The 115,343-nt window shown below is 44.0% G+C and carries 99 protein-coding genes and 1 pseudogene (1 of these 100 running past the window's edge); 57 read left to right on the top strand and 43 right to left on the bottom strand.

What is annotated here, in order from left to right; genetic code table 11:
- A protein-coding gene (locus PIL01S_RS25115; protein WP_127540143.1) for a Gfo/Idh/MocA family protein crosses the window boundary here: on the top strand, nucleotides 1-792 show its 3' portion. It extends 315 nt beyond the left edge of the window; 792 of the gene's 1,107 nt are visible here — the last part of the coding sequence; its start codon lies beyond the left edge, outside the window; the stop codon is at nucleotides 790-792.
- 108 nt (nucleotides 793-900) lie between these two features.
- Here the strand turns inward: PIL01S_RS25115 and PIL01S_RS25110 are convergent, their stop codons facing one another.
- Nucleotides 901-1,722 (bottom strand): SPL family radical SAM protein, encoded by an 822-nt coding sequence (locus tag PIL01S_RS25110; protein WP_127540141.1) that lies wholly within the window; start codon nucleotides 1,720-1,722, stop codon nucleotides 901-903.
- The gene (locus tag PIL01S_RS25105; RefSeq protein ID WP_127540139.1) at nucleotides 1,719-2,303 is read right to left on the bottom strand and encodes a bifunctional transcriptional activator/DNA repair enzyme AdaA; all 585 of its coding nucleotides are present in this window, start codon (nucleotides 2,301-2,303) and stop codon (nucleotides 1,719-1,721) included. The genes PIL01S_RS25110 and PIL01S_RS25105 overlap by 4 nt, the downstream gene beginning before the upstream one ends.
- Before the next feature lie 180 nt (nucleotides 2,304-2,483).
- Here PIL01S_RS25105 and PIL01S_RS25100 point away from each other — a divergent pair, with 180 nt between their 5' ends.
- From PIL01S_RS25100 to PIL01S_RS25090, 3 genes are all read left to right on the top strand, one after another.
- Nucleotides 2,484-3,464 carry a Gfo/Idh/MocA family protein gene (locus tag PIL01S_RS25100; protein WP_127540137.1) on the top strand — a complete coding sequence of 327 codons (981 nt, stop codon included), beginning with the start codon at nucleotides 2,484-2,486 and terminating at the stop codon, nucleotides 3,462-3,464.
- A 30-nt stretch (nucleotides 3,465-3,494) separates the two neighbouring features.
- On the top strand, nucleotides 3,495-4,217 hold the full coding sequence (locus PIL01S_RS25095; protein ID WP_127540135.1) for a class I SAM-dependent methyltransferase: 723 nt from the start codon (nucleotides 3,495-3,497) through the stop codon (nucleotides 4,215-4,217).
- Nucleotides 4,218-4,347: 130 nt separating this feature from the next.
- A complete protein-coding gene (locus tag PIL01S_RS25090; RefSeq protein ID WP_127540132.1) occupies nucleotides 4,348-5,241 on the top strand; it encodes an NAD-dependent epimerase/dehydratase family protein in 894 nt (297 codons plus the stop codon).
- Nucleotides 5,242-5,347: 106 nt separating this feature from the next.
- Here PIL01S_RS25090 and PIL01S_RS25085 read toward each other — a convergent pair whose 3' ends face one another.
- Nucleotides 5,348-6,376, bottom strand: a complete 1,029-nt coding sequence (locus tag PIL01S_RS25085) for a LacI family DNA-binding transcriptional regulator (RefSeq protein ID WP_127540130.1) — start codon at nucleotides 6,374-6,376, stop codon at nucleotides 5,348-5,350.
- Between the two features lie 403 nt (nucleotides 6,377-6,779).
- On the opposite strand from PIL01S_RS25085, the gene PIL01S_RS25080 reads away from it, so the two are divergent.
- The 4 genes from PIL01S_RS25080 to PIL01S_RS25065 all read left to right on the top strand — a co-directional run bounded on the left by PIL01S_RS25080 (nucleotide 6,780) and on the right by PIL01S_RS25065 (nucleotide 11,334).
- Nucleotides 6,780-8,570, top strand: coding sequence for an L-fucose isomerase (locus PIL01S_RS25080; RefSeq protein ID WP_127540128.1), 1,791 nt, complete (start codon nucleotides 6,780-6,782; stop codon nucleotides 8,568-8,570).
- Nucleotides 8,571-8,640: 70 nt separating this feature from the next.
- Nucleotides 8,641-10,140 carry a rhamnulokinase gene (locus PIL01S_RS25075; RefSeq protein WP_127540126.1) on the top strand — a complete coding sequence of 500 codons (1,500 nt, stop codon included), beginning with the start codon at nucleotides 8,641-8,643 and terminating at the stop codon, nucleotides 10,138-10,140.
- Between the two features lie 27 nt (nucleotides 10,141-10,167).
- Nucleotides 10,168-10,830, top strand: a complete 663-nt coding sequence (locus PIL01S_RS25070) for a class II aldolase/adducin family protein (protein WP_127540124.1) — start codon at nucleotides 10,168-10,170, stop codon at nucleotides 10,828-10,830.
- Nucleotides 10,831-10,983: 153 nt separating this feature from the next.
- Complete coding sequence (locus tag PIL01S_RS25065) at nucleotides 10,984-11,334, top strand: hypothetical protein (protein ID WP_127540122.1); 351 nt, start codon at nucleotides 10,984-10,986, stop codon at nucleotides 11,332-11,334.
- A gap of 91 nt (nucleotides 11,335-11,425) precedes the next feature.
- On the opposite strand, the gene PIL01S_RS25060 is transcribed toward PIL01S_RS25065, so the two are convergent.
- On the bottom strand, nucleotides 11,426-12,052 hold the full coding sequence (locus tag PIL01S_RS25060) for an FMN-dependent NADH-azoreductase (RefSeq protein ID WP_127540120.1): 627 nt from the start codon (nucleotides 12,050-12,052) through the stop codon (nucleotides 11,426-11,428).
- 261 nt (nucleotides 12,053-12,313) lie between these two features.
- Between PIL01S_RS25060 and PIL01S_RS25055 the strand changes: the two genes are divergently transcribed.
- The 6 genes from PIL01S_RS25055 (at nucleotide 12,314) to PIL01S_RS25030 (ending at nucleotide 19,154) form a co-directional block, all read left to right on the top strand.
- Nucleotides 12,314-13,252 carry a sugar-binding transcriptional regulator gene (locus PIL01S_RS25055; RefSeq protein ID WP_127540230.1) on the top strand — a complete coding sequence of 313 codons (939 nt, stop codon included), beginning with the start codon at nucleotides 12,314-12,316 and terminating at the stop codon, nucleotides 13,250-13,252.
- Nucleotides 13,253-13,465: 213 nt separating this feature from the next.
- On the top strand, nucleotides 13,466-14,116 hold the full coding sequence (gene deoC / locus PIL01S_RS25050) for a deoxyribose-phosphate aldolase (RefSeq protein ID WP_127540228.1): 651 nt from the start codon (nucleotides 13,466-13,468) through the stop codon (nucleotides 14,114-14,116).
- Nucleotides 14,117-14,301: 185 nt separating this feature from the next.
- Nucleotides 14,302-15,492, top strand: a complete 1,191-nt coding sequence (locus PIL01S_RS25045; RefSeq protein WP_127540118.1) for a NupC/NupG family nucleoside CNT transporter — start codon at nucleotides 14,302-14,304, stop codon at nucleotides 15,490-15,492.
- A gap of 29 nt (nucleotides 15,493-15,521) precedes the next feature.
- Complete coding sequence (gene deoB / locus PIL01S_RS25040) at nucleotides 15,522-16,700, top strand: phosphopentomutase (RefSeq protein WP_127540116.1); 1,179 nt, start codon at nucleotides 15,522-15,524, stop codon at nucleotides 16,698-16,700.
- Between the two features lie 131 nt (nucleotides 16,701-16,831).
- Nucleotides 16,832-17,539, top strand: coding sequence for a purine-nucleoside phosphorylase (gene deoD, locus PIL01S_RS25035; RefSeq protein WP_127540114.1), 708 nt, complete (start codon nucleotides 16,832-16,834; stop codon nucleotides 17,537-17,539).
- A gap of 313 nt (nucleotides 17,540-17,852) precedes the next feature.
- Nucleotides 17,853-19,154: a pyrimidine-nucleoside phosphorylase gene (locus tag PIL01S_RS25030; protein WP_127540112.1), complete on the top strand. Its 1,302-nt coding sequence runs from the start codon at nucleotides 17,853-17,855 to the stop codon at nucleotides 19,152-19,154.
- A gap of 104 nt (nucleotides 19,155-19,258) precedes the next feature.
- Here the strand turns inward: PIL01S_RS25030 and PIL01S_RS25025 are convergent, their stop codons facing one another.
- Together PIL01S_RS25025 and PIL01S_RS25020 are read right to left on the bottom strand one after the other, a co-directional pair.
- On the bottom strand, nucleotides 19,259-20,242 hold the full coding sequence (locus PIL01S_RS25025; RefSeq protein WP_127540109.1) for a TIGR03943 family putative permease subunit: 984 nt from the start codon (nucleotides 20,240-20,242) through the stop codon (nucleotides 19,259-19,261).
- A gap of 42 nt (nucleotides 20,243-20,284) precedes the next feature.
- Nucleotides 20,285-21,316 carry a permease gene (locus tag PIL01S_RS25020; protein ID WP_127540106.1) on the bottom strand — a complete coding sequence of 344 codons (1,032 nt, stop codon included), beginning with the start codon at nucleotides 21,314-21,316 and terminating at the stop codon, nucleotides 20,285-20,287.
- 246 nt (nucleotides 21,317-21,562) lie between these two features.
- Here PIL01S_RS25020 and PIL01S_RS25015 point away from each other — a divergent pair, with 246 nt between their 5' ends.
- The 7 genes from PIL01S_RS25015 (at nucleotide 21,563) to PIL01S_RS24985 (ending at nucleotide 27,103) form a co-directional block, all read left to right on the top strand.
- On the top strand, nucleotides 21,563-22,762 hold the full coding sequence (locus tag PIL01S_RS25015; protein ID WP_127540104.1) for a GTP-binding protein: 1,200 nt from the start codon (nucleotides 21,563-21,565) through the stop codon (nucleotides 22,760-22,762).
- Between the two features lie 70 nt (nucleotides 22,763-22,832).
- Nucleotides 22,833-22,982 (top strand): 50S ribosomal protein L33, encoded by a 150-nt coding sequence (rpmG, locus tag PIL01S_RS25010; protein WP_036613813.1) that lies wholly within the window; start codon nucleotides 22,833-22,835, stop codon nucleotides 22,980-22,982.
- Nucleotides 22,983-23,031: 49 nt separating this feature from the next.
- Nucleotides 23,032-23,739 (top strand): metal ABC transporter ATP-binding protein, encoded by a 708-nt coding sequence (locus tag PIL01S_RS25005; protein ID WP_127540102.1) that lies wholly within the window; start codon nucleotides 23,032-23,034, stop codon nucleotides 23,737-23,739.
- Nucleotides 23,685-24,578 (top strand): metal ABC transporter permease, encoded by an 894-nt coding sequence (locus tag PIL01S_RS25000; RefSeq protein WP_127540100.1) that lies wholly within the window; start codon nucleotides 23,685-23,687, stop codon nucleotides 24,576-24,578. The genes PIL01S_RS25005 and PIL01S_RS25000 overlap by 55 nt, the downstream gene beginning before the upstream one ends.
- Complete coding sequence (locus tag PIL01S_RS24995; protein WP_127540098.1) at nucleotides 24,565-25,707, top strand: metal ABC transporter solute-binding protein, Zn/Mn family; 1,143 nt, start codon at nucleotides 24,565-24,567, stop codon at nucleotides 25,705-25,707. The genes PIL01S_RS25000 and PIL01S_RS24995 overlap by 14 nt, the downstream gene beginning before the upstream one ends.
- A gap of 165 nt (nucleotides 25,708-25,872) precedes the next feature.
- Nucleotides 25,873-26,349 (top strand): hypothetical protein, encoded by a 477-nt coding sequence (locus tag PIL01S_RS24990; protein ID WP_127540096.1) that lies wholly within the window; start codon nucleotides 25,873-25,875, stop codon nucleotides 26,347-26,349.
- A 46-nt stretch (nucleotides 26,350-26,395) separates the two neighbouring features.
- Complete coding sequence (locus PIL01S_RS24985; protein ID WP_127540094.1) at nucleotides 26,396-27,103, top strand: M50 family metallopeptidase; 708 nt, start codon at nucleotides 26,396-26,398, stop codon at nucleotides 27,101-27,103.
- Nucleotides 27,104-27,176: 73 nt separating this feature from the next.
- Here the strand turns inward: PIL01S_RS24985 and PIL01S_RS24980 are convergent, their stop codons facing one another.
- The 5 genes from PIL01S_RS24980 to PIL01S_RS24960 form a co-directional block, all read right to left on the bottom strand.
- Nucleotides 27,177-27,548 carry a DUF4363 family protein gene (locus PIL01S_RS24980; protein WP_127540092.1) on the bottom strand — a complete coding sequence of 124 codons (372 nt, stop codon included), beginning with the start codon at nucleotides 27,546-27,548 and terminating at the stop codon, nucleotides 27,177-27,179.
- Nucleotides 27,549-27,580: 32 nt separating this feature from the next.
- Nucleotides 27,581-28,309: a DUF421 domain-containing protein gene (locus PIL01S_RS24975; RefSeq protein WP_127540090.1), complete on the bottom strand. Its 729-nt coding sequence runs from the start codon at nucleotides 28,307-28,309 to the stop codon at nucleotides 27,581-27,583.
- Nucleotides 28,310-28,535: 226 nt separating this feature from the next.
- Nucleotides 28,536-29,399, bottom strand: a complete 864-nt coding sequence (locus PIL01S_RS24970) for an SDR family oxidoreductase (RefSeq protein WP_127540088.1) — start codon at nucleotides 29,397-29,399, stop codon at nucleotides 28,536-28,538.
- Complete coding sequence (gene uxuA, locus PIL01S_RS24965; protein ID WP_127540086.1) at nucleotides 29,396-30,463, bottom strand: mannonate dehydratase; 1,068 nt, start codon at nucleotides 30,461-30,463, stop codon at nucleotides 29,396-29,398. The genes PIL01S_RS24970 and uxuA overlap by 4 nt, the downstream gene beginning before the upstream one ends.
- A 42-nt stretch (nucleotides 30,464-30,505) precedes the next feature.
- Nucleotides 30,506-31,192, bottom strand: coding sequence for a GntR family transcriptional regulator (locus tag PIL01S_RS24960; RefSeq protein WP_246058559.1), 687 nt, complete (start codon nucleotides 31,190-31,192; stop codon nucleotides 30,506-30,508).
- Nucleotides 31,193-31,435: 243 nt separating this feature from the next.
- Here PIL01S_RS24960 and PIL01S_RS24955 point away from each other — a divergent pair, with 243 nt between their 5' ends.
- Both PIL01S_RS24955 and PIL01S_RS24950 read left to right on the top strand, forming a co-directional pair.
- Nucleotides 31,436-31,738 carry an ArsR/SmtB family transcription factor gene (locus PIL01S_RS24955; protein WP_127540082.1) on the top strand — a complete coding sequence of 101 codons (303 nt, stop codon included), beginning with the start codon at nucleotides 31,436-31,438 and terminating at the stop codon, nucleotides 31,736-31,738.
- 97 nt (nucleotides 31,739-31,835) lie between these two features.
- Entirely contained in the window at nucleotides 31,836-33,236 is a 1,401-nt protein-coding gene (locus PIL01S_RS24950) for an aldehyde dehydrogenase (protein ID WP_127540080.1), read from the top strand.
- A 74-nt stretch (nucleotides 33,237-33,310) separates the two neighbouring features.
- Here the strand turns inward: PIL01S_RS24950 and PIL01S_RS24945 are convergent, their stop codons facing one another.
- Nucleotides 33,311-34,225: an AraC family transcriptional regulator gene (locus PIL01S_RS24945; RefSeq protein WP_127540078.1), complete on the bottom strand. Its 915-nt coding sequence runs from the start codon at nucleotides 34,223-34,225 to the stop codon at nucleotides 33,311-33,313.
- 217 nt (nucleotides 34,226-34,442) lie between these two features.
- Here PIL01S_RS24945 and PIL01S_RS24940 point away from each other — a divergent pair, with 217 nt between their 5' ends.
- The 9 genes from PIL01S_RS24940 (at nucleotide 34,443) to PIL01S_RS24900 (ending at nucleotide 45,172) form a co-directional block, all read left to right on the top strand.
- Nucleotides 34,443-36,668, top strand: coding sequence for a glycoside hydrolase family 52 protein (locus PIL01S_RS24940; protein ID WP_127540076.1), 2,226 nt, complete (start codon nucleotides 34,443-34,445; stop codon nucleotides 36,666-36,668).
- The gene (locus tag PIL01S_RS24935) at nucleotides 36,665-38,806 is read left to right on the top strand and encodes an alpha-glucuronidase family glycosyl hydrolase (RefSeq protein ID WP_127540074.1); all 2,142 of its coding nucleotides are present in this window, start codon (nucleotides 36,665-36,667) and stop codon (nucleotides 38,804-38,806) included. The genes PIL01S_RS24940 and PIL01S_RS24935 overlap by 4 nt, the downstream gene beginning before the upstream one ends.
- 77 nt (nucleotides 38,807-38,883) lie before the next feature.
- Complete coding sequence (locus tag PIL01S_RS24930) at nucleotides 38,884-39,951, top strand: NAD(P)-dependent alcohol dehydrogenase (protein WP_127540072.1); 1,068 nt, start codon at nucleotides 38,884-38,886, stop codon at nucleotides 39,949-39,951.
- Between the two features lie 166 nt (nucleotides 39,952-40,117).
- On the top strand, nucleotides 40,118-40,384 hold the full coding sequence (locus tag PIL01S_RS24925) for an HPr family phosphocarrier protein (RefSeq protein WP_236146554.1): 267 nt from the start codon (nucleotides 40,118-40,120) through the stop codon (nucleotides 40,382-40,384).
- Between the two features lie 142 nt (nucleotides 40,385-40,526).
- Nucleotides 40,527-40,778, top strand: a complete 252-nt coding sequence (locus PIL01S_RS24920; RefSeq protein WP_095357971.1) for a type B 50S ribosomal protein L31 — start codon at nucleotides 40,527-40,529, stop codon at nucleotides 40,776-40,778.
- Between the two features lie 185 nt (nucleotides 40,779-40,963).
- Complete coding sequence (locus PIL01S_RS24915) at nucleotides 40,964-41,269, top strand: Dabb family protein (RefSeq protein ID WP_174818728.1); 306 nt, start codon at nucleotides 40,964-40,966, stop codon at nucleotides 41,267-41,269.
- Between the two features lie 116 nt (nucleotides 41,270-41,385).
- The gene (locus PIL01S_RS24910) at nucleotides 41,386-42,153 is read left to right on the top strand and encodes an SDR family NAD(P)-dependent oxidoreductase (protein WP_127540070.1); all 768 of its coding nucleotides are present in this window, start codon (nucleotides 41,386-41,388) and stop codon (nucleotides 42,151-42,153) included.
- A 241-nt stretch (nucleotides 42,154-42,394) separates the two neighbouring features.
- Nucleotides 42,395-44,122 (top strand): ubiquinone-dependent pyruvate dehydrogenase, encoded by a 1,728-nt coding sequence (gene poxB, locus PIL01S_RS24905; protein ID WP_127540068.1) that lies wholly within the window; start codon nucleotides 42,395-42,397, stop codon nucleotides 44,120-44,122.
- 294 nt (nucleotides 44,123-44,416) lie between these two features.
- Nucleotides 44,417-45,172 (top strand): SDR family NAD(P)-dependent oxidoreductase, encoded by a 756-nt coding sequence (locus PIL01S_RS24900; protein WP_127540066.1) that lies wholly within the window; start codon nucleotides 44,417-44,419, stop codon nucleotides 45,170-45,172.
- A 134-nt stretch (nucleotides 45,173-45,306) separates the two neighbouring features.
- Here PIL01S_RS24900 and PIL01S_RS24895 read toward each other — a convergent pair whose 3' ends face one another.
- The gene (locus PIL01S_RS24895) at nucleotides 45,307-45,666 is read right to left on the bottom strand and encodes a ribosomal protein L7/L12 (protein WP_127540064.1); all 360 of its coding nucleotides are present in this window, start codon (nucleotides 45,664-45,666) and stop codon (nucleotides 45,307-45,309) included.
- Nucleotides 45,667-45,707: 41 nt separating this feature from the next.
- Entirely contained in the window at nucleotides 45,708-46,898 is a 1,191-nt protein-coding gene (locus PIL01S_RS24890) for a cytochrome P450 family protein (protein WP_127540062.1), read from the bottom strand.
- Nucleotides 46,899-47,187: 289 nt separating this feature from the next.
- Here PIL01S_RS24890 and PIL01S_RS24885 point away from each other — a divergent pair, with 289 nt between their 5' ends.
- From PIL01S_RS24885 to PIL01S_RS24810, 16 genes are all read left to right on the top strand, one after another.
- Entirely contained in the window at nucleotides 47,188-48,165 is a 978-nt protein-coding gene (locus tag PIL01S_RS24885; RefSeq protein ID WP_127540060.1) for an aldo/keto reductase, read from the top strand.
- 300 nt (nucleotides 48,166-48,465) lie between these two features.
- Nucleotides 48,466-49,566, top strand: coding sequence for an ATP-binding protein (locus tag PIL01S_RS24880; RefSeq protein WP_127540058.1), 1,101 nt, complete (start codon nucleotides 48,466-48,468; stop codon nucleotides 49,564-49,566).
- Nucleotides 49,554-51,968 carry a DUF5682 family protein gene (locus PIL01S_RS24875; protein ID WP_127540056.1) on the top strand — a complete coding sequence of 805 codons (2,415 nt, stop codon included), beginning with the start codon at nucleotides 49,554-49,556 and terminating at the stop codon, nucleotides 51,966-51,968. Before PIL01S_RS24880 ends, PIL01S_RS24875 begins: the two co-directional genes overlap by 13 nt.
- Nucleotides 51,953-53,143, top strand: a complete 1,191-nt coding sequence (locus PIL01S_RS24870) for a VWA domain-containing protein (protein ID WP_127540054.1) — start codon at nucleotides 51,953-51,955, stop codon at nucleotides 53,141-53,143. Before PIL01S_RS24875 ends, PIL01S_RS24870 begins: the two co-directional genes overlap by 16 nt.
- Before the next feature lie 48 nt (nucleotides 53,144-53,191).
- Entirely contained in the window at nucleotides 53,192-56,752 is a 3,561-nt protein-coding gene (locus PIL01S_RS24865) for a DUF4132 domain-containing protein (protein WP_127540052.1), read from the top strand.
- Nucleotides 56,753-56,852: 100 nt separating this feature from the next.
- A complete protein-coding gene (locus PIL01S_RS24860) occupies nucleotides 56,853-58,538 on the top strand; it encodes a hypothetical protein (protein ID WP_127540050.1) in 1,686 nt (561 codons plus the stop codon).
- A complete protein-coding gene (locus tag PIL01S_RS24855; RefSeq protein ID WP_127540048.1) occupies nucleotides 58,525-58,803 on the top strand; it encodes a hypothetical protein in 279 nt (92 codons plus the stop codon). Before PIL01S_RS24860 ends, PIL01S_RS24855 begins: the two co-directional genes overlap by 14 nt.
- Nucleotides 58,804-59,012: 209 nt before the next feature.
- Nucleotides 59,013-61,517 carry a WG repeat-containing protein gene (locus PIL01S_RS24850; RefSeq protein WP_127540046.1) on the top strand — a complete coding sequence of 835 codons (2,505 nt, stop codon included), beginning with the start codon at nucleotides 59,013-59,015 and terminating at the stop codon, nucleotides 61,515-61,517.
- 316 nt (nucleotides 61,518-61,833) lie between these two features.
- The gene (locus tag PIL01S_RS24845; protein WP_127540044.1) at nucleotides 61,834-62,232 is read left to right on the top strand and encodes an RDD family protein; all 399 of its coding nucleotides are present in this window, start codon (nucleotides 61,834-61,836) and stop codon (nucleotides 62,230-62,232) included.
- Nucleotides 62,233-62,553: 321 nt separating this feature from the next.
- Complete coding sequence (locus PIL01S_RS24840; RefSeq protein WP_127540042.1) at nucleotides 62,554-64,179, top strand: extracellular solute-binding protein; 1,626 nt, start codon at nucleotides 62,554-62,556, stop codon at nucleotides 64,177-64,179.
- A 56-nt stretch (nucleotides 64,180-64,235) separates the two neighbouring features.
- Nucleotides 64,236-65,159, top strand: a complete 924-nt coding sequence (locus PIL01S_RS24835; protein WP_072732961.1) for an ABC transporter permease — start codon at nucleotides 64,236-64,238, stop codon at nucleotides 65,157-65,159.
- 10 nt (nucleotides 65,160-65,169) lie between these two features.
- Nucleotides 65,170-66,051, top strand: coding sequence for a carbohydrate ABC transporter permease (locus tag PIL01S_RS24830; RefSeq protein WP_127540040.1), 882 nt, complete (start codon nucleotides 65,170-65,172; stop codon nucleotides 66,049-66,051).
- A 39-nt stretch (nucleotides 66,052-66,090) separates the two neighbouring features.
- Complete coding sequence (locus PIL01S_RS24825; RefSeq protein WP_127540038.1) at nucleotides 66,091-67,212, top strand: glycoside hydrolase family 88 protein; 1,122 nt, start codon at nucleotides 66,091-66,093, stop codon at nucleotides 67,210-67,212.
- A gap of 275 nt (nucleotides 67,213-67,487) precedes the next feature.
- Complete coding sequence (locus PIL01S_RS24820) at nucleotides 67,488-69,788, top strand: helix-turn-helix domain-containing protein (RefSeq protein WP_246058552.1); 2,301 nt, start codon at nucleotides 67,488-67,490, stop codon at nucleotides 69,786-69,788.
- Nucleotides 69,789-69,811: 23 nt separating this feature from the next.
- Complete coding sequence (locus PIL01S_RS24815; protein WP_164764342.1) at nucleotides 69,812-71,461, top strand: extracellular solute-binding protein; 1,650 nt, start codon at nucleotides 69,812-69,814, stop codon at nucleotides 71,459-71,461.
- Nucleotides 71,462-71,656: 195 nt separating this feature from the next.
- The gene (locus PIL01S_RS24810) at nucleotides 71,657-74,323 is read left to right on the top strand and encodes a discoidin domain-containing protein (RefSeq protein ID WP_127540036.1); all 2,667 of its coding nucleotides are present in this window, start codon (nucleotides 71,657-71,659) and stop codon (nucleotides 74,321-74,323) included.
- Nucleotides 74,324-74,797: 474 nt separating this feature from the next.
- Here the strand turns inward: PIL01S_RS24810 and PIL01S_RS24805 are convergent, their stop codons facing one another.
- From PIL01S_RS24805 to PIL01S_RS24795, 3 genes are all read right to left on the bottom strand, one after another.
- Nucleotides 74,798-76,129, bottom strand: a complete 1,332-nt coding sequence (locus PIL01S_RS24805) for an NtaA/DmoA family FMN-dependent monooxygenase (protein WP_127540034.1) — start codon at nucleotides 76,127-76,129, stop codon at nucleotides 74,798-74,800.
- A 386-nt stretch (nucleotides 76,130-76,515) separates the two neighbouring features.
- Complete coding sequence (locus PIL01S_RS24800) at nucleotides 76,516-76,941, bottom strand: MarR family winged helix-turn-helix transcriptional regulator (RefSeq protein ID WP_127540022.1); 426 nt, start codon at nucleotides 76,939-76,941, stop codon at nucleotides 76,516-76,518.
- A gap of 555 nt (nucleotides 76,942-77,496) precedes the next feature.
- Nucleotides 77,497-77,925 carry a MarR family winged helix-turn-helix transcriptional regulator gene (locus tag PIL01S_RS24795; RefSeq protein WP_127540020.1) on the bottom strand — a complete coding sequence of 143 codons (429 nt, stop codon included), beginning with the start codon at nucleotides 77,923-77,925 and terminating at the stop codon, nucleotides 77,497-77,499.
- Nucleotides 77,926-78,060: 135 nt separating this feature from the next.
- Here PIL01S_RS24795 and PIL01S_RS24790 point away from each other — a divergent pair, with 135 nt between their 5' ends.
- Nucleotides 78,061-79,302, top strand: coding sequence for an MFS transporter (locus PIL01S_RS24790; RefSeq protein ID WP_127540017.1), 1,242 nt, complete (start codon nucleotides 78,061-78,063; stop codon nucleotides 79,300-79,302).
- A 304-nt stretch (nucleotides 79,303-79,606) separates the two neighbouring features.
- Here PIL01S_RS24790 and PIL01S_RS24785 read toward each other — a convergent pair whose 3' ends face one another.
- Together PIL01S_RS24785 and PIL01S_RS24780 are read right to left on the bottom strand one after the other, a co-directional pair.
- Complete coding sequence (locus tag PIL01S_RS24785; protein ID WP_127540015.1) at nucleotides 79,607-80,020, bottom strand: hypothetical protein; 414 nt, start codon at nucleotides 80,018-80,020, stop codon at nucleotides 79,607-79,609.
- A gap of 707 nt (nucleotides 80,021-80,727) precedes the next feature.
- Nucleotides 80,728-83,040, bottom strand: a complete 2,313-nt coding sequence (locus PIL01S_RS24780) for an S-layer homology domain-containing protein (protein WP_164764341.1) — start codon at nucleotides 83,038-83,040, stop codon at nucleotides 80,728-80,730.
- Nucleotides 83,041-84,182: 1,142 nt separating this feature from the next.
- Between PIL01S_RS24780 and PIL01S_RS24775 the strand changes: the two genes are divergently transcribed.
- Both PIL01S_RS24775 and PIL01S_RS24770 read left to right on the top strand, forming a co-directional pair.
- On the top strand, nucleotides 84,183-85,088 hold the full coding sequence (locus PIL01S_RS24775; protein WP_127540011.1) for an ArsR/SmtB family transcription factor: 906 nt from the start codon (nucleotides 84,183-84,185) through the stop codon (nucleotides 85,086-85,088).
- Between the two features lie 44 nt (nucleotides 85,089-85,132).
- Complete coding sequence (locus PIL01S_RS24770) at nucleotides 85,133-86,395, top strand: MFS transporter (RefSeq protein WP_127540009.1); 1,263 nt, start codon at nucleotides 85,133-85,135, stop codon at nucleotides 86,393-86,395.
- Nucleotides 86,396-86,509: 114 nt separating this feature from the next.
- Here the strand turns inward: PIL01S_RS24770 and PIL01S_RS24765 are convergent, their stop codons facing one another.
- The 13 genes from PIL01S_RS24765 to PIL01S_RS24705 all read right to left on the bottom strand — a co-directional run bounded on the left by PIL01S_RS24765 (nucleotide 86,510) and on the right by PIL01S_RS24705 (nucleotide 98,730).
- Nucleotides 86,510-86,701, bottom strand: a complete 192-nt coding sequence (locus tag PIL01S_RS24765) for a helix-turn-helix domain-containing protein (RefSeq protein ID WP_127540007.1) — start codon at nucleotides 86,699-86,701, stop codon at nucleotides 86,510-86,512.
- Between the two features lie 480 nt (nucleotides 86,702-87,181).
- Nucleotides 87,182-87,607 (bottom strand): SMI1/KNR4 family protein, encoded by a 426-nt coding sequence (locus tag PIL01S_RS24760; protein WP_127540005.1) that lies wholly within the window; start codon nucleotides 87,605-87,607, stop codon nucleotides 87,182-87,184.
- A gap of 498 nt (nucleotides 87,608-88,105) precedes the next feature.
- Nucleotides 88,106-89,377, bottom strand: a complete 1,272-nt coding sequence (locus PIL01S_RS24755; protein WP_127540003.1) for a hypothetical protein — start codon at nucleotides 89,375-89,377, stop codon at nucleotides 88,106-88,108.
- A 411-nt stretch (nucleotides 89,378-89,788) separates the two neighbouring features.
- Nucleotides 89,789-90,043, bottom strand: a complete 255-nt coding sequence (locus PIL01S_RS24750) for a hypothetical protein (protein WP_127540001.1) — start codon at nucleotides 90,041-90,043, stop codon at nucleotides 89,789-89,791.
- Between the two features lie 678 nt (nucleotides 90,044-90,721).
- Entirely contained in the window at nucleotides 90,722-90,919 is a 198-nt protein-coding gene (locus PIL01S_RS24745) for a hypothetical protein (RefSeq protein ID WP_127539999.1), read from the bottom strand.
- Between the two features lie 511 nt (nucleotides 90,920-91,430).
- Nucleotides 91,431-91,856 carry a MarR family winged helix-turn-helix transcriptional regulator gene (locus PIL01S_RS24740; RefSeq protein ID WP_127539997.1) on the bottom strand — a complete coding sequence of 142 codons (426 nt, stop codon included), beginning with the start codon at nucleotides 91,854-91,856 and terminating at the stop codon, nucleotides 91,431-91,433.
- A gap of 244 nt (nucleotides 91,857-92,100) precedes the next feature.
- A complete protein-coding gene (locus PIL01S_RS24735) occupies nucleotides 92,101-92,832 on the bottom strand; it encodes an NADPH-dependent F420 reductase (protein ID WP_127539995.1) in 732 nt (243 codons plus the stop codon).
- Between the two features lie 257 nt (nucleotides 92,833-93,089).
- Nucleotides 93,090-94,049, bottom strand: a complete 960-nt coding sequence (locus tag PIL01S_RS24730; protein WP_127539993.1) for an NAD(P)H-dependent flavin oxidoreductase — start codon at nucleotides 94,047-94,049, stop codon at nucleotides 93,090-93,092.
- 102 nt (nucleotides 94,050-94,151) lie between these two features.
- Nucleotides 94,152-94,577 carry a MarR family winged helix-turn-helix transcriptional regulator gene (locus PIL01S_RS24725; RefSeq protein ID WP_127539991.1) on the bottom strand — a complete coding sequence of 142 codons (426 nt, stop codon included), beginning with the start codon at nucleotides 94,575-94,577 and terminating at the stop codon, nucleotides 94,152-94,154.
- 171 nt (nucleotides 94,578-94,748) lie between these two features.
- Nucleotides 94,749-95,504 (bottom strand): SDR family NAD(P)-dependent oxidoreductase, encoded by a 756-nt coding sequence (locus PIL01S_RS24720; protein WP_127539989.1) that lies wholly within the window; start codon nucleotides 95,502-95,504, stop codon nucleotides 94,749-94,751.
- A gap of 35 nt (nucleotides 95,505-95,539) precedes the next feature.
- Complete coding sequence (locus PIL01S_RS24715) at nucleotides 95,540-96,505, bottom strand: NAD(P)H-dependent flavin oxidoreductase (protein WP_127539987.1); 966 nt, start codon at nucleotides 96,503-96,505, stop codon at nucleotides 95,540-95,542.
- A 36-nt stretch (nucleotides 96,506-96,541) separates the two neighbouring features.
- Nucleotides 96,542-97,669: an NtaA/DmoA family FMN-dependent monooxygenase gene (locus PIL01S_RS24710; protein WP_127539985.1), complete on the bottom strand. Its 1,128-nt coding sequence runs from the start codon at nucleotides 97,667-97,669 to the stop codon at nucleotides 96,542-96,544.
- Between the two features lie 26 nt (nucleotides 97,670-97,695).
- Nucleotides 97,696-98,730 carry an LLM class flavin-dependent oxidoreductase gene (locus PIL01S_RS24705; RefSeq protein ID WP_127539983.1) on the bottom strand — a complete coding sequence of 345 codons (1,035 nt, stop codon included), beginning with the start codon at nucleotides 98,728-98,730 and terminating at the stop codon, nucleotides 97,696-97,698.
- Between the two features lie 249 nt (nucleotides 98,731-98,979).
- On the opposite strand from PIL01S_RS24705, the gene PIL01S_RS24700 reads away from it, so the two are divergent.
- On the top strand, nucleotides 98,980-99,348 hold the full coding sequence (locus PIL01S_RS24700; RefSeq protein WP_127539981.1) for a winged helix-turn-helix transcriptional regulator: 369 nt from the start codon (nucleotides 98,980-98,982) through the stop codon (nucleotides 99,346-99,348).
- A gap of 663 nt (nucleotides 99,349-100,011) precedes the next feature.
- Here the strand turns inward: PIL01S_RS24700 and PIL01S_RS24695 are convergent.
- Nucleotides 100,012-100,350, bottom strand: a complete 339-nt coding sequence (locus tag PIL01S_RS24695) for a winged helix-turn-helix transcriptional regulator (RefSeq protein ID WP_127539979.1) — start codon at nucleotides 100,348-100,350, stop codon at nucleotides 100,012-100,014.
- Between the two features lie 105 nt (nucleotides 100,351-100,455).
- On the opposite strand from PIL01S_RS24695, the gene PIL01S_RS24690 reads away from it, so the two are divergent.
- Nucleotides 100,456-100,839 carry a RidA family protein gene (locus PIL01S_RS24690; protein ID WP_127539977.1) on the top strand — a complete coding sequence of 128 codons (384 nt, stop codon included), beginning with the start codon at nucleotides 100,456-100,458 and terminating at the stop codon, nucleotides 100,837-100,839.
- A gap of 592 nt (nucleotides 100,840-101,431) precedes the next feature.
- Here the strand turns inward: PIL01S_RS24690 and PIL01S_RS24685 are convergent.
- From PIL01S_RS24685 to PIL01S_RS24665, 4 genes are all read right to left on the bottom strand, one after another.
- Complete coding sequence (locus tag PIL01S_RS24685) at nucleotides 101,432-102,325, bottom strand: class I SAM-dependent methyltransferase (RefSeq protein WP_127539975.1); 894 nt, start codon at nucleotides 102,323-102,325, stop codon at nucleotides 101,432-101,434.
- Nucleotides 102,326-102,541: 216 nt separating this feature from the next.
- Nucleotides 102,542-102,880, bottom strand: a complete 339-nt coding sequence (locus tag PIL01S_RS24675; protein WP_127539973.1) for an MATE family efflux transporter — start codon at nucleotides 102,878-102,880, stop codon at nucleotides 102,542-102,544.
- A gap of 24 nt (nucleotides 102,881-102,904) precedes the next feature.
- Nucleotides 102,905-103,822: an MATE family efflux transporter gene (locus PIL01S_RS24670; RefSeq protein ID WP_307721008.1), complete on the bottom strand. Its 918-nt coding sequence runs from the start codon at nucleotides 103,820-103,822 to the stop codon at nucleotides 102,905-102,907.
- A 411-nt stretch (nucleotides 103,823-104,233) separates the two neighbouring features.
- The gene (locus PIL01S_RS24665) at nucleotides 104,234-104,590 is read right to left on the bottom strand and encodes a winged helix-turn-helix transcriptional regulator (protein WP_127539969.1); all 357 of its coding nucleotides are present in this window, start codon (nucleotides 104,588-104,590) and stop codon (nucleotides 104,234-104,236) included.
- A gap of 168 nt (nucleotides 104,591-104,758) precedes the next feature.
- On the opposite strand from PIL01S_RS24665, the gene PIL01S_RS24660 reads away from it, so the two are divergent.
- Nucleotides 104,759-105,505, top strand: coding sequence for an SDR family NAD(P)-dependent oxidoreductase (locus PIL01S_RS24660; protein WP_127539967.1), 747 nt, complete (start codon nucleotides 104,759-104,761; stop codon nucleotides 105,503-105,505).
- A gap of 49 nt (nucleotides 105,506-105,554) precedes the next feature.
- On the opposite strand, the gene PIL01S_RS24655 is transcribed toward PIL01S_RS24660, so the two are convergent.
- Complete coding sequence (locus PIL01S_RS24655) at nucleotides 105,555-106,013, bottom strand: hypothetical protein (protein ID WP_127539964.1); 459 nt, start codon at nucleotides 106,011-106,013, stop codon at nucleotides 105,555-105,557.
- Between the two features lie 847 nt (nucleotides 106,014-106,860).
- Nucleotides 106,861-107,442 (bottom strand): LysE family translocator, encoded by a 582-nt coding sequence (locus PIL01S_RS24650; RefSeq protein ID WP_127539962.1) that lies wholly within the window; start codon nucleotides 107,440-107,442, stop codon nucleotides 106,861-106,863.
- A gap of 137 nt (nucleotides 107,443-107,579) precedes the next feature.
- Between PIL01S_RS24650 and PIL01S_RS24645 the strand changes: the two genes are divergently transcribed.
- Nucleotides 107,580-108,461: a LysR family transcriptional regulator gene (locus PIL01S_RS24645; RefSeq protein WP_127539960.1), complete on the top strand. Its 882-nt coding sequence runs from the start codon at nucleotides 107,580-107,582 to the stop codon at nucleotides 108,459-108,461.
- Nucleotides 108,462-109,032: 571 nt separating this feature from the next.
- On the opposite strand, the gene PIL01S_RS24640 is transcribed toward PIL01S_RS24645, so the two are convergent.
- The 3 genes from PIL01S_RS24640 to PIL01S_RS24620 form a co-directional block, all read right to left on the bottom strand.
- The gene (locus PIL01S_RS24640; protein WP_127539958.1) at nucleotides 109,033-109,332 is read right to left on the bottom strand and encodes a hypothetical protein; all 300 of its coding nucleotides are present in this window, start codon (nucleotides 109,330-109,332) and stop codon (nucleotides 109,033-109,035) included.
- 1,230 nt (nucleotides 109,333-110,562) lie between these two features.
- Nucleotides 110,563-110,859 (bottom strand): hypothetical protein, encoded by a 297-nt coding sequence (locus PIL01S_RS24635; RefSeq protein WP_246058558.1) that lies wholly within the window; start codon nucleotides 110,857-110,859, stop codon nucleotides 110,563-110,565.
- Between the two features lie 981 nt (nucleotides 110,860-111,840).
- On the bottom strand, nucleotides 111,841-113,034 hold the full coding sequence (locus PIL01S_RS24620) for an MFS transporter (RefSeq protein WP_127539956.1): 1,194 nt from the start codon (nucleotides 113,032-113,034) through the stop codon (nucleotides 111,841-111,843).
- A 132-nt stretch (nucleotides 113,035-113,166) separates the two neighbouring features.
- On the opposite strand from PIL01S_RS24620, the gene PIL01S_RS24615 reads away from it, so the two are divergent.
- On the top strand, nucleotides 113,167-114,075 hold the full coding sequence (locus PIL01S_RS24615) for a LysR family transcriptional regulator (RefSeq protein ID WP_127539954.1): 909 nt from the start codon (nucleotides 113,167-113,169) through the stop codon (nucleotides 114,073-114,075).
- Nucleotides 114,076-114,624: 549 nt separating this feature from the next.
- Here PIL01S_RS24615 and PIL01S_RS29950 read toward each other — a convergent pair.
- Nucleotides 114,625-114,708: pseudogene (locus tag PIL01S_RS29950) on the bottom strand (hypothetical protein); the annotation flags it as partial.
- Between PIL01S_RS29950 and PIL01S_RS24605 the strand changes: the two are divergent.
- A complete protein-coding gene (locus tag PIL01S_RS24605; RefSeq protein ID WP_246058557.1) occupies nucleotides 114,707-114,973 on the top strand; it encodes a winged helix-turn-helix transcriptional regulator in 267 nt (88 codons plus the stop codon). The pseudogene PIL01S_RS29950 and the gene PIL01S_RS24605 sit on opposite strands and share 2 nt — an antisense overlap.
- Nucleotides 114,974-115,343: the final 370 nt, after the last annotated feature.

The raw sequence follows: 115,343 nt of genomic DNA, 5'->3' as shown, positions 1-115,343 counted from the left end.
GCTGTTCTGGAAACAGCCAAGCGCAAAGGATTGCTGGTAGGCTGCGCACCTGAAACTTTCTTCGGATCAGGCATTCAGACCTCACTCAAACTGGTTGAAGATGGCGTTATTGGCAAACCTGTAGCTGCTACGGCTTTCATGATGAGCCGAGGGCATGAACACTGGCATCCTGATCCGGAATTCTACTACGCTTCAGGCGGCGGACCGATGTTCGATATGGGGCCTTACTATCTGACAGCATTAGTGCAGCTGCTGGGTCCGATCAGCTCCATTGCTGGCATGACAGGCAAAGCGATGGAAGAGCGTACAATCACAAGTGAGAAAAAGAGAGGGCAGACCATCCCCGTTGATATTCCAACGCATGTGGCAGGACTATTGCAGTTCGAGCAAGGTGCCATTGGCACGCTGATTACGAGCTTTGATGTTTTTGGGGGAAGCACACTGCCACCGATTGAGATCTATGGCACGCACGGCACGCTGCAGGTACCCGATCCTAACACATTTGGCGGCCCTGTACGTTACCGTTTGCTGGGTGAACAGGAGTGGACGGAGGTACCTCTTCTTCCGGGCTATCAGGAAAATACACGCGGGATTGGTGTAGCTGATATGGCGTATGCTGCTAACAGCGGCCGCGCTCACCGAGCGAGCGGAGAGCTTGCCTACCATGTTCTTGAAGCGATGTGGGCATTCCATGACTCTTCCGATGAGCAGACTTTCTATAAAATGAGAAGCACCTGTCAGCGTCCTTCTGCTCTGCCAGAAGGTTTGGCACTATATAGCCTTGATCAATAATTTTTATATGCAGCATGCTAATACAAATACAAGCAGCCCTGTCTTCCGCTTAAGGAAGCAGGGCTCTTCGTTTGTTTTGATCTTACAAATTGATCGTATAAACCACATTTAAGGCTCAAATCCTGCCTGACTGATCCAGATCTCATGTTCCGCAAAATGCTCTCTCATCCGTTCCTCGACGATCTGATAGGCCTCAGGTTGATACCAGTCTTCTACGCCTAACTCCTGATAGAGCGACTCCATGCCCAATCTGCGCGTGCGTTTCCCTTGACTGCCATCGCCCATGAAGTAATCATCGATACATACACGCTGAACCAGAGGCCGAAGGAGGGAAGGAAAGTTATCGCTGCTCGGAAGTACAGGGGCAATCGCAACCTGAGTAGCTATACCTGCATCCCTTAGTTTTTCCATTGCATGTAATCTACCGGGAATGGGTGGTGCAGCCGGACTAAAGTGTTTGCGAATATCATCCCGATACGTCTCAATCGTCATGCTGACACGCACACGGTCACCTAATTGCTGCAGCAGGTCCATATCCCGTGTAACGAGAGGACTGCGGGTTTGAACCAGAATGAAATCCGGAGGATGCTGTATCATCACTTCGAGCAGTGAACGGGTAATTTGCTCCTTATATTCGACAGGCTGATATGGATCGGTACTGGATGACATAAAGATGGTGACTTTACCTTTGGAGCGTGCACGTTTCAACTCTTTGGCAAGTACGCTGGCAGCTTCCTGCTTCACATCAACCCAGCTTCCCCAATCCTGCTTGCGGAATAAAGAAACGGGCATTTGCCTGACGTAACAGTAAGAGCATCCAAAGGCACATCCTGTATAGGGATTTAGCGTGTGAGTATATCCGTTAAGGAAACCGGTCCCTTTGTTCAACAGAGTCTTTGGTGATTTATATAAATATTGGGTCTTCTTCATTGGTGTTGCTCCTGTTCCCGGTAATGAGCAGGTGTCTGCCCTGTAAGCTTGCGAAACACGGCACTGAAATAGGCAGGATTAGTTATGCCTACTTGGCGACCGATATCTGAAATCGAGAGTGAAGTACTCACAAGCAATTTTTTCGCTTCGGTCATCCGTGTGTTCTGAATATATTGCACCGGAGTTATGCCCGTAATCCGCTTGAAGACACGATGCAGATGATACGGGCTACCATGGCTGATCTGGGCAAGAATATCCAGAGTAAGAGATTCTGAATAATGATGGTTAATGTAATTCGTTACAACGGAAATCCATTCCTGATCAGGAACACGCTGTCCTGTAGGTTTGCAGCGTTTGCATGGTCTGAATCCTTGTGCCAGTGCATCTTCAGGATGATGGAAACCCAGTACATTTTCGTATTTCGGATCTTTGGATTTGCATGAAGGTCGGCAAAAAATACCTGTCGTCCTGACACCATAATAAAATTTCCCGTCATAGGAGGCATCATTGCTGATAATGGCAGTCCATTGCGTTTCATCTAATGAAAAAGAAGGAAACTCTTGTTTATCCCGAAGCTTCATAGGGATCACCTCACGACACATTATACCCTTGTACGAAAGATGTTCAACCAACTCTCGCATGAAATAGCAAGATCTCAATGGCAAGCAGACGACTATCCTTTCCGTACAAGGGAATGAAATATGCTACAATGAGCAGGATGATGTACATGCGAAATTCATTCACGAAAGAGGTAGGTAATAATGGTTCGTTTCGGAGTTGTAGGTACTAACTGGATTACAGAACGGCTTCTTGAAGCTGCAGCACATGTGAAGGGATTCGAATTAACAGCTGTCTACTCACGGACAGAGGACAAGGCGAATGCATTTGCAGATCAATATAACGCCAAGCATCGATTCACTGACCTGGAGGAGATGGCAGCGAGTGACACGATTGATGCGGTCTATATTGCTACACCCAATACATACCATGCTGATCAGACGGCGCTGTTTCTGAGAAACGGCAAGCATGTATTATGCGAAAAGCCACTTGCAGCCAATGCTGCAGAGGTTTCTCATGTGATTAACACAGCTCGCGATAACAACGTTTTGCTAATGGAAGCGATGAAGTCAACGCTGGCTCCCACCTTCAAAATGGTACAGGCCCACCTGCACAAAATTGGACCTGTGCGCAAATATATCGCGGGGTACTGTCAGTATTCATCCCGTTACGACAAGTACAAAGAGGGAGTTGTGCTCAATGCATTCAAGCCAGAATTTGCAAACGGCGCATTAATGGATCTTGGGGTGTACTGTCTGTACCCGCTAATCACCTTGTTTGGTGCACCAAATCAGGTTCAAGCTCAGGCCATCATGCTGGATTCAGGTGTCGACGGACAGGGCAGTGTACTTCTTGGCTACGATGGGATGGAAGCCGTGGTGACTTACTCCAAGATCTCCAACTCTCATGTGCCAAGTGAAATTATGGGAGAGCGCGGCAGCATTATCATTGATAAAATCGGATCCCCCGAACATGCGGAAATACGATACAATGACGGTACGGTTGAACTGTTGACAGCCGAGCAGACCTATCCAGCCATGTATTACGAGGTGGAGGAATTCGTTAACCTCGTTCAGCAGGGGAAACAGGAATCCGAGCAGAACAGCTATGAACGTTCCTATGAAACGATGCAGGTCATGGATCAAATCCGCAAGCAGATTGGTCTGGTTTTCCCGAACGATTAATGGAATAACAGGAAAGTGAGCTGAGACGAGATGAGTAGAGAAGAGCAGCAACAGAACAAGAGTCTAGGTCTTGAACTGGAGAAGATTATTTTTATTGGACGAACGTATGAGGAATATATGTCAATGTTCAACCTTTCAGCAGAAGATCTCCGTGGCAGATCCATTCTGGATTGTCCGGGTGGGGCTTGTTCATTCAGCAGCCTTGCCCGCAGGCATGGCGTAAATTCCATGGCAGCAGATATTGCATACGAACACGAAATCGACAAATTGGAACTGAAAGGGCAGCAAGACGTCGAACATACCATCGAGCAATTGGAACAGGTGCGTGACAGATACAAATGGGACTATTTCGGTTCAATGGATGGCTTGAAGCAAGCAAGAATGAGTGCACTTCGGGATTGTACGGCAGATATGAGGAGCTTTCCCTTGCAGTATGTCTATGCAGAGCTTCCCGTGCTGCCTTTCACTGACGAACAATTCGATATGACGTTATCTGCGCATTTTCTGTTTACGTATGCAGATCGATTAGACTTCAGCTTCCATGAGCGAACCATTCTTGAATTGCTGCGCGTAACAAGACAGGAGCTGCGGATTTTCCCTATAGTCGATCTGTCTGGTAAACGTTATGAACATATGGACGAGATCCAGTCCTTTCTGAAGAACCTTGGATTCAGTGTTACAGAAGTCAGCACGACGTATGAATTTCAGCAAGGAGCCCATACGATACTCAAAATTACAAAACCTGAATCCTGAGTGATGTGATAACAGCCCTTTCCATCCTTGAAACACAGGTTAACTGTTGCGTTACGGGGTATATTTGTTGTAATACTGCAAACCTCGCTATAATATACGAAACACCAGAAGAGGGTAGGAGGTCTATCGGATGAAAAAGGTACTCATTCTTGGCGGGACGCGCTTTTTCGGCAAACGTCTGGTCGATCATTTGCTGTGGGAAGGAAAATCGCAAATTACCGTTGCGACGCGCGGCAAAACGAACGTGGACTTCGGGCCGGAAGTGAACCGGATCAAGATGGATCGGGAGGATCCGCAATCTCTAGCTGAAGTGGCACAGATTGACCAGTGGGATGTGGTGTATGATAACATCTGTTACTCACCGAATGCGGCGAAGTCGGCGTGTGAGGCTTTTGCGGGACGTACCCAAAGATATGTACTTACATCAACGCTATCCGTTTACGGCGATCCCAAACCGGGATTCACGGAAGAGGATTTTGATCCGTACACGTATCCCGTGCAATACGGTAGCCACGAGGACTTCTCCTATGGAGAGGGCAAGCGGCTAGCGGAGGCTGTGTTTTTTCAGGAAGCGAGTTTCCCGGTCGTGGCGATGAGAATTCCAATTGTACTTGGAATAGACGACTACACGAGAAGACTGCATTTTCATATTGAACATGTGCAAAAAGGAAAGCCGATCGGCATGCCGAATCCGGACGCCGAGATTGGATTTATCAATTCCACGGAAGCAGCCAGATTTCTCGCCTGGTTAGGGCATTCGTCGATTACCGGACCTGTGAACGCCGCTTCGAAAGGCTCGATTACGCTGTCTGCCATGATGAATCTGATTGAGACAGTCACAGGCATGCAGTCCCAAGTGTTACGCGAAACCGTTCAGGAGGATATGTCGCCCTTCGGTATCTCGGAATCATGGACGATGGATACAACCAAGGCAGAGCAGGCCGGATATACCTTTGAAGCACTGATGGACTGGTTTCCGGGTCTCGTACGTGAAGTGGCACTGGCGCTGCAATCCGAAGGTTAAATTTGGTAAATAAGCATAAAGGTAAAACAGGACGCTGGGAGTGAGTAACTCCTTGGCGTCCTGTATTTTTTATACTACTTTAAATCCAGACATACGAATCCTATCATTATCCCAATGGTTTCGATTGCCCTAATGGTACGGAAGCTGAAGCACGGATACGCAGTTCGGATGGGAGAATGACCGTTTGCGGATCAGTCGGTGCGGTTCCTTCAATTCTGTCGATTAGCATATGCATGCCTTTGGCTCCAAAATCATAGGCAGGCTGCGCTGCTACAGTGAGGAAAGGATCAAAAGCGGAAGCCAGATCCAGATCGTCAAAACAAACGACGGAGATATCTTCCGGTACACGCAGCCCTCTTTTACGCAGCAGACGAATGACCCCAATTGCGAGCATATTATTCGCTGCAAAAATAGCCGTTGGCTTATCCGGCTGCATAAGTAACTGTTCCATTCCAGCCTCATCACTGAAATCACGATAGCCCGTCCGAAGGACAAGCTTCGGATCAACCTTAACTCCTGCTTCACGTAACCCCTCAGCAAAGCCCTCTTCACGTAATCTTGCCGTAGAAACCTCGGAAGAGCCGTTAACGAGTGCAATGCGGCGGTGACCCAGTTCCGTCAGATATCGGATCAATAGAAGTGCACCTTGCCGACTGTCCCCCGCAATGACATCCGATGTGATCCCTGGTACTGTCCTATCCAAGATCACAAACGGGATGTTCCTCTCATGTAACTGCTGCAGATGATCGAGGGAACGGTCGCCCGCAGGGGCAAACAGGACTCCGTCTACACGCGTTGACAGAATCGTCTCCACATAGTTCTTCTCCTTGTTGTAATCTTCATCACTATTCCCGAACAACAGACGATATCCACGAGCGTTAGCTGCATCCTCGGCTCCGCGTGCGAGTGTCGTATAAAATGGATTGGTGATATCGGTAATCAGCAGAGATAACATCTGTGTTCGCTGAAGTACAAGGCTGCGTGCATTCGAATTGGGGATATACCCGAGTTCATCAATAACCTGCTGTACGCGTTCCCTGGTGGCCGTGCTGATGCGACCTGTTTGATTAATCACTTTGGAGACCGTCATGGCAGAAACATTGGCTTTCTTGGCAATATCATAAATCGTGATCAATAGAATCTAACCTCTCATAACATAGTCTTACCATTCTATAGGATAATGCCGATTGACAGCAATATGGGCGCGTGCTATGTTAGGGTTACCGATAACCCAAAGTGAAAAACGAACCATTTTTCAGCAAATCCTTTCACAGTATTCATTCTTTTTTTGCTTTATACATCCGTTCCTGCAGAGAGACAGGACTGCATCATGGTGATCCATACATAAAGTGGACTCTTGTTCAATTTTAATTTGTAAACGCATTCATTCAATAAGTTTCTCTCTTGTCCAGGACAGGCGCACCAATGGGTATCGGGATTATATCGTCATGGTCTGACCGCTTTAACTGCATCCTGAAAGACAAACGTGAAATCAATTCGTACCTATCCAGAAACCACTTGAAGGAGGACGTTTTAGTATGACACATCAGGATTACCGTTATAAACAGGCTTTTCCCAAGATTGGTATTCGTCCCACCATTGATGGCAGACGCAAGGGAGTACGTGAATCCCTGGAGGAACAAACGATGCGAATGGCAACATCAGTAGCTGAGCTGCTTACGGCAGAACTTCGTTATCCGGACGGCTCCCCGGTCGAATGCGTCGTTGCCGAATCCTGCATTGGCGGTGTAGCCGAAGCAGCTGCGGCGGCAGAGCTGTTCAATCGTTCGAATGTTGGTGTCACCATTACGGTTACTCCATGCTGGTGTTATGGTACGGAAACGATGGATATGTCTCCATCCATACCTACGGCCATCTGGGGTTTTAACGGTACGGAACGGCCTGGCGCAGTCTATCTGGCAGCCGTACTCTCTGCCCATGCTCAGAAGGGGATTCCGGCGTTCGGAATCTATGGGGAGGATGTTCAGGATGGCGGGGATACGACCATTCCAGATGACGTCCGTGAGAAATTGCTTCGCTTCAGCCGGGCGGGTCTTGCAGCCGCTACGATGAAGGGGCGGGCTTATCTGTCCATTGGCTCGGTATCCATGGGGATTGCCGGATCCATTGTGAACGATTCCTTTTTTCAGGAATATCTCGGCATGAGAAACGAATATGTGGACATGAGCGAGCTGACCCGGCGGATTGAGGAAGAAATCTATGATCCGGAAGAGTATAAGTTGGCACTGGCTTGGGTGAAAGAAAATTGCATAGAAGGGCCGGATAACAACCCACCTCATCTGCAAACAGATCGCAAGCGGAAAGAGTATGAATGGGAAACTGTTGTGAAAATGACTCAGATTGTACGTGATCTGATGGCAGGCAATCCGAGATTGGCAGAACTCGGTTTTACAGAAGAATCGATGGGTCATCACGCGATTGTATCCGGCTTCCAGGGTCAGCGGCAGTGGACGGATCATTCGCCTAATGGCGATTTCCTGGAGTCGATCCTGAATTCATCCTTTGACTGGAATGGCAAACGCTCCCCTTATCTGGTGGCCACAGAAAATGACAGCCTGAATGGTGTGTCCATGCTGTTCGGCTCACTGCTCACTCATACAGCCCAGATTTTTGCAGATGTACGTACGTATTGGAGTCCGGACTCGGTAGCACGTGTAACAGGACATCAATTGGAGGGAAAAGCGAAAGACGGAATTCTCCACTTGATCAATTCAGGTTCCGCGGCACTTGACGGTACTGGACAGCAATCCAGAGACGGTAATCCTGCTCTGAAGCCTTTCTGGGAAATTACAGATGAAGAAGTTCAGACCTGCCTGCAGTCGACATCATGGAGACCTGCCTCAGTCGAATATTTCAGGGGGGGCGGTTACTCCGCTGACTTCCTGACCAAAGGCGGGATGCCCGTCACGATGACACGTCTCAATCTGGTTAAGGGTCTTGGTCCTGTACTGCAGCTCGCGCAAGGTTACACCGTGGATCTGCCTGATGAAGTGCATAATACGCTGGACCAGCGGACGGATCCGACTTGGCCATCAACATGGTTCGCTCCGATTTTAACAGGAACAGGCGCATTTACCTCCGTTTATGAAGTCATGAACCAATGGGGCGCCAACCACGGCTCGATCTCATACGGGCACATCGGAGCAGATCTCCTAACCCTGGCTTCAATCTTGCGGATTCCGGTGAGTATGCACAATGTTCCGGATTCCGAGATATTCCGTCCACGGGCATGGGGGTTATTCGGGACAAGTGAACCGGAGAGTGCAGATTATCGTGCTTGCAGTGTGTTTGGACCTTTATACCGTTAGACGATCCTGTCAGACGCCATATTCTGCCTAATCAGAATATGGCGTTCTTCCAAAGGAGGAGGCAAGAGAGATGGGAAATAAGGCAAACCATGTGCTTGCTTCTGACTATGGTGCCGGAAGCGGCCGGGTGGTCAGGGGAAGTTTTGACGGTGAGATGCTTGCGTTACAGGAAGTACATCGATTCAGTAACGATCCCGTTCAGCTTGCGGACGGATTGTACTGGGATTTCTTAAGACTGTTCCATGAACTGAAACAGGGCATTGTAAAGGGCACTCAAGGATTAAATCACCCGGTGCGTTCCATTGCCGTGGACACATGGGGTGTTGATTATGGCTTGGTGGATGGAGCAGGAAGATTGTGCGGGAACCCACGTCATTACCGGGAATCACGTAATGCCAATTGGATGAAAGAGACGCTGCGTATGGTTAATGAAGAAGATCTGTATACCATGTCCGGCGTCCTGCCTCAGCAGATTAATACGGTGTTCCAATTGGTTGGAAGCTTACGGGAAAATGCTGAATTACCTCCGGATATACGGATGTTATTCATGCCGGATCTGTTTCACTTTTATCTCTCGGGACAGCAGGCCTGTGAATATACCATTGCTAGCACAAGCGGACTTTTGCATGCCGGAGAGGACCGCTGGAATGAATCCTTGTTTGGCCGCCTCGGTTTACCTGAAACACTTTTCCCACCCATTGTTCGGCCAGGCACTGTGCTGGGACGATTAACAGATGATCTGTGCGCAGAGTTAAGAATCGAACCCATGCAAGTCATATCGGTGGGCTCTCATGATACAGCCTCAGCACTTGCAGCCATTCCTGCGTCAGATCCGAATTTTGCTTTTATTAGCTGTGGAACATGGTCATTAATGGGCATGGAACGCGACTCACCAGTATTGGATGAACGCAGCCGAGGACTGGGATTCACCAATGAAGGGACGGTCAGTGGCAAGACAAGAATTTTGAAGAATCGGTCAGGTCTATGGCTTCTGCAGGAGTGCAAAAGGCAGTGGGAACGGGAAAATCATATTTTCAGTCATCAGGAACTGGTTCACCTCGCATCATCGGCTCCAGCGCTACAAAGCTTTATCCTGCCGGGGGATGCGATTTATCTAACACCGGGTGATATGCCTGAACGAATACGCAAGCAGTGCAATGCCACCATGCAAGTTACTCCGGAAACAATTGGAGCGATTGTACGCTGCATTTTGGAAAGCCTGGCTCTGGAATTCAGGCAGACTCTGGATGAACTTGAACTTGTCACGGGGAGCCGACCCAACGTTATTCACATGGTAGGCGGAGGTGTTCAGAATCGTTTACTGTGTCAGTTTACAGCGAATTCCACCGGTATTCCTGTTGTAGCAGGGCCAGTGGAGGCAACTGCCGCCGGGAATTGCATGGTGCAATTCCTGGCCCATGGCGAAGTAGGCAGTTTGTCTGAAATCCGGAAGATTGCCGCCGCTTCCTTCACTCTGGAAACCTATGAGCCAGAGGATAACCTGCTATGGCAGGAAGCCTATGAAATCTATCAAAAACTGAATGGGCGGTTAACGAAGGGATTGAAATAAAAAGAAGTTAAGGGAGTGGAGAAACACATGACTGAACAGCTGGTAAGAGAAGAACTGACCAAATATGCCCGCAGATCGGTAGCGCAGGGTCTCGTGGTTGGGCCTGGAGGCAACCTGAGTGCCCGTTCGGAAGGGACGATGCTGCTCTCTCCGAGTGGTTATGCACTTGAGGATATTGAACCGGAGGAGTGGATTGCGGTTGATATCGGGACAGGTGAGACCCGGGCGGGATCAACACGTCCTTCCTCAGAAGTGTTAATGCATCTGTACAGCTATCGCGTGAATCCCGATATTCAAGCGATTGTTCATACGCATCCTGCATATACGATCGCTCTGAGCCTCGTGTACGATGAACTGCCTCACCTTTTTCCGGACCAGTCTGCACTTGTAGGGGACGTCGGTTTCATTCCTTACGTTCTACCCACGACCAAACTGCTGGCCGATGCAGTCGCTGCTAAGGTTGACTCCCATTCGGCCCTCATTCTTGTCAATCATGGACTGGTCACGACAGGAAAAAATTTGCGCGAAGCCTATTATCGAACTCAAGTGGTGGAGGAAAGTGCGAAAGTGTACATGATTGCCAAGGCAGCTGGAGAACCAAGGGTTCTTACGGCTGAACAATATAAAGAGATCCAATCTCTGGAGAGTGAAGCGTATCGTATCCAGTTGTTGCAACAGCTCAAGTCGTAATACCAAGAGTAACCATATAGAGTGTATTCGAACTATTTCGTCATAATTCGACATAAACAGCAAAAAGCTGAACCTTATTCCGACACCTATTGCAAATCCTGAAAAACCGAGTATAATACTTGGTAAATAGACGAAAAGGGGATGCAATAAACGATGAAAACACATGCTGAATTGAACTCACTTCTTGTTGACGATTATCTGGATCTCCTGAACATAGCGACACAGTTAGGTGACGATGAGTGGAAGAACTCCATTCTGCAAGCACTTAAAGAAGAAGTGGACGCTAATCGTCACTTGGATTCTCAAGAAGTACGCCAGGATCTCTGGACCCAGTTTGAAGGGATTAATGAACAGATGCATGATCTCTTAATGCAGCTCAAACATGCGGATTCCGCTGAAGAGAAAGAGCAAATCATTGAAATGATCTGGGGGTTGAAAGTGGACCGTAATGCCATTACCCGCAAACTTGAAACCATAAGCCGTGCCAGTGCCGGTCAACAATAATCAGATATCATTCTCTATTATATAAAAGCCCGCTATGTCACCCTTATACTTATAGGGGAGCATAGCGGGCTTTACTTTTTTTATTTCATGATTAAAACTGCTTCGCTGCAGTTCGAGCCTGTTCAATCGCATCCTGTTTTATCTGATCCGCCCGTTCTCTGAATTGGTTGTGACCTTCAATGAAGATCCCATCCAGCTTGGGTACACCCAGGAATGACATGATGATGCTCAGATATCGATGCCCGGATTCCGTTTGAGCTGCAGGACCTTCGGAATAAATGCCGCCACGGGCCTGAATATGCAGTGCCTTTTTATTCGTCAAAAGTCCGATCGGACCTTGCTCTGTATAGCGGAACGTTTTGCCAGCCACACATATGGAGTCAATGTACGCCTTCATGATTGGAGGAAATGAGAAGTTCCACATCGGAGTAACAAAAACATACTTGTCAGCTGATGCAAACTGATCCGATAGCTCATTCAGACGGCTTACCTTGGATTGCTCTTCCGCAGTGAGTTCACTGCCGGATTGGAGTTTACCCCAACCACTGAACACATCGGCATCAATATGCGGGATGTTGGAGCGATACAGATCGAGATGGACAACCTCATCCGATGGATTGCTTTCCCGGTATGCATCTATAAAAGCTTGACCAGTGGCCATACTGAAGGAGATCTCATGATCATGTGGATGGGCAGTAATATACAGTAGGGTTGGCATAGAATACTTCCTCTCAGTCATGTATTTTGGTGAATTCATAATTCCTCAAACGATAAAGTGACCGCTGTAGTATTCACCCAAGAGTTCTTTTTATGCTTGGATTTCACAAATCTTCTCATATGTCATTAGCTACAGAAGGAATAGTGACCTGGTACTTCATGATGTATAATAAACTGGACTAGCAGTGAATTAAAATATGAATCAGTATGGAACAAGAATTGCAAACGATACCATGGATGAGTGAGATGATTGCAAATGGGAATGGATCTGGAGAAACAACGATTAAGCATTGAAGCAGCCAAATTGTATTATCAGTCGGATTACAGCCAGCAGGATATCGCCGTTAGGCTGGGGGTGTCTCGTCCAACCGTATCTAGGTTGCTCCAGTATGCCAAGGACCGAGGTTATGTCCGTATTGAAATTATGGACCCGCTGGAGGACATTGATATCATTGCCGGAGAACTTAAAGCCAAATATAATCTGGATACCGCACTCGTCTGTTTTGCACCATTGAAGAGTGATGTAGAGATACAGAGGCATATCAGCAAAAGAGCTGCGGACTATCTGCAGGACACCGTACAGGATGCAGATATTATTGGCGTGACATGGGGAACAACGATGTACGCGGTGGCCAAACAGCTTCGGGCCAAACAGGTTAAAGGTGTTGAAGTCGTTCAGTTAAAGGGAGGCGTAAGTCATTCCCACGTCAACACGTATGCAGCGGAGATCGTGCATTTGTTCGCGGAAGCGTTCCATACCGTTCCGCGGTACTTGCCCCTGCCTGTTATTTTTGACAATATTGAAGTCAAGAAAATGGTGGAAGCTGACCGGCACATCGGACGCATCGTAGAGCTCGGCAGGCAGGCCAACATCGCCATCTTCACTGTGGGTACGGTGAAGGAGGATGCCCTCCTGTTCAAGCTGGGTTATTTCAACGAAGAGGAACAGCAATTGCTGATGAATTCGGGTGCGGGTGATATCTGTTCACGTTTCTTTGATGCTGAGGGTCAATTGATTAGTGAAGAGATCAACAGCAGAACTGTAGGGATTGACCTGGCCGAATTACGGAACAAAGAGAAATCGATCCTTGTTGCCGGTGGTCAACGCAAAATTGAAGCCATCCACGCTGCGCTCAAAGGGCACTATGCTAACATTCTGGTAACAGACCAGTACACGGCGCAGGCTCTGCTTCGATTCTAAATCTGAGGATGACAACATCTGCCACGGAAGAATGGTGGATGTTTTGCTTTTTTAGGGCAGAAGCTATAAGCATTGTTTCGCTCATAATAGTGGGTGAACAAGAGTGAACAAAGGTTCATATTGATTTTTACATATGTTCATGTTAGTGTAAGGCTATAAATAAACAGTTCAGATAAGGGAGAGATTCAATTGACTACAGCTCAATTAGCCAAAATGATCGATCATACCTTGCTTCGTGCGGACGCAACGCAAAGCGAAATCAACCAATTGACGGAAGAAGCGAAACAGTACCAATTTGCTTCCGTATGCGTGAATCCGGGATGGGTTTCTTATGCTGCAGAGCAGCTTCAAGGCAGTGGCGTGGATATCTGTACAGTAATCGGATTCCCTCTAGGAGCTTCCACTTCCGAGACCAAAGCGTTCGAAACGACAGATGCAATCGCTAAAGGTGCTACAGAAGTAGACATGGTTATCAACATCAGTGCTTTAAAAGATGGAAAAGATGACTATGTGGAGCAGGATATTCGTGCAGTTGTTGAAGCAGCAGCGGGTAAAGCATTGGTAAAAGTCATCATCGAAACGTGTCTGCTTACAGACGAAGAAAAAGTACGTGCATGCCAAGCAGCTGTTAGAGCAGGCGCTGATTTTGTCAAAACATCCACAGGTTTCTCTACAGGTGGGGCAACGCCAGAAGACATCGCCCTGATGCGTCGCACAGTTGGACCAGATATGGGTGTAAAAGCATCTGGCGGGGTACGCAGCCTGGAAGACATGCAAAAAATGATTGAAGCAGGAGCAACTCGTATTGGTGCAAGCTCCGGCGTGAAAATCATGCAAGGCGGACAATCTACATCCTCTTACTAATAACCAGGTCGTTGATCTGTTCTCCAGAAACCGGTATGTACACCGATGATGGGGAACAGGTTCTCAACCTCTATCAAATGAACAGTTTGTAAGCGCTTCATAATTTTTCTGAAAGCTTGATTTTACTGTATGCCCTTTGAGCTGAATTCAACATCTGGCTTAACTACCTTCAAAGGAGAGATTATATGAAATTTCTGATTGCCATTCTTGGTTTACTTGTTGTTTTTGGACTGGCTTACATTGCAAGTAACGGCAAGAAGCAAATTCGCTACCGGCCGCTGGCCGTCATGATTGTTTTACAGATCATCCTCGCTTATGCTTTGCTGAACACCAATGTGGGAACATGGCTGATTGGCGGATTTTCCACGATATTTAAAAACCTTTTGGACTATGCAAACGAAGGAATTACCTTTGTCTTCGGCGGTTTAGTAAACGTTGGAGCAGAAGGCGGGAGTGGCCCGTTTTTCCTGACGGTGTTGATGCCGATTGTCGTCATCTCTGCCCTGATTGGTATATTGCAGTATATCCGAATCTTACCTTTTGTTATAAAATATATTGGTCTGGTATTAAGCAAAATCAACGGAATGGGCAAACTGGAATCATATAACGCGGTTGCTTCCGCCATTCTGGGGCAATCTGAAGTGTTCATCTCCGTAAAAAAACAAATCGGTTTGCTGCCGAAGCATCGGCTGTACACACTATGTGCATCAGCCATGTCCACGGTATCGATGTCCATTGTCGGTGCCTATATGTCCATGATTGATCCGAAATATGTGGTTACAGCGCTTGTGCTGAACCTGTTTGGCGGTTTTATCATCGCTTCCATCGTGAATCCTTATAAGGTAACCGAGGAAGAAGATATATTGGAAGTGCAGGAAGAGGAAAAACAATCGTTCTTCGAGATGCTGGGTGAGTACATTCTGGACGGTTTCAAAGTGGCGATCGTTGTTGCAGCAATGCTCATCGGTTTCGTTGCCCTGATTGCGCTCATTAACGGCATATTTAGTGCTGTTCTCGGCATTTCGTTCCAGGAACTGCTTGGTTATGTGTTTGCACCCTTTGCGTTTATTATGGGCGTTCCCTGGAAAGAAGCGATTCAGGCGGGAAGTATTATGGCAACCAAAATGGTGTCGAACGAATTCGTCGCCATGCTGGATCTGACCAAACAAACCGCACTGTCTGCCCGTACGACAGGCATCGTGTCGGTCTTCCTTGTATCGTTCGCCAACTTCTCCTCCATCGGTATCATTGCCGGTGCGGTCAAGGGACTTCATGAGAAACAGGGCAATGTGGTGGCCCGCTTCGGTCTGAAGCTGCTTTACGGTGCATCGCTTGTCAGCGTGCTGTCTGCGATCATCGCCGGACTGTTCTTGTAAGCCGGATAATTGGAAGGAGTGCGTAAGTTATGTCAACATTCAAAAGAGTACATCTGATCGTTATGGATTCTGTAGGTATCGGTGAAGCACCGGATGCGGCAGAATTCGATGACTACGATGTGGATACGTTTGGTCACATTGCACGTGAACGCGGAGGTTTGAACATGCCGAATATGGCAAGTCTCGGACTGTCCAACATTAAAGAAATTGAGGGCATTCCTGTCTCGGATGCACCCAAAGCGTATTATACCAAAATGCAGGAAGCGTCCCGAGGCAAAGACACAATGACAGGCCATTGGGAGATCATGGGACTCTATATTGACACGCCGTTCCGTGTATTCGAGAATGGCTTCCCGGATGAGCTGATTCAGCGCATCGAAGAGAAGACAGGCCGTAAAGTCATCGGGAACAAACCCGCAAGCGGTACGGAAATCATTGATGAGCTTGGTGAAGAGCATGTGAAAACAGGAGCGCTCATCATCTATACATCTGCTGATTCGGTTCTGCAGATTGCAGCACATGAAGATGTGGTGCCATTGAAAGAGCTGTACGAAATTTGTGAATTCTGCCGGGAGATCACGCTTGATGACCCATACATGCTGGGCCGTATCATTGCTCGTCCGTTCGTTGGTGAAGTAGGTAACTTCAAACGTACAGCGAACCGTCACGATTATGCGCTCAAACCATTCGGCCGTACGGTGATGAATGAGCTTAAGGACGGGGGATTTGATGTCATTGCCCTTGGTAAAATCGCAGACATCTATGATGGTGAAGGGGTGACCAAATCTGTCCGTACAGTGTCCAACATGGATGGCATGGACAAATTGTCCGAGACGATGGATGAAGAATTCACCGGGCTTAGCTTCCTGAACCTGGTAGACTTCGACGCATTGTTCGGTCATCGCCGTGATCCACAAGGGTATGCTCAAGCACTTGAGGATTACGATGCGCGTCTGCCAGAGATTTTTGGGAAAATGACCAACGATGACCTGCTGATCATTACAGCTGATCATGGTAACGACCCAACGTATCGTGGTACGGACCACACACGTGAGTATGTGCCACTGCTTGTGTATTCCCCACGCTTCACTGAAGGTAAGCAGCTTGAACTGCGCAGTACATTTGCCGATCTTGGTGCTACGGTAGCCGATAACTTCGGTGTTCAATTGCCGGAGTATGGTACAAGCTTCCTGAAAGATTTGAAATAGGTTACCGTTGTTTACCGAAATCAGGTACAGTATTTGATTTTAAAATAAATTGGACAGGTTCACCGGAGCAGCTTAGGCTGCCCGGGACCTGGCATCACTATATTAATGGATAAACTGGAGGAGATTTAACCATGAGTACACATATTGGAGCCAAACCCGGAGATATCGCAGAAACGATCCTTTTGCCAGGAGATCCATTGCGCGCTAAATATATTGCGGATACGTATTTCGAAGATGTCGTTTGTTATAACGAAGTTCGCGGAATGCTGGGCTTTACGGGTACATATCAAGGAAAACGCATTTCGGTGCAGGGTTCAGGCATGGGAATTCCATCGTTCGCCATCTATGCCAATGAGTTGATTAGCGAATATGGCGTCAAAAACCTCATTCGCGTGGGAACATGTGGAGGTATGCAGGAGCACGTGCGTGTTCGTGACGTCGTTTTAGCTCAAGCGTCCTGTACAGACTCCAGCATGAACAAGCTTGTGTTTGGCGGGTATGATTTCTCCCCAATCGCAACGTTCTCCTTGCTGAAAGAAGCGTATGACCGCGCGACAGCAAAAGGCATGAAAATCCATGTGGGTAACGTATTCAGTTCCGATTCGTTCTACCGTGATGACCGTTCTGTTACTGAAAAATTGATGCAGCACGGCGTATTGGGCGTGGAAATGGAAACGACAGCACTGTACACGATCGCAGCGAAGTTTGGCGTTAATGCATTGACTATTCTGACAGTAAGCGACCACTTGCTAACAGGTGAAGAAACCTCTGCGGAGGAGCGTCAAAAAACATTCAATGACATGATGGTCGTTGCACTAGAAACAGCAATCACGCTGTAGGTTTTATTATTAACCAAGCAATTGATTTGAATTGAAACTTTGTTATTAGCACGTAGTGAAGGACACGGATCAATTCTGAAGAAGCGAAGCGTTCGCCTTTGTCTCCGAGTTTTTTACCACCACAATAACATACAAATTTACACGATAACGGAGAGGGCAGAATAAACCTGAAGAAGCGAAGCGTCCGCCTTTATCACCGGATTTCCCCCATTAAAGGAGGGAATCAAGAAATCTGGGGATAACAGCGGTCGGAAGGTTGTTCTGCCATCGGAGTGACCGTGTAAACACTCACCACAACAAAGGAGAGATCATCATGAGAATGGTAGACATTATTGCCAAAAAACGTGACGGAAAAGAACTGACAACAGCTGAAATTGATTTTGTTGTTCAAGGTTATACCCAAGGAGAAATTCCGGATTATCAAGTCAGCGCTTGGGCGATGGCCGTTTTCTTCAAGGATATGACGGACAAGGAACGTGCGGATCTAACGATGTCGATGGTTAATTCAGGGGAAACAATCGATCTATCCGCCATTGAAGGCATCAAAGTAGACAAGCACTCCACCGGAGGCGTCGGTGATACAACGACATTGGTACTAGCACCGCTCGTTGCCGCACTGGATGTTCCTGTAGCGAAAATGTCCGGACGCGGCCTGGGTCATACCGGCGGAACGACAGACAAACTGGAGTCCGTTGCCGGTTTCCACGTTGAGCTGGAAAAGGAAGAATTTATTAGACTCGTAAATGAACATAAGGTAGCAGTTATCGGTCAGAGTGGTAACCTTACCCCAGCTGACAAGAAGCTCTATGCACTCCGTGACGTAACAGCAACAGTTAACTCCATTCCGCTCATCGCCAGCTCCATCATGAGCAAGAAAATTGCTGCAGGTGCTGATGCCATCGTACTGGATGTAAAAACGGGTGCGGGTGCATTTATGAAAACGACGGAAGATGCAAAAGAACTGGCACATGCCATGGTCAGCATCGGTAACAATGTAGGGCGCAAAACGATGGCTGTCATCTCCGACATGTCTCAACCACTGGGCTTTGCGATCGGTAACGCGCTTGAAGTGAAAGAAGCGATTCTGACGCTGCAGGGCAAAGGACCAAAAGATCTGGAAGAACTGTGTCTTGCACTCGGACGTCAAATGGTGTTCCTTGCTGGCAAAGCAGACTCCTTGGAACAAGCGGAAGAGAAATTGAAAGAAGTGATCCAGAACGGGAAGGCACTGGAGAAATTCAAGCATTTCCTGGCCAACCAAGGTGGCGATGCGTCTGTCGTCGACCATCCGGATCGTTTGCCACAGGCGAAATATCTGATCGAAGTTGAAGCTGATCAGGACGGTTATGTCGCTGGAATCGTTGCGGATGAGATCGGAACCGCTGCGATGCTGCTTGGTGCAGGTCGTGCTACCAAAGAATCCGAGATTGATCTTGCTGTAGGCTTGATGCTGAACAAAAAAGTTGGCGACAAGGTCAAAGCTGGTGAATCGCTGGTAACGATCCATGCCAATCGTGAGGATGTGGCAGACGTGATCGCGAAGATCAAAGAGAACATTACCATCGCAGATCACGCCGATGCCCCTGTGCTCGTTCATGATATTGTAACAGAATAATCAATCAGAGCCCCCGAGTACAATATATCTTGGACTTGAATTGCAAAACCCGAAGCCGTGGATTCATGGCTTCGGGTTTTTCTCGTTCAATGAATCTGAGAATTTCATTTCCCTTGGAGTTTATCATAAGCCATTACGGAATCTGCATTGGTATAAATATAAGGCGTGGATGGCTCGGAAACAGCAGTAATTTTTGCTGCCCGTATCTCAATGGTATCTTTGCCATTCACCTGCGCAGAACCGATGCTGCCATCAATCTGTACCCAGCTGTCGGTAGGGAAGCTGTCGGCTTCAGGGATGTGGATCATTACGCCAAATGGCGCTGCATCTGCTGGACAGCACATGACGAGGAACCGCCCAAGTGCAAAATGTGATTCATGATCCATACTTTCATCCCGATAGACAAAGCCCGTAAGGGAGATCGGCTTCCCAGCAAATTGTCGTTGAAACATGTCAATGGTTCCGAGCGTTTCCGAAAAAATCTCAGGATAAACCTTGATGACCGGTTCTGCAATCAATTTTTCCGCTAGCTCAGCAAATTCACGGCTGTATTCATCAGGAGGTATGAATTGGACTTTACTCGCTGACCCAGATGCAGCAGATGATTGGTTCTGGGCAAAATCTTGAATATTCAGGCTGGCAGCTTCCTCAGGTGCAGGTTCTTTACGCCGGATTTCGGGAGGAGCGTAAGACAGCGACATGCCTTTCTGACTGGCCATGGAACTGCCGAGTGCCTGATCCGGCAGCAAAAAGCCGAGTAGCAGTGGAAACAGGATTAAGCCGTACGTCACCAAGCTTCGAAGCCCTCCAGACGGAGGTGGATGTTCACAATCGCAATGGACATGGCCATGACCGAACAGTCCATGCCAAGCCATAATGACCGCGATGAACAGGAGTGGTATGGGACAGCATAACAGCAAACGCTGCATCGTAGGTGCTAGATAATAATGTAAAGAATCAATCTCCTTCAAATGGATGATGTATGCGGCAAGACCACCAATCCATACCGAACGGATTAATGAATGCCACTGGATGGAGTGCCTCCTTGGAGTATGACGATAGGCGTGAACGGATGCAGGCTGAATCATCTAATCACCTCTTTACAATCTTCAATGAAATGAGCATATACGCTACACCAGAAGGTTAATCAGCCAAGATCCAGTGAAGACGAGAACAATAATGGCTATGCTTAACCCAATGACAAACCTTGTGCGGAAAGTGGACAGCAGCATCAGTGTGCTTTTGAAATCGAGCATAGGACCAAGAACAAGAAATGATATGAGTGGACCAAGAGCGAAGGTATGCGAGAATGCAGAGGCTACAAATGCATCGGAAGTCGAACAAAGAGACAATACATAAGCAAATCCCATCATAAACACATAGGAGGCAACCGGTCCGTTCCCCAGCGCAATCAAGTCATTTCGACTAATAAACGTCTGTATGCAGGCTGTAATCAATGCACCAATGACCAAATACTTGCTCATATCAACAAATTCATCTCCGGCATGGATAAAGAAGCTGCGCCAGTTTTTCTCATGGTTATGGTCGTGGTCGTCGTGCTTAGGTGGATGTGCCATTTTGAATGCGGAGTGAGTCTTGACCTCTGTCACGGCAACCTTGGCTTTGCGCAGAGGATTCTGCCGTACAAACAAATATACCAACAAGCCAATCGAAGCCGCGACGGCAAAGGCCAGTCCCATGCGGGCAATCGTGATTTCGGGATGAGATGGAAAAGCGAGCAATGTTGCGGTAAACACGATCGGATTGACTACTGGGCCGCTAAGAATAAATGTAACTGCAATGTATGCAGGCATGCCTTTATGCATCAAACGGCGAACAACCGGTATCATGCCACATTCACAGATGGGAAATATGATGCCGAGTAAACCAGCCACTAATACTCCACCAACAGGGTTCTTTGGTGTAAGCTTGCGTACCATTTCTTCCGACACGAACCACTGCATGAGTGAAGAGAGCAGTACACCGATAAGTAGAAAAGGGGCAGCTTCAAGGAAGATACCGATGAATACGGTTTTTATATTCTGCAAAGCTTCGCTGTTCCACGCCTGTTTCAGATCAGAGGACATCGTGATGAGCACGGGAACAAGAAAGGCGCAGGGAACCAGGATGGACAGGAGCTTCATATTGGCTGCAAGCTTCATACAACAGACCTCCACAACCGGACTTTTAGTAATCTATATGCTTGTACCTTAAGCAACATACGCAGTTTGGTCTTTTAATCATAAATTTTACGATTTATTCATTGGTATTGAATCGAGAAGTTGACAAGCGAAAGTTAAGTCAAGTATAGTGTTGATTGTTAATCGTAATATTTACGATTAACAATCAACCAAAAAACATATTGGTTCTTCCTTTTTATCAAAGAACCTTGGAGTGGAGGAATAGACATGTCTGAAAAACAAGAGAATCATCGGGTACCCGTAACCGTATTAAGCGGATATCTGGGCGCAGGCAAAACAACCCTATTGAATCACGTGCTACATAATCGGGAAGGTATGAGAGTCGCCGTCATCGTAAACGACCTGAGTGAAGTAAACATCGATGCCGGGTTAATTCGAGATGGAGGAGGGTTATCACGTATTGACGAGAAGCTCGTGGAGATGTCCAACGGCTGTATCTGCTGCACGCTTCGGGAAGATCTCCTGAAAGAAGTGGAACGTCTCGCTCTGGATGGTTCTTTTGACTATATCCTGATTGAATCGACGGGTATTGGAGAGCCTGTTCCCGTTGCACAGACGTTTACCTATATCGATGAAGAACTTGGAATTGATTTAACGAAATTCACTAGGCTCGACACCATGGTAACCGTTGTGGATGCGGCGCAGTTCTGGCGGGACTTTTATTCAAAAGAAACATTAATGGATCGGGGTCAGGAAGCAGGAGAGGGCGATGTCCGGGGAATCGTGCATCTATTGACCGATCAGGTTGAATTCTGTGATGTGCTGATTCTTAACAAGTGTGATCTCGTCTCTGAGGAGGAATTGCTCAAGCTGGAAAAGGCTCTGCATGCGATGCAACCCGAAGCCAAGCTGATTCGAACGACACACGGACAGATTGATCCGAAGGAGATATTGAACACGGGACGGTTTGATTTTGAGAAAGCCAGTCAGTCTGCAGGCTGGATCCGCGAATTAATGAAGGAAGAACACACCCCGGAAACGGAAGAGTATGGCATTCACTCGTTTGTATACCATCGGAAACGTCCGTTTCATCCGGAACGATTGCTGCGCTGGATTGCCAAGTGGCCGGAGAGTATTGTCAGATCCAAGGGGTTGATGTGGCTGGCTACACGGAACCATATGGCTATTTCCTTCAGTCACGCAGGCACCTCCAAGCAACTTGGACCAGCTGGCTTATGGGTGGGTGCGATGAGCGAAGAGGAACGGCAGATGCATTTTGGAGATACGTTGCCAGCCATTCCGGATTGGGATGATACATGGGGAGACCGGGTAACGAAATTGGTATTTATCGGAATTGATATGGACAGGGCAGAGATTGAGCGAACATTGGACAATACTTTGCTTACCGAAGAAGAGATGCAGCTTAACTGGCGTGAACTGAAAGATCCCTTTCCATCATGGGGTTGACAATAGAAAAAGGATAGGATAGTATCATTAAACAGTAATATTTACGATTAAACAAAAGGAGGTCACAACCATGAGAGTCATTGTAACTTTAGCTTGTACAGAGTGCGGGGATCGCAACTATACCACGACGAAGAACAAACGTAACCACCCGGAGCGTCTTGAAATGAAAAAATATTCACCACGATTGAAGAAAATGACGATTCACCGGGAAACGAGATAATTTTTTTTGTCGTTTTTAAATCGTAATATTTACGAAAAGAGGAACTACCATGATTCTATCTTCCATGCGCGACGTGGTTTTTGGATATGGCAAAGAGCCCGTCATTGATCAATTATCGCTGGATATTCATGTGGGCGAGTTTGTAGGCATTACCGGACCTAATGGTTCGGCGAAGACAACCATGCTGAAATTGCTGCTGGGGCTGTTACAGCCCTGGAGCGGCACGGTACATATGAATATTCAGAACAACAATGGCAACAAACTGGAGATCGGATATGTGCCCCAGCAGGTGGCATCATTCAACAGTGGGTTTCCCAGTACAGTCATTGAACTGGTACGATCGGGATGTTATCGCAAGCTTGGTCTATTCCGAAAATTCTCACCCGAACAGGAAGCCATAGTCGAACGCAGTCTTCGAGAAGTCGGCATGTGGGAATATCGCAATACACGGGTAGGCGAACTGTCGGGTGGACAGAAGCAGCGCATCTGCATCGCCAGAGCTCTGGCAGGACAGCCCCAAGTTCTAGTTCTGGATGAGCCGACAACGGGCATGGACCGCCGCAGCCGGGAAGGTTTCTATGATCTGATGCGACACTATGCAGATGTCCATGGATTGACCATTATTATGGTGACTCATGGCCTCGAAGAGATGGCCAACCGATTGGACCGGACGATCACCCTGGAGCGTCAAGAAAGTGAGGAATGGCAGTGTTTGAGTACGAATTCATGCAGCGAGCCTTTTGGGCAGGCGGACTGATTGGCATTATTGCTCCGATTCTTGGGGTCTACCTGATGCTTCGGAGGCAGGTGCTGATGGCCGATACGCTGTCCCATGTTTCTCTGGCGGGAGTGGCCCTTGGTTCAGTCATGAATCTCAACCCGGTAATCTGCGGGTTTGCAATTGCTGTCATTGGTGCGTTACTGGTCGAACAACTGCGGAGAAGCTATCGTACATATAGTGAAGTGCCAGTGGCGATTATCATGACCTCAGGCCTGGCACTGGCTGTGGTGCTTATGAGTCTGAAAACAAATTTGTCCAAGACCTTCAGTTCCTATCTGTTCGGTTCCATCGTTGCAGTCAGCAATGTTCAGTTATGGATGATGGCAGCTGTATGCGTCATTGGGTTGGTTTTTTTCATTGTACTACGGAGACCGTTATATAATTTGACATTTGACGAAGAGACAGCCTCTATTGGGGGCGTTCAGGTCAGAGGTTTATCGTTTGCCTTCGCCGTAATGATAGGTCTGACGGTTGCTTCGGCCATGCCGATCGTTGGAGTACTGCTTGTATCCGCATTGATTGTGCTGCCAGCTGCGCTGGCACTTCGAATCTCTCGCAGCTTCGCTGCTGCATTGGTCATTGCCGTCATTACCGGGTTAATCGGCATTTTTGGCGGATTAACCACATCTTACCATTTGAATACACCGCCAGGCGGGACGATCGCACTCATTTTGCTGGCCTTTCTATTGACTGGAATATCAGCGCAAAAGCTGATTCAACTATACAATCGTAAACAGCACCGCAAGGAAGTAAAACAGCAGCGCGCAAGGATATTAATACAATCAAGGGAGAATACACCACATGAAATTCAGTAAAAAATCAGCAATGGGGCTGCTTTTCAGTCTCACACTTATTGTAGCAGGTTGCGGACAAACCAAACCCGCATCCGATTCGGATGCAGCTTCAACAAGTACTCCTGCGGCAACTGAGAAAAAATTGAACGTACAGGTTAGCTTTTATCCGATGTATGAGTTCACCAAAAATGTAGCAGGAGATCTGGCTGATGTACATACACTCGTTCCTGCTGGTATGGAGCCTCATGACTGGGAGCCAACACCTCAGGATATAGCAAGCATCGAGACAGCAGATGTACTTGTCTATAATGGTGCTGGCATGGAATCATGGATTGATCAAGTTAAGGATAGTTTGAGTAATGACAAGCTGGTACAAGTTGAAGCAAGCCAAGGCATTGATCTGCTTGAAGGCGTAGAAGACGGTCATCATCATGGGGACTCTAGTGCAGATGAACACGACCATGATCATGCAGATGAAGCAACGACAGAAGAGCATGATCACAAGCATGGGGAAGAAGCTGCTGCAGAAGAGCATGACCATGACCATGCAGATGAAGCGACGACGGAAGAGCATGACCATGAACATGATGCCGGCAAAGAAGAAGGGCATTCACATGATCATGGCGGACTTGATCCGCACGTTTGGTTATCACCTGTGCTGGCTGTTCAGGAAGTGCGGAACATCGAAGCCGGACTGGCACAAGCTGCACCGAAACATGCCGAACAATTCAAGAAAAATGCGGATGCGTACATCGCTAAGCTGGAGACACTTGATCAAGAATTTAAAGCGGCTGTAACCGACAGCAAACGGAAAGATTTCATTACACAGCATGCAGCGTTCGGCTATCTTGCACAGCAGTATGGACTGCAGCAAGTACCTATCGCCGGGTTGTCTCCCGAGCAAGAGCCATCTGCAGCACAGATGGCATCTGTAATCGATTTTGCCAAGGAACATCAGGTCAAAACGATTTTCTTCGAAACACTGGTATCTTCCAAAGTATCCGAGACCATCGCCAGTGAAGTGGGTGCCAAAACAGCAGTATTGAATCCGATTGAAGGATTAACTGAAGAGGAGATTGCTGCGGGTCTGGACTACATTGGTGTAATGGAGCAGAACCTGGAGGCCCTCAAACTGGCTCTGAATGAATAATGAAAACCCATTTGATACCAGTCATCGAAAAAGGTACAATGGTACAACATGCTGAGGAATGGCCGTGCCATTCCTTTGCCTTTTGCCACGCAGAGAGCACAGCGATGTGCTCTTTTCGTTGTGTAAGATGCTATCGGAGGACCAATGGGGTAGGAGGAGAAGCTTATGGGTCCAAGTGAAGAACAGGAAGTATTGCTAAGTCAGCAGCCGCCTCATCTATGGAGAAGACGCAAGCAGGAGCTGCTGCACTGGACGGAACGCGATAAATATACCGTGTCTGCGAAGAAAACGGTATTGTGGAACGGTGTAGAAATAGATGCGGAGCTGCACGAAGCCTTATCCTTGCTTCAGCAAGCTGGCGTTGCGACCGAGTTTTCATGTGCCGGAGTGAGTCCGCTAGATGAACCGGTAGACCATTCGTTATATGCTTATGTTACACTAGTGCAAAGTGAAGCCGCTGATCAATTCGTCCAATATGCACTGAAGCATATGCGAAATCGGCTGCTCGTTACGCTCGAGGTTGAGAAGGGACGTTATGATTTGTCTTCTTTCTTCATTGGGCATAATCGCAGCTTCTGCTGGTGGATGGAATATTGTGCAGCCCACTTTTCCATGAGAAACGAGAAGAGGGTTGATACGTAGTATAACGATGGGCATGTTTAGTCGGTGATGGGGAGGGAACACGGAATTGAATAAATGGCTCAAAACCATATTGTTTTTGGTGGCTTCAGTTTTTCTAACACGTTTTATTCCGTTTTCTTCGTTGTTCCGGAATCTGGACACAATGATTCATGAATTCGGCCATGCTTTAATGACCCTGCTGTTATCCGGAAAAGTATTACGAATCGAATTATACGCTGATCACAGCGGTGTCACATACTCATCTATGTTAACACCAGGCAGATCAATTCTGGTGTCATTGGCAGGATATATCACGGCCTCCCTTTTTGCATGGTTGTTATTTTATCTATACCGCAAAGGGCTGCATATGTGGGGGCTGGGTATCATGACCGCTGTAGCACTGGTTTCTCTTTTGTTATATGTACGAGGAGAATTCGGCATGTTATGGCTTACAGGCTTCATTGCTCTGAATGTCGTGATTATGATCTTTGGCGCCAAAATCGTGAAGTACTACTATCTGTTACTTGCTTTCTTGACCCTGGAAGAGTCTGTGGTTAGTGCCATGTATGTCGGTTTCATGTCCTGGACACAGCCTTCACGGGCAGGGGATGCAGCAAATCTGGCTCAACAGACGTTCCTGCCAGCCCTGTTCTGGGGTACACTCTTTGCCTTGTTTGCGCTGTGGTGTGCAAAGGGGGCGCTGAGTCTGTTTTTCCGCAAAGAAGGTACATCTCGCAGTCAACGTTCACGTGGTGTACGTTCGCGAAACGCCTAAATGCGTTCAAAAAGGCACTTCCTTTTGCGATAAAGGAGGTGCCTTTCTGCATCATTTGTTATTTTGTATACCACTAATCTCCGAGATTCTCCCATAGGACGTAGAAATAATAAATCTCCTCCATAATCGCCTGATCATCTTCAGCGGCAACGCCTCCCCTAATTCGTGCAAGGGTACCCAGAATGTCGTAAATGGTCTCACGTTCCACACTAAACTGAATACGATTGACGATACGGTCCCAGGCTTGCAATGCATATTCAATTTGAGACTTGGCCTCAGTCCACTGTTTTTTCTCCACTTGCTTTTCCAAGGTTTGTACGGATTCAAGCAAGCGATCCTGTGTACCAAATGGTTTTTTGAGAAATGACCCTGTGGCCATGATGGCTACAAACAGAACAAGCAATAATATGGGTAGTACATACAGCAACCAGAAACGTGTTTTCATTCAACCGCCTCCATGCAGATAGTAAAAGAAAATTAGAAGGGTCCCTTATAATCACCCATATCCGTTTTTTCTGAGAATTGGTCTTCAAAAAGATCGACATACAATTTATCGTTAGGCAAGATTGCCGCAAAAGCAATGTCCTGGATCGTAATGTTTTTCTTTTTTAACTGTTCAGTTAGCCAATTCATGTCCTTGTTTCTCTCTTTCAGGTTTTGCTTGATCAAGACACCATCAATAATGAGCTCGGTCATCAGTTTGCTTTTTGGAGGATGCATATGCATGTCCTTGGCTGTAACTGGCTGATTCTCGGGTTTCAAAACGACGGAGAGACTGCCGTCCGGTTCAAGAATTGCATAATCCAGTGTCGTGATGTCAAATACGTCTTTTTGACGCAGCATCATGGTCAATTCATCGAATTTCACTCGCATTTTATGCAGGTTCTGTTCAAGGATTTTACCGTTCTGTATGACAACGGTAGGATCAGAATCCATCAGCTTGGAGATCGTTCGATTTTTAAGTGTTATGTACTGAAAGATAATCGTAATGATTGTAAAAATGGTTAGCGCGACGAAATGAATCCAAGCCTTGGAAGACAAATCAGTAGCGAAGGTTCCCGCAATGGAACCAATGGTAATACCGTTAATATAATCGAAATACGTAAGGTTACCCATTTGTTGTTTGCCGAGCACTCTTGTATAGATGATCAGGGTCAAAAAAGCAATTATGGAGCGTACAGCCACAACCCATGTTTCTTCCATCATGTATGTATCACCTTCCTACACTTGGCGTACTTCAACATCATTTCAAGCTGCCAATGGTTATTGTTGACTAGTACAAGCTTTTCCTCGGCTGGATGATCTTATTCGGAAAATGAAAAAACCCGAAACCAGGATACACACTCCTGATTACGGGTCGTTATTACATGTTAATAATTAATTTTAGCGCTTTATTATTAAGGTAGCCTATATAGAAGGATCAATCAGGCCATTAGACGCCAGCATAAGCCATAAATCCTCCGTCAACGGGGATAACTGTGCCGGTGACGAATGCAGACTGCTTCTCATCCGCAAGCCACATGAGCGTGCCCAGCAGGTCTTCAGGCTTCCCAAACCGGCGCATTGGCGTATGTGCAATGATTTTGCTGGAACGTTCAGTAGGAGAGCCATCTGGATGAAGCAGCAAATTCCGGTTTTGTTCCGTAAGGAAAAATCCTGGTGCAATGGCATTAACCCGGATTCCCGATTCGGCAAGATGGACTGCCAGCCATTGCGTGAAATTGTTAATTGCAGCCTTGGCTGCACTGTACGCAGGCACTTTGGTCATCGGCGAAGGTGCACTCATCGACGAGATATTAATGACTGTTGCAGGCACATCACGATCAATCATTTGTCTTGCAAAGATCTGGGTAGGAATAAGGGAGCCCACAAAATTCAGATCCATGACCTGACGAAACCCATCCACACTGACGTCAAAGAACGTGGTGACATCAGGCTGCTCGAGATCTTCTAATCTGAAAATTTCATTCGTGGTATTGGCACTGGCGTGATTACCGCCTGCGCCATTGATCAGGATATCGCATGGACCCAGCTTTTCCTGTACCGTTGCCGCCGCGGCCTTCACACTGTCCACTTGGGTTACGTCACAAGCAACGGCAATGGCGGTTCCGCCAGCTGCTTCAATTGCTGCAACAACTTCTTCTCCTTTGGAAACCGTACGATTGAGAATGGCCACACGGGCCCCGTGACGAGCAAGTTCTTCGGCCATGGATCGGCAGAGGACGCCAGCACCACCTGTAATTACCGCTGTTTTGCCTTCCAGACGTGAAGATGTTTCAAATACATAGTCACTCATGCTTTTGTCCTCCTTTGTAGCGAATCCCAGACACCCCAGAGATACATGATACCCAAAGCACGATCGTATAGTCCATAACCAGGTCTGCATTGTTCGCCCCAAAGGTGACGCCCGTGATCGGGTCTTGCATAACCTTCAAATCCAATGTCGTGGTAAGCTTCAACTACACCTGCAATATCCACGTTCCCATCCTGGCTGCGATGTGAAGTCTCAATGAAGTCACCGTTATCATACACTTTAACATTACGAATATGGGCAAACGGAATCCGGTCACGGAATTCATGAATCATACCAATAATATCGTTATCCGGGTTAGCTCCAAGAGATCCGCTGCACAGGGTTACAGAGTTGTAAGGGCTATCATAAAGATTCAGATATCTACGCAGGTTATCCTGGCTGATAATGATCTTTGGTAAACCGAAAATAGGCCATGGCGGATCATCCGGGTGGATCGCCATTCGAATGCCAAGCCGCTCAGCCGTAGGAATGATCTCCTGTAGAAAATATCGGGCATGCTCCCACATATCTTCCTCGGTCACATCCTTATAAGCTTCGAACAGACCAGTCAGGTACTGCAATCGTTCCGGTTCCCAGCCTGGCATCGTTAAAGCGGAATTTTCCGTTATGCGCCGCACAAGTTCCAGTGGTTCAATATCTGAGAGCTTGCTGCTTTCATAGAAGAGGGCAGTAGATCCGTCTTCCATTTCCTTATGAAGATCCGTACGCAGCCAGTCGAAGATGGGCATAAAGTTGTAACAGATTACTTTTACGCCGACCTGAGCGAGTTTTTCCATCGTTTTTTTGTAATTGTCGATGTATTTGTCCCGAGTAGGCAGGCCCAGCTTGATATCTTCATGAATATTGACACTTTCTACTACATCCAAATGCAATCCTGCACGATCGGCTGCCGCTTTGACAGCCAGAATTTTGTCCATGGGCCATTCTTCGCCTGCCGGAACATCATGCAGTGCCCACACAATGCCCTCCACTCCCGGAATCTGCCGAATATGATCCAGCGTTACCGTATCATTGCCTTCGCCAAACCAGCGAAAAACCATTTTCATCACGTTCACCTCATCAAGTGTAATTAGAAAAAGCCAGTCATGTCATTGTTGAAAATAGGAAGGATATGTATCCTGAAGGATGGCCAGATCTGTGACGGTCAGGTGAAGATGTTCCTGCATAATTCGTTCTGCCGTCTGGGCATCATGCTGCTGAATGGCCTCCACCATGGACCGGTGCTGCTCGATCAGATGATTCCACTGATGATCCGAAGACAAACGAAGCATCCGGCTTCGATTGAGGTGTACATTCATCTGCTGAATCACGGTCCATGTTTTGCTTTTGTTGCATCCTGCAAAAAGGGTGCTATGGAATTCCTCATCCAGTTGAAACATTCGTTCATCGTCCGGTTGCAGCAAACACGCTTGCTGCTGAGCAAGGTTTTGCTCCAATAAAATCATCTCCTGATCCGGAAAATGCTCGCATGCAAGCCGGATCACGGCCCGTTCCAGCTGCTCACGCATGAAGCGTGCTTCTTCAACGAGGTCTACCTGTATAAGAGAAACATATGTACCGCGCTGCGGATACACTTCAAGCAAACCTTCCTGTGCAAGTCTTACAAAACTCTCTCGAACAGGAGTACGGCTTACCTGAAACTCCAGCGATATTTCCTTCTCGGAGATAGCCGTACCGGGAGGCAATTTTAAACTTAGAATCAATTGCTTCAATGTAGCATAGACGATATCCCGGGTTGAGGAGGCTTGCTTATTCTTGGACGAAAGACCGTTTATGGAAGACGACAAACCGGCTTTGGACGAAAACTTTGGGATATATTCCACAACTTCAACTCCTTCAATGACATACTACCATACTTGTATGGTAGTATGGAAGCGCTTTTATTACATTTCAAATGGAATAATGAATGAATAATTGAGTTTTATCTGAAGTAGATGTAAAATAGAGGTCGATAGGTTTAAACTCTTAAACCAATGCATATGAATGTATACAATGATTGAGCAGATTGAGGTGAACATATGGGTCAACAAGCGATAAGTATTTTCCAGTCCTGCATTCCATTATTCCAGGTGCTAAGCGATAACCACCGTCAAAATATTTTGTTAATCCTAACCGAGCGAGGTCAGATGACCGTAAACGAGATTACAGAGAAATCCAGTCTGTCGAGACCAGCCATCTCTCACCATCTCAAGTTACTGCTTGAGAAAGGGCTTATATCCGTGGAACAGAAGGGTACCCAGCGGTATTATTCCGCTTCCCTGAAGCCATCCGTTGAACTGTTGAAAGAACTGGTTGCTGCGTTGGAGAAAGAGTGTCTGTAGACAACTAATGAATCACAACGATGAAGCCCAAAGTCTTCCGTTCAATACGTTGGTTTGTTTAAACGTTTCATCAATATAAGTAGAGGAGATATACGATATGAGCACCTTGCAGGAATTAGATCGTCATGCGGTTAAGCTGATTTTAGAGCAGCAGCACCAGTTTTTCCGTTCCGGGGCCACACGTTCAGCGGAGACTAGAATTGAGCGTTTAACCCAGCTGAAGCAGGCTATTCAGAACTATGAGTCCAAACTCACCGAAGCGCTGCATCAGGACTTGGGTAAAAGTGAGTTTGAATCCTACACGACCGAAATCGGTTTTATGATGGACAGCATCAAACACACGATACGAAAAATAAAAAATTGGGTCAAACCCGTTAAAGTAAAAACGCAGATGGCTCTGATCGGCTCCAAAAGTTACATTATCCCTGAGCCATATGGATCCGTGCTCATTATCGGACCTTTCAACTATCCGTTTCAGCTCCTGATGGAACCTCTGGTTGGTGCGATTGCCGCTGGGAACACCGCGGTGCTCAAAGCCTCGGAAAACACACCTGCCGTTTCGGCCGTTATTCGTGAAATAATCGCCTCGGTATTCGAGCCGGGTTATGTGCAAGTCGTAGAAGGAGCCAAGGACACAACGACAGCACTGATTAATGCTCCGTTTGACTACATTTTTTTTACGGGCAGTGTGCCGGTTGGTAAAATCGTCATGGAGGCCGCTGCCAAAAACCTCGTTCCTGTTACCCTGGAGCTTGGTGGGAAAAGTCCTGTCATTGTCGACGAGAAAGCAGATATTAAAGTTGCTGCTGAACGCATTATATGGGGTAAACTGCTCAATACGGGACAGACCTGTATCGCTCCGGATTATTTGCTTGTGCATGAACGAGTGAAGGAGCAGCTGATCTCGGAGATGAAAGCAGCTGTGGAGTCCTTCTTCGGTACAGACATTCAGCATAATCCCGATTATGGGCGCATCGTCAATCAGGCTCATTACAGAAGATTAACGAAGCTTATTGAACGGGACCAGGACAAAGTGATCTATGGCGGTCACTCTGATGAAGCGGATCGCTACATTGCACCGACACTGATTGACGCTGAATCCTGGGACGCAGCCACCATGGAAGATGAGATCTTCGGACCGATATTGCCTATAATCAGTTACCGCAGCATTGATGAAGCCATTGAGGCGATCTTGAAGCGTCCGAAGCCGCTGGCACTTTATTTGTTCACATCAGACATACAGCTTCAGGATAAAGTGCTCAGCGAGGTTTCTTTTGGAGGAGGCTGTATTAATGATACGATCACTCACGTAGCGAATCCACGGCTACCATTTGGCGGTGTAGGACATTCCGGTATGGGCTCTTATCATGGGCGGTACAGCCTCGAAACCTTCTCACATATGAAAAGCGTGCTCAAAAAGAGCACCAAACTGAATTTGTCCATTTTGTACCCGCCGTACGATGGCAAGCTGAAGACAATCAAGCGTTTGTTGAAATAGCTTGTTGCAATAAGTACTGCTGCATCAGCAGAGGGAGTTCATGTTCATCTATTTTGCTCTACATTCTGACAGACTCACTGTAGAGCAGGCTGTTCCTGTCGGAATCGAGACGGTGACATGCCTGACCAACGCTTGAATTGACGGCTAAAGTGAGCGATATCCTTGTAACCGAGCATTGCAGCGATACTTTGAACGGACAGTTTCGGATTACCAAGCAGAACCTTCGCTTCATGTAAAACCATCTCGGAGAGCGCCACGCGCGGAGACTGACCAAATACCTGCTTGAACACACGGTTACAATGAGAGGAGCTAATCCCCAGTTCAGCAGCAATGTCATCAATTCCATAGTGGCTGTCGGTTTCATTGCCTTGCTTAAATTGCTGGTTTACCAGCCCTTGCAGTCGATTCCGGATCTGATGAGCAAGCTCAATCCGTTCATATCCTTCGGAGAACAGATGCGCTGCCTCCTGAGAGACGGCTTCCCACAAGTGCCCGAATAATTCGAATACTGCGGATTGCAGCTGCATGCGCTGAACCATTGTATTCGGTGTCGATTCTTCATTTGCAGAATTCATTAATTTGCTCAGAACCGGCTCAATTTTTAATGTAACCGGATTGTCTGCATGGAAGAGGGTCTGCTTGATTCGGGCAAGCAGGGATAGGAACAACTGATCATCGATATCAAAGTGCATGCAGAAATAGGTAAATCCCTGACCGTCCTGGCTCTGGCTGGAATGAACGCTTCCTGGAGGAATGAGGAGCAGTTCGCCAGCCTTTTGTGTGTACATTTGTCCGTTCACCGACATGAGCTGTACACCTTCTGTTACATAGTTCAGCTCATACTGCGGGTGTTCATGTGCCGGATAATGCCAGTCCGCACCAACACTCCGCAGATGAATGGCAAAGAGATTGACGGTGGTCTGTACATCCGGGTAGAAGACCTCATGTACACTTTCACCCAGAGCGGGAGGCAAATAAGTAGAAGACATCGGAGACCTCCTTTATAATAGAAACTATTAATATGGGCAGTCAGCCTTATATGGCTGGCTTGTTCAAATTTAATTGTAATCGCTTTAATCCATTATAAACGCTCAGCTTGATTTGGGTAAATATCCGATTGATTTGTCCATGGTCTAGGGCGGAATGAGCATGTTAGGATGAGGCTATGAAAACGTATGCAAACCATATTGAGAGGGGTCATCGTTCATGAGCACATCCAAATCAATCTTTTATAACGCCCACCACTCACCGATCGGAGCTTTTGCAAGTTTTACACTTGGATACAAAGGTGCCAAGGGTGGACTCGGCCTGGAGCTGGGAAAACCTGCAGACCAAAATATATATATAGGATTACAATCTCGCGATGGCGAACATTATGAGGCACTGCCCTTTTTTGCAGCGACCGAGGATGAGAGTGTTCGCTACGATGTAGAGAAACTGGACAATGCAGAAAGCGGAATAGAAGAGGGAGCCGAACCAGAGGCGCAGTCCCAGTCACATACTTCAACCCGATCGAAGCGTCCGTTCATTGCAGCATTTCGTGATGAAGAAATTACACGTGAATTCAAGTCCGGTACAGACACCTGGACAGCGGGAGATCTGACTTTCCGGATCTATTCGCCAGTTCGCCCTGTACCTGAACCGAAGCATGGTGATATTGAACAATTAAAAGATGCCTTGGTTCCAGCGGTTCTCGTGGAGATGACGATTGATAACACGCAAGGACAGCAGTCACGAAGAGCATATTTCGGATACCAGGGTAATGATCCGTATTCGGCAATGCGCATGATCGGCGGACCCGAGGGCGGAAAGCTCACAGGTGTCGGACAGGGAAGGCTTACAGCGATTATGTCTGCAGATGATGGACTGTACCCTGCACTTGGGTTCACGCTGGATAAGATCCTGCAGGAAAAACATGTGGAGAATCTGGCTTTTGGATTAGGTCGCACAGCCGCATTGCTAATGGAAGTCCCTGCTGGAGAGAAACGTACATATCACTTCGCAGTTTGTTTTTACCGCGGTGGCATCGTCACTTCCGGTTTGGATACGACGTACTGGTATACCCGATATTTCGCGGATATCCAGGAAGCTGGCCAGTATGCCCTCGACCGTTTCGACGCATTGACATCATCTTGCGTGGAAGCAGAACAGCGTCTGGGTACCAGCTCACTGACGGATGATCAGGCATTTATGCTCGCTCATTCCATTCATAGTTATTATGCAAGCACGCAGCTGCTGGACGCAGATGGAGAACCGTTCTGGATCGTCAATGAAGGCGAGTATCGGATGATGAACACCCTTGATCTGACAGCAGATCAGTTATATTTTGAACTTGCCCTGAACCCTTGGACCGTACGCAACGAGCTCGAGTGGTTTGTGAAACGTTACAGCTATACCGATCAGGTTCACTTCCCCGGGGAAGATCAATTGTACCCAGGTGGCTTGACCTTCACCCATGATATTGGTGTGGCGAATGTGTTCTCCCGTCCAGGACATTCTGCCTATGAGTTAGTGGGAATAGATGATTGCTTTTCCCAGATGAGTCATGAAGAGCTTGTGAACTGGCTGTGCTGTGCAACCGTCTACATTGAACAAACCAAGGATCATGAATTTGTGAAGCAGATGCTACCTGTAATTCAGGATTGCTTCGAAAGCATGCTGAACCGGGATCACCCGGATGAAGATCAGCGTAACGGTCTCATGGGACTGGATAGCAGCCGCACGAAGGGCGGAGCAGAAATTACGACTTATGACAGCCTTGATGTGTCACTCGGTCAATCCCGCAACAATATTTATCTGGCAGGGAAATGCTGGGCTGTATATGTGGCCCTTGAAAAGCTGTTTGCCGCAGAGAAACTCTCGGATTTATCCCTTCAGGCCGGACGTCAGGCTGATCGCTGTGCCGCGAGTGTTGCAGCCCAGTTGACGGAAGGAGGCTACATCCCGGCTGTTATTGCAGAGAATAACGATTCCCGTATCATCCCGGCTATAGAGGGGTTGGTATTCCCTTACTTTACAGGCTGTGAAGGTGCACTGGATGAACACGGCCGGTTTGGTTCTTACCTGCAGGCACTCCGAACCCATTTGAAGACCGTTCTAGTACCAGGTACTTGTCTATTCGAAGATGGGGGATGGAAGCTGTCCTCGACAAGTAATAACTCGTGGTTAAGCAAAATCTATCTGTCCCAGTTTATCACTAGAGAAATACTGGGCATGGAATGGGATGAATCAGGGCAGGCATCCGATGCCGCGCATGTGAACTGGCTGCTGCATCCCGAAGAGTCTTACTGGTGCTGGAGTGACCAGATCCTGTCGGGCGTTGCCGTAGGCAGCAAATATTACCCGCGCGGAGTAACATCCATCCTTTGGCTGCTGGAAGGCAAAGGTACTCGTTTGGAACAGATCTATGCTAGCAAGGAGGCGTTACGATGAATCGTTCAATCGTTCAACAAAACTTAGCTGGCCCGCAGTATGATGCGTGGCTTGGATATCTCTCTGGTGAATACAGTCGTAAGGGTACTACAAGTCAGACTGTTCCTGCTTGGGTGAAACGTATAAATACAATAGAGAAGCATGAGGTCATTGCTACAGCTCTGGAGGAGCTTACACTAGGATTGGAGAGATTGTTCGGTGATAAACCAATAACAGTCTTATCCGGTACCGACCTTACGGATAAACAGGCTTCCCATGATCCTGGTATCTGGATTGGTACGTGGGCAGGCAATTCACTTCTTGCAGAGGCGTTCAGCGAGAGTGAACGTGCCGCTGTTCAAGGTGAAGGCTTCGTCATCCGTGAAGACGAGGAACTAGCCAGACTCTTCATTGGTGCTGAGACACCTCAAGGTGTACTGTATGGTACATTCCATTTGCTCAGAGAGCTGGTACTGGCACAGGGGAGTTCAAGTGAGGCGGATACATCCCCGAATAAATGGAGTCATGTGATTGAGCAGCCGCGGAATGCGCTGCGGATGATTAATCAATGGGATAACGTGGATGGAAGCATTGAACGCGGATATGCCGGTAAATCCATCTTTTATGAAAATGGAGAATTCACGCAAGATATCGTACGCATTCGGGATTATGCACGATTGCTCGCTTCGACTGGCATCAATGCCATCTCCATCAACAATGTCAACGTGCATCAGCGCGAAACATTGTTTCTGACAGAACGCTTTCTGAGTGATGTAGCTCGTGTGGCCTCTGCATTCAGAGTGTACGGCATCCGACTTTACTTAAGCGCCAACTACGCAAGCCCAATGGAGATCGGCGGATTGCTTACCGCAGATCCCCTGGATGAGCAAGTACGAGAATGGTGGAAGATTCAGACTGCCAAAGTGTATGCGGCCATCCCTGACTTTGGTGGTTACCTGATCAAAGCGGATTCCGAAAATCGACCAGGTCCATTTACGTACAATCGGGATCACGCAGACGGGGCGAACATGCTAGCTGAAGCACTTCGTCCATTTGGTGGATTGGTTATTTGGCGCTGTTTCGTCTACAACTGCAAGCAGGACTGGCGTGATCGCTCCACAGACCGTGCGCGTGCTGCTTATGACCACTTTAAGCCTTTGGATGGCCGGTTTGCAGATAACGTCATTTTGCAGATCAAAAATGGTCCGATGGATTTTCAGGTCAGGGAAGCTGTATCTCCGCTGTTCGGAGCGATGGATAAGACCAATCAGGTACTCGAATTTCAGATCACACAGGAATATACAGGTCAGCAGCGGCATTTGTGTTATCTGATTCCACAGTGGAAAGAAGTATTGGATTTCGACACCTATGCGAAGGGACAAGGATCGGAAGTTAAACGTATTGCGGATGGTTCCCTGTACAACAGACCTCATAGCGGTTTTGCCGCTGTTTCGAATATTGGTGCAGATGCATCCTGGACAGGACATCCACTTGCTCAGGCCAATTTGTACGGTTATGGTAGACTCGCCTGGAATCCCGAACTGTCTTCGGAAGAGATTGCTGACGAATGGGTTAGACTCACGTTTGGGCACGACGAAGAGGTTGTTCGTCTGATCTCTGGCATGCTTCTGGACTCTCTGGACATCTATGAAAATTATACGGCACCGCTCGGAGTAGGCTGGATGGTTAATCCGGATCATCATTATGGCCCCAATGTGGACGGTTATGAATATTCCAAGTGGGGAACGTATCACTTCGCAGATTGTAAGGGCATTGGAGTAGATCGGACCGTACAGAGCGGTACAGGTTATACATCGCAGTATCATACTGAAAATGCGGAACGATATGAAAATGTCACGACCTGTCCGGATGAGCTGCTGTTATTCTTCCACCATGTTCCTTATACGCATGTGCTGCATTCTGGCAAGGCCGTCATTCAGCACATTTATGATACACACTTCAAGGGTGCGGAACAGGCGCAGGCTTTAGCGGAAACCTGGAGAAAGCTCGAAGGTAAAGTGGACCCGGAAATTTTCGAAACCGTAGCTTTGCGTCAGGACAATCAGGCCGAGCATGCCAAGGAATGGCGGGACATGATTAATACGTACTTCTATCGCAAGAGTGGTATTGAGGATGAGCAGGGACGAACTATTTATTAATAGAGAACTCTGCTACACACACCTTGTTTTATTGAATGAAAGAGCAGCATTGACAACCAAGAGGAGGCGAAAACCCAATGGGACAGCATCAATTACCCCAGACTATGAAAGCAGCTGTAATGACTGAACCAGGACGTATCATCATCGAAGAACAGGCTGTACCGAAGCCTGCCGAGGACGAAGTTCTGATTCAGGTCATGGCAGTGGGCGTGTGCGGGTCGGATGTGCATTATTTTGAACACGGAAGAATCGGCAGATTTGTAGTGGAAAAGCCCATTATTCTGGGGCATGAATGTGCAGGTATTGTAGCTGCTGTGGGCTCGAACGTATCGCGCTTGAAAGCGGGTGACCGGGTTGCCATCGAACCAGGCGTTACTTGTGGACGCTGCGTGGCATGTAAGGAAGGACGCTATAATCTGTGTCCAGATGTACAATTCCTTGCTACGCCGCCTGTGGATGGTGCATTTGTACAATACATGACCATTCGTGAGGATATGGTTTTTCCAATCCCGGATCATCTGTCCTTTGAGGAAGCTGCCATGAACGAGCCTTTTTCGGTAGGTATTCACGCTGCGCGTCGAAGTAAACTTGCTCCAGGAACCACGCTGGCGATCATGGGCATGGGACCTGTAGGACTGATGGCTGTCGCTGCTGCAAAATCTTTTGGAGTCGACAAAATTATCGTTACGGACCTGGAGGAAGTTCGACTTGAAGCTGCTCGGCGTATGGGAGCCACGCATACGATCAATGTGAGAAACGAGGATGCACAGACGGTCATTCGAGAGTTAACGAATGGAATCGGTGTGGATACGGCTTGGGAAACTGCAGGGAATCCCAAAGCGCTCCAATCTGCATTGTATTCACTGCGGCGGGGAGGCAAACTTGCCATTGTGGGCCTGCCGGCACAGGATGAGATTGCACTGAATGTTCCTTTTATCGCCGATAATGAGGTTGATATATATGGAATATTCCGCTATGCCAACACCTATCCAGCGGGAATTGAGTTCCTGAGCTCCGGTCAGCACGATGTATTGTCCTTGATCACTGATCGTTATTCATTGGAAGAAACTCAACAAGCGATGGAACGGGCGCTTCACAATAAGAGCGGCAGTCTGAAAGTGATGGTCTATCCCAACGGCATGTAATTCTCTACTCAGGAAGTCCCGATTCAGGGACTTCTTTTTTTCATTTTTACTAAATAAATGATTATACAAGCTCCCATAACATGGTATAATTCATGAAGATTTTAATATATAAATGGATACAAACCACTCTGGTTGGTAAGCTACTTAGCGAAAGGAACTGAAGGTTGTGAGAACACATGAATTTACGATTCACTCTGATTTTCACCGGGATGATCTGATGTCTATATCTTCTCAAGCGTCACGTTTTGCCTCGGATATTTCATTGTCGTTTGTTGAGTCTGAGCATGAGCATCGTGTAGATGTCAAAAGCCTGCTTGGTATGGCGCTTCTTCCGATTCGTCATGGGAGTATAGTCAGATTGCAGACGCGAGGAAGAGATGAATTGGAGGCTCTGGAGTACATGCTGGATGTACTGGAGAAGGGAATAACTTAGAACGAGATCAGGTGCAGATTGTGGCGAATAGGTAAATATTTATCGTTTCTTCAAATCCTGCTGGTACTTTGTCCAAAAAAAGAGTATAATAAAATTTAGTTCTATTCAAGGAAGTACCCATTTAAAGGAGTGTAAATAGATTATGCCAAAAGCTGATATCCATCCAAAGACACAAACGGTTATTTTTTACGATGCAAGTGCTGATTACAAATTCCTGAGCTCTTCGACTAAATTCTCGAACGAGACAATGGAATGGGAAGATGGTAACACTTACCCTGTAATCCGTGTGGACACTAGCTCCGCATCCCACCCTTTCTTCACTGGTAAACAAAGAAACGTGGACATCGGTGGTCGTGTTGACAAGTTCAACCGTAAATACAACCTCAAAAACTAGTTTGTCCATAGATGACAAGATCAACCTCGGGAATTCGTTTCCGGGGTTTTTCTATGTCTTAAACATCATATTTGCAGCTCTACCAAGGCTCCAAACGCTGACAAATTTGATTAAGGATTGCGCTTACATATCATTCAGAGGTAAACTAGGACATGAGTGAAATCATATTGGAGGAGGAAATAGAGATGAGTAGTATTACACATATGGTTACGTTTACACTTTACGCTGGCAAGGATACAGCAGAGGCAGAAGCTTTTCTGAAGGAAAGTGCGGATGCACTTGCAGTCATTCCGGGCGTGGAGAACTTTCAGGTACTGCGTCAGGTAAGCGCCAAAAATGAGTTTGACTACAGTTTCTCAATGGTTTTCGCCGATCAAGCAGCTTATGATGCTTACAATGAGCACCCGGTTCACCGCAAATACGTGGAGGAACGTTGGGAGAAGGAAGTTAGTCGTTTTCAGGAAATTGATCTGATTAATCACGGAATATGATATAAGCCTTTAATTACTAGGTCAGGGAATGACACGTTTCGAAACCGTTTTAGTTCATCATGCTGCATTTGCAGTGTTTTCATTCATTGATATAGAACCAGAGAGGTGCTGTCGCCATGCAATTGGATCTTACAGGCAAGACCGCGCTGGTCACTGGCTCCACTGGACAACTCGGGAGAGTCATCGCCCGTACGCTGGCTCGTTGTGGTGCCAATCTTGCGCTGCATTACATAAACAATGAAACGAAAGCTCTCGAACTTAAGCAAGAGATTGAGGCTGGTGGTAGACAGGCAGTTATCGTGCAGGGAGATATCACGAAACAGGAAACGGCTACGCAAATGCGGGATCAGATTCAGGCTGGTCTTGGCGTCGCTGGAGTTGACATTGTGGTGGCTAATGCAGTTATTCAATATGAATGGACCACGGTGCTCGAACAATCTCCCGAAGACTACATCAGCCAGTTCGAATCTTGTGTGCTGCAAAGTGTGTATCTCGCCAAGGCATTCATTCCGTACATGAAGGAAGCTAGAGGTGGTCGTTTTATCGGCATTAACACGGAATGTGCCATGCAGAACTTTGAGACACAATCGGCATATACCGCTGGGAAACGTGGGATGGATGGACTGTATCGGGTTCTTGCCAAGGAAGTGGGAGAGTATCAAATTACCGTCAACCAAGTCGCTCCAGGCTGGACGATAAGCGATCGTGATCGTAACAGCGAGCCTGGACATGATGAGGGTTACACGCGTACAGTTCCTTTGAAACGCAGGGGTGAAGATCAGGAGATTGCCAATGCGGTAGCCTTTTTGGCATCGGATCTGTCCTCTTTTATTACAGGTGCCTATATCCCGGTCAATGGCGGCAACGTGATGCCAGCTATTTAATTTGAAGATGTGTTAAAGATGTGTTAATTGAAACACTTATATATTTATATCTTGTTTGAAAAGAATGATTGAAACACCCCTATCTAGCTCCGTGTAGACGGAATGGCATAGGGGTGTTTTGTTTTATATATCCAAAAATACATATGATTTTGATTCGGTTTTCGAAAGATTGGGGTATTAGAATAGGTATATTAACCGGGTGGAAACATAACTCAAAATAAGCGATTAAAGGAGACCAGCTATGAAAAAAACAATCGCAGATGTACTGGTAGAAGCATTATTAAATGCAGGAATTAAACGAATATATGGCATCGTGGGTGATTCTCTGAATGCCGTACTGGATTCCATCCGGCGGTCGGGTAAAATCGAATGGATTCATGTTCGTCATGAAGAGGTAGCTGCATTTGCCGCTGGAGCTGATTCGCAGGTCAGTGGAAGTATCGCAGTCTGTGCTGGCAGCAGCGGGCCAGGAAACATGCATCTGATTAACGGCTTGTACGATTGTCACCGAAACCGTGTGCCTGTACTTGCTCTTGCTGCTCATATTCCTAGTGATGAGATCGGAAGCGATTATTTTCAATCGACTCACCCGGAATATCTCTTCCAGGAATGCAGTCATTATTGCGAGGTCATTACGACTGCCAAGCAAATGCCTCGATCGGTTACGATGGCGCTACAAACTGCGGTCTCGCGTTCAGGCGTATCCGTCATTGTTCTTCCAGGCGACGTGGCAGGTCTTGAGGCAGCGAATCTGCCTGTCCCCGAGCATGTTTACCATGTGACACAGCCTGTTGTTCACCCTTCTGAGCAGGAATTGCGGAAATTGGCCGATTACCTGAATCAGGACAAAAAAATCACATTGCTCTGTGGTGCCGGATGTGCTGGTGCGCGGGAATCTCTCATGCAGCTGTGTGATCGTCTGAAATCCCCAATGGTTATCGCTTTGCGTGGTAAGGAGTATCTGGAGTACGACAATCCCTATTCAGTCGGCTTGACCGGCTTGATCGGATACTCATCCGGTTATCATGCCATGATGGACTGTGATGTTTTGTTAATGCTTGGAACAGATTTCCCCTATCGTCAATTCTATCCGGAGGATGCAATCGTGCTTCAGGTCGATATACAGTCATCCCATCTTGGTCGGCGTACGAAGCTGGACTATGGGTTGTGCGGAGATGTCAAATCGACCATTGAGGCTTTGATGCCTTTACTGACGCACGAGCATCATGACAAACATCTGCGTAAAAGTGTGGACCACTATCTGAAGGTACGTAAGGAGCTGGATGAACTTGCTGTCGGTAAACCTGGAAAGAAACCGATTCATCCGCAGTATCTAACCAAAGTAATCAGCGATGCTGCTGGGGAGAATGCCATTTTCACCTGTGATGTAGGTACACCTACGGTATGGGCTGCACGCTACCTGGAGATGAGCAGTAACCGAAGATTACTGGGTTCATTCAATCACGGTACCATGGCAAATGCACTTCCACAGGCGATAGGTGCACAGGTAGCGAATCCGGGAAGACAAGTGATCTCACTGTCCGGAGATGGCGGGCTTGCGATGTTAATGGGGGACCTGCTGACGCTCAAACAGCATAATCTTCCGGTCAAAGTGGTCGTGTTCAACAACGGTGCGCTGAGCTTTGTGGAGCTGGAGATGAAAGCGGCAGGATTCCTAGAATCTGGTACCGAACTCGTGAATCCCAATTTCGCCATGGTTGCACAAGCGATGGGCATGGAAGGTATTCGTGTGGAAGACCCCGCAGAACTGGAGGGAGCGGTGGAACGTGCACTTCAACATGATGGGCCTGTCCTGATCGATGCTGTTGTGAATCGTCAGGAGCTGTCTTTACCTCCTAAGATTAATATAAAACAGGCAGAAGGGTTCACGTTGTGGATGATGAAGGCGGTGCTCAACGGGCGTGGCGATGAATTGATCGAGCTTGCCAAAACCAACTTGCTCAGATAATGTGCGTGTAATGCGTAATCTACTTGCTCTATAGTACATCTCACATGAATGGAGAGCGAAAATTCACCGAATGGTGAATCCTCTCCTTCCCGAGATGGCAAGGTTGTGATCCAAATCATGGTATGTACTCATATGATATGGTTTGTTTTTATGTCGTAAGTCCATTAAAATAGATAAAGTCAGGCAGGATTTATGTCAGATTTAACCTACATATGTCGCAAATTGTTGAATTACATTTTATCGCAATGAGCCGATCCGATGACAAGATGACTAACACAACTGGAGGAGATCAGAATGAGTCACACAGGTAAAGTAGCCATTATTACCGGAGCAGGAAGTGGATTGGGTCAAGCAGCTGCACTGAAGCTGGCAGAAAAGGGCGCATCCATTGTGGTTGTTGATCTCGTCGAGGAGACTGGTCTAGCAACAGTGAAGCAGATTGAGAAGCTTGGTGCCAAAGCCATTTTCGTACAGGCCGATGTTAGCAAGGCGAGTGACGTTGAGAATTATGTCAAAAAAACCGTTGAAGAGTTCGGACGAATCGATATGTTCTTCAACAACGCAGGGATCGCAGGGCCTGGTATTAAGCTCATCGAACACACAATTGAGCAGTTCGACCAGATTATCGATATTAACCTTAGAAGCGTATTTTATGGACTGAAATATGTCATCACTGAAATGCTGAAAACGGGTGGCGGTGCCATTCTGAACACGGCTTCAACGGCAGGTATTGTCGGTGTTCCGGCAGTTGCTCCTTACGCGGCTACCAAGCACGGCGTAGTTGGTCTGACTCGTACAGCTGCCATTGAGTACGGCAAAGACAATATTCGTGTCAATGCGATTGCACCAGGAACAATCGAGACGCCAATGGTCATTCAATTCGGCAAGGACAACCCGGAAGTATTCAAAGCAACCGTGGACAGCATTCCATCCGGACGTCTTGGTAAGCCGGAAGAGATCGCGAATCTCGTTGCCTTCCTGCTTGGTGATGAAGCTCCATATATCAATGGTGCTGTGTATCCGATTGACGGCGCAGTAACTGCACAATAATATCGCATAAAGAGAAAGAGGCCAGTCGTACACAGGGCCTCTTTTTTTGTCTTTGCTCTCCAATTTTATATTTGTCACCACGTTGCGGATGCTATGTTAGCAGCATCGGCTTCAAGAGTTAACAAGCAAGCAGATCAGGATGAAGTACGATCTAATGCGTCTACATAATCTTTGGCTTCTTTAAGAGAAAGGTTTCTGGCTTCACGAAGCTTTTTGATGGCCTTGATCTTATTGCCTTGTTGAATCATTAGGGTCAATTCCTGATCCAGCTCTGACAACTCCGTTGGATGTTCGGACGAAGATGACTGGGTGGATGATGAAACAGGATAATCCACTGAGGAACGTGACGTTCGTTGCGTTATGCCAGCACCATTCTCAATGCGTTCCACATCCCGTTTAAGTTCATTCAGTTGGCTTTGCAGACTAATTACTCTGGTGAGTAGTATTACAATTAGAAGTAATACAACAATTAAAAAAATGGTGTTGATTTCCATGATGTAGAGTGCCTCTCTTTCATTACGTGTGAATCATTTTATTATTTAAGTTGAACCGGGAGTTCCTTCAGTCCCCGAACAATCATGCCGGGTCTCCACTCCAGTTCAGTAACATCCGTCTGAAGCTGTATCTTAGGATAACGGGCTAGCAATGTACTGATGGCGATTTCGCCTTCCAGACGTGCCAGAGGCGCTCCAAGACAGAGATGAATGCCTTTACCAAAAGCGAGATGCTGGCTTTTCTCCCTTGTTATGTCGAAGATATCGGCATCCTTGAATTTTTCAGTATCCCGATTGGCAGAATCAAGCGCCACAATCACAAGCTCACCTTTGGCAATGTTCTGTCCACGGAATTCAACATCCTCCAGCGCCCATCGTGACGTACTGAATTCAACAGGGCCATTGTACCGCAGCATCTCTTCAACTGCATTATGGATAAGCTCCGGCTTCTGAATCAGCAGATCACGCTGCTCAGGGTGTTCAAGAAGGGCCAATACACCATTGCCAATCAAATTAACCGTGGTTTCATGGCCAGCAATAATAAGCAGGGAGATAACACCAAGTAATTCATTTTCAGTGAGTTGTTGTCCGGATTCCTCTGCGATCACAAGCTGGCTTATCAGGTCTTTACCTGGATTCTCGCGCACTTTGGCAAACCAGTCGGTCAGGTACTCGGTAAACTCTTTCGCATGCTGTTCAAACATCTCCGCGTGATCCGAACTCGACGCATCAATGATAGAATTGGACCATACGCGGAACTTGTCCTGATCCTCAACAGGTACACCCAGAATCTCACTAATGACAATAATCGGAAGTGGAAAGGCATACTCATCAATCAAATTCATTTTATCTCTGGAGCCTACTTTGTTCAGCAGATCATCGGCGATGTCCTGAATGTGGCTTCTCATATCCGCAACCAATTTGGGCGTGAACGCTTTCTGTACAAGTCCTCTCAGGCGGCGGTGATCCGGCGGGTCGGAAAATAGCATGTTATTCACAAAAACCGTTTGATTTTCGGGTCCATATCGTTTGGCTACATCCTTACTGAAGCGTTGATCCTTGAGTACTTCGACCGCATCCTCATACCGGGTTATAATCCATCCGAACTCGCCATGAGGAAACATGACCTTGAAAACAGGGTCTGTCTCTCTCAACTTTTCGTACACGGGGTAGGGGTTTTGAGTGAATTCCTTGGTAAAGAATGCCGTTTGTGACGTTTCATTCGTATTCAATTCAATTCTCTCCTCTCATCCAAGAGCTCAAATATGAAGTCCTTTGCTAAAAGGATCATATGTATGCTTCTGCGGCTTGATACCTAAAGCCTGCACCCTCTATATATTCAATATGAAGAGCGTAGAAACCTTGTTTTCATTGAAATCGGTTTTCCTGAAGAGGAGCCGAGAAGAAGACATATCCATGGAGAGGAAGATTTTATTGGAAGGAGAAGGAAAATTCAGACTGAAGAGAGAAGCAGTAGTGAATCAATACTAGTGAAAATTTCTAAGTAAGGAGCAATCTATCATGAATGAAACACGGCTTCCTCTGAACCGTCACCGGATTCCAGCAAGTCCGCTTGTATTAGGTTGTATGCGATTTGGAGGCGAGTGGGACGGACTTCCCATCACCGATGATCTAGTACACGAAGGTCACCAGGCCGTTGAGGCAGCTCTTGAGATCGGCATTAATCATTATGATCTGGCTGATATCTATACACGTGGCAAAGCAGAGAATGTATTTGGACGAATTCTGTCAGAGAAAAAGGGATTGCGAGATCAAATCATCATTCAATCCAAATGCGGCATACGTCTTGCTCTGGAAGACGAGGGTCCGCAGCGCTACGATACATCCGGTGCACATATTCAAGCGAGTGTTGACGGTATTTTATCTCGGCTTGGCGTGGAGTACCTTGACATTCTGTTACTTCATCGTCCTGACCCTCTCGCACACCCTCAGGAGATTGGTGAAGCACTGGCGAAACTCCATCAATCCGGAAAAGTCAGACATTTTGGTGTATCCAACATGGGTTCGGAACAGATTCGTCTGCTGCAGCTCAATAGTTCGGTGCCTCTTATCGTGAACCAGCTCGAGATGAGTTTGGACAAAATCGGATTTGTGGAAGCGGGGGTTACCGTGAACCGTCCACAAGCCAAGGAGCAAGTCTTCCCTTATGGTACGATGGAGTATTGTCAGGCCGAGAATATCCAGCTGCAGGCTTGGGGGCCACTTGCGCAAGGTAGATTTACGGGCAGGGTAGTCGAAGGTCAGAGACCCGAGATAGAACATACCGTCCAGGTCGTGAATAAGATTGCCAGGGAACGGGGCGTAACGGCTGAATCCATTGTACTCGCTTGGTTAATGAAACATCCCGCGGGCATTCAACCTGTGATTGGTTCAATTCGGCCGGAACGTATCCGAGCCTGCCGTGATGCTACCCGGATTGAACTAACACGACATGAATGGTATGAGCTATATTCAGCGTCCTGTGGAAGAAGAATGTAGGCAGGAGACATATGGATTGCCTATTAGCGGAACATTTTTTCTTAAACGAGAACGTAACACAGGCCGGCGGTCTGTGTTTTTTTATTTGTCTATTTATTGATAGATTCAATACGGGTATTAGTCGTCTAATGAATACATAAATGCGCTATATTCCATGTCCATAGACTTAGTTCAGAGTTCTGATAAGAGGGACGTTTCAACCATTTTTCCCGGTTTCTAAGGTGGTTCAAGAACCACTGTGATAAAATAAGAGGAATAAGAACATACGATCTGTTTTGTGGAAGGAGATTAAGGATAACGATGGAAATACTTAAGCCGCCGGCTGAAACATTATATGAAACTGAATTACGCGCACTTCGGGAGGAAGACAAGGGAAAACGGCCCCCCAACTGGCTATTATCTCCAGCATATGTCCGAGATTTTATTATTGGCAGGGACAAACCCGCCATGTTGGATGGAGAAGAAATTCCGATTACTCGTAAATTTTATGGGAATGACGTCTTAATTGAACGTGCGGTGGTAACGCTGGCGGGCAATCGCGGCTTAATGCTGGTGGGAGAACCGGGAACAGCGAAGACGATGCTCAGTGAGCTGCTGACAGCTGCGATCTCGGGAACCAGTCTGAACACCATTCAAGGTACGGCAGGCACAACGGAGGACATGATCAAGTATTCTTGGAACTATGCGATGCTGCTTGATAAAGGTCCATCGGAAGAGGCTCTTGTTCCAGCCCCGTTATACAGCGGCATGAAGAAAGGCATCATCACCCGTTTCGAAGAGATTACACGTTGTCCCGCTGAAGCACAGGATAGTCTGATCAGTATTCTAAGCGACAAAGTCATGAGTATTCCTGAGCTCGATGGTGGCGTGCTGTTTGCCAAGCCGGGGTTTAACGTTATTGCTACAGCGAATATTCGTGATAAGGGTGTTAACGAGATGAGTGGTGCGCTGAAACGCCGTTTCAACTTCGAAACGATCAAGCCGATCAGCAGTGTGAAGATGGAAGCGAAAATTATTGAATCCCAGGCACGAAGCCTTTTATTACATAGCGATATTGATATTGAAATTAATCCGGATGTGGTCGAGCTTCTTGCCACGACATTCATGGAGCTGCGTACAGGCATGAGCCGCGAGGGATACAAGCTGGACACGCCCCAAGCTTCGATGAGTACTGCAGAAGCCGTTTCCGTATACGTACAGAGTGCAATGACTTCATATTATTACGAGGATAAGGGAATTGCATTGGATCGCCTGGTTCAGAACATGCTTGGAACCATTGCCAAGGAAAATGACAAGGATCTGTCCGTTCTCAAAGCCTACTTCTCCAAGGTTGTTAAGGAGCGCTCCAAAGAAGAGGGAATTTGGAAGGACTATTACGAGGAGAAAAAATGGATCGGGTAGCGCCACAAGTGGAGCCGGATGTTACCCAGTTACAACCCCTCTTTGAGTCTCAGGTGTATAACCTGAATAATGGTACGGTTTATTTTCCTATAAGGCACCATAGCCCGGTTTGCTCTTATCATTTGTTGCAATTGATTGAGGAATACAAGCCGGACAGTATTCTGATCGAAGGACCCGAGAGCGGGAATCCATTTCTCTCCGTGTTGGCTGATGAAGCAACGATCCCTCCAGTCAGTTTGTATTATACCTATGAGAGCGAGGATGACCGCGCGGCGTGTTATTATCCGATGCTGCGTTATTCCCCAGAATATGTAGCGTTACGGGAGGCATCGAGGCTTGGCATTCCTGCACAGTTCATTGATCTCGATTACTATCATTTCGCCAACAAGGAGAAAGCGGAACAGCATGAAATATCTGTTCAGGATGAAACGCTGCTGGCCAGTTCGGATTTTATCAACCGTTTGTGTCAAAAAATGAACTGCCGCAGCTTCGACGAGCTATGGGAGAAAGTGTTTGAGATCGGTGGCTTGGAGAAATCCACACAGGAATTTGTAAAGGATGTGTTCACTTATTGTACGTTATCTCGTATGTGTTACACAGCTGATCGGTTACACCGTTCCGGTGACCTTGCGAGAGAAGAACACATGCGAAGCTGCATACGTGAGGCTTCCTTGAAATATGATCGCGTGCTCGTCATTACAGGTGGATTCCATACGTACGGGCTACTGGGCTTGGAAACAGACTTGGCTTCGCAGAAGTCTTCAGAGAAGCCTGGGAAGAAGAATATAAGCTCTGAAACCAGGAATTCGGTGCATCAGCAGATGTATCCCATGGTGTACACCTTTGCAGAAGCGGACCGTCTGAATGGTTACGCGAGTGGAATGCCATATGTGAATTACTACGACATGATATGGAGCGAGCTGCTCCGCAAGAAAAGTACCGCATACAACGTAACGGCAGTAAATCTGCTGTCCAAGCTTACACGTGCACTCCGTAAGGGCCATGAGCACGTATCGACCAGTGACGCGATTGAGGCATACAGCATGGTTCAGGGGCTTGCAGCGCTTCGGGATAAAAAAGAAGGCGGAGTCTATGAACTGATGGACGCGGCAACATCTTCCTTTGTCAAAGGTGAGCTTACACTGGCTACAGAAAAACCGCTGCAAGAGCTCCAGCTTCTTCTGACCGGAGATGCCATAGGAAGTGTGGCCCCCAATTCATTCAACATTCCGATTGTTGAGGATTTCAAAGCCCGCTGTGCGGTATCGAAGCTGCAGATTCGTACGACTGGTCAGCACAAGAAGGTCCTTGATCTATATGCCAAACCAGGGCATCGGCAGCTTAGTCAATTGTTCCAATGCATTACCTATCTGGTTCCCGAATTCGCGAAACGTCAATCCGGACCAGACTGGATTGCCCAGCGAGATATGAATTTGGTCAGGGAAACCTGGGTCTATACCTATTCATCAAGGATTGAAGCAAGATTAATCGAAAATTCACTCTATGGTGGTACCATTCAGGAAGCGGCAACCCGAAAAATGGCAGAACACATGCAGGATATTCCGGATCATCATAGCGGTGAGCTTGCTAGATCCATGCTCCAGGCTCTGCTTATGGGTTTACAGGATACAGCAGCGCAATTGTATGATCAGGTCCGCTTAGCACTGAGGAAAGATGGAAATTTCCTATCCCTATGCGGGAGTCTGCACATTCTGGACCGAATTCACCAGCACCGAAGATTACTTGGATTGTCGGATGACAGCCATCTTCCCGAGCTGGTTGCCGAAGCCTACAATAACGCAGTGGACAAATTGCTTCAGCTCGCGAGAACGAATCCTGATGAGCATCAGCCTGTTATACAGGGGCTGAAGCTGCTCGCGATGCTGGCGGAATCTTCCGAAGAACGTTACCGCGATGAAACCTTCAGAGCTCATCTGAATGAGCTGCTGGCAGATCACAACCTTCCGGCTCAACTCGAAGGTGTATGCCTGGCCATTTCCTCGGGACTTGGTGATCGGTCAAGGGAAGAGATCGTTGATCGTGCTCGGGGATACATTCGCGGAACGCCGGATCAAATGCGGCAGACAGCGCTGTATTTACAGGGCGTGTTTTCCGTGGCACGAGACGCATTTTTATATGAAGATCAGCTGTTATCCGAGCTGAATTACATGATAGAGCAGCTGGATCATGATGAATTTATGTTGATGATCCCGGAACTAAGGCTTGCATTCACCTACTTTACACCTATGGAGACAACACTGATTGCGGATCGGGTTGCGAAGCTGCATCAGGTTCAACCTGAAGAGATGGCGATACCGGGGATCGACGAACACACACTGATTCAGGTGAAATCCTGGGATGAAGCCATCCGGAAGGAGTTTGAGACATGGAAGCTGATCTGAACAGAGGGGAGAGAACTCCTGATCCCCTGAAGTCCCTTCCTGATTCCAATCAGGCTGAAACGCTGAACCGATGGCGATTGATCTTGGGAGAATCTGCTGAAGAAGGGTTATCGAATACGGATGCATACGACGCGGAGCATTTCAAGTATACCGAAATCGATGAAATTCTGGGTTACCTCTACAATCGGGAATATGGCGAAGAACAGGGATACCGAAAAGAAGGAGGACGAGGCACCTCTAATCTTACGGTTCCAAACTGGTTGCATAAGGTCAGGGAATTATTCCCCAAGCCAACCGTGGAGCTGCTGGAGAAACAGGCACTGGATCGTTATGGTCTAACGGAGCTGTTAACTGACAAAAAACTGCTTGAGTCTCTCGAACCCAACATGAACCTGCTGAAAAACATCATGCAATTCAAAGGACGAATGAAAGGGGACGTCCTGCGGAGTGCGAAGGAGATCGTACGGACTGTAGTTGAGGACCTTCAGCGTAAACTGGAGTCCCAGACCAGAGCCAGCATCATGGGAAAACGCAGCCGTTACACACCAAGTTCCGTAAAGTCCCTGCGTAATCTTAATTTCAAACGAACCATTACCAAGAATCTGAAAAATGTTGATCGAACTAACCGCAGGTTGGTGATTGATCGTCTTTATTTCGACGGTAATATCCAGCCGCATAATAAATGGAACGTCATCATTGCTGTTGACGAGAGCGGCAGCATGATGGACTCGGTCATTTACAGCTCAGTAATGGCTAGTATCTTCTATCGGTTGAATGCGCTGCGCACCCACTTGTTTATATTTGATACCCAGGTTGTTGATCTAAGTGACAGGTTGGATGATCCGGTTGACGTGCTCATGAGTGTACAGCTCGGCGGAGGCACTCATATTACCAAGGCTCTGCGTTATGGTGAGACCTTGATTGATAATCCTGGCAAAACGATCTACATCCTTGTAAGTGATCTGGAAGAGGGATATCCGATCCAACAAATGTATAAAGCGTGTAAGGATATTATAGATGCCGGTTGTAAACTGCTTGTGCTCACTGCACTCGATTTTAATGGGGATACCGTCTATAACAAACATGCCGCACAAACCTTAACCAATATGGGAGCGCATGTCGCCGCAATTACCCCTAACGAGCTCGCAGACTGGATCGGCGAGATTATCACGTAATGAGTTAATAACAAGGTTTTTCACTCAAAATTTAAGGAGGAATGTGTAATGCTTACTACAGATCGCGCTGTTGAGGCGTTAGTTGAGAAGTTTGCTGAGATGTGCTCGAAGGATTACTCCCTAAAAACAGATCGGAGTCAGGAAATCATTGATTATGTGCTGGGAAACACGGACAAGTTTCCCGAAATGATAGGGAATTCCAGCCATTATGTCTACTATACAATTGATGCGCTCATGAAGCTTGCCAAGAAAGATGATGGAGATATATTTTTCCGGGCAGGGGCTATTGTCATTCACCTGGAATCCCACTACTCCAGACGCAATTCGTGGGCTACTGATGGCTTCACCATATGTCTCGGCAATGACTCTGAAGCCTACGGCTTGAGTGGAAAGAGCAAAAGCCCAGATCGGATCGGTGGTCTGCTGTCCCGATTGGAGAAAATACGTCAGTTTGCCGGAGAAAAAGAAATTGTAGATGAGCTCAAAAGCAGGCTAAGCCGTGTACAGGTATTTGTTGAGTCCAAAAAAGGCAACGGATATGGTAACCATGAGCGGGAAATTATCGACGCCTTGCTTCTCCTGAAACTGTATTCCAAGCTGAACGGAGTTCCTTCACAGGCAGCACAGTTGCAATTACTAAGCAATCACCTGCCTGAGTTACTTCAACTGGTCGTTGCTGATGATGCAGGGCAGCTCCGCCCGGCGTTACATAAGCTTATTGAGCCACTGGTTGTGTGCTCCATGCAGAGCCGATCTAATCGGTCAGTGCATGATCTGAAACCGGAATTTCTTCAGCAAAAACGAAATCTCCTGATGGAAGAGCTCTATCCGGACACTTCATTGAATAAAAAAGAACAATTGTCTCAGAATGTGTTCCATCAGACCATGATCTTGATAAGCAGCTCGTTGTTGTATCTGATCAATGTCCATGGCGGGAAGGACCGGTTCCTCGAGAACAAAGGCGAAACAGGTCAAGCTCTATTGGAGGCAATTACTCAGCTGCATGAAATCTATCCGTTTGAGACGCGCATGTATCTGATGAGCATGGATTCCAGAGCCAAAAATGCCGACGGGCTGCTCGCTGGGCTGCTTCCTCTGGATGAACCATACCAACTGATCGAGCTTATGAATAACGAATTGAATATGTATACGATATCATGGCAGTCAATTCAGTCGGCCATTATGAGTGATCCGGAACAATCCATACGAGCTTATCATATACTCAAAACCCCTTACCTCAAGTTGGTTATCCAAAAGATTTTGGAAGATCACGGTAGAGAAATCCCTGATGCGGACGGTACGCTTGAACAAGCCGTCTATGCAGTACTCCGGGAGCCATTAGATGGTGGTCGCAGTGGTCTTGCCATCGCACGGTATCTCGAAGGTCAGACATCATTTGAAGATTACTGGAAAGACTCCAACAGCCGCAGTCTGTTTAACAATCTGAATCGTGACAAAAAACGTATTCAGACTCTGATTGCCATCAGCTTCCTGCCAGTGGATTCAGAGGCAATGCGCCGGTTTGTAATTCTGGCTACCTATCCGGACTGGACGCTGGATATCGTCTCAGATATGTATCGCTCCTACGCTTTCAGCGGAGAGAAGCTTCTGCAGCATTATGGGCAAGATCCGGAGGTACAGCAGGATAAGCTGTTGACCAGTCTGATCTCGCTAAACGGTATGACGGATTACAGGTACAAACCAATGCCTCAGGATGAGTACCGCCGGATTATTCAGCAAAATCTCGACTATGCTCTGGGACAGTATAAAAAGCTCCCAACGGACACACGTATTTTAATTTTGGAGATTACCTTCGAGCAACGAAGTGAACTCAAGACGGAGAAACTGGCCGAGGCGATTCGCGCGGGACTGCAGGATTCATCCAAAAAAGCCAACAGTCTCGCATTATCCGAATTCAATCGTGTACCTGATCCGGAACTGTTTACATCGATCTATCGTTCAGAGAAAAAAGCAAGCGTGAAAGAAATGGCGCTTAGCGCCATTCGCAGCCTGGATCATAATAAAGAGCTATATCGTGAGCTTCTGGAGGGTGAGAAGTCGGCGGAATGGAAGAACTTGATTCAAATTCTGCTGGATACCGCAGATGAAAGCCCGGAATATGCGCATGCTGCACTTGCTGATCAGGCAGATGCCAAAAAGCTGGCTAGATTTAGTTGGTTATCCCTGAAGGACTTGCCTTCTCTTATACGATTGGAAGACAATCAACCTTTGGATGATCGAATCAAGCAATATATTCTGGTCCAATCGGTAGATCATACATCTGCACCGAACGAAAGGCTGAATGAACTGCGGGAGTATGTGGACGAAGAATCGTTATCTCGATTCGCGACTGAGCTGCTCCAGTTATGGATTCAGGACGGTGCACCTGCGAAGGAGAAATGGGTGATGTATATCTCTGCGCTCTTTGGCAGTGTGCAAATCGTTCACATTCTGACGCCTCAGATTAAGGAATGGACCGAAAACAGCCGTGGAGCTATTGCGGCAGATGCTGTGAAAGTACTCGCTTACCTGAAAGAGCCATCTGCTCTCATGGCCATTGATAAAATTAAACGCAGCGTCAAGAACCGTCAGGTGAAAGGCGCGGCAGAAGAAGCGCTGCAGCTTGCGGCCGACAACTTGGGACTTACACCGGAACAGTTAGAAGACCGGCTTGTAACTACGCTTGGTTTTGACGAGTCAGGAACGATGAGGCTGAGTTACGGTGAGCGTTCATTCCTCATTAAAGTGAATGGGGATTTGCAGGTCGTCGTTCTGAACGAAGAAACGGGTAAAACAGTGAAAAGCTTGCCCGCACCAGCACAGAAGGATGATGCAGAGCTCGCTGCGCAATCCAAAGCACGTTTTACGCAGCTGAAGAAAGATCTCAAAACAATGGTGGGCATTCAGGCACAGCGCCTGGAGGAATCATTGTCCAAGCAGCGTCTGTGGTCCGCTGAAGAGTGGAAAGCACTCTTTGTTGAAAATGTGATCATGCAAAAATTCGCTGTAGGTTTGATCTGGGGCACATATGAAGATGGTCAGCTGAATAGCACATTCCGCTACATGGAAGATGGCACCTTTAATACTGTGGATGAGGATGAATATGAGCTGCCTCTGAATATACAGGTAGGACTCATACACCCTCTTGAACTTGAAGCATCCACCCTGGACGGCTGGAAAACACAGCTCGAAGACTACGAAGTGAAGCAGCCTTTCGAGCAGCTTAACCGAGAAATTCACCTGCCTGAGGAAGAAGACACCAAGCTTGAGGAGTACTCCCGACTTCCGGAATCGGAATTTTCACCGACCGCTTTCCCAAAAGCACTGGAGAAATTCGGTTGGATCAAAGGGCCGGCAATGGACGGCGGCTGGTATCATGAATTTTACAAGGAGTACGATGAATACGTAGCTGAACTGCGTTTCAGCGGTACCAGTATTACCTATTATGAGGGGATGGACGATATTACGCTTGAATCTCTCCATTTCTTCAGACCGGAGAACAAGAGAAATTATTACTACAGCAATAACAAAAGCATTGCTCTGGGTCAGATTCCGGGACGCGTCTTCAGTGAAACGCTCTACGATATCCTAAGAGCGTCGGGGCGTTGATTGCGTGAGTGAATTCGAACATAAATTCAGGACATTTTCCAAATTGTGCACGGAAGACTACCTCATAAGGCATGCGAATAAGGGATTGTACAAGAGGTCTTTGAAAGACATAGATAACGGTGTGAGTGTGAAATACTCGTGGAATGAATCTTCAGTCAGCTGTCAGTTGAGTGATGGAACTCTCTGTACGCTGGAAAGTACGCTCGATCACTGGGATTGCTCCTGTCCGTCAGATCACATCTGCAAACATGTTCTGATCTCGATTCTGTATTATCAGCGTGAATATCAGACGGATGAAAATGCTGCGGGGCAAGATATTCAGGCCGAGACAGTTCCATTAACTGAAGCGACTGACAATAACTCGAATTCCAGTTCGATTGCTATGGATGCAAAGGAGTTAACAACGGGTGATGAATCCCGTTTCCGCTGGATGACAGAGTCTGACCTGTCTACGTTAATCCAATCGTATAGCTCCTCGATGATCGAAGAGGTTTGGTTCCGGTTGAAGTATCCCGAGCAGATCGAAGTTCTGGAGGATTCTCTTCTTACCGTGCGACTTGTAAGACAAAACATCGAGGTTTCATTCACTCAGGAACCCAGTCTCGCAAAGGCGCTGTGTAAGGTTAAACAAACGGCTGGAAATATGGCGAAGCTGGAAGCCTTGCTTCGATATCGCAGACAACAACATGTGGACGATGAGAATGTCTTGAGTGGACGAGTATATGATACCAAGTTCTCCATTCAAACCGTCCGTGAATGCCGGAGCATGCTTGCCGATCTGTTAAAAACGGGGCTTGCCAGGCTGCCACAGTCCTATATGGCCCAGCTGGAGACACTCGCTGTAGCTGCGCATAGTGGTAACCTCCCTGATGTTGAACGAAGTTTACGGGGAATTCAGGGTGAATTACAGCTATTTTTCAATCGACATATTCGTTTCTCCATGCATACCATGCTTGATCGGGTGTCCAAGTTGTATCTCGCATTGCAGGTCTTGGAGCTAGAGCGTACTTCAGCTTATATGCAGAGCCAGCTTATTGGCAGTTTTCGCAGTAAGTATTACACAGTTCCGCAGCTACATCTGTATGGTTTAGGAGCAGATGCATGGGAAACCAGGTCCGGTTACCGGGGCATTACGTATTATTTCTACTGTTTTGAAGACGAAGAAATATACACGTACAGTGATGTGCGAGCTGTTTACTATGACGACAATTCATTTTCCTACGCAGAGCATTATGGGGCGTTTACGCCTTGGCACACCAACGTGACCTTCCGTCAATTTGCCGGGGAGGAGCTGCAGTTCCAAACGGTAAAAGTGAACAACGAACGCAGGCTCTCTTCAGGGGAGGGTGCGAAGCTGGAACTTATGACGCGAACGAAAGTGGAAGATGTGAATCTGGGTAAATACTTGCAGAATGTTCCTTCTCTACTTCTTGAGGATTCAAGGACATTTGAGCTATTTACCAATCCGAAGGAGCGTTTTGCCATTCTTCGGGTTGCCCGGATCGTAGATCACAGCTTTGACAAACGAACTCAACAACTTATCCTTACCATTGAAACGGAAGAAGGGGAACTGCTTCCTCTGACGCTTCCTTACTCCATGGACTGGCACATGATGATCCAGCGTCTCGAGTCAGGATACGGAGCCGCCTCGCTCGAACACTTTTATGCTTTTGTTCGAGTTGAACAGAGCAAATTTTACCCGATCAGCTTTTTGAAGGGTCAACGGGTAATCAGCCTGAAATTGGATATAGGCTATGGAAGGACGGGTAGACTTGGAAGACTATAGTCAGTTCATGCAGCAGATCGGCGGCTGGGCAGAAGAATTGCTACTGCGCGGAATATCCCAATTTACCATGAAGGATGTAGGCGTGTTAGAACAGTTTCTAGTGGAGATCAAACGGTTTCAACTGACATTCCTTGAGGAAATTGTAGGGCTATTGATTGCGGAAGGACGCAGCCTGGCTCTTGGTAATGGCAACGAGGAGCTTCTGCTGAACCATTATTGCCGCCTAACCCAGTATGTACAACTAAGCATTCAGGAATCATCCTGAAGCATTGCGAAAGATTTGCAGAAGCGAGTGCCTCTGCAAATCTTTTTTTATGGAGAGAGCATTACTTGGTTTACTTCACTGGATTTATATAACTCCGTATACCATACACCTTGTTGCTCACGATTCAGTAGTAATATTCGCTTAGATGTCATATCCCGGTTTATGACGCATACCATTAGGCGAATGCGGTCATAAGGGAGGAAACAGACATGTCGATGAGCGAGCCACTGTTAACTCAAATCGTAAAACAACAACTTCCGGCCGGCGCTAATGTCGTCACTATACTTAAACCTGTCGAACATCCAGCCATCTACGCGGCAGATCTGACCGGAGACGGAATGCCGGAGATCGCTGCGGTATATAAACTGGATGGAGAATTAACCTTGTTGATTTTGAAATTTGTGCAAGGACAATGGACGAAGATGTCGGTCACCAAAGGATTGGGGTATAATGCAACCTTGCTGACAGCTGCACCTGTAACATCCACGGCAAGAAACAATCTTATTGTCGGCTGGCAGCTCGGTTCCATCTGGTCCAAACTTGCTGTATATGAATGGACAGAAGCAGGGTTAACGGACGTAGCACCAGCTGATCTATATTTCAGTCATGCCGAGATTATTGATATGCCCGGTCAGCATGGAAGAGATGGGAAAGTGGAGATAGCCCTTTGGACGCATGATACCGGGGAGGCTTATCAGGTTGATATTATCCGGTGGCAAAATGGGAAATGGGTACCTGCCACAGACGTATACATGTATTACTTTCCCAAGGTTGTGCAGTACTACGAACAATTAACTCAGTATTATCCAGACTACACCTTTTACTGGTATTATCTTGCCGACGCGCAGTATCGCGCCGGGTTATTACCGGCTGCTCTGATTTCAGTTCAAAAAGCGCTAAGTTTCAACGAGCCTTACCCATCGCGGGAAGCGCTGCTTGAATTGGAGAAGCAAATTAAACAAAGTATGGGAGGTAGTCATGTACGTGAAATCACCTGGTTATTCCCCATTTCGGTAAGAACGATCCAGGGAACCCGGTGGGGCTATATGGATGCACAAGGTCGGATCCGGCTGGAACCCGTACTTGATGACGCTCGTGATTTTCAGCCGAATGGCCTGGCTGTAGTTGTGAAGGATGGCAAGGCTGGTGTGATTAATTTGAATGGCCAGTATGTTGTTCAGCCTGTATATGATTCCATTAATTCATTCGAAGAAGATCGGGCAATTGTGATTGACGCTCAAGGCTTTAAAATGATCGATGAACAAGGTCATGTGCTCACGAAACGGGCTTATCCCTTTATCGCGAATATGAAGGATGGGCGAGCGCTTTTCTATGATACTTCCGGAGGTCAGGCAGGTGGAGATGTCAGTCGTTACGGCTACCTGGACGCTGCTGGCAATGAGGTGATCCGAGCACAATTCGTATCAGCCTATGATTTCAGCAATGGAAAAGCCGTTGTTCAGATCAAAGATAATGAGTTCGCACTCATAGATCGTAATGGAAACCGACTGGCGACATACCCTTACGCGTATGTAGGACCGCTAGGAGACGGTTTACTTGCTTTCCAGAAGGAGACACCTGGAAAATACGGATATATCGATGAACGAGGTCAGGTCCGAATTGAACCTAAATTTACTGCAGCACTTCCTTTCAGTGGTGGGCACGCGATTGTGAATACAGCAGAGGACTATAAATCCACTTATGGTGTCATTAACACGCAAGGGGCTTTTGTCATTCAACCGGCCTACAATGATATCCGAGATTTAGGGGAGCAGCGTTTTGCGTTGGGGCAGGCAATCGATCCGGAGCAACCTTTCATTGGCTCATTGTATGCGATTGCAGATCCTAATGGCAGGAGACTTACAGAGTTTATTTACCGGGATGTAGGCGACTACAAAGGGGGGCTCGCTTCTGCATCGGATGGAAGACAGACGGTTCTGCTTGACCTGAGCGGACGCCCAGCACCAGGATATCCCCGTGTAGAAGGTTCCGGTACACTTGAAGTCGTAGCGCCCGATTTGATCAAAGCAAACGTTGATCAGCGTCTTTTGTATGTCAATCGAGCCGGACAGATCATCTGGCGGCAAAATACGATCGTTCCCCTTCAGCCACCTTACCGTGTTCGTGAAGAGAAGTATAAACCCAATATCGATTATCTGGTTTATTATCCGCAGGTGGAAGGTTTAACTGACCAGGCCGCACAACTGGCACTTAATTTGAAGTTGAGGAACTTGTCTCAAGTCAAACCGATTCCTCCAGACCAAAAGCTGGATTACAGCTACACAGGGGATTTTGATATTACATTTTATCAGCAACAGCTGCTTCAGCTGCAGCTTACGGGATATAACTATCCATTTGGTGCTGCACACGGTATGCCTACGATGATCTATGCCATTATTAATCTAAGCAGCGGGCAGCTGTATGAATTAAAGGACTTGTTTAAGCCGAATAGTGACTACGTGAAAGTATTAAGCCAGATCGTAGGAGATCAGATCAAAAATGATCCTCAGTATTCATATGTATTTCCGGATACCTATGAAGGAATTAGTCCGGATCAGCCATTTTTTGTGACGGCAGACGCGCTGCATCTGTATTTCAATCCTTATGAGATCGCTCCCTACGCAGCTGGATTTCCGACGTTTACAATTCCTTTTGTGCAGATTAGGGATATCATTAATACCGAGGGTTCGTTCTGGAAAGCGTTCCATATGTAATTTTAAATTCATAGCGTATATATGTGAGGCCATATGCTAATTATGGCTTCTTTTTATTTAATGATTTTTAAAGTGTGCAAAATGATTTTTTATCCGTCTATGCAATATGTATCTTGAAGTAGATGGCTGTCTGTTAAGTGCTTAAGTACAATCCCAACCAACTGATAATTACTGGACACTTGTTTTGGCAACATTACCTCAGCCTTAATGATTTAATGGAGCGTTTATTTATACTATCTGAAGATTTACGCACATAAATTGAATTAATGTCTTGGTAAAGGAGTTTTTTCAATTTAACCAGTTTGGAGGTAACATCTTGTATAAAGCCGGTTTTTGGATAAGGCTCGGTGCAAGTATTTTGGACGGTATTATTATTGCGCTGCCTTTGATGGTTATCGCAGGGCTCATTACAGGAAACTTTGACAACGATGAACCTATAGCGAAAATATTAAGTGCATTATATTCCATTTTATTACCCGCTTTCTGGTATGGGAGAACCTTAGGAAAACGCATCTGCGGAATTCGAATTCAAAGATACGATACACATGAGCCCCCTGGAATTGGAACCATGCTGATGAGAGTAATTGTTGCAGGACTTGTATATGGAATAACTTTTGGCATTGGTTTTATTGCAAGTGTCATCATGGTTGCTGTACGTGAAGACAAACGTGCCTTACATGATTTTATCGCAGGTACCGAAGTTGTCTGGGACTAAAAAATGAGAAAGCGAGCCCTGGCGTAATATATTCGTTATATTCCAATCCACTCATATTCACCCACGTTACAGACGATGAACCTTGTTCATCGTCTGTTTTTTTGTGCTGTCATAAGTACAGTCACAAACCCGCGCCAACACTGCAAATTCAAGGCATTGCAGAAGATTATATAGAGAATTCGTCTATCGTTTTGGCTAAATGATCATTTGGTTCTGACGAAATCAAAATGTCATTTCATCTTTTGCGAATATCGCTACAATGCGCTCTCCCTTACTCTGAGGTAGAGCACAGACATTCCCAAAAGGTGGAGGATAAGGTCCATGAGAAGAAAAGTGTTATCTACGAGTTTGATGATTCTGTTATTAGGTACAACGATCCTGGGGTGTTCGTCCGGAGACAGTAATACGGGCGATGCTGATAAAGGGACACCAAGCGGATCAACGGAAGCAACAACCTATCCAATTCAAACGGATAAGACGCTTACGTACTGGGGTGAAATTAACGGAAACTTGATCGGGGTCAAAAATTCGCACAGCGATATTCCATTCTTTCAAAAATGGCAGGAAAAAACCGGCGTGCCACTCAAATTCACGGCACCACCGACCGGTCAGGTCAGAGAATCCTTTAACGTGATGCTGGCTTCCGGGGATTTGCCAGACATGCTGGAGTACAATTTTATCGGAGATTTCCCTGGTGGACCGGAAAAAGCCATCAATGATGGTTATATCCTCAAGCTGAACGATCTGATTGACCAGTATGCTCCGAATCTGAAGAAATACCTGCAGGACAATCCGGACATCGACAAGATGGTCAAAACGGACAGTGGCAGCTATTATGTATTCCCGTTCATTCGGGGAGATGAGTACCTTCGTGTCTTCCAGGGTCCAATCATTCGTAAGGATTGGCTGGATGAGCTGGGACTACCGGTTCCGGAAACGATTGATGAGTGGACAACAACCCTGAGAGCTTTTAAAGAGAAAAAAGGAGCATCCGCCCCGTTCTCTGTAGTAAGTAAGCCACGATTCTTTAACGATTCTGGTAATGGTGCTTTCCTTGGCGCCTTCGGTGTAAACCGCGGATTCTATCAGGAAGACGGACAGATCAAATTTGGTCCTGCGGAAGAAGGCTTCAAAGAATACTTGAAGTTATTCCAGGAATGGTACAAAGAAGGTTTGATTGATAAAAACATCTCGACAGCGGATACCAAATCCGTTGACGGCAACCTCGCTTCGGGTGCTACGGGCGCTAGTGTTGGTAACGCAGGCGGAGGTATCGGCAAATGGCAGCCACTCGTAGAAGCAAATGATCCGGATGCCGTTCTGGTCGCCGCACCATATCCGGTGCTTAAAAAAGGGGATATTCCTAAATTCGGCCAGCTTAACCAGGGATATGCCTCAGAAGGTACGGTTGCCATCACAACAGCAGCCAAGGACCCGGAACTTGCCGTTCGCATGCTGGATTACGGTTACAGTGAGGAAGGGCACATGTTCTTCAACTTTGGTGAAGAGGGTGTCAGCTATAACTTGGAAGGAGATTATCCGAAATTCACGGATTTGCTGCTGAAGAATCCGGATAAACTCGCTCCTGCACAAGCGATTTCACTATATGCCCGCAGCAGCTATAACGGTCCATTCGTTCAAGACAAACGTTATGCCGAGCAGTTCTTTGCATTACAGACTCAGCGTGATGCCATTGATTTATGGAAGAATACACAGGCCGCCAAATATAATCTGCCTTCAATCACACCTACACCTGAAGAAAGCTCCGAATACGCGACCATCATGAACGATATCAACACCCTCGTTGATGAGATGACCATCAAGATCATTCTGGGTAACGAACCAGTGGATCAATTCGAGAGCTATGTCGCGAAAATGAAATCGTTACATCTGGATCGAGCGATTGAAATCCAGACAGCAGCACTTGAACGCTACAACAACCGGTAATTGTAAAAGGGGAGGGCACTAGCCCTCCCGATTGAAAAGAGGTGAAAAGGTACATCATGAGCAATCGTCAATCCTTTAGAAGCCGGTTCGTGCGGGACTTCATGATGAACAAATATTTATACATCATGATGATTCCCGTTATTGGATATTATTTAATATTTCATTACGGTCCGATGTACGGCGCAATTATTGCCTTTAAAGATTATTCTCCGATGAAGGGCATTTTGGGGAGTGATTGGGTTGGGCTGAAGCACTTTGAAGAGTTTTTCAACAGTTATTATTTCTTGCGTGTTCTCAAGAACACCCTTCTTATCAGTTTGTACACACTGGTCTTTGAATTCCCCGCACCGATTATTCTCGCGCTGCTAATTAACGAAGTACGCAAGCGCACGTTCAAGCGGGTCGTTCAGACGATAACGTATATGCCTTATTTCATCTCTCTCGTCGTCATATGCGGTATTATTACAGACTTCACGAACGCGGATGGTCTAATCAACCGCCTGATCATGATGCTTGGATATGACGGTCAGGCGATGCTGCAAAAGCCGGAGCTGTTCCGTCCGATCTATGTTCTGTCTGAAATATGGCAGCGGATCGGTTGGGAATCCATTATCTATATTGCTGCGTTGATGAGCATCGACCTGGAGCAATATGAAGCGGCGAAGATAGATGGAGCGAGCCGTCTCAAGCAAATGTTTCACATTACGCTACCCGGATTGCTGCCTATTATTACGATCATGTTCATTCTCCGGATGGGTAATATGCTGAATGTCGGGTTCGAGAAAATCATTCTCCTTTATAATCCGGTGACCTATGAAACGGCTGACGTAATCTCCTCCTTCGTATATCGAAAGGGATTGTTGGAGTTCGGATGGAGTTACAGCTCGGCAGTTGGTCTATTTAACTCGGTGATCAATCTCGTTCTTCTGATTTCGGCGAACTATATCAGCCGCAGAGTGAGTCAAAACAGCTTATGGTGAGGTGGTAACTTTGATAAAGGAAAGCGGTTGGTTTGACCGAATCTTTACAATCTTCAATTATACGTTTCTAATCCTGCTCGTCATCGTCACATTGTATCCGCTGCTCTACGTGTTATTCGCATCCTTAAGTGACTCGGCGCAGCTGTTAGCAAACAAAGGTCTCCTGTGGAAGCCGGTCGGCTTTAGTCTGGAAGCGTACAAGAGTGTACTTGCCAATCCAGGTATAGCCACAGGTTTCCGTAATACATTGTTTATTCTTGTGTTCGGCGTTATCGTCAACCTGTTCATGACTGCGCTTGGTGCATATGTGCTATCCCGTAAAAACGTGATGTGGAACAAGGTGTTCATGTTCTTTATCGTGTTCACGATGTTCTTTGGCGGCGGGTTGATTCCACTGTACCTGGTCGTAAAAGGCGTTGGCCTGTTAGATACATTGTGGTCGACCATTTTGCCTTTTGCCATCAGCACGTTTAACCTGATTATCATGCGAACGTCATTTATGGGCATACCGGACAGCCTGGAAGAGTCGGCCAAGATTGATGGAGCCAATCACTTCACCATTTTGTTCCGTATTGTTATTCCGTTGTCCATGCCAGTAATTGCCGTGATGATTCTGTATTACGCGATCGATAAGTGGAACGGGTGGTTCTATGCATCTGTATTTATCAAAAGCCGAGAACTGTTCCCATTGCAATTGGTGCTGCGTGAGATTCTGATCGCCAATTCTACAGAGAGCATGTCAGCCGGTGCATCGGCTGGGGATCGTTTCCAGATCGGGGAAACCATCAAGTATGCAACGATTATGGTAGCGACGATACCAATCCTGTGCATCTATCCGTTTTTGCAGCGCTTTTTCGTGAAAGGTGTCATGGTTGGTTCATTGAAAGGTTAGATTAGAGAATTAAAGAACGGTAAGGAGGTATGAGGTTACATGAGCGTATTAAATGAAGTGAACAAGGAAGTATGGGATCAGATTAAAAGTAAAGCCGATCAGATGCTTGCTGCCATAGGTGAAAAGTCTCCGCATGTGGCAGGAGCAAATGGCATCTATGACGACATGAGAATCGATTGGTGGACCTCGGGATTCTGGCCGGGCATATTATGGATTGTGTACGATATGACAGGTGATGAGAAATATAAAGAGGCTGCATGGAATTGGGATGAGAGACTATCGGAACGTTTTCTAGAAAACAACTACTTTGATCACGACGTGGGCTTTCATTTCCTGCCTACGGCTGTCATCAAATACAAGCTCACCGGAGATGCCGATGCCGCAAGGCGTGCCTTATTTGCCGCCAACTTCCTGGCTGGCCGCTTCAATACCAAAGGCAGCTTCATCCGGGCTTGGAATGGAGATATGCTGGGCTGGTCGATCATCGATACCATGATGAACCTGTCCTTGCTTTTCTGGGCATCTGAGGAAAGTGGAGATCCTCGTTTCAGTCATATCGCCAAAGCTCATGCAGATATGGTCATGAAGCAATTTGTGCGGGAAGATGGTTCTGTGCATCACATCATTCGATTCGATCCCGAGACAGGTGAACGGGCAGAGGCGATAGGGGGTCAGGGAGCGGCGCCGGATTCGGCATGGAGTCGGGGAGCGGCGTGGGCTTTATATGGATTAACGAATACGTATCGGTATACAGAGGACCCGGCATATCTGGATGCTGCACAGCGTGTGGCGAACTTCTTCATTTCCAGCCTGCCTCAGGATAGCGTTCCGCATTGGGATTTCCGTGCTGAGCCCGAAGAAGGGGAGCAGATCCCACGAGACAGCTCCGCTGGTGCCATTGCTGCTTCCGGATTGCTTGAGCTTGTAGATGTACTTCCTGATCCGGAAGGCAGACTCTATGCTACCGTTGCCAAACGTATCCTGAGTTCCCTGCGGGATCATTATGGAACATGGGATCTTCCTGAGCACGAAGGTATGCTTCTCGAGGGAACCGGTCATAAACCGGCAGGTCAGAACGTAAACGTCTCCCTCATTTACGGTGACTATTTCTACGTCGAGGCGAGTGCCAAATTAAACGGTTGGAAGCATCGTATTTTCTAAAAAATGTATAAGAATATTTAAAAACATTTTCCACTTGATACCGAATGCCCGATAGACGAAAGTAGTCTATTCGGGCTATTTGTGCTTGATTTGACGGGGGAAATCGATGGTTGCTATCCTTTTTGTCAATCGAATTGAACTTTTTATCTATATCCCAATCGCGCTCTGACCGTTATAATAAATTCCTGATCCAAACATCGATAATCTACGAAGAGTTGGGTGATGAGTTGTTGCTAAACATTCGATATTTGTGGCAAAAACGAGAAAGCATAATTGTGACCTGGCTTGTCTCTTACAGTGCTGTTTTGATTGTGCCGATTCTGATCAGTTTGGTTATTTACATGCAGGCAAATGAGACATTGAAGAGTGAAATACATCGGGCCAACGATTCTTTATTGAAGCAGATGCGATATACGATCGATACACAAGTTGATCTGATGAAGCGGTTAAACATGGAGATGACGTGGAGCCCAAATCTGCAAACGTTGATGTATTCCAATCAGCCGGCCAAAGAGGCGCCGTATACGGCATACCAACTGGTAAAGGAACTCCGTCTCTATAAAACATCCTACGCATCCATCGATGAATTCTACGTCGTGTGGAAAAAAGATCAATCCATTCTCCGTTCAGGTAATATTCGGGATATGCGAACGGCATTTCATACCATACATAACACAGGTGCAATGTCTTTCGAAGCGTGGCGGGATCAGATTCTGGGTACAGAGACGAATCAATTCGTCATACTGCCACATCAGAATGCAGCTCCGGCGGAGTCTTCCATTGCGTACATTACACGTCTGCCTGATGATTTGAATGGTCAGGAGACCGGTACGGTTGTCGTCATGGCGGATACGCGAAGATTCCAGGAAGCAATTGAGAGCATTTCAGGTTTTAGTGATGCCACGCTGTTGATTCTGAATCAGTATAACGAGATTCTGATGAGCAATCATCCGGGGTCAGAGGAATTGAAGCCATTCATGAATGGTAATCAGGTTCAATTGGATAACGCCAAGGTAGGCAAGTCGGAGATGTTCTACATGGACTCTGCGGTATCCGATCTCAAGTACGCATTGATTATACCCAGCAGCCTATATTGGGAAAAGGCAGTGTATGTCCGCAATTTTACGTATATCAGCATCGTAGTGAGTCTCATTAGCGCGGGTGTACTGACCTGGTTCTTCATGCGCCGGAATTACTCCCCAATCCAACAGCTCGTGGAATCACTAAAAGACAAAAATAGTCAGAACGAACCTGCTGATCGGAACGAACTTCGGTTTATTCAGAAGGTCATCATGAACACACGTTCAGAAAAGAATGAGATTGCCCAGCAGTTGCAGAAACATCAGCAGGTGCTGCGCTCCAATATGATTAATCGGCTTCTCAAAGGCAAACAGGATACGCTTGTGCCTTATGAAGATGCATTCCGTTCATTCCATATGCCGCTGTATTCAAGTGAATTTGCTGTTATCCTATTTGTTATCGAGAATGAAGAGAATCTCTATGGAAAGCTGCCAGGTATTGATATCAATGAACGAAACAAGTTAATCCATCTCATTATTTCCAATGTGGTTGAAGAACTGGCTTCAGAGTGTCAGCACGTCGGATATGTGGCAGAAGTCGATGATATGATGGTCTGCCTTGTAAATATGAAAGCGGATTCTTCGGATTGGAACCAGGATCTTCATCACATTGCGGCAGATGCGCAGCGATTCCTGGAACGTTATGATATGGAATTGACGATCTCCATCAGTGGACGCCATACGTCGTGGATTGGCATCGCCGAAGCATACCAGGAAGCAGTAGACGCGATGGAATACAAAATGGTGCTTGGCAAGAAAGGCATCATTACCTATGGTGATGTCCGCAGTGATGCAATGGCAGATGACCCATTTGGCTACTACTATCCGCTTCAGGTGGAACAGCAGCTTCTTAATTTCATCAAAGCGGGAGATACCGACCAAGCCAGCGCTTATATGAACGAGATTACAGAGCGAAATTTTGATAAACCGATTATGTCGCTCACACTTGCACGTTGCCTGATTTTTAACCTGGTAGGTACAATGATCAAGGCCATCAATGATCTGGGGGATAGGGATAATCATACGCTAACTCAATACCCGCATCGGATTGAGGACATTATTGCCGGGGATACTATCCAGGAGATGCAGGAGGCTTTGCAGAATTTGCTTGAGGAGGTATGTTCCTATGCCGCTGACAAGCGCGCAACGAATGTATCACAAGAACGTGAGGATTCCCTGCGTCATCTCAGTACCCAAGTCACACAGTATATTGAGAGTAACTATACAGACGTGAATTTGAACGTCAACGCGATTGGTGAGCATTTTGAGCTTAAGGGCAGTTACTTGTCCAAACTCTTCAAGAATCAGACTGGTGAGGGTCTGCTGGACTGTATTCATAAGTGTCGTATCCGACAGGCTAAAGAAATGATGGAGCATAAACAGGAATCCATTACCGAAATATCCCGATTGGTCGGGTATAACGATGCAGCAACTTTCATCCGGGTATTCAAGAAATATGAAGGCATTACCCCCGGTAAATATAAAGAAATCAATTGATTGATTTGAAAGGAGACCGGAACATGAACGTAAAAAGGAAGTTGGCATTCATAGCAAAGTTGACAGGATTCATCCTATTGCTTGGCGTACTGACTGCTTGCGATCAGAACGGGACAGATTCGGATGCCAAGCTGGATGAACGTTCCGGCTCATCAGATTACCAGACCGTCTCAATTGCTTCACCCAATGACGATGGGAAATTAACCTACTGGGCAGAATTGAATGGCAATGCAGCGAGCATTAAGTCCAGCTTCAATGAAGTTCCTTTTTTTCAGGAGTGGCAGCGGAGAACCGGAGTCAACCTTCAATTCATCCGGCCTCCCGCCAATCAGGCCAAAGAAGCGATTAATGTGCTGCTTACGTCCGGAGAACTGCCGGATATGATTGAATACGAGTGGAGCAATTATCCCGGTGGGCCGGAGAAAGCGATCAAAGATGGATATATTCTGCGATTAAACGATGTTATTGATCAATACGCACCTCATCTGAAACAGTACCTGACCGAGCATCCAGACATTGATATGCAGATTCGCACAGCGAACGGAAGTTATTACGCGTTTCCTTTTATTCAAGGAGATGATAAGCTGCGAACCTATCAAGGCCCGATTATCCGGAAGGACTGGCTGGATGAACTTGGACTTGATGTGCCAACCACGATTGACGAATGGCATACGATGCTTCAGGCATTTAAGGACAAAAAGGGAGCTGACGCCCCGCTTACTTTCCTTGGTGTTCCGAATCCGTTGTTTGGTATCGAAGGCGGCGGTTTTATTGGTGCTTTTGGCATTAAAAAGGGGTTCTACGTGGAAGATGGCCAAATTAAGTTTGGGGCACAAGAACCTGAATATAAGGCCTTTCTATCCTTATTTCGCGAATGGTATGCGGAGGGACTCATTGACAAGAATCTAGCTGCCGTCGATTCGGAGACTCAGGATACAAACATGACCACAGGACGCAGCGGCGCGAGTATCTGGAATGCAGGGGCGGGGATTGGTACATGGCTACCCATCTTGCAAGAGACGGATCCCCATGCAAAGCTTGTGCCAGCGCCATATCCTGTCATGAACAAAGGAGATCGCCCGAAATTTGGTCAACTTGCTCCCGCGATCGGTTCCAGTGGAGTCGCCATATCCAGCAACAGTCATCATGTAGAAGAAGCAGCACGGATGTTGGACTACGGGTATGGGCCTGAGGGACATTTGCTGTTCAACTTTGGTATTGAAGGTGTTAGTTTTAAGATGAAAGACGGGTACCCGACGTATACGGAAACTATTTTGAAAAACCCTGATAAGTGGTCCCCGGCGCAAGCGCTTGCGATGTACACCAGAGCGAGTTACTTTGGTCCATTTGTGCAGGATACGCGATATATGGAACAATATTATATTTTACCGGAACAGAAAGAGGCGGTGCAGTTATGGTCCAGTACGGATGCTGTTCTCCATCAGGTACCAACTCTGCCCAAAACCGAGAAAGAAAGCACGGAGATGTCGGTCATCATGCAAGAAGTGAACAAAGTGGTCGATGAGATGTCGCTTAAAATCATTTTTGGTATTGAGCCGGTGGATGCTTTTGATACGTATGTTGAGCAAATTAAGTCATTACAGATTGATCGTGCGATTGAGATTCAGCAGCAGGCGTTAGAGCGATATAATCGCGCTGTATCCTTCAAATAAAACCTTATATTGTATAAAATGGGTATTGAAGTGTCGTTTTTGTTCATGTAATTTCGTTCCCTCGTGCTCTACAATCGGTTATGACATGCTGAGTTAGCATGCACATGATTCTTGTTTGAGCAGGATCGGAGGTGACTGTAGGGTTTCTTGAAACCGCTAACATACTCTGAAATCTAAAAGGAGGAGAACGAAAGTATGCGTAGAAAGTGGCCTTTTTTATTGTTGGCATTTACGTTGACTGTTGGATTGTCTGTACCTGGAACCCAGAAGGTTCGAGCGTCAGAGGGTGACTCACAGCCATCTATTGATCGTATTAGTGAGAATCTGTCTCTGGGTACGGATGGCAGAAGCAGACTCTATCCAAACGATTGGTATCCAGGATATAAAGATGAACAGGGAAGGTTTCTGCATGACTTTTCGTATGCCGGTTATCAGCGCGGGGAAACAGAACTACCTAAAACGCCTAAAAACAAACGTATTGACGTTACCAAATCACCGTATTTTGCCGATCCTTCAGGGAATCGAGATGCAACACAGGCTATTCAAAAGGCAATTGATGCCGCTGTTGCGTTAGGTGGGGGTGTCGTGTATCTTCCCAAGGGTACATATCAGGTTAACCCTCAGGATGGCAAGGATTATTCACTAAACATTCCTGCAAGTCGTGTGGTCCTGAAAGGTGACGGGATGAACAAGACTCATATCTATAATGCACAGCAAAATATGAAAAACAAGGATATTATCCGGATCGGTAACGGAGATTGGAAGAAAACCGGAATTTCTACGAAACTTCGAAAATCCGTTACTGATCCAACCGTCCTGCTACCCGTTGAGGACACAAGTGGATTTGCGGTGAATGATTACGTGGTCATTTCATTCGAAACGACGCCAGGTTTCTTACGTGAACTTGGCATGCAAAACAAGTGGTCGTCACGTCTTGGTAAAGTAGAACCGTTATTCTTTCGCCAAATTGTAGGCGTAGATCCGGAGAACAAAACGATCACACTAGACATCCCGACGCGTTATCCAATGAAGCTGCGCGATGATATTACGATTAGTCAGACCGCAGATCCGATTGTTGAGGTAGGTTTGGAAGATTTCTCGATTGCAAATATTCAAAATGCGAAATCGGGGCTTGGTGAAGATGACTTCAAAGTCGTTGGGACTGCTGGGTATGAAGCCGATAATGCCAAAGCGGTTAATGTGATTGCAGTGGCGAACAGCTGGATTCGAAATATTAACACCTATAAACCAGCTGGCAATGCAGATTATCACCTGTTGTCCAAAGGGATTATTCTGGATCGTACGAAGAATGTAACTGTGGATCATGTAACTATGCAGTACCCGCAGTATCGTGGGGCGAATGGAAACGGTTATTTATATCAATTTATTGGCAATGATAATCTCATTAAGAATAGTAAGGCAATAGGAGCTAGACATAGCTTCACATATGCCAACTTCTCTGCGAACGGGAATGTCCTGCAAAGTTCGTATTCTGAGAAGCCTTCATTATTGACTGATTTTCATATGTATTTAAGCATGGCGAACCTGATCGATAACCTGGTCGTTAACGGGGACGGGATCTCTGCCATTACACGGGATTATGGATCATCCGAAACGAATCGTCATGGGGTGGTAACCACTGAAAGTGTGTTCTGGAATACGACCGGTCAGGCGGCACACCCTAGTAAATCCGGCGTTATTGTAGAATCAGAACAATTCGGGAATGGATATGTCATTGGAACCAAAGGAAAGGACACCGGCGTGAACGTCAACATTGTCGGTTCCATTCCGGATGCGAATACGCAGCCATTTGATATGGCAGAAGGCATTGGTGAGGGCGATCGTTTGTCCCCGCAAAGTTTATATCAGGATCAGAGCAAGAAGCGAATCAAAGATATTCATCTGGGGCTTCAATCCCTGTTGGTGAATGGCGAAGCTATAGGGGGTATGCAGTTCTTAAGAACGGATTACGTTCATACTTTGCCTTATGGCACAACCGAAACGCCGATCATCTCTGCAAAAGCTTATGCCAAGGATGCAAAGGTTAAAATTAAGCAACCGCAAGGAACTAATGGAACTGGAGAGATTACTGTATCTTATCGGGGTCGCACTCAGAAAGTGCGAGTGAAGTTTAAGGTAGCTGATACACCCGTACTTCCAGAGAATATCTCCATCAGCCCTAATAAAGCAGTACCCGGCTGGAGAGTCACAGGGAATGCGATCAGCGCAGGCGGAAGCGGAGAGTTATCCTCGTTTCTAACATTAGATAATGGTGAGATCGTAAACATTGCAGAATTGAATGTTCCTGCGACGTACACATCAACTGATGATACGATCGGATATATGGAAGGAACTACATTCCATGCGGTAAAAGCGGGAAAGGTCCACATCATCGTGAGCTGCGTCTTTAATGGCGTAACGGTCGAGGCACAGGAGAAATTTGAAGTCAAAGAGCCTATGTCTGAACCGGAAGGACAATTCGCTGTCGTAACTAAGGTTATGGCAAGTGCAGATGATGGCAATCTGCCGATCCATACGATCGATCGTGATCCAGACTCCAGATGGTCTGCAGATGGAAAGGGACAATACCTGCAGTTGGAGCTTGAGCAACAGACTCAAGTAGGGCAGGTAAGCATTCAATTCTATAATGGGCATACGCGATCCAATTATTTCGATTTGGAGATATCAACTGATGGGGTTAATTACCAAAAAGTATTGAGTAATGTGGCCAGTCAAAAACAGGCGGCTTATGAAACATTTGAATTTGAACCGGTTCAGACCAAATTTATTCGATATGTTGGGCAAGGAAATGAATCCAATACCTGGAACAGCATTATTGAATTTTGGGTACACGAGAATTAAAAATGATGTAGGATCAGATTAATAGAATTCGATTCAGATTTCGAATATAATATGTGCTTATTTTAAAACTAAAATGGGTGCATATTATATTTGGATAGATTGGATAGCTGAATTGTGAAGAAGTCAGATCACATATTTATCCATATGAAATTGAAAAGATCTCGGGGGTTATAAATCAAAAAAGCCACATTGATCCATGTGGTAAAACTAAAACTATGATACTGTTTCACAAAACTCGTATTTTGTACATATGTATAAGTAACCACTTTTATGCTGATTCCTAATATCATTCCGATTGATGTGATGATGTTTGTTGAAAACATTGTTCCTACTATCTGTTCCCCTCTCCTGTCCTTTACGTTAAATCTAATGAATGCCCGAAAATATTTGATTTACGTGCTTTCTTAAGACCTGGTTTTTTACGCTCATAAAGAAGCACAGGCCATTATCAGCCTGTGCTCTATATTATTGCTATTAAGATAATCGTTTATCTACACCATATTGATAGGGCACACCAAGATTTTCTCTTAATGTCTCTCCATCATAATCTTCATGGAATACACCACGTTCCTGTAAGATAGGGACCACTTCTTCTACAAAACGTTTTAAGTCGGTTTCATAAGCATCTGGTAGTATCCAAAAGCCATCTGCTGCGCCACTTTCAAACCATTCAGTTAGGTGATCCGCAGTTTCTTTTGCATCACCTAATGTTGCAGGATGGTAATCAATCACAGAATGATAAATGATATCGCGTAATGTCCAACCTTCACGCGCCACCTTTAAAACATTCTCAGCACGAGGATCAGAGTAACGTTCGATTTTTACCTTGTCTAAAAGTTCTGGTGCGATCGGGCGTTCTAAATCTTCAGGAGTGAAGCTGATTCCTAATATCATTCCGATATGAAATGCACGTTGTTGTACTATATTTTCATCCATAAAACTTGCGTGACGATCTATTGCTTCACGTTTAGAATTTGCAATAACAGGCATGAGTCCTGCGATAAATTTAATCTCATCTGGATTTCGACCCGCGTCTATCGCAACCTGGCGTAGTGCATTTCTTGTAGCAATACCTTGTTCTATCGTCCACACTTCACCAATCATTGCACTCGCATAGCGTCCTGCAAACGCAATACTATTTGGAGATCCACCAGAGTGAAAGATGACCGGTTGTCCTTGTGGTGAAGGTGGAATTGGCAAGGCTCCATTTGCCTGTATATGTTTACCAGATATATGAACAGGTTTTACTTCGCTATAATCCGCAAATACACCGGTTTCTTTATCAGCTTTTAGAGCATCTTTTCCCCATGTTGCCCATAAGTGCTGTACAGTTTCTACGAACTCATAATGACTTTCATAACGTGATCTACTATCCATTAGTTTTACACCAAAGTTTTCTGCTACCTTTGGACTTGATCCCGTAACAGCATTCCAAGCAATACGTCCACCACTCATTAAATCTATCCCTTTAAATTGACGTGCTAAAGTAAAAGGATTATTCCACTGAGTATGTACAGTTGACGCCACACCAATGTGTTTTGTTTGTTGTAATATTGCAGTGGCAGTAATGATAGGTTCAAGCGTCATCGATGGCACCTCCCTGTTATCATCGGGTATTGCTCCAGGGAAATCACCTACAAATATAAATTGAAATTTACCTTTTTCAGCAAGTTGAGCATAGCGAATATCTGCATTAATATCTGGATAAGTAGTCACATTGACACCCTCACTTTTCCAAGCTTTAGCATTTGCACCGTATGCCCCTGTAAATCCTAAACCAAGCAACATTTGTTTTTTTTCAGACATAAATAAATCCCCCTAATTTATTTTCATATGGTATCTACTTGCTAACATGACTCAAAAATAAATAGACAATAACGAGTCAAACGTTCTATAAATATCTACAATCTTTAATCTTATATTTCCTAATCATTTAATCTGATCTGATTCATTTAAAATACGTGGGTCAACGCCTAGCTGATAATCTAGATTTTGGCATGTTTAACGAGACAGCTTTAAACATAGCATTGACTAATTTAATGAATTTCAGTAGATCGATCAAAACGAAAATAATACTTAGCCTGCTAACTTATTTTTCGGTGGTTACCAAGGTTCCCCGCTTCAAGAGAGGAGTTCCTTGCTAAAGAAGGTTATAATTTATTTAGCATGCTAAATATCAACATGGAGAAAACTTAAAACAAGTTCCTCTCCATTCGCTTCATAAGTTCCCTTAAGATTAAGCGTTCTTCCGGTAAAATTGAATGGAGTAATTTTTCTTGCTGCTCTCTCCATTTGGATTCAACCGGTTTCTCTAATTCTCTGCCTTTGTCTGTTAGAAAAATCCGCATAACCCTTGCATCATGTTCATCACGTTTACGATAAATAAATCCGTTTTGCTCCAATGATTTAACCATATTAGTTACCGTAGGTGGTTCGCATTTTAAATGTTCACAGAGTTGCATTTGTGTTACCCCATCGCCTAACCACAAACGAGAAAGCAAATTATCTTGACCTACATAAAGGTTAAGTTCCCTCAATGATTCGCTATAATCTCGACGCATTTGGGAAGAAACTCTATCTAACGACTGACGAATATCACAGTCCACTGTATCTGTCATTAATACATCTCCTCAGCCAGTCAACCAGCAATAGTTAGCCCGCTAAATATATCACGGTGATATCTTTGTGTCAACAGGGGGCAATTACCTTAATTCAACAAGGGATCTGATGCCATCATCGTGATATTATAATTATCTGTTGCATCGTAGGCAGATATTCACATGGCTACAACGTTCCCCCTTCTTTTTCACCACCCACGTTATCCTGCCCTTTAGCTTAATAAAAAATGGAGCAGTTGCCGTAGTGACAAATTGCTCCTGGAACTATCGTGCCATTAGAGCCAAACCGTTAGTTTGACTCCAACCATCACGGTGCATCACAGAATGTCGCACTCAATACGGGTAGCACTTATGGGAGAGTAATCCATTTTGACTGGTTGCAGCCTTACTTTTGTTTTTAGAAGAGAGTCACCTACTACCAACTTCATATGATCAATCAGAGGCTCAGCCTTTTTTAAAAGTGTTTTTCTGGGTCTTCTTTTTCATGCTCTTTTACTGGTTTTGAGCTAATTTAATTTTCATGGGGGTTCAACAAGATAGTTTTGGATCGTCGGTTTAGTCCCGGTTCTTGATCGACTGATTGAATTTTTTGAGCAGTTCACCAAACTGCCGACGTTCTTCAGCAGACCACTCTTGCAGCAGATTAGCTACACGTTCTATCGTGATCTGCTTGTAAAGGTCTAGCTCCCGGGAGCCCGTTTTCGTAATCCGATAAAAATAAGCCCTCCCATCATGCTCGTCGGGCACTTTCTCGACGTAGCCTTTCTGCTCTAGAGCCGCAGCTTGTCGACTGACCGTCGAGACGTCAAGTAACAGTACAGCACTAATGGTCTTGACCCCTGCCGGGCCCTGGTTGGAAAGTTGCTGTAGCAGCAGATAAGCAGATCGATCCAGATTGCCTATCCGTTTGTTCGTTACGAACGTCAGGTACCGGACAAGCACGGCCATTTCTTTTTCAATATCGAACAATGTATCGTCGTTCACGAAGGTTCACCTCGCCCAATTTTATCATTTCCTTATACTATACTATACGTCGATTGACAGATCACGCGGAAATGAATTATATTACTAATTGTAATTGTATGGTACAACCAACTATATTTCAAGGGGAGAAACAGTATGTCGTCAAATTCAGATTCGGTTACGGTGAATTTAGCATCCGAAATGGAGAGGTCTAAGGGAGGAGCGCTACGCCAGCCAGCCGCTGTATGGGCTGTCTTCTTCGCCAGCATTGCCGCTTTTATGGGCATGGGGCTTGTCAATCCGATCCTACGTGAACTTTCCGTGAAACTACACGCATCGCCAAGTGAAGTGAGCTTGTTGTTCACAAGCTACAACGCCATCATGGCGATTGCCATGCTCATAACTGCCGTAGTGTCTACCCGGCTCGGCATCAAACGCACACTACTAACAGGCGTCTGCATCATTGCTGCCATGTCCGTGCTCGGCGGCTTTGCGGACAACATCTGGACGCTTGTCGGGCTTCGCGCTGGCTGGGGGCTAGGCAACGCCCTATTTGTCGCCACGGCGCTGACGGCGCTCGTCTCTCTGTCAAGCAGAGGGACTGCAAAGGCAATCATTCTGTACGAAGCCGCGGCAGGCATAGGCATGTCCGTTGGCCCGTTGCTCGGTGGTACTCTAGGGTCTGTGTCCTGGCGGTGGCCGTTCTTCGGGGTTTCGATAATGATGGTGGTTGCGTGCGTCATTTTGTTATTGACCATGCCTGCATCAAGGAAAAGCGTCGTTTCAGCAAAGCCGACGTCGATTCTAGCACCGTTCCGCGCGATGAAGCACCGCTCCTTGCTCACTCTCGGCATTGTCGCTGCGCTCTACAATATCGGCTTCTTCACAATCATGGCGTACGCGCCTTTCGTCATGGGGCTCAAACCGCAAGGAATGGGTTTTGTCTTCCTCGGGTGGGGCGTGCTGCTGGGTTTAACATCAATCTTTATGGCGCCGAAACTTCAGATACGTTTTGGCACACTGAAGGCGATGAGCGCTATGCTTGTCTTCTTCGCACTCGACCTTGCAATTATGGGCATCTTCACATCCGTACAATGGGTCGTCATAGCGGCGGTTATTTTCGCAGGTGCCATCCTAGGGAACAGCAATACGCTTATTACTGCAGCTGTGATGGATTCAGCGCCCGTCGAACGGTCGACGGCATCGGCCGCGTATAGCTTCCTACGGTTCATTGGTGCAGCGATCTCACCGTACATGGCGAGCAAACTCGGCGAGCATTTCAATTCACATGTTCCGTTTTTTGTCGGCTCGGCTTTCGTCCTTTTGTCCGTGCTAATCGTTTTGTTCAATCACAAACATATCCGGCACGTCGACAAAACCAATTCAGCACATGCCTAAAGCAATTATAAGCTTCTTGGCCGTTCCGATAAGGGGCGGCCATTTTCCATTTATTATTTCGTAGCCAGTTCCTCTAACTGGCTTTTAGTTCAAAAAAAAAGCAACCCAACGTAATACGCCGGCTCCTGTCGTGTTGTTTAACTCCCTCGGTACGATTCATTTTTCTCACATATGCTCGCTTATTCGCAGGATTTCACGCTTGCCAGAATTACAGAATGGAAGTAAGAGAGCCATTGTAGTTTTCTTCCAGCCAAAAACGATTAGGTTAAACACAAAAAAACGTTTCATAAATTCTCTATAACGATTATGTGGTTGGTGCAACTCCATCTTTCCATAAGCTGCATATATTTATTATTGAATCCCTTATTTCTGTTGCTTTTTTTATTCTAGGTTGTAAATAATCCTCTCTTTTTTTTGCTGCATTCTGAATCGCATCCATTCGTGCCTTCTTGAATTCCGGTTCTTTTATATCAGAACTTGGAGATAAAACCGTCCCATTCCAATATTTTGAAATGTGATAATACGGATCTCCTCTTCTTTCTAGAGACATTCCACTTGCCCATGTATCGTAAAACTCAAATTGAAAACGATAACACGCTTTAGTTTTATCAATGGGACATTCTTTCTCATATGCATAATAATCATCAAGAGCAAATGGAGTTTTGTAATACGGATGTACTCCTATTGGAACGCTATCTTGAGCAATTTGTACTATCATTTCCGCTTTTGGGATTGCCCACTCTGCATATATTCAGCAGCTTTCTGTAAACAAAAAATAAGAATAGTTGTCTCCACCGTAGGGCTCCTCTCAGATGTTTTTATGCACTTGTAGCATCCCCATGTTTGCTAAAAATATAATTTTTTGTTAGGTACTTTTATAACTTTTTTTGATCAAAGCTAATATTCTAATCGACATTGGCACCATGTCTTTAATCAATTCCACTTGGAATTTTGTTCTTGTTGGCCAAAGGTATGCCGAAACTGTGACAGTTCAAATGTTTAATCCCTGTAAATCTGCGGTACTTCTTCTCAATCATTTCACGCTGTATATGTTCCTCTCCTAAAACACCTATTCCATGAAGAAAGGCCATAATTTCAATCCAGAGTTCTGTGTCCATTTATTAAGCCATAACGTAACTACAAAACTTAGAACAAGGCCAAAAACAAATAAAATAGTTCTTCTTACAACCAATAAAAAAAGGGGATAGACAATTTCCATCCCCAACCGAACAGCTTTAATACAAAAAAGAAGCATCTAAAACGCAAGTAAGGCTATTCCCTTAATTAGTAATTTCAGTCAACCTCATCACTTTAAATATCATGCAGCAGTTTCATGCTAAAAGGGCACCATATTCTCTAATGACGCTCATGGTACTTTTATATAGAGATATATTTAGTACTACTAAAAGATTGATTTTGAAAAAACTATCGATACACATTATAAAATGCAGATAAATAGCTTACTTTGGTTTGGTAGCTCAAATCCTCTCGAATCGGCAAATCAATAATTAACTCATCAATTGGTAAGCCATCTTGATTAATTACCTTGGAAGTTGGGATTGTAAAGTAACCTTCAAGATCAAACGTCACCAAATATTCTTGGATTATTCTTGGTTTTGGTAAGAGAGAACTTATAGTAACTTTTGTTGTCTGATTAGCGTATTCTTGAAATCTGCCGCTAACGTTAAGTGTTGTATCTTCATTGTATTTGGCTTTGATAAAACGGTCTTGCTTAATAAATGGGCTAACTTTTTCTGGTCTACCTTGAATACTATTCATACCTTCTTGGACCAAATTGCGAAGAAACTGGACTGCTTCCGCTCGAGTCAAAGAGTCATTACCTTGATACCCATTTATGGTTGAAGCTGTTTTCCCTGTCGAGTATCCCATATCCAAGAGAAAACGTACGGCATCCTGAGCATTGCTATAATTCTTACCATTCAGACCTGCAATAATTGATGCAACTTCATATCTTGTTAATGGCTTTTGACGAACTGCTTTCTTTAATGCGCTTTTATCTAAATCAAGATTATATGAAAGAGCATAGTTATAGTATGGATCACTCCATGACCCTATGGACCATTTTGTTTTAGTTATAGCTCGATTGCGAATTTCCATGGGAATTTCTTTCTCATACAGCTTAAATAACATCTTCAGAAATTCCTCTTCACTAACTAGCCTATTGGGCTTGAAGGTATTGTCTGCATAGCCTCCCATAATCTCCAGCTTTTTACCCCAATTCACAGCATCATTAGCCCAATGTGACGTCATGTCGCTAAATGTATTTTTGACTGTTGGTAATACATCAACGGTGAAGCTTACTATTTTACCCTCATAACTAACTACAACTTTTGCAATTCCGGCAGAGTCACCTACCAAATTACCGTTTTGAATGATAACATGACTTGAATCAGACTTATATTGAGATTCTGAACTTACGTCCCTAATAGTTCCTTGTTCTGTTGTTAAGAAGACCTTAGGTAGATTGATCGATTGACCCTCATTAAGAGATAAGTTCGATTTATTTAATGTCAAGCTGTGCGCTGTTTCATTACGAGTAGTAAAACTCCACGTTTTAGTGACCTCGTGTGGAGGTATACCATAAACTTCGCTAGACTGCTTGGTTTGGCCGAAATCAATCTGGACAGTATATTTTTCATTTGGTTTCATTGGCTGCTTAGGAATAAGCAGTATAGCCTCTTCTACTCCACCATGCTCACTATCTACAAGGTAAAAGTCAACTGATTGACCTTTGGAATCTGTAAGTGTTGCTGAGTTGTATTTCATTTTATTTGAATAACTCGTACTAATGGAAATTGGATAACCAACTTGCTCGCCTTCTTTTTGATAGTAATCCAGAGGATTGGGGGATTCTATGGCTACCCATGATAAAGGAACATTTTGCTGACCTTCAGCTGGAAACAAAACGACACTACGATCGATTAGTTTCTCACCTGTCCTCTTTGTTCCTGGTGTAATAACCAAATGATTTGTGCTCAATCCTATACCCGTTTCGTCAGATCCTGGTCCTAGTAAAATAATTCGGTGTAACGGAGCTGCAATTAAACTATTCAGAGATTCAATCGGATCAGATTTCATCGGACTGACTACCTCACTTACATTGATGTTGGGATAACCAAAAGACTGTACTCTCATAGAAGGAAAAGTACCTGAGAACAAAGGATGTGCCGGATTCTCAATATGGCCGGTTGTTCCTGTTGCTTTTAGATAATTTGCATGAGCTTGTGCACCTTTATTCAGATTTTCATTGATAGTAAGAGGCTGCAACTTTGCAAAGGAACGGTATTGATTGAGTTCCTTCAGCACTTCTTCTCTTTGTTTTGAGATACTCGATAGATCTAAGCCTGCATAAACATCTAGATTGGACTGCTCTACATTTGGTGTATCTGTTATAATTCTATACTTTTCTATGACAGTCACTGGGATGTTTAGAGTCAGCCCTTGATATTCTATATGTAGTGAAGTGCTTCCAAGTGAAACGGAATAAACTTGGCAGTCGTTGACTACAACAGCTACACTACTGTCTTCAATTGTACAACTGGCAAGAGAATTAATTGACTTGTCGACTCCAAAATCTCCGAGTGCTGAAAGATAAGTGCTATATTCGGTATTGAGTCCAATAGTAATTTCTTGAGTTCCTGCAGTTAATCGAGTATATGTTCCTTCTGTGGCAGATATAGGATTAGAAGAAAAAAGGAATAAACTTGCAATTCCCAAGCAGAGTAATCCCATTAAGGTCTTGCTAACTAGTTTCCTAAACAAATAGATCATTATTAATACAACCTTTCTAAGTTTCATGATTAGATTTAATTATTTACTTCCAAACTATAAGTTTTCAAATTTCGGTATCCAACTACCAAGTTTGTCCATTCGCTGACATACACTTCTAATACAACATAAAGAAAATGAAGAGCGATTTCCCCCACAAAATGAGTTTGATTTCCTATACTTAATGTGTGTTTTCAATTTCAAGGCTACAGCTAACTCTATAAATGATATTAATGAAATGCACGTAATCTGTTTATCGACTTTTAGCAGTAGACGAATATTAAACCTCTTTATCATAGATTATTGCTAACAGTTGTGATTAAATGTTACCTTCCTCTTAATCTTGCTTTGGTCAAGCATTCCACGCTCAAAATTGTATGTATATTAAGCACTTAGAATCTTTTGAATTACATCTAGTGAGACCAAAATACTTTCTAATACATTAGTTGTTTTTTCATAAAATCTAATTCGTTTTTATAATAAATTTTTAACCTCCTCTATTTTTGCAGTTGGTTCAACGCCGCACTTTTTATATTACTTATTATACGGAAAAGCAATACCAAAGAACTAACAAACATGTTTATTGTTTACTATCCAAACGTAAACACTGGTGCTTTTTTCCTAAGAATCATAGCATACAATATCTGAAAATTATAGATACCATTTTCAAGTATTAATTTATCAATTCGATGTCTGATTTTTTAGCAATTGAAGTAATCTCTAGATTTTCAAGCAAAACTCACATGAATCTGTCCATTATAGGGTTAAAACTTTTGAACTCATATAAGCGCTTGTACGTTTCACTTTACCGAATAATCTACCGTTAAACTCAGCTCAGATCTCTTCTCATCTATAATTTTGAATGAGGTTCAAATATTTTAGAATATTTTTTCATTGATCTAACAAAAGCCACAATAATAAATGGGACGTGTGGCTTTCCAGATCTAATACTTAGAAGGAGAACATTTTTCTCATAAACATGTAGGTCGGTAATACATGTGGAAGATTTATGTTGTAACGCCAAAAATGTTCGTATATAATAAAACAAAATTAAGTTCTATAAATATAGAACAAAATGGAGTTGATTTATTATGGAATACAGCATAGAAGTTGATTTTGCTCCAATCTATGAATGTGTGAGCAGCTTGACGGCTTTTATGAATAAGCAAAATCACAACGCACTAGAAGCTGGAAAGCTATGGGTTCGTGAAGTGCAGGATCGTTTTGCACCGGCTAGGATTCTGCAGATGAGTGACACCATGAAGGCTACTGACGGTTTCAGCCTTGCTCCGTATATCTGGACTTGCCCGGGAGAGCGATCGGTGGACGGATTCTTTAATTGGCTTGAAGATCTGTCCACTGGCCAGTTATATGATATTGCTGCAGGTTTGAAGTTATCTGTACCCCCTAACCTTCCGGAGCTTCGCAATCGGACAGCCGAAGCGCTGAGGGAATGGGATTCCGCGTACTTCCAGCACATTGATCCATCAATATTAAAGGGTCTTGCACAGGAAGCGGAAACCAGACGCTCACATTTAAACGGAACCAATAACCAGGAGATCTATGAGCAGGTTACAGAGGGCATGCGTTTATATCCCAATTCACATCTTAAAAAAGTGATACTCATCCCTCAGTATCACGCTCGGCCCTTTGTCACCTCCGCCATTTTTGACGAAGTGATTTTTACTCACTACTCTTGCGACATTCTTCCGCCAGCACCGGGTCGCCCAGCGCATGGCTTGATGCGCCTAACAAGAGCATTATCGGATGAAACTAGGCTCTATATCCTTCGCTTGCTGGCAGATAGACAATTAACCTTTACCGAGATTGTCCGTGAGGTTAACCTGTCCAAAAGCACGATACATTACCACCTCATTGCCTTACGGGCAGCTGGTTTAGTGATCGTGCATGTGGATCATAAAAGTACTTCTTACAGCCTGCGTCGTGAGGCTCTGAATAAACTTTCAGGTGAGATTGCTACGTATATCGAAGACTGAAACAGAGAAGTATCGCTTTAACTCATACATACGGAGGAACTCTCATGTTTAAGCGAAGTTATTACGGTTTACTAGCTACGGTTTCCCTTAGTTCTTTCGGTGATGTATTCGGCCTCCTAGCTATGGAATGGCTCGTCTATGAAATAACAGCTTCAAAGCTAGCCATGGGGGCGATGGCGCTGTGTTATACCATTCCTGAAGTTAGTCTTAGGTTGCTTGGTTCCCCACTATCTGACCGGCTGCATCGGGGCCGGTTTATGGCTATGCTTGCTGCTGTGCGATTACTTGCTCTCTTGTTGCCACTGAGTCTGGGGCTCGCAGGTCAGCTACAACTGTGGCATCTATTTATAGCTGCAGTACTCAGCGGTGCATGTTCTGCTTTGTTTTTGCCGACCGCGATGGCTGTTGTACCTGAGGTAGCAAATGAACAAAAACTGATGCGTGCATTTGCTGTAATAGATGGCAGCCGTAATGCTGCTGCGCTTTTAGGGCCAGCTTTAGCTGGGGCTCTGACCTCTGCCACTGGAGCGTTACCGACGCTTGGAATCAACGCCGTGTGTTACACTGCGGCAATCATTACACTGCTCTATCTGCCAGCAATGCAGAAGCCTGTATCACCAGAAGAGTCCTTCTCACTCCAAGTTTATATTAAAGATATTCGACAGGGTTTTTCTTTTTATCGGAAGTTTCCAGCGATGCTTTTGATTATGGGTATGGTATCCATTAGTAATATGTCCTCGGTCGCTATCTGGACCATGATGATTCCTTTTGTCCGTGAGGTATTACATCGAGATGCAGCGGCAATGGGTACACTGACTACGGCTTCTGCATTTGGCACACTGGCCGGACTAGCAGTTATTTCATGGATAGGTGAGATAAAAAAACGACGAACTTTCATGTTGTGCAGCCTGGCTGCTACTGGTCTGTTTAATGCCTTACTGGGACTATTCCCGAGCTACCCTTTTGCGCTTTTCGCCTTATGTGCTGCTGGAGCAGCTGGACCCTTCTTTGGTTCTCTCAGTTCGTCCTTGCACGGTACACTTGTGCCTAGCTCCATACAAGGCAGAGTCAACTCCATCCGATTCCTCATTGGTGGAGGTTTACAGCCTATCGGTGCTTTTGCAGGTGCAGCGATTGCAGAAGTGTATGGTTTGCCTTTTCTATTCTTGGCATTAGGACTTTTGCCAATTCTATGTTCTGCAGCAGCAGCATTCCTCCCAAACCTGAAGAATTTAGATGGAGACTTATCTAATCTGCACACTAAGTTGCAGCCTGATTCGTATAACAAAGGGTTAATAATCAAATAAACTAAGGGAAGTGCATCATAAGGACAGTATTCTGGTTATCGATTAAACAAAAAAAGATCTCTTCATTGAAGGGATCTTTTGGTTTTAAATCTTTGACTTGTTTTCGTCGGCAGCTTACTCAATCTCAGCACTCTTGCCGCTGTCTACCCAAGCGTCAACTACTGAAACCTTGAACTTGAACTGTTTACCAATTCGTCGGTAGAGAATGGCGTCTTTCTTAATCCAATTCCGGATGCTGTCCTTGCTAACGCCCAAATGTTCGGCAATTTCTTCAAGGCTGGACCACTTTTCAGGTACGTGAGTCACTTTGTTTTCCCTCCCAGTATCGCCTTTCGAATAAGACTTAATCATTATAACATTTAAAATGTTCTATTTATATCTAGTATGAATTGGTATGAATTGGTATGAATTGTTTCCCATTCCGGGTTGGCTTCCTGTCAGCCCCTTGCCCTGAAGTAACTAGGCATAACGAATTTCTGCATAGGATGTGCAGCCGAGAATTTCGGTTTTAATACATTCTATTTTATAATGATTTATTTATCTGCAAGAAAGTCACCAGTGTAGGTATCTCTAGATACAGATCATTTTGGCATTGGGAGAGTTCATCTCTAGTTTCATAGTCAATTCGATCTTTTGGTCTCTCGTATCCTCACTAGTTTTAGAGTCCAGCAAATCACGTAACTCAATGTGAAGGTAGTGCTTCGTTGATCTACTCCATTTATAATGATTTCTGTATTCACTTAGCACAGGAATCAAGTATAGACTTAGCCATCGAAGTTAGATCAACTAATTAAATTGTTGGATGAACTCTGTAAAGTCTGATGCGATATAAATACCCTGAGGATCGGCAGAACGTATTGTTTCTACATAAATAATACTAGGATGAGGCAAGTTGCTGAAATTAAAGCAAAACAGGTTACCCTCCTCATCTATGGCAAGAGGAAACTGATTAAGAGGAAGACGGTTCTTTTGCTCATTATATACATCCAATATATCAAAATCATCAAATGCGATGAAAGTTAAGAAGGAAGAAAACATAACTTTCTTTCTATTGACACTCGACGTCCGTTGTACAGGCTCTGCACCGTGATATTTTTGAATAAAATTAATGTACTTCGAAGGAAACTGTATACCCCATTTTTTTTCTACTAATTTTACTACACGCATATCAACAGGAGAATACCCCGTGCTCCAGGTATTATTATCGACCATATGATCTACTCCCTATTTATATTTTAAATTAAACAATCGAATCACTTTTCATGGAGGAAAGAAATACAAGAACTTATCGTTGTTTAAAGAAGTGTGGGATTCATGCTTAAGTCTTATTATTCTACGATAAACTTAATTCCATTAGAAAGCTTGGAGAGGGATTACAAAATAAGCTTTATACGATCTTAAAAACGAAGTATTCACTCTAGCTCTGCCTTTCCCAATCAGGCCGATCTAGTATTACCACAAAATTGCTAGATGTCCTTTGGCTCATTCATTCTGTTCATACATAATAAGCCGCATACTCCGAATGAGAGCAGCGGCTTTGCTTATGTACGGGCTTCATTGTTGGTAGTTGAAAGTGAATGAAAAAACAAACTGAATCTACATTGATTTTATAATTCAAAGGCTTCGCCAGTGCTATACGTCACTTGGCGATGTACTGGAGGAATTACGCATGTTTGGAAGAACGATTCATGGAATTTATCTCGTTCTGAGCTATTTCAGTATGTATTTGGTCAAGGTGTTATCGAAGAACTCGTTCGTGAGATAAAGCTCACCGTTACCGGCATAAATATACATGTGCCCGGCCTTTTGATCGAGCCACAGCGTTGAGAGATGGTACTTAATCTGCAAATTTCCCGGGTCAAGCACGTAGAAATCTTCCCTAGCCCAATCTCCCTCAAACAGGTTCTCATCAATTATAGATGGACGCTCCTGCCACTGATACTGCTTCTCTACGGTAATCTCGCCTGAAGGCGTCATATGGTAAATCCAATTCTTATCGCCAATCTCGCCAATCTGCTGCTTACCGAGGAGCTGATTGTCCTTGCTATATAGCCTATATACGTTTTCGTTCCGAACCAAATAGTTGTTGCCCGTAATATCGATCTGATCATTCACATTTAGAGTACGCACCCACTTCTTCTTGCCTTTCATATCGTAGCCAATGACCAGCTTACTGTTCTTACTGCTCAAATAAACAATAAAGGATCCACCTTTGAATGACTTCACCTCGAAATAAGGATTTTTCATCGATTTGGGAACTGTATAGGTGACTAACGGTGTTTTTAGCGCACTCAGACTCCGGTAAACACTTATGCTGCCTTGCTCTGGCAATTCATGCGTCACATAGCCGTTTGGAAGTACCTCTAATATCCCTGAAGTCCATTTGTTGGTTAAGTTTAGCTTTCGTATCTGTTTCCCGCCCTGGTTGTATTCGGTAAAGGTAATGGAAGTCGGCTTGTGGGGGACGTAGGAACGAATGACAATGTTACCGCTGTCGAGCACTAATGGCGTGTACGAATCTGTTATATATTTTGTCCATTTTAATTTTCCCTTCGGATCGACAACGGAGAAATCATAGGCAATTGCGCCTTTCATTTTGTAAAAATAGCTATATCCATTACTAGCTGAATAAAACTTTGAGGGGGTAGAAGGTTTGTCGTTGGCAATGTCAGAGAAATCGTACACCCAACTCGTAGAACCATTTTTGCGATCGATGGACGCGTAAACCTTATCGCTGTATTTGGTTTGGGAGGCCGAAAGCTTTACTTTCTTGCTCAGTTGAATAAACATCCGTTCCTTGTTTTGCAAGCTATCGAGCGTGTTCCAAAAAGTATAACCGTCTGGTAGCGTATAGCTCCATTCCGGCTCCGGTAGTTGTTCGATGACTTTACCTGCTGCTGCCGAGCGACCTGGAGCAAGCACCTGTGTTACAAGTAGAAGCGTTAGCGCGGCGATGATAAATTTGAAACGTTTTGAATCCATGCGTATATCCCTCTTTTTATATGTAATGGTGTTGCAATTTACCCCTATTATATTTTCGCCGAGAGAAGGAAGGCAAGGGAATTAGTGGGAAAAACCCCATCGCCATGTGGCGAAAAACGGCGGACGTTAACCAATCAGGTTACTGATTCTCTATCGACTGTGAAGAGATCCTTCGGAATGTAGAAGGAATTTTATCTCAGTGTTCCCCATATTCTTTTTACAGACTGCATATTATCATCCTATCTGAGTTCTTCTAAAAATCATTAAAGAAAAATATATAATAAACGCAATAACTGCTACAATTGCTAATCCTTTATTACCTATCTTCACTAGTTACACTCTCTCCTTATCCAATTAACAGCCCTATTTAAATGCGTATAACAACAAAAAAATGAATGCAGTGTATACATATTAACTTTCATCTTTAAAATGAAAATGTTCATGAAAAATCGCTTCCATTCCAACTAATGTACCGCTCTTTTCATGGATATATCCAAAGTTATGATTTAGTGGCAGTCGAAGCAACTGATAATTGTGATCTTTGGGTAAAGCATTGATTTCATTCACAGCTACATCACGAGTAGTGTAGATACCTATTGGAAAGAAATTAGGGAACTTAATTGTTTCATCAACAACGAAAATTCCCCAAACATAATCATTTTGCACATCATTCACCTTTATTCTTAAATTCTTTAATCAGAGTTGGCCATGGATTATTAGATAAAGTAAACAATTCTTACCGCTTCTCTTATGTATCAAACCTCGTTAATCGTTTTAGGTTGGTTTGGAAATCTCTACATGTTTATTAATGTCTACAGCAATGGTTCCATGCTTGATGTGTTAAGACTACACTAACGCCGCTTAACATTTCTTAAATCCGTTGAACAGGCTCTTTATCTCTGAAGTAAATACTTCCAACTTGGACACTTTTCATGTTAATAATGATGATGATCCATGAAGATTGACTAAGAAAAGAAAAAATTGATTGATAGTGAAATACATAGAACAGCCAAAATTAAGAAAGCTATTGCTAAGAGACGCTCATTGCGCCAACTCCGTATCGCTTGGGCGATATTCAAAATTGAAATCGAAAGCATGGAAACACCCATATTCATTTTAAAGAGATTGATAACAAGAGCAACCATTACCAAAAACCAGATAACTAAAAACCATTTTGGATGATCTCGCCAAATCTTTTTGATTAAGATACACCCCTTTCAGTTTAATTTGGTGGGTACATATCAATCTAAATAACAACTATTTAATAAACGTAACTTTTATCCACTATGTCGTCCAACTAGTACTATTGGAGAATAAGGATTTTGAAAGCAGTCATCTTATCGACTATTCTCTCCAAAATACCTTCTTCATGGCTATCTTGAAATCTTTGGGATAGTACTTTATCATCGTTGCAAAGTTAAAAGCTAAAGATGCTCCTAATAGCAAAGTGGCAACACTGTCTCCATAGAAAATAAGATTAAGAACGAGCATTACAAGTGATCCCACCCCTACAGAGAAAGACACCATAAAATGCCTATCCATAGTAGCGCTTCCTCCTTTAAACCGTGTACAAACAATTGTTATGATAGTGAATACAAAATTTTTGTAAAAACAGGATTATGTAATTTCATTAGATCTTAGTTGTCATTTAAGTCACGGTCATAGGCCCCAGCCAAAGTAACTCCTACAATTTGTACTTGTTCACAACCCTTAAATTCCGCTTGTGAGTCAATAAGTCCCGAAACGACATGAACTGCTCTTTCTGTGAGTTCATCCTTACTTAATATCTCATTTGAACCAATACGAACATTTCTATTGATATAATCATCGTGATCATCCTGGCGAGTATATATGTTCACCACAACATGATACGAAAACCTCTGATTATTACTGTATTATACTGATGAGACAAAAAAATGACCATACATATAAAAAAAACAACCGTTTTCCAATTTTCCAACTTAACAAAGGTTGCTGTAAAGATAATTGTTGTAATCTTGTCTGTCCTGTTAATGAATCAATAATAATGTTATACCTATCTTCCTATAGAGAGTTATATTATATTCCTCTCCATTTGTTGCATTAGCTTTCTTAATATCAGACGTTCTTCCTCAGAAATGGAGTGAAGCAATTTCTCTTGTTGCTCCCTCCATTTTTTGTCAACTGGCTTTTCTAATTCTTTTCCTTTTTCGGTCAGATAAATACGCATGACTCGTGCATCTTGCACATCACGTTTACGATATATAAATCCGTTATGCTCCAGTGATTTAACCATATTTGATACTGTTGGAGGCTCGCATTTTAAGTGTTCACATAGCTGCATCTGTGTTACCCCGTCACCCAACCACAGACGATACAGCAAATTATCTTGCCCTACATAAAGATTAAGTTCCCTCAGTGATTCACTATAATTTCGACGCATTTGGGAGGAAATCCGATCTAAAGACTGTCGAATGTCACAGTCTACCGCGTCTGTCATGTATTATCCCGCCCTTTAAGCTGATTAATATTTAGTAAACTAAATGTATCACGACGTTATTTTAGGAGTCAATTCACTTTCAAGTTAAACTTATCCTTATCCTGGTGTTAAAGACATCATTTTTAGCAAATATCTCTTCTGGAAATCGAACTGTGTGTGACCAAAATTTAAAAAAACGACAGATAGACAATATTGCGTGTCCTCATCTGCCGCTTTTCTCTAAATTAGTATGAGAGTCATTGAGTTAGGAATTATACACTTCTCTATTTAGATTGACAATTTCTTTATGCGAATATCTATCAGAAGCCGCGATCAGCTTCTCCGAAACTTTATCACGTAGAATTGGGGCTTGTTCTTTATTTGCCTTTGGAAGTGCTTCAATTAATTCTTCTTTGGTTAGTTCTGTGCAATATGCTGGTGTTCCTGGCTGCTGTCTCCATGAATCATTTAAATTTCCGCTATCCACTGTATCGAAACCTAATTCGCTGACTATTCTCATAATTGTTTGCTTTTGCTGAAGATCATCACCGGCAATAGCTGCCGCAATGCGACGACTGCTACCTTCCGGTGTGCCCTCATGTTCTAAAGTATAGGCTAACAAATTGTTAAAAGCTTTGATAATTGATCTGCCTAATTGTTTTGTAACCCAGACACTTTCAACCATCCCGTTCTCGATCTCATCAATTTTCACTCCCATTTGAGGATAATAATTAGAAGTGTCGACGACAATAACTTCATCCGCCGCTTTTTCAACTACACTGCGAATATGAGGTAGTGCATGAAGAGGAATAGATACGATAAGAACATCAATATTTGAAATTACATCCTCTACCATTACAGGAGTTGCGTCAATCGGTTTCCCTTTCAAGCGTTCTATATCACGAGCATCTGCAATTTTCACATCATGGTTATTATTTACCAACTTTTTTGAAATAGTTAAAGCAATGGGGCCAGCCCCGATTATTCCGAATCTCATTTTTTTCGCTCCTTTTTAATATTTTATTCTGTGAGTCATTTTACCTCAAACAAGTAATTTTAATACACTTGCTTATTTAAGTAGTTCCTTATTTGAGGCAGAACACTCCTTTGGAGAAGGTCCGAAATGTGGTCACTCCATCCTTTTACTTTTTTCACGGTGAAAGGGGCTCTGATCGGACGATATTCATAATACTTAATATGGTTTATCGTAGATAGCCAATTTATCTTGACCAAGTGTTTGATATTGATTTTCAATTAACTAAAATCTTGCATTAAGTCATCAATCACTGCTTTTACAGTTCTAATCTCTTTAATTGGAGTAATTCCAGTACCAATAGAAATATAGCCATCGTCTGTATTGCCTTCTAGCATTCCCATACGCATTCCAATTGATCCAAGCATCAATTTTGCTGTTTCTTCACGACTGGCACCTTGTTTATCCATTTCGACTAGTTTATTCGCCAATTTAGTAGGTAAAGAACGATAGTATGCTGGTAAAGTACGGAACATTAGTAAATCTTCTGCTGTAGCATCTACAATCATTTGTTTCACCTTTTCTGCTGCTGGATTTTCATTTGTTGGAATAAAGACACTGCCAGCAAACACACCTTCAGCGCCTAAAGCAAATGCGGCACGAACTCCTCTAACGTCTCCAATACCACCAGCTGCCATCACAGGAATACTTATAGCATCTACAATCATTGGAACAATCGAAAATGTTCCAATAACTCGTTCTGGAACCGTACCACCTTCGTCAAATCCAGTCGCTACATAAACATCTATTCCAAATTTTTCTGCAGCTTTTGCATTTTCAATAGTAGGCGTAAGGGGTCTATAAACAATTTTAATATTGTTTTCTTTTAATGGTTTAAAGATTCTTTCATCCAGTGTATCATTCACCAGAACAACAGGAACTTTCTCGTCAATAACTGTTTCTATAAGTGGCCATGTGTAAGCTAAATCACGATTCACGATCAATGGAATTCCAAATGGCTTATTCGTTAAAGATTTTGTTTTTTGTATTTCAGTTCTCATTCTTTCCGCACTTATCTCGGGTGAGCGAGTTATATCAACCTGACCGGCATTTGGACCTAGAAATCCTAATCCACCCGCATTGCTTACTGCTGCAACAAATTCAGCATTAGTAACCCAAGACATGGGTCCTTGTATAATTGGCTTTTTAATATTTAATATTTCAGATACTCTGTTACTCATTCTATCAATTCTCCTCTAATGAATTTTGTGTGTGTTAAATGTATCTCGATAAACATCATTGTGATAATTTAGCTTGTTAAATAAATATAGATGATGGAGGACTCATGATAAATTCTTCTCCAATTTCTGAAGTAATTGTCGGAGGAACAAACGATCTTCTATAGAAAAGGCCTGCAGCAATTTTTCCTGTTGTGCTTTCCATTTGTTCTCAACCGGAACCTCTAATGCTTTTCCTTTGTCGGTGAGATAAATTCGCATAATTCTTGCGTCTTGTTCATCACGTTTCCGGGTTATAAACCCATTTTGCTCTAGTGATTTAACCATATTAGTTACCGTAGGAGGTTCACATTTTAGATGTTCACTGAGTTGCATTTGTGTGATCCCATCTTCTAACCACAAGTGATATAGTAATTTATCTTGACCCACGTACAGATTAAGTTCTCTAAGAGATTCGCTATAATGTCGACGCATTTGGAAGGAAACACGATCTAACGATTGACGAATATCACAATCCACTTGATCTGTCATTCATCATCCTCCTCCCTCTCTTTTATTCCGTAGGCTAGCTATATCGGGGGAAATGGGTGTGAAATTAACGAATGATAAACATCTATTGATATTTTATTATCATAAATAACAATGTGTTAGTATGTGAGGCCTTATTGGTAGTTGGCCTCATATACTAACTCAATACCGAGGTTACTTCACAGACAATCCTCCATCAATGACATGATCAGCACCTGTTATATAAGAAGCTTCATCACTCGCAAGGAACAAGGCCAGATTTGCAACCTCTAGAGATTGTCCTAATCTTTTAATGGGTACTTCTTGCGCACGTTCTGTCATTTGTTCTTCGCTCAGAGCACTGGATACAATATTCGTTTGAATGGGTCCAGGTTTTATTAGATTGATCCGAATTTGGTCAGGGGCAAACTCTACCGCAGCAGATCGGGTTAAAGCTTGGATAGCACCTTTGCTGGCCGTATAAGCATTAAAGCCTCCAGCTGAATGAAGCTTACTTGCCAACGAACCCACGTTGACTATTGATCCGCCCCCATTTTCCTTCATGAATGGCACAATCGTTTTTATGCCTACAAATTGACTCCATGCATTGATGTCTAAAGCTAAGTTCCAATATTCAACGGTTGTATCTTTGAAGGGCTTCGTAGCCGCAATTCCAGCATTGTTGACTAAAATATCCACTTTTCCATAAACTTCAATGCTTTTTCTGACTACTTCAATCCAATCGTTCTCTGAAGATACATCATGCTTCACGGCTATAGCACGATCAGGGAAATCTTTATTTATACGGTTCACAACAGCTTGTACACTTTCATATTGAATATCCGAAGCAATGACGTTTGCTCCTTCTTTGGCAAATAAGTACGCTTCAGCTTCCCCTTGACCAGCACCAGCTCCAGTAATAATAGCTACCTTATTCGAAAGTCTTCCCATCTAATACCCCTCCTGCATCAATTTTGTTGTGATCTTTATCCAATGGACTTAACAATTTCATCAACCACTTCTTGACACGTTAGAATGTGCTGAATGCCACCGGCTGCTTCAGATACACTAATAGTACCGTTGATCAAATCGCCATCTAACATTCCGATTTTGAATCCTTCTCCATAATATTTGTAGGCTTCGGCAGGCTTTCCTTGATTAATGAGTTCTAATGCTTTTTTGCCCGCTTCTGTAGGAATGGTTCTCAAATGTCCCATACCTGATTTAAATTCAATGAACTCTTCACTTTTCACATTAACGATGGCTTTCTTCGTTTCAATGCTAGCCGGGTTTTCCTTCGTGACAATGAACCTTGTCCCCATATAAACCCCCTCTGCCCCCATTGAAATTGCTGCTTTTGCTCCCTGACCATCTATAATCCCACCAGCAGCAATTACAGGTATTTTCACAATAGAAGTGACCTGTGGAACAAGCGAAAGCGTACTGATTTTATAATCACTCATATGACCACCAGCCTCATAACCTGTAACGATAAGTGCATCCACTCCTGTTTTCTCAGCTTCTACAAGCTTTTCTACCGTTGGGCTCAAGTCTCTGTAGACGACCTTAATATCATGTTCTTTCAGTCGTTTCAGTTCACGATCAACCACATGTTGTCCAATGGCAATCACGTTTTTTACATTCTCTTGAACCAAGACATCAAAAACAACATTCGTAAATGGATCTTCTGTGGCCCCTCCCATTGGGAAAATGTAGTTTACTGCGAAAGGTTTATTCGTTAATGCTTTTACCTTACGAATTTCTTTGGTCAGTCGAACTGCCATATCTTCTGCACTCGTTGCTTTTTCCGACTGGCCAGCATTAGGTCCGAGCACACCCATTCCCCCTGCATTTGATACGGCAGCAACAAACTCTGCCGAAGTGACCCATGTCATCGCAGCTGAAATAATAGGATATTCAATTCCCAGTAGTTCTGTAATTCGGTTTTTCATCATAAACTTCTCCTCTTGTTAAACGAATTTATATTATTACTTCGTGTATTTATTTACTGGGTAAGGTAGACCTAAATTTCCCCGAAGTGTGTCGTCCTCATATTCCTTGCGGAATATGTCTTTATCTTGCAAGATGGGAATAACTAATCGGATAAAATCCTCAAATCCCGCAGGATGATCTTGTCTAATCAGCAAGATATCCATGACGCCTTCTCGATACCAATGTTCGATTTGTTCGGCAACCTGCTCTGCCGATCCTATCAACCCAGGTTTCGGCATTCGATAACCTCGAGGCATCCATGATTCGATTTCCTTTAGCTTTTCGAGAGCCTCTTTCTCCGTTCTACCAACGATCGGGTTGTGAGAAGGCATCAACAACAGGTCATGTGGTGAACGCCCTTGATTTTGAACTTTACGTTTCAGTTCAGCAGTGAATGCCTTGAGATATTCCAAATCATGTCCAGGTGCCATGATGACTTCAGCATGCTGTGCAGCAATATCCATGAACTCCGGGGAAGTGCCAGCTTGAAAGACCACCGGTCTACCTTGACTCGATCGACTGATATTTAAAGGACCCTCCACGGAGAAGTAATTCCCGTTATAATGTAGAGGATGCATCTTACGCGGATCATAGAATACCCCACGTTCCTTATCACGTATAAAAGCATCATCTTCATACGAATCCCAGAGGCCTTCAACAATCTCCAAAAATTCTTTTTTCATAGGATAAAGATCTGCTTTCGTTAAATGGGACCGACTGTAATTTGCTAATCCGCCAGGATTCGAAGTGATCGCATTCCAACCTGCTCTACCCTTACTAATTTTATCGAGTGAGGCGATTTGTCTCGCAACCGTAAAGGGATCAGCATAAGAAGTCGCTATGGTAGCGGCCAAGCCAATAGAGTGAGTTACCATACTTAGTGCCGACAAAATGGATATGCCCTCAAACATGCTTAGATAGTGTGGGATCATGCCAGGTCCAATATGACTTACGTCTGCCAAAAAGATGAGATCGAACTTTCCCTGTTCAAGTTGTATGGCTTTCTGTACGTAATACTCAATATTTTCACTGGCATCTGCTGGAATAGAAGGGTGTCTCCAACCCGTGTGATTCCAACCCACGCCATCAATAATTCCTCCTAATTTAAGCTTTCTTTCTTCCATGGTTGAATGATCTCCTTTTCACGAGCTCACTTATTTCCTTGTGATAAACCTAATTCTTTTGCCAATAATTCATGCCCTTTCTTGCGGCTCTCTTGATTCGGATAAAAGTCCGCAATCATGATTTCATCCACTAAACTTGCCTTCGCAAGCTGCGTAAGCTGATCCGCAACTTGTCCAACACTTCCAATTACAAAACGATCTTTATTACGCTCCCTAGCCAGCTCTTCATGAGGTGTGTAATTGTGATTTTTGGCTTCTTCTGGTGTAGGGAAAGTAAGATTTCTCGTCCCTGTGCTCATCTGTGCCCACATTAACTCCGCCGGCCCTGCAATATATTTAGCCTCTTCTTCCGTCTCAGCTGTAATAACCATCGTCGCTAACATACTTTGGGGTTCAGTCAAATAAGATGAAGGATTGAAATTCGCATGATAAGATCTCAACACAGGAATAGCCAGTTGTGGTGCCAAATGTGCAGCAAATACAAACCCTAATCCTTTTTCCAAGGCAAAATGCAATCCACCCTCGCTAGATCCCAACATAAACATATCTGGAACCATTGACTGATCTCCCGGAGGGTGGATGGAACTAAACGGGTGGTTTTCTTTAAAGTCACGGGCGAAGAAGGAAAGCAGGTTATCTAATTGCTCTGGAAAATCATTCACTTTCATTAATTCGTGAGATCTCAACAATGCCCACATCGTTCTGCCGTCCGTGCCTGAAGCTCGTCCAATCCCGAGGTCAACCCGCCCTGGATATAATCCTTCGAGGAGCGTAAAGTTTTCCATCACTTTCAAGGCACTGTGATTCGGCAACATGATGCCACCTGAACCTACCCGAATGTTTTTCGTGTGAGCTGCCGCATGCAGGCTCAGTAAATCTGGTGAAGTACTCATTAAGGTTGTTGTGTTATGGTGTTCTGTAAACCAATACCTGTTGAAGCCCCACTGCTCTGCTAGTTGAACCATTTCCGTAACATTCTGAAGACTTTTCGAAGCCTCGGTTCCGTTATAGATATGAACAAACTCCAAAATCGAAAGCCTTAGTTCGTTAACTGTATTCACATCAGTTACCCCCTTTCTATGTTATCTTTATTGGTTAGCTTGCTAACTATAGGATTAAAAAATATAATGATTACTTAGGATGCTAACTATAGAACCAAAACAAGTTTTTATTCTTTTATATTTTAGTAAATAAAATGATTTTGTTTTGGTTGTTGAGCCAATCATAAGTGTATTCAATTCGTTTGCAAAGAGGGCAATTCAAATGAACATAGTACATCTTTTTGTACCTATAGATTAGGAGTGGTATGAATGAGGGTTTGCAATGAAGGTTTTGAACAAGAGTTTATCGATGAAAAAAGTGATATGTACGCGATAGCTTTTACACAGAATGTTCTTTCCGGACGTTGGAAGTATTTTATATTATGGTTTTTAAAAGATGAAACACGTCGTTATTCGGATATCAAAAAATTCCTTCGAGGTTTATCTCAAGGCTCTCTTACCAAGCAGTTGAAGGAATTAGAGAATGATGGCGTTATTCAACGTGATGTTTATCCAGAGGTTCCTCCACGAGTCGAGTATTCGTTAACAGACAAAGGAATGAAGTTACTACCGATCCTTGAAAAGATGGAGGATTTCGGTACAGAATACGGCGTGAAACCTGAAATCAATGAAGTTTAGAATAAGAAGAGATCGTTTCATATGCAGATTCTCTGCAGATGGGACAGTCTCTTTTACAGTTTCAATCTTGCTCCAGTTCCCATCCCTAAACAATGAAAGGCTCAGCAAAAAGTACGATGTCAACGATGTTTTCACCCCTTGATAAAATGTACATTTACCCTCTTCTCCATTACTTGCTAAAGTGATTATTGACAGGCTTGTTTTAACCATTTCAAATGAGGTCACACTTCTAGATTGTAATACTGCCGAACATTGAAGGGGGTCTCTTTGACAAAATCCAACCTTCAGCGTTCTAAAAAAGACCCTCCACTCCTACTTAGACATTTGTCTAATCGGAAATCGGACTATGTTCTTGTCCATTCCGGTAATCGGTACAAGTTCTTGTCCTTAGCTTGGGACAAGAACTTGTACCGATAAAATAAAAAAGCCGCTAAAATAGCGACTTCAATGGGACCATGTTCTTGTCCCTCGACAATGACACAATGTTCTTGTCCATTTCGGCAATGGTACAATGTTCTTGTCTTCAGCTTGGGACAAGAACTTGGTTCCTTAAAACAAAAAAGCCGCTATAATAGCGACTTTGAATGGAACAATGTTCTTGTCCCGCGACACTTTTACCGTTCTCTATGCAACGATCCTATTTCAGACCGTAAGCCAAGATTTCTAGGGTTGATTTTTTACTCCCCACTCACAAAACCCTTCTAAAACCGGTAATAGTGTTTCCGCTTTATCTGTAAGGCTGTACTCGACTTTAGGAGGAACTTGAGGATACTCTTTCCGTATTACCATACCGTCCGCTTCCAATTCTTTAAGTTGTGAACTCAGTGTTTTGAAAGTAATCGCTCCGACCTGTCTTTTTAGATCATTAAAGCGAACCGGTTGATTTTCTGCCAAAAGATACATAATAACCATTTTCCATTTCCCACCAATAACTGACAATGTATACCCAAAAGGTGTATCCTGAATATTTTTTACTTTCCCCTGATATTCAGCCATGCTCATATTTCCACTATCCTTTCTGATAGTACCTATCATTAAAGTGCGTACTATTTTTTTATAAGTACTCATTTTATACTAGCCTTACTTTGAAATAAAGGAGAGAAAAAAATGACTACTGTCAAAACTTATAATCACAATCTATGGGATCACGGCATATCTCAAGGCTACAGCGTCAACGGAACCATCTACATTTCGGGACAATTTTCCCACAATTCGGAGGGCACCTTCGTTGGTGAGGGCGATATTGAAGCACAAACCCTGCAGACGCTGGAAAATCTCGATCGCGTGTTGACGGAATTTGATATTACAAAATCGAACCTCTCTTATGTGGAGATTTATTTGACAAACGCACAAGAGCATATAGAGCCATGTATCAAGTTGTTTAGGGAATACATGGGAAAACACCGGCCCGCGGGCAGCTGTATCGGTGTGACCTATTTGGCTTCACCTGAGCAGCTGATCGAAATTAGCGCTGTTGCACACACAAACTAAGTCTATTACGTTTTGTATGTTTCACTAAAAATAGAATTATATTGCTGTTAACTTAAAGAAACTGCAGTCGATCCATTGCTCGGCTGCAGTTTTATCATATTAAGCTATCGTTTCCATATAGGAACAAGAAAGGACCATTACTATGTGATATTTTTTGGATGCTTAATAAGAATCATCTCACTAATTGCTAGTTCTAATGGCTGTTCAATGCAAAAGGCAACGTCACCAGCCATACTTACGAAAAGAAAAAGCTCCTGTACCTGTGGTTAGAAAACCTTAATTATCTGTTGAAGTAGTAGGGGCTGGTCTAGGTCAGGAATCATTGCAGGTTCCATAGGCTGCCTACCCAGGATTTCCTAAGATGCACTGCTTGATCTTGGGATATCGAGCGTTGCAAGTGTGTTTTCCTGCCTTAGACTATTATAGATTTTGATCTAGCCTTTTTCCAAAACAAGTCTTTTGAGGTAAATCCATATTGTTGTATGATTCGAAAAATTCGGATGTTTTAATAGTGAGTATATATCCATTTATCATGTTGGCAATCATTTCAATTTCAGATAATTAAGCGCCCCATAGATCTAAAATTATAAAATTAAATTTGTTCATCTCTACTATACATACTCTGATCTTTGAGACGAACTAACACTTTACCAAATCTTCCGCCCTCTTGTATTGTCACTTGATCACCAGGATACTTTTGCTCCAAGTAAGCCATAACCGTTTCACGAATATGACGATTCACTGTTAGACCATGCATACCTAACCAATTGATAGTATTTTCAAATGCTTTATCTTTGGAAAGTGTAACAGTCTTCATTTCACGAGTGACCAAAGACTGAAACGCGTAACCTTTAACCATTAACAAATGGGTGAGGTAGATCATCTCCATGAACTCCGGCTTTCTTGGCTGATCAGTTACAAGTGGCCACACCTCATCAACCAAGCTATGTTCCCTATAACCGATGGGCAGACTCATATAGCAGAATTCTCTAGCACAGTTTAATACCCGTTCTACACTTGCCCAGTGAACCAAGACTGGACACATAGAAACAAAGACCAGATCAAAGGCCCCCTCCCACTTTCTGATATCGATATTCTCAAACGGTTCATGGACTACACTAACCGTCCCGAATTTCAAGTCAGAAATATTTAGGTCAAGTAATTCAACCAAAGCCGGGGATGTTTCAACTGCTGTGACATCAGCGCCCAGCTGTGCAAATGGTACTGAGAAACCACCAGATGCGGCTCCGATATCGAGTACAGTTGCATTCGAAAAGCGTACACCTTGGTCCTGAAGCCAACCGATTATTCTCTTTGCTCTTTTTCGCCCCTCTTCACTAAAGACATCTTCATTGAAAGCTTTAGCCTTATCATCGAAGGTGTGTGCAGGATCGATTCCTGCTTGAATCATCTTTTTTACCCCTGTATACGGATCGTTCTCCCAAGCATGTTCCCAGGTCTTTTCATCAAGCAATTTAGTGTTCATAAGTGTTCTTCTCCTTTATGGTTTATAATTTGAGTTCATTCCGCAACCCCAAACCTAACTGTATACTTTGTAATTTATTATGGAAATGTTATCTCTATATTCATTTGACGAACTAAATCCGCCATCTTCTGGTTTCTTAAATGCTCTTCCATCGTAACCTCTGCAGCTAACACCACTTGTTGTATTGGACATTCCGGACCATGATCAAAGCTGCAGTCAAGATTGTTTTGACTCCATTACTACACCATTTCTAACCATTTTCTTTCCAAACAACTTCAGTAGAATACCAATACAAATCAAAGCAGTTACAAAATCAGTAATAGGCTGTGCTAACCATAAACCGCTCATCCCTATCCACATTGGCAATAAAGTAACACATGTATACAAAATAATTGTTTGTCTGAGTACATTAATGATGGCAGCAAATTTAGGGAAGCCCGTTAACGAGAGAAAACCTATGATGCCGGTTGAAATTGCTACCATGGGTAACAAAGAAACGTATTTTTTTAATCCTTCCGTTGTAATTTGAACAAGATATGCCTCTTTCGTAAACAAATTAACAATTGGTCCTGAACAGATTCAAATGAAAACTGTGCCTAATGTCAAAAAAATTAATCCATATCCCACGGAATGATACAAAGTTTGAAATACCCGTTTGTATGACTTTTGAGCAAATTTATATCCTAGGATCGGCATAATCCCTTGATTCAGACCGAAAATTCGCATCATTATAAGAGAAATTATCGAAACGATTGTAGCCAGTGCACCGACATATATCTCACCTCCATTATGACTTAAAGAGAAATTCATAATAATCTGTGCAATTCCAATCGATAGATTATTTGTTAATGGAACCAGACCAATGAGACTTATTGAATGTATAATATTAAAATTCAAAGCGAAGTTATTTTTCTCTAATTTTATGATTGAATTTCCTTGAACAAAGTGAAAAATGCTTAAAATGACTGTGACAGCATGAGAAATTATAGTCGCAATCGCAGCACCACCTATTCCCAAATGAAAAACGAAGAGGAATAGCCAATCTAACAATATGTTCAACAAACAACCAGCTAAAATAACCATGGAAGAGTATAAAGGCCCGCCATTTGCGCGTACTAGGATTGGTAGAACGAAACCCAAAATAGAAACGAACGCACCACCCATTAATATGAATAAGAACTGGTCAATATATGGGTAAATCCCGTTACTTACACTGAGAAAGTGAAATATCTGTGGTTTGAAAATAAAAAATATTATTGTAAAAGCCAGACCAATAACTATAGATAGACTAATGGCATTACCAACAAATCTGCTCGCTTTGTGGGGCTCGTGTTTTCCAAGACTCTGTGAAATATTCGCCAGAGAACCAAACGCAATATAAGCTGATATGGCCGTGATGACGCTAATCATTGGCATTGATAATCCGATAGCAATAAGCGCTGATGGTCCTTCTCCAGGGATATGCCCTACAAATGCTCTATCGATCAATGTATATATGCATTGATGAGTAAACTAAGCGCGGCGGGAATTGAGTATATAAAGATAAGTCTTGTTATCGACTTTGTTCCCAATTCGTTAATCTTATTCAACAATATCTCCTCCAGCTCATTTCTAATTATAGATAAAAGAGATATTGAATTAATGTAATATCCCTTTTGTAATGAACCCCCCTTCTTACATACATTCCATAAGATACAATATAGATAATATAGATAATGCAGATAACATATATCTATAATTTCTATATTTAATTATCTGTCAACTCTAATTTTTCAGTCAGTTAGTATACTATGTTAATTCACTGGTTAAAACTCAACTTAATGTAAACGATAGAGTTTCTCCGACAACAAAAAAACGTTGATTGAAATACCAATCAACGTTTTTATCACATGTTAAAAGTTGCTTTCCTTAATATGAAACTTTTTCTGGTGGTACGATTTCAAATTCACCTTCTGGATACTCTTGCTCCGCATAATGGACTCCCCATTGACAGAGCTCCTGCAAGATAGGTTTAAGAGATTCTCCAAGTTCAGTGGGTGAATATTCAACCATCGGAGGTACTTGATTATACATCTTTCTGCTCACAAGTCCACTGGCTTCAAGCTCTCTAAGCGTTTGAATCAGCATTTTCTGAGTTATATTTGGGATAATACGCTTTAATTCACTCGTTCTCTTTGGTCCATTCATTAAAAAAAATAATACAAGCCCTTTCCATTTCCCACCAATAACGTCCATTGTCGCTTCGAAACCAATAATTTTTTTCATGTCTAAACCTCACCATTCTACATTTATTACTTTTTAGTTACTATATCACAAAAAAGTGGGTACTTCCAAAAATGTCATCACTGACGGATACTATTTCTTGTAAGGTGTTTTTCAAGTACTTAAAGACACTTGACATAAAAAAAAATTAACTCTAAAGGAGTGTTCAGTATGGGTAAATTTGAAGGTAAAATAGCGCTTGTAACGGGCGGAACAAGTGGGATTGGTCTTGCTACAGCACAAATGTTTGTAAACGAAGGTGCTTATGTTTATATCACAGGACGAAAACAAAATCAACTTGATACAGCTGTTAACCAAATTGGCAAGAACGTAACCGGTGTTCAAGGTGATATTTCTAAGCTTGAAGACTTAGACAAACTATATGACATTATAAAGCGGGAAAAAGGTAAGTTGGACATTCTTTTTGCTAATGCAGGCACCGGCGACTTCCTTGCATTAGGTGAAATTACTGAAGAGCAGGTTGATAGAACGTTCGACATTAACGTTAAAGGAACCATCTTTACTATTCAAAAAGCTCTATCTCTATTTCCGAACAAAGTAGGTTCTATTATTCTAACGGGCTCTACTGCTGGATCAATTGGCAACCCAGCATTTAGTGTATATGGAGCATCTAAAGCAGCATTAAGAGCACTAGTTCGTAACTGGATTCTTGACCTAAAAGGAACTGAAATTCGTGTAAATGTGGTTAGTCCAGGAGTTATTCTTACACCTGTCTACGATGAGCTTTTTGGTGAAGCACTTGAAGGAGTAATGGAACATAACAGAAATACTATTCCAACTGGAAAAGTTGGGACACCTGAAGAAGTAGCAAACGTTGTATCTTTCCTTGCTTCAGACGAGAGCAGTTACTTGACGGGTGCTGAATTGTTCGTAGATGGCGGGCTAGCACAGGTTTAATTTAACTGCGCTGAGATTACAAATAGTTCCGAAAAGTGGCTAATGGGATTTACTTGAAGAAATCAAATAAAAAAGTCGTTTTCCTTAAAGGAGAGGGAATTCGACTTTTTTTCTTTGTATTGCTTAACGTTGAGACCATCGAAATAATCACTTGTTTATCAAGGACTTTCGATAAAGAAGAGGTAATTTGTTTCTTTACATCGTCACATAGACTTTCAAACTGGATTACAAGGTTTTCAAGGTCATCCATTCTACCTTTCATCAAACTGTGGGATTGTAACGCAATATGTTCTGGAGATGAAGACTTGATAGCATAGATCTCCATGATGTCATCCATTTTAAATGTAAAGTTTATACCTTCTTCTGTTTCAACAAATAGGTAGCCCTCCTTTAATTCTTTAGAAACACCGCGGAAAAATTCATCTTGTTTATTAACTTTAAATACTACAGAACGTTGTTCTTTAACTGTCATCTCAATAAATTGTCTCTTGTTCATCATATCATGCAATGTGATCCCCTCCCTGTTAGAAATAAAGTATTCTATATGGGGGATCTTATTCCCTTGTCATTAAACTAACCTGCCCGTTAGTTTAATGAATTGACGTGCAAAATACCGATTAGATACACGCCTAATCGGCAATAGGAACATGTTCTTGTACCGATACAAATAAGCCGCTAAATTAGCGACTTTCAATGGGACCATGTTCTTGTACCTCGACAGCATCTATCGTTTCCCGTTAGCTTAATATTCCTTACCCATGTTGTAGCTATTTAGCGTTGATCTTTCGGCACGCATTGTTTATTTTTAATGTCAAACCCTCTCTCGATGTTGACAACTTGTGTATGACGTTGGTCAATCAAACGTGAGGGGGTTAAATATCACTTTTTAAACGTATAAAAATTAACGAGATGATTTTGAGTAAAATCTTCATCTTTCATGGTTATTGAAGGGATAATTCCTTTAGGGTACTCCTCTTCCCATACTAGTTTTTCAACATAAGTATGATACTACATTTCTGCAATCACATTAGGATCATTGACCTTTCCTGAGCCAGCTGATTTAATTAATACATCTATAGAACGGCAACTGAGCCCACTAGTTGTAAACCGCGCGTGTCTTATCCCTGCCTGCTCGCATGTGTTGCCGCTGATTCAAGGACCTCCCTCGCATTCGGATGAAACTTCATTATAAACGTATAACGAGTGATGATGCCTCATTAAGCGAACCGGCAGGTTAGTTCAATCATGTCGACAGTAATCCTGATGAAGCACATCATCTTGCATCTCCTGTAATATTAATTTGCTCTCATTTCAGTATCTCTTTTGACAGTCGGCATCGTATACGCATCCGTCCATTAAATAAAGATGCTTATTGCTGAGTAAATGAGCAATAAAACCATAATGATTCGAAATGGCTTATCATGTTTTGAGAAGACTTCTTTAAACAGGGAGCCGAATCCTGACCATAATAGTAACGCCAACCACCCTAGAAGAATCGCTATGGCCAAATATAGAGCGACAGACTTATAGTTGTGATTAAATGGTAGAATAAACGCACTCATAACTGTTAAAAAGAATAAGATGCTCTTTACATTTAAAATTTGGACCAGAAAACCTGTTAATAGTGAAGATTGTGTTGAATTTGAGCTTTTAGATGGATTTTTATTCTGAAATCCTATCTGCCATGCTATATAAAGCAGATATGCTGCACCAGCTAATTTTAAGTATGGTTCTGCTATGGGAATCCAATCGTATAAGATAGTTGTAAATAACCCGCTTATTAAACCCAGTACTGCAAACCCCAATAAAATGCCACTGTTAAACTTCCATGAACCAACAAAGCCAAATCTACGTGATTCGTTCATCATTAGAATATTACTTGGCCCAGGTGTTATAGATGTAATAATCACATAGGATAGAAACGCCAATATACTCATAAAACTCACCTTCATTTTTTATTAATTTACTATCAGACGAATTTCATTGTAATATGTAATTATCCATTAATAAAATTGAAATATCAAAATGATCTATCATTATTATCGATACTACTTAAAGGTAGGGAGCAATCAGGATGGAAATTAGGCACCTTATTTCATTTCAAACAATTATCGAAAGCGGAAGCTACACTGAGGCTGCATCTAAGTTGGGTTATACTCAGTCTACAATTACTTCTCATATACAATCTCTTGAAAAAGAACTTAACGGGGAACTGTTTACTTATGAGAAAAGACGTTTAATACTCACTTATTTAGGCAAAGAATTATTGCCTTTAGCTGAAGACTTGTTATCAACACATGATCAAATAAAAAACATTAGAACTAGCCAAGAGGTCAAGGGTACACTAAAAGTCGCTGCACCAGAGTCATTAACGATTTCGAGATTAAGTCCTATAATTAGGGAATATTCTATACGATATCCTCAAGTCAAAATCATACTCAGCAACGGAACATGTGGACAAAACCAAACGGACTTAATCAGCGGACGGGTCGATATTGCTTTAATGGTATATCCAAAATTAAATCCAGAAAATTGTATTAGCTACTCATTAACTGAGGAGAAAATTGTTCTTGTAAGTAGCAATGACAGCCCAGACCATTTTGACGGTTACAAAAACAACAGTCATTTTTTTATTACCAATGAAGAAGGATGTAGCTATAGAACAATGTTCGAAAATTATTTGCTCAAAAACAAGAATCACGATTTTCAAACTATGGAATTATGGAGTATCGAGGCGATCAAGCAAACTGTTATGAGCGGACTTGGCTTTTCCGTACTTCCTTATATAACCGTCAAAGAGGATGTAGAAAGGGGGAAATTAAAAATCATTAACCACTCAGAAGAATTTGAACCTCTTTACTCTCACTTGCTGATTAAAAAGAAAAGATGGTTGACTCCAGCAGTACAAGCATTTACTGATCTTGTTTTACGTTCATTCAAAGATAGTGAAGGATAATTTTTTTCAGTGATTTTATAACCAAGAATATTGACCACAACCCCTTACCTTCAATAATAAATGGTTTAAGAAAAACGGCCGAATGTTAGCTCAAGCTGGGATAAGATGAAATTAGTGGACCTCTGTTTTTCGATCACCATTTATAAAGAAAAGCTTTTGCTAGGCATTAAACAACCTGCCCGTTAATTGAAGAAAAGCAGCCAGTCAATTTTGAACTGCACCCCAATTGTTGGACACCATCTAACAATTTGGAGTGCAGTTTTTTTGTCAGAATTTTATCTAGGCTTGAAGATAGAGGCTATTCATCAATACTAATCAGGAAATAATGGATTAAAAGTATTGCGAAATCCTTCCCTTACTTGTAAGGACAAATATGCCTGATCTACTGAAAAACACAACTGATTTCTGCTTGTATTTTTCAGTGGTTCAGGTTTTGCGCCTCACTTGCAACCTGAGAAGCGTGATTAAAATCGAAATAACATAGTTAAATAATCAAAGATCAATTTTCCGTGCCCATTCACTCGATGGAAAATTGATATGCTTCGATTCCATTTCTGAACAGTCTATATTCTTATTCCTTAATTTCCTTAAGTTTATTCTCTCTGCATACGTGATGAAGAAGCATTTCCGCAAGTTCTTCTGTCATTTCTTTGTCTAAATGCAGATTAACCGAACGTCCTTTAACCATTTTCTGAAGCATACTCATTATTACGGTAAATATAAATTGAGCAAGCCGAAGCGGTGAAGATGTATTTTTAATGCTTCCATCAGCAATTCCTGTTGTTAATGCATCCAAGAGAAAGTGCTTTACCTTCCCGTTCTGCCTGAACAGATCGTATTGTTCTCTCAAATTTGGGTGAAAGTTATGCATTTCGTAGTTCACCTCTCATCTAATGATTAGGGTCATTCACTCAATCATTGCCCCGTAGAATTAAAAAATGTCTTATACCCTGTAAATATATTCAAATTTATCTTATCAAACCTTCACGCTAACTTGCCCGTTAGTTTTATGAAACAGATAAAGATTCTTATCAACCATTGGTACCACTTCCTTTACAGTTTCAATGATAACCTAGTCCTTACCTTCGATCAGAGAAAAACTAATTCATGTTGCAAAAAAAAGGATATTTATGCAAATCCTTAAATTCATGCGCTTTTATCTCGCCACATAATCTCCATCATGATACTATTTAGATAATGACCTAATCCGAAATGGCACATTGTTCTTGTCCTTTTCGGCAATGGTACAATGTTCTTGTCCTCAACTCGGGACAAGAACTTGGTTCCTTAAAACAAAAAAGCCGCTATAATAGCGACTTTGAATGGAACAATGTTCTTGTCCCGCGACATTCAGGCCAATTACTACCTGAAAAAAATAAATAAAATAAGAAACGACTAGCATCTTTAGAGCTAGTCATTTCTTTTGCTTTATACTATTCACTCAGATCTTATGGGGTATTCATATAAAAATTACTCAACCAATCCTGTTCGAATAGCTATCACTACAGCAAGGAACAAATTGACTAGTTATATGCCTAATCGGTAATTGGACTATGTTCTTGTCTCTCAACAATGACGGGATCAGCACAAAGTACGATGTCAACGATGTGTCCCCCCTGATAAAAATGCACATGCACCCTCCTCTCCATTAATGCTTAGGCTTATTGACAGGGTTGTTTTATCCATTTCGAATGGGATCACAGTTCCAGTGGAAATACCTCCTAGCGTTGAAGCTGGTATCTTGATCATAATTCATTCTGTAGTCTGTTAATCGCTCAAAAGAGACTCACTTCTACAATTAGATATTTATCTAATCGGAAATGGGAACATGTTCTTGGCCATTTCGGCAATCGGTACAAGTTCTTGTCCTCAACAGCAAGTTTCAGTCTGATATTTCTCTTTTTCAATACCTAGCCGCTCGTGTTTAACCTCGCATCGTGTAAGTTGTTTTAAACAAATGTGAACATTTTCATGTATTATGGTACTTAATAAAGCTTTGGGGCATGTTATCAATGATTAGATATTAATCTAATCGGTAATCGGACTATGTTCTTGTCCATTCCGGCAATCGGTACAAGTTCTTGTCCCTCGACAGCTATCATTACCCACGGAAGCATAATAGAAATTCAAGAAGGCCTCTTTCCCGCGTAAGGTCTGACAAGAGATCTTTAAATGAATCACTGTACCCGCTTCTCCATTTTTGGCTCACGCAGTTTAATAGAAGGATTGCAGATAGATAGGTTTCTTCATATGCAAAACGAAATAAGGAACGTACAAAACGGATACGGTGCCATAGGCTGCTTGGTTTTAGACGATCCGATTGCTTTGCTAAGTATTCCTTCAGGAGATTTAAAGTTACTTCCGAAATATCTACGTCTCCTAGATCAAGAACCAACATCTTGAGTTGTAAAGCATACGCACGCAATGTATTCGGGCTAAACCCTTGAATTCGTTTATATCTGCCTCATATTGATTCCAAAGTTCACTTAAAATCATAATAAAACCTCCTATAAGAGCAATTAGTTCTAGTTTGCTTCAAATATGAGGTTTTAGACTGGGGCTATTTAGGTTCGTATATCAATTACGTTCTTATTATGTTGCATTGAGAATGAATTGTCCTTCTTCAGCTTTAATTTAAAAGAAATACTTTGTATCTTTAATCAGACCATCTAAATGCTTGCTGGTCCCAGGAGATACTAGGAATTCCTCAATGACAATATCCCCTTTTGCATCTTTAACTCTTAATAACACGTCTTGGTCACTATTCGCACTATTAATGATGGCCTTGTCCCAGAAAATAGTAACGTATTCAATTGAGTCTTAACCATCAAATATTATAGGGTTCCATTCGTCTGTGGTGTCTTCACTATCAATAACGGAAGTTAATTTCGGCGAAAAAAAATTATGAACATATCCTAATTGAGATAAATCTGATATGAACAAACAAAAACTATTGTTACTATTAGCACTAAACCAATAAGGCCAATTATCTTAGATTTACCATTAACCATTTCTTGATTCCTCCTTGTTCATTGTGTTGTTAAACGTAAAAGGAGTGCAATTGCTCAAGAAGTTAAATTTACTTTATTTTACTTTCTATAAAAATTTGATAAAACCTTTTTTCAACGAAACTAAACTTGCCGTTAGTTGAACAAAAGCAGCTGATCACTTTGACCGGCTGCTTTTTTAGTTCTATTACGCTATCGTTTCCCGTTAGTTCAATCTAGATTGATGTGAATCTTGTTCATTGCAAGCCAATCAAGAGTTTTAAACCGAAGATTTTCCCCAAAACGGTTGATGTGCTCAAAATATGTCTCACGCCTTCCGAACAGAGGGCGAGTAAAATACGTCAGCATGCATATGCTGAATTTTGTCCCAGTTACCGGGTTTGGTCGTGGCGATGATGGACCAAATAATAAATAATAACAGAAAACAATGTAATCAAACCCGCGATAAGATACATCGTGCGAAAGCTTGATACAGATACAATGACTCCCATAAAATAAGAGCCTAATCCATAACCCAAATCAAATAATACAAAAAAGGTTCCAATCGCTGAGCCTCTGCGATGTTCTGGAGCCAATTGCATGGCAAGTGTCTGGAAACAAGGTAGAAGTGCCCCATAACCTGTGCCCATAATGATTGCTGCAAGAATAATTACCGTTCCTGAATGTGCTTGGCTTAGCAAAAGCATTCCTGCTGAAAACAATAAAATTCCTGGGTAATACAAATAATGTTCTTTATACTTGTCGAACACTTTCCCAATAATCGGTCGTGTCACGATAATTAACATTCCAAAGACCATAAAAAAATATCCAGTTACACGCGTATGATGGATTTCCTCCATATAAGAAGCGATAAAACCTGCTAGTGAACTATAAGAAAAAGAAAGCACAAAAGCTACAAGCGAGATGGGAAGTGCCTTAGGTTCGATAATGTCACTCCACCGCAACCTATGCTTTTCTTTTGCGATCTCCGTATTCTTGTCTGGTTCCTTTTCCCGTTTCACACGGATTAACATTGTGAAAATGAATGAGACGGCTGCAATGGCAGTGACGGTCATTAACAACGTATTTTCATTTTTATCTTTCCATAAAAAAAGGCCTAGAGCAGGGCCAATGACCATTGCGACACTCATAAACAAACTAAAGTACCCCATCCCTTCGCCTTGGCGGGAGTTTGGTATGAGCGAAGAAGCTATTGTGGTGGTCGCAGTAGAAGCGAGGGCATAACTCATACCGTGAAACAATCGGATGAATAAAAAAATAAATAGTCCACTTGTTCCAAAATAACTAATACATGAAATCAGAAAAATGAGCATGCCCACGATGGCCATTTTCCTCTTTCCCAATCGGTCCACCCATAGACCTGAAATAGGGCGGAGAATCACCCCTCCAATTACGTAAATCGTAATGGCTAACCCCATTTGCTGCTGATTACCATGAAAAATATCTTTAACATATAATGGAAATGCAGTTGCCAAGACATAAAATGTTGTAAACATAAAAAAGCTGCTCATACAGGTAACAATGAAATCTACTGTCCATATTTGTTCCTTTCTCTCTTTTGACAATATCCTTTCTCTCCTATCGTTATTATGTAAACCAGATACCTGATTAATTATATATAATTATATTCATTAAAAATAATACTAATAATTTGATATAATCATAGAATAGAAACTATATAGAGGTGGAAATGATACATGGAATTATTACAACTTCGATATTTTCAGGTTGTCGCTCATATGGAACATATAACCAAGGCATCTCAAGTTTTGAACATATCTCAACCTTCACTTAGTAGTTCGATTCATCGTCTGGAGAAACAACTAGGTGTCCCCCTATTTTTTAGAAATGGAAGAAATATTAAACTTAATCATTTTGGTAGAACGTTTCTCCAGCGTGTTGAAAAGGCTTTTCGTGAATTGGAGGAAGGTGCTCGTGAGGTTACGGATATGGCAGGGCTAGATCAAGGAATTATTACGATTTCTGTGACGCTCCCTTATGTATTGCCCACCCTACTTAAAGAATTTCTTAAACTACATCCTCATGTGCGAGTCATACAGCGGCAGCCAGGCTCTTCATATGACATCAAAAGTGAGCTGGAAAACGGAGATATCGATTTTTGCATTTCGGCAACCCCTCTCTCTGGTCCAGAAATTGAATGGATGAAGTTAATACAAGAAGAATTGTACTTGACTGTTCCTCAGGGACATCGTTTTGCTTCAAGGGAATCAATTGACCTCATCGAAGCAGCCAATGAGCCGTTTATTTCGTTGTCTCACAAATCTAATTTAAGGCAAACTACCGATGAATATTGCCGTCTGGCTGGCTTTGAACCCATGATTGCGTTTGAATTAGAAGAAGCAAGCGCAGTCCATGATTTAGTCGAAATGGGACTGGGCATTACTTTCTCCACCCCATTCTCTTTGGGTAAGCGATGGTCCAACGCACAAACTGTACAAATAAGAATATCCAACCCTCGATGTTCAAGAACGTTTGGCATTGCATGGAGCAAAAATCACTATTTATCACAGGCATCCCTTCATTTCCGTAATTTTGTAGTACAGTATTTTGAGAATATCAACGAAAATGCATCCAACAATGGTTAGAAATTCTATCCAGAATTTCGTTTGATCACAAGAGTGAACTTCATCATAAAGTGATGTCATATTGTAAAGAGAATATTATTTTCATAACCAGGATTGATTTCAAAAAAAACTAACAACCGTTCCAAAAAGTAACTGGGAACGGTTGTTATTACTCTCAAATATATAGGGTTGAATTTACCTCCTTAAGTAAATCCGACAAGCCCAACTTCCTTTTTACCAAGGTAAAAGCAAAGCTTATCAAGAAGATCGGAAAAATCCTGTTTCAAATTTATTCTTTGCATATTGGTAAGTCTAACAAGGCAATTAATTAAAATCTTGCATTAAGTTATCAATCACTTCTTTTACAGTTCTTATCTCTTTAATAGGAGTAATTCATGTGTCGTGCAGTAATATAGCCATCCACTTTCTTACCCTCTGCATTCCGTTACGCAGCCCACTTGCACCGCCCATTGCTTTTGCTATATCTTCACGTCCAGACCCATTCTCATCCATTTCTACCATCCTATTCGTTGATTTTGTAGGTGAAGAACGGTAGTAAACTGGTAATGTACGAAACATTTGTAAGTCTTCTGCTGTGGCATCGACAATTATTTGCTTTACATTTTCAGCTGCCGGATTTTCTTTTGTCGGGATAAAGACACTACCAGCAAATACACCTTTAGCGCCTAAAGCAAGTGCTGCACGTACGCCTCTTGGAGGTCTATCTCAAGGCTCTCTTAACAAGCAGCTGAAGGAATTAGAGAAAGATGGCGTTATTCCACGTGACGTCTATCCAGAGTTTTCTCCAAGAGTCGAGTATTCGTTAACAGACAAGGGAATGAAGTTACTCCCGATCCTTGAAAAGATGAAGGATTTCGGTAAAGAATACGGCATGAAACCAGAAATCGATGAAGTTTAGAATAAGAAGAGATCGTCTCATATGCAGATTCTCTGCAGATGGGCCAGCTCTCTTTCAATCATGCTCCAACTAACTGGTCTCTTGACCATAATCCAGCCTTCAGAGTTTTAGTCACTCAAAAAAGACCCACCACTCCCACTTAGATATTCACCTAATCGGCAATCGGACTATGTTCTTGTCCTTGGCTCGGGACAAGAACTTGTACCGATAAAATAAAAAAGCCGCTAAAATAGCGACTTCAATGGGACAATGTTCTTGTCCCTCGACATGTCTGAATGGTTAACGGTTCATATAACTTATGAATTATAAAGTCCCTCTAGTGTATTCCGCTGAATTCGATCTTGTTTTGGAACTCCGCGGGTACCACTAG

The organism is Paenibacillus illinoisensis NBRC 15959, assembly GCF_004000925.1.
Lineage (GTDB): Bacteria > Bacillota > Bacilli > Paenibacillales > Paenibacillaceae > Paenibacillus > Paenibacillus illinoisensis.
This window is presented reverse-complemented; position numbering and strand designations above follow the sequence as displayed.

What these genes read in the sequence shown, in the direction of transcription:
- PIL01S_RS25090 (WP_127540132.1), top strand. Translation starts at nt 4,348, where the DNA reads ATGAAAAAGGTACTCATTCTTGGCGGGACGCGCTTTTTCGGCAAACGT.
- PIL01S_RS24950 (WP_127540080.1), top strand. Translation starts at nt 31,836, where the DNA reads ATGAGCACCTTGCAGGAATTAGATCGTCATGCGGTTAAGCTGATTTTA.
- PIL01S_RS25045 (WP_127540118.1), top strand. Translation starts at nt 14,302, where the DNA reads ATGAAATTTCTGATTGCCATTCTTGGTTTACTTGTTGTTTTTGGACTG.
- PIL01S_RS24665 (WP_127539969.1), bottom strand. Translation starts at nt 104,590, where the DNA reads ATGAAAAAAATTATTGGTTTCGAAGCGACAATGGACGTTATTGGTGGG.
- PIL01S_RS24990 (WP_127540096.1), top strand. Translation starts at nt 25,873, where the DNA reads ATGGGTCCAAGTGAAGAACAGGAAGTATTGCTAAGTCAGCAGCCGCCT.
- PIL01S_RS24955 (WP_127540082.1), top strand. Translation starts at nt 31,436, where the DNA reads ATGGGTCAACAAGCGATAAGTATTTTCCAGTCCTGCATTCCATTATTC.
- PIL01S_RS24790 (WP_127540017.1), top strand. Translation starts at nt 78,061, where the DNA reads ATGTCGTCAAATTCAGATTCGGTTACGGTGAATTTAGCATCCGAAATG.
- PIL01S_RS25020 (WP_127540106.1), bottom strand. Translation starts at nt 21,316, where the DNA reads ATGAAGCTTGCAGCCAATATGAAGCTCCTGTCCATCCTGGTTCCCTGC.
- PIL01S_RS24935 (WP_127540074.1), top strand. Translation starts at nt 36,665, where the DNA reads ATGAATCGTTCAATCGTTCAACAAAACTTAGCTGGCCCGCAGTATGAT.
- PIL01S_RS25065 (WP_127540122.1), top strand. Translation starts at nt 10,984, where the DNA reads ATGAAAACACATGCTGAATTGAACTCACTTCTTGTTGACGATTATCTG.
- PIL01S_RS24710 (WP_127539985.1), bottom strand. Translation starts at nt 97,669, where the DNA reads ATGGAAGAAAGAAAGCTTAAATTAGGAGGAATTATTGATGGCGTGGGT.
- PIL01S_RS25055 (WP_127540230.1), top strand. Translation starts at nt 12,314, where the DNA reads ATGGATCTGGAGAAACAACGATTAAGCATTGAAGCAGCCAAATTGTAT.
- deoD (WP_127540114.1), top strand. Translation starts at nt 16,832, where the DNA reads ATGAGTACACATATTGGAGCCAAACCCGGAGATATCGCAGAAACGATC.
- PIL01S_RS25015 (WP_127540104.1), top strand. Translation starts at nt 21,563, where the DNA reads ATGTCTGAAAAACAAGAGAATCATCGGGTACCCGTAACCGTATTAAGC.
- PIL01S_RS24785 (WP_127540015.1), bottom strand. Translation starts at nt 80,020, where the DNA reads ATGATAGTACAAATTGCTCAAGATAGCGTTCCAATAGGAGTACATCCG.
- PIL01S_RS24730 (WP_127539993.1), bottom strand. Translation starts at nt 94,049, where the DNA reads ATGAGTAACAGAGTATCTGAAATATTAAATATTAAAAAGCCAATTATA.
- PIL01S_RS25080 (WP_127540128.1), top strand. Translation starts at nt 6,780, where the DNA reads ATGACACATCAGGATTACCGTTATAAACAGGCTTTTCCCAAGATTGGT.
- PIL01S_RS24815 (WP_164764342.1), top strand. Translation starts at nt 69,812, where the DNA reads ATGAACGTAAAAAGGAAGTTGGCATTCATAGCAAAGTTGACAGGATTC.
- PIL01S_RS25110 (WP_127540141.1), bottom strand. Translation starts at nt 1,722, where the DNA reads ATGAAGAAGACCCAATATTTATATAAATCACCAAAGACTCTGTTGAAC.
- PIL01S_RS24810 (WP_127540036.1), top strand. Translation starts at nt 71,657, where the DNA reads ATGCGTAGAAAGTGGCCTTTTTTATTGTTGGCATTTACGTTGACTGTT.
- PIL01S_RS24760 (WP_127540005.1), bottom strand. Translation starts at nt 87,607, where the DNA reads ATGGTCGATAATAATACCTGGAGCACGGGGTATTCTCCTGTTGATATG.
- PIL01S_RS24775 (WP_127540011.1), top strand. Translation starts at nt 84,183, where the DNA reads ATGGAATACAGCATAGAAGTTGATTTTGCTCCAATCTATGAATGTGTG.
- PIL01S_RS24885 (WP_127540060.1), top strand. Translation starts at nt 47,188, where the DNA reads ATGAATGAAACACGGCTTCCTCTGAACCGTCACCGGATTCCAGCAAGT.
- PIL01S_RS24615 (WP_127539954.1), top strand. Translation starts at nt 113,167, where the DNA reads ATGGAATTATTACAACTTCGATATTTTCAGGTTGTCGCTCATATGGAA.
- PIL01S_RS24690 (WP_127539977.1), top strand. Translation starts at nt 100,456, where the DNA reads ATGACTACTGTCAAAACTTATAATCACAATCTATGGGATCACGGCATA.
- PIL01S_RS25025 (WP_127540109.1), bottom strand. Translation starts at nt 20,242, where the DNA reads ATGATTCAGCCTGCATCCGTTCACGCCTATCGTCATACTCCAAGGAGG.
- deoC (WP_127540228.1), top strand. Translation starts at nt 13,466, where the DNA reads ATGATCGATCATACCTTGCTTCGTGCGGACGCAACGCAAAGCGAAATC.
- PIL01S_RS24695 (WP_127539979.1), bottom strand. Translation starts at nt 100,350, where the DNA reads ATGAGCATGGCTGAATATCAGGGGAAAGTAAAAAATATTCAGGATACA.
- PIL01S_RS24995 (WP_127540098.1), top strand. Translation starts at nt 24,565, where the DNA reads ATGAAATTCAGTAAAAAATCAGCAATGGGGCTGCTTTTCAGTCTCACA.
- PIL01S_RS24700 (WP_127539981.1), top strand. Translation starts at nt 98,980, where the DNA reads ATGAGGGTTTGCAATGAAGGTTTTGAACAAGAGTTTATCGATGAAAAA.
- PIL01S_RS24685 (WP_127539975.1), bottom strand. Translation starts at nt 102,325, where the DNA reads ATGAACACTAAATTGCTTGATGAAAAGACCTGGGAACATGCTTGGGAG.
- PIL01S_RS24970 (WP_127540088.1), bottom strand. Translation starts at nt 29,399, where the DNA reads ATGAGTGACTATGTATTTGAAACATCTTCACGTCTGGAAGGCAAAACA.
- PIL01S_RS24725 (WP_127539991.1), bottom strand. Translation starts at nt 94,577, where the DNA reads ATGACAGATCAAGTGGATTGTGATATTCGTCAATCGTTAGATCGTGTT.
- PIL01S_RS24640 (WP_127539958.1), bottom strand. Translation starts at nt 109,332, where the DNA reads ATGCATAACTTTCACCCAAATTTGAGAGAACAATACGATCTGTTCAGG.
- PIL01S_RS24645 (WP_127539960.1), top strand. Translation starts at nt 107,580, where the DNA reads ATGGAAATTAGGCACCTTATTTCATTTCAAACAATTATCGAAAGCGGA.
- uxuA (WP_127540086.1), bottom strand. Translation starts at nt 30,463, where the DNA reads ATGAAAATGGTTTTTCGCTGGTTTGGCGAAGGCAATGATACGGTAACG.
- PIL01S_RS25000 (WP_127540100.1), top strand. Translation starts at nt 23,685, where the DNA reads ATGGCAGTGTTTGAGTACGAATTCATGCAGCGAGCCTTTTGGGCAGGC.
- PIL01S_RS24650 (WP_127539962.1), bottom strand. Translation starts at nt 107,442, where the DNA reads ATGAGTATATTGGCGTTTCTATCCTATGTGATTATTACATCTATAACA.
- PIL01S_RS24805 (WP_127540034.1), bottom strand. Translation starts at nt 76,129, where the DNA reads ATGTCTGAAAAAAAACAAATGTTGCTTGGTTTAGGATTTACAGGGGCA.
- PIL01S_RS25060 (WP_127540120.1), bottom strand. Translation starts at nt 12,052, where the DNA reads ATGCCAACCCTACTGTATATTACTGCCCATCCACATGATCATGAGATC.
- PIL01S_RS25075 (WP_127540126.1), top strand. Translation starts at nt 8,641, where the DNA reads ATGGGAAATAAGGCAAACCATGTGCTTGCTTCTGACTATGGTGCCGGA.
- PIL01S_RS24720 (WP_127539989.1), bottom strand. Translation starts at nt 95,504, where the DNA reads ATGGGAAGACTTTCGAATAAGGTAGCTATTATTACTGGAGCTGGTGCT.
- PIL01S_RS24660 (WP_127539967.1), top strand. Translation starts at nt 104,759, where the DNA reads ATGGGTAAATTTGAAGGTAAAATAGCGCTTGTAACGGGCGGAACAAGT.
- PIL01S_RS24735 (WP_127539995.1), bottom strand. Translation starts at nt 92,832, where the DNA reads ATGAGATTCGGAATAATCGGGGCTGGCCCCATTGCTTTAACTATTTCA.
- PIL01S_RS24975 (WP_127540090.1), bottom strand. Translation starts at nt 28,309, where the DNA reads ATGATGGAAGAAACATGGGTTGTGGCTGTACGCTCCATAATTGCTTTT.
- PIL01S_RS25030 (WP_127540112.1), top strand. Translation starts at nt 17,853, where the DNA reads ATGAGAATGGTAGACATTATTGCCAAAAAACGTGACGGAAAAGAACTG.
- PIL01S_RS24910 (WP_127540070.1), top strand. Translation starts at nt 41,386, where the DNA reads ATGCAATTGGATCTTACAGGCAAGACCGCGCTGGTCACTGGCTCCACT.
- PIL01S_RS25070 (WP_127540124.1), top strand. Translation starts at nt 10,168, where the DNA reads ATGACTGAACAGCTGGTAAGAGAAGAACTGACCAAATATGCCCGCAGA.
- PIL01S_RS25100 (WP_127540137.1), top strand. Translation starts at nt 2,484, where the DNA reads ATGGTTCGTTTCGGAGTTGTAGGTACTAACTGGATTACAGAACGGCTT.
- PIL01S_RS25105 (WP_127540139.1), bottom strand. Translation starts at nt 2,303, where the DNA reads ATGAAGCTTCGGGATAAACAAGAGTTTCCTTCTTTTTCATTAGATGAA.
- PIL01S_RS24865 (WP_127540052.1), top strand. Translation starts at nt 53,192, where the DNA reads ATGCTTACTACAGATCGCGCTGTTGAGGCGTTAGTTGAGAAGTTTGCT.
- PIL01S_RS24920 (WP_095357971.1), top strand. Translation starts at nt 40,527, where the DNA reads ATGCCAAAAGCTGATATCCATCCAAAGACACAAACGGTTATTTTTTAC.
- PIL01S_RS24800 (WP_127540022.1), bottom strand. Translation starts at nt 76,941, where the DNA reads ATGACAGATACAGTGGACTGTGATATTCGTCAGTCGTTAGATAGAGTT.
- PIL01S_RS25095 (WP_127540135.1), top strand. Translation starts at nt 3,495, where the DNA reads ATGAGTAGAGAAGAGCAGCAACAGAACAAGAGTCTAGGTCTTGAACTG.
- PIL01S_RS24900 (WP_127540066.1), top strand. Translation starts at nt 44,417, where the DNA reads ATGAGTCACACAGGTAAAGTAGCCATTATTACCGGAGCAGGAAGTGGA.
- PIL01S_RS24740 (WP_127539997.1), bottom strand. Translation starts at nt 91,856, where the DNA reads ATGACAGACGCGGTAGACTGTGACATTCGACAGTCTTTAGATCGGATT.
- PIL01S_RS24840 (WP_127540042.1), top strand. Translation starts at nt 62,554, where the DNA reads ATGAGAAGAAAAGTGTTATCTACGAGTTTGATGATTCTGTTATTAGGT.
- poxB (WP_127540068.1), top strand. Translation starts at nt 42,395, where the DNA reads ATGAAAAAAACAATCGCAGATGTACTGGTAGAAGCATTATTAAATGCA.
- PIL01S_RS24875 (WP_127540056.1), top strand. Translation starts at nt 49,554, where the DNA reads ATGGATCGGGTAGCGCCACAAGTGGAGCCGGATGTTACCCAGTTACAA.
- PIL01S_RS24770 (WP_127540009.1), top strand. Translation starts at nt 85,133, where the DNA reads ATGTTTAAGCGAAGTTATTACGGTTTACTAGCTACGGTTTCCCTTAGT.
- PIL01S_RS24635 (WP_246058558.1), bottom strand. Translation starts at nt 110,859, where the DNA reads ATGTTGGTTCTTGATCTAGGAGACGTAGATATTTCGGAAGTAACTTTA.
- PIL01S_RS24850 (WP_127540046.1), top strand. Translation starts at nt 59,013, where the DNA reads ATGTCGATGAGCGAGCCACTGTTAACTCAAATCGTAAAACAACAACTT.
- PIL01S_RS24895 (WP_127540064.1), bottom strand. Translation starts at nt 45,666, where the DNA reads ATGGAAATCAACACCATTTTTTTAATTGTTGTATTACTTCTAATTGTA.
- PIL01S_RS24930 (WP_127540072.1), top strand. Translation starts at nt 38,884, where the DNA reads ATGGGACAGCATCAATTACCCCAGACTATGAAAGCAGCTGTAATGACT.
- PIL01S_RS24870 (WP_127540054.1), top strand. Translation starts at nt 51,953, where the DNA reads ATGGAAGCTGATCTGAACAGAGGGGAGAGAACTCCTGATCCCCTGAAG.
- PIL01S_RS24945 (WP_127540078.1), bottom strand. Translation starts at nt 34,225, where the DNA reads ATGTCTTCTACTTATTTGCCTCCCGCTCTGGGTGAAAGTGTACATGAG.
- PIL01S_RS24755 (WP_127540003.1), bottom strand. Translation starts at nt 89,377, where the DNA reads ATGGATTCAAAACGTTTCAAATTTATCATCGCCGCGCTAACGCTTCTA.
- PIL01S_RS24980 (WP_127540092.1), bottom strand. Translation starts at nt 27,548, where the DNA reads ATGAAAACACGTTTCTGGTTGCTGTATGTACTACCCATATTATTGCTT.
- PIL01S_RS24880 (WP_127540058.1), top strand. Translation starts at nt 48,466, where the DNA reads ATGGAAATACTTAAGCCGCCGGCTGAAACATTATATGAAACTGAATTA.
- deoB (WP_127540116.1), top strand. Translation starts at nt 15,522, where the DNA reads ATGTCAACATTCAAAAGAGTACATCTGATCGTTATGGATTCTGTAGGT.
- PIL01S_RS24915 (WP_174818728.1), top strand. Translation starts at nt 40,964, where the DNA reads ATGAGTAGTATTACACATATGGTTACGTTTACACTTTACGCTGGCAAG.
- PIL01S_RS25005 (WP_127540102.1), top strand. Translation starts at nt 23,032, where the DNA reads ATGATTCTATCTTCCATGCGCGACGTGGTTTTTGGATATGGCAAAGAG.
- PIL01S_RS24940 (WP_127540076.1), top strand. Translation starts at nt 34,443, where the DNA reads ATGAGCACATCCAAATCAATCTTTTATAACGCCCACCACTCACCGATC.
- PIL01S_RS24835 (WP_072732961.1), top strand. Translation starts at nt 64,236, where the DNA reads ATGAGCAATCGTCAATCCTTTAGAAGCCGGTTCGTGCGGGACTTCATG.
- PIL01S_RS24715 (WP_127539987.1), bottom strand. Translation starts at nt 96,505, where the DNA reads ATGAAAAACCGAATTACAGAACTACTGGGAATTGAATATCCTATTATT.
- rpmG (WP_036613813.1), top strand. Translation starts at nt 22,833, where the DNA reads ATGAGAGTCATTGTAACTTTAGCTTGTACAGAGTGCGGGGATCGCAAC.
- PIL01S_RS24825 (WP_127540038.1), top strand. Translation starts at nt 66,091, where the DNA reads ATGAGCGTATTAAATGAAGTGAACAAGGAAGTATGGGATCAGATTAAA.
- PIL01S_RS24745 (WP_127539999.1), bottom strand. Translation starts at nt 90,919, where the DNA reads ATGGATAGGCATTTTATGGTGTCTTTCTCTGTAGGGGTGGGATCACTT.